The organism is Methanoregula formicica SMSP (genome assembly GCF_000327485.1).
In the GTDB taxonomy this organism is placed as follows: Archaea; Halobacteriota; Methanomicrobia; order Methanomicrobiales; family Methanospirillaceae; genus Methanoregula; species Methanoregula formicica.
Genome location: NC_019943.1, coordinates 1 through 112,944, shown reverse-complemented (window position 1 = coordinate 112,944; position 112,944 = coordinate 1). Strand labels below are relative to the sequence as shown.

At 55.5% G+C, this 112,944-nt stretch carries 117 protein-coding genes, 1 tRNA gene and 1 pseudogene; 63 read left to right on the top strand and 56 right to left on the bottom strand.

What is annotated here, in order from left to right; all coding sequences use genetic code 11:
• Nucleotides 1–754: 754 nt before the first annotated feature.
• Nucleotides 755–1,000 (bottom strand): hypothetical protein, encoded by a 246-nt coding sequence (locus METFOR_RS15185; RefSeq protein WP_158491335.1) that lies wholly within the window; start codon nt 998–1,000, stop codon nt 755–757.
• A gap of 193 nt (nt 1,001–1,193) precedes the next feature.
• On the opposite strand from METFOR_RS15185, the gene METFOR_RS00590 reads away from it, so the two are divergent.
• Entirely contained in the window at nt 1,194–2,825 is a 1,632-nt protein-coding gene (locus tag METFOR_RS00590; RefSeq protein WP_158491334.1) for a serine hydrolase, read from the top strand.
• Between the two features lie 166 nt (nt 2,826–2,991).
• On the opposite strand, the gene METFOR_RS00585 is transcribed toward METFOR_RS00590, so the two are convergent.
• Nucleotides 2,992–3,384 (bottom strand): 5-(carboxyamino)imidazole ribonucleotide mutase, encoded by a 393-nt coding sequence (locus tag METFOR_RS00585; protein WP_015284165.1) that lies wholly within the window; start codon nt 3,382–3,384, stop codon nt 2,992–2,994.
• Nucleotides 3,385–3,439: 55 nt separating this feature from the next.
• Here METFOR_RS00585 and METFOR_RS00580 point away from each other — a divergent pair, with 55 nt between their 5' ends.
• The 4 genes from METFOR_RS00580 to METFOR_RS00565 are packed head-to-tail and all read left to right on the top strand — an operon-like array spanning nt 3,440 to nt 6,622.
• Nucleotides 3,440–4,570, top strand: a complete 1,131-nt coding sequence (locus tag METFOR_RS00580; protein ID WP_015284164.1) for a pyridoxal-phosphate-dependent aminotransferase family protein — start codon at nt 3,440–3,442, stop codon at nt 4,568–4,570.
• Nucleotides 4,567–5,028 (top strand): riboflavin synthase, encoded by a 462-nt coding sequence (gene ribC / locus METFOR_RS00575; RefSeq protein ID WP_015284163.1) that lies wholly within the window; start codon nt 4,567–4,569, stop codon nt 5,026–5,028. Before METFOR_RS00580 ends, ribC begins: the two co-directional genes overlap by 4 nt.
• A gap of 44 nt (nt 5,029–5,072) precedes the next feature.
• Entirely contained in the window at nt 5,073–5,492 is a 420-nt protein-coding gene (gene ribH / locus METFOR_RS00570; protein ID WP_015284162.1) for a 6,7-dimethyl-8-ribityllumazine synthase, read from the top strand.
• Nucleotides 5,489–6,622, top strand: a complete 1,134-nt coding sequence (locus METFOR_RS00565) for a pyridoxal phosphate-dependent aminotransferase (RefSeq protein WP_015284161.1) — start codon at nt 5,489–5,491, stop codon at nt 6,620–6,622. The genes ribH and METFOR_RS00565 overlap by 4 nt, the downstream gene beginning before the upstream one ends.
• Nucleotides 6,623–6,821: 199 nt before the next feature.
• Here METFOR_RS00565 and METFOR_RS00560 read toward each other — a convergent pair whose 3' ends face one another.
• Nucleotides 6,822–7,907: a Fic family protein gene (locus METFOR_RS00560; RefSeq protein ID WP_015284160.1), complete on the bottom strand. Its 1,086-nt coding sequence runs from the start codon at nt 7,905–7,907 to the stop codon at nt 6,822–6,824.
• Between the two features lie 119 nt (nt 7,908–8,026).
• Here METFOR_RS00560 and METFOR_RS15180 point away from each other — a divergent pair, with 119 nt between their 5' ends.
• Nucleotides 8,027–8,224 carry an aminotransferase class I/II-fold pyridoxal phosphate-dependent enzyme gene (locus METFOR_RS15180; RefSeq protein WP_324602931.1) on the top strand — a complete coding sequence of 66 codons (198 nt, stop codon included), beginning with the start codon at nt 8,027–8,029 and terminating at the stop codon, nt 8,222–8,224.
• A 220-nt stretch (nt 8,225–8,444) separates the two neighbouring features.
• Here the strand turns inward: METFOR_RS15180 and METFOR_RS00550 are convergent, their stop codons facing one another.
• Entirely contained in the window at nt 8,445–9,251 is an 807-nt protein-coding gene (locus METFOR_RS00550) for a winged helix-turn-helix transcriptional regulator (protein ID WP_233504417.1), read from the bottom strand.
• A gap of 39 nt (nt 9,252–9,290) precedes the next feature.
• Nucleotides 9,291–9,740 carry a hypothetical protein gene (locus tag METFOR_RS00545; protein ID WP_015284158.1) on the bottom strand — a complete coding sequence of 150 codons (450 nt, stop codon included), beginning with the start codon at nt 9,738–9,740 and terminating at the stop codon, nt 9,291–9,293.
• Nucleotides 9,741–10,264: 524 nt separating this feature from the next.
• Between METFOR_RS00545 and METFOR_RS15175 the strand changes: the two genes are divergently transcribed.
• The 11 genes and pseudogenes from METFOR_RS15175 (at nt 10,265) to METFOR_RS00490 (ending at nt 23,981) form a co-directional block, all read left to right on the top strand.
• Nucleotides 10,265–10,939: a hypothetical protein gene (locus METFOR_RS15175; RefSeq protein WP_015284157.1), complete on the top strand. Its 675-nt coding sequence runs from the start codon at nt 10,265–10,267 to the stop codon at nt 10,937–10,939.
• Between the two features lie 13 nt (nt 10,940–10,952).
• The gene (locus METFOR_RS00535; protein ID WP_015284156.1) at nt 10,953–11,786 is read left to right on the top strand and encodes a peptidase; all 834 of its coding nucleotides are present in this window, start codon (nt 10,953–10,955) and stop codon (nt 11,784–11,786) included.
• Between the two features lie 11 nt (nt 11,787–11,797).
• Nucleotides 11,798–12,736, top strand: coding sequence for a hypothetical protein (locus tag METFOR_RS00530; RefSeq protein WP_015284155.1), 939 nt, complete (start codon nt 11,798–11,800; stop codon nt 12,734–12,736).
• 145 nt (nt 12,737–12,881) lie between these two features.
• Nucleotides 12,882–13,805, top strand: a complete 924-nt coding sequence (locus METFOR_RS00525) for a hypothetical protein (RefSeq protein ID WP_015284154.1) — start codon at nt 12,882–12,884, stop codon at nt 13,803–13,805.
• Between the two features lie 237 nt (nt 13,806–14,042).
• The gene (locus METFOR_RS00520; RefSeq protein WP_015284153.1) at nt 14,043–15,326 is read left to right on the top strand and encodes a transglutaminase-like domain-containing protein; all 1,284 of its coding nucleotides are present in this window, start codon (nt 14,043–14,045) and stop codon (nt 15,324–15,326) included.
• A gap of 10 nt (nt 15,327–15,336) precedes the next feature.
• The gene (locus tag METFOR_RS00515) at nt 15,337–15,855 is read left to right on the top strand and encodes a hypothetical protein (protein ID WP_015284152.1); all 519 of its coding nucleotides are present in this window, start codon (nt 15,337–15,339) and stop codon (nt 15,853–15,855) included.
• Nucleotides 15,856–15,972: 117 nt separating this feature from the next.
• Nucleotides 15,973–16,422: pseudogene (locus METFOR_RS00510) on the top strand (aminotransferase class I/II-fold pyridoxal phosphate-dependent enzyme); the annotation flags it as partial.
• A gap of 258 nt (nt 16,423–16,680) precedes the next feature.
• A complete protein-coding gene (locus METFOR_RS14290) occupies nt 16,681–17,526 on the top strand; it encodes a Rossmann-fold NAD(P)-binding domain-containing protein (RefSeq protein ID WP_015284150.1) in 846 nt (281 codons plus the stop codon).
• 16 nt (nt 17,527–17,542) lie between these two features.
• A complete protein-coding gene (locus tag METFOR_RS00500; protein WP_015284149.1) occupies nt 17,543–22,741 on the top strand; it encodes a glycosyltransferase in 5,199 nt (1,732 codons plus the stop codon).
• Entirely contained in the window at nt 22,738–23,412 is a 675-nt protein-coding gene (locus tag METFOR_RS00495; RefSeq protein WP_015284148.1) for a histidine phosphatase family protein, read from the top strand. The genes METFOR_RS00500 and METFOR_RS00495 overlap by 4 nt, the downstream gene beginning before the upstream one ends.
• Nucleotides 23,409–23,981: a TIGR00725 family protein gene (locus METFOR_RS00490; protein ID WP_015284147.1), complete on the top strand. Its 573-nt coding sequence runs from the start codon at nt 23,409–23,411 to the stop codon at nt 23,979–23,981. The genes METFOR_RS00495 and METFOR_RS00490 overlap by 4 nt, the downstream gene beginning before the upstream one ends.
• A gap of 479 nt (nt 23,982–24,460) precedes the next feature.
• Here the strand turns inward: METFOR_RS00490 and METFOR_RS00485 are convergent, their stop codons facing one another.
• From METFOR_RS00485 to METFOR_RS00455, 7 genes are all read right to left on the bottom strand, one after another.
• Nucleotides 24,461–24,676, bottom strand: a complete 216-nt coding sequence (locus METFOR_RS00485) for an AbrB/MazE/SpoVT family DNA-binding domain-containing protein (RefSeq protein ID WP_015284146.1) — start codon at nt 24,674–24,676, stop codon at nt 24,461–24,463.
• 491 nt (nt 24,677–25,167) lie between these two features.
• Nucleotides 25,168–25,416, bottom strand: coding sequence for a hypothetical protein (locus METFOR_RS00480; protein ID WP_015284145.1), 249 nt, complete (start codon nt 25,414–25,416; stop codon nt 25,168–25,170).
• A 64-nt stretch (nt 25,417–25,480) separates the two neighbouring features.
• Nucleotides 25,481–26,335, bottom strand: coding sequence for a class I SAM-dependent methyltransferase (locus tag METFOR_RS00475; RefSeq protein WP_015284144.1), 855 nt, complete (start codon nt 26,333–26,335; stop codon nt 25,481–25,483).
• A 47-nt stretch (nt 26,336–26,382) separates the two neighbouring features.
• Complete coding sequence (locus tag METFOR_RS00470; protein WP_015284143.1) at nt 26,383–27,570, bottom strand: ABC transporter permease; 1,188 nt, start codon at nt 27,568–27,570, stop codon at nt 26,383–26,385.
• Nucleotides 27,567–28,226 carry an ABC transporter ATP-binding protein gene (locus METFOR_RS00465; protein WP_015284142.1) on the bottom strand — a complete coding sequence of 220 codons (660 nt, stop codon included), beginning with the start codon at nt 28,224–28,226 and terminating at the stop codon, nt 27,567–27,569. The genes METFOR_RS00470 and METFOR_RS00465 overlap by 4 nt, the downstream gene beginning before the upstream one ends.
• A gap of 26 nt (nt 28,227–28,252) precedes the next feature.
• Complete coding sequence (locus tag METFOR_RS00460; RefSeq protein ID WP_015284141.1) at nt 28,253–29,434, bottom strand: COG1361 S-layer family protein; 1,182 nt, start codon at nt 29,432–29,434, stop codon at nt 28,253–28,255.
• A complete protein-coding gene (locus METFOR_RS00455; protein WP_015284140.1) occupies nt 29,435–30,103 on the bottom strand; it encodes a Yip1 family protein in 669 nt (222 codons plus the stop codon). It lies immediately after the preceding gene.
• Between the two features lie 444 nt (nt 30,104–30,547).
• Here METFOR_RS00455 and METFOR_RS00450 point away from each other — a divergent pair, with 444 nt between their 5' ends.
• Nucleotides 30,548–31,906 (top strand): TrpB-like pyridoxal phosphate-dependent enzyme, encoded by a 1,359-nt coding sequence (locus METFOR_RS00450; RefSeq protein WP_015284139.1) that lies wholly within the window; start codon nt 30,548–30,550, stop codon nt 31,904–31,906.
• 23 nt (nt 31,907–31,929) lie between these two features.
• Nucleotides 31,930–33,027 (top strand): ATP-NAD kinase family protein, encoded by a 1,098-nt coding sequence (locus METFOR_RS00445; protein ID WP_015284138.1) that lies wholly within the window; start codon nt 31,930–31,932, stop codon nt 33,025–33,027.
• Between the two features lie 42 nt (nt 33,028–33,069).
• On the opposite strand, the gene METFOR_RS00440 is transcribed toward METFOR_RS00445, so the two are convergent.
• Both METFOR_RS00440 and acs read right to left on the bottom strand, forming a co-directional pair.
• Nucleotides 33,070–34,335, bottom strand: coding sequence for an L-lactate MFS transporter (locus METFOR_RS00440; protein ID WP_015284137.1), 1,266 nt, complete (start codon nt 34,333–34,335; stop codon nt 33,070–33,072).
• Nucleotides 34,336–34,394: 59 nt separating this feature from the next.
• On the bottom strand, nt 34,395–36,287 hold the full coding sequence (gene acs / locus METFOR_RS00435; protein ID WP_015284136.1) for an acetate--CoA ligase: 1,893 nt from the start codon (nt 36,285–36,287) through the stop codon (nt 34,395–34,397).
• Between the two features lie 167 nt (nt 36,288–36,454).
• Here acs and METFOR_RS00430 point away from each other — a divergent pair, with 167 nt between their 5' ends.
• The 7 genes from METFOR_RS00430 (at nt 36,455) to METFOR_RS00400 (ending at nt 42,704) form a co-directional block, all read left to right on the top strand.
• Nucleotides 36,455–37,363, top strand: coding sequence for an ADP-ribosylglycohydrolase family protein (locus METFOR_RS00430; RefSeq protein WP_015284135.1), 909 nt, complete (start codon nt 36,455–36,457; stop codon nt 37,361–37,363).
• An 82-nt stretch (nt 37,364–37,445) separates the two neighbouring features.
• Entirely contained in the window at nt 37,446–38,432 is a 987-nt protein-coding gene (argC, locus tag METFOR_RS00425; protein ID WP_015284134.1) for an N-acetyl-gamma-glutamyl-phosphate reductase, read from the top strand.
• Nucleotides 38,433–38,445: 13 nt separating this feature from the next.
• A complete protein-coding gene (gene argJ, locus METFOR_RS00420; protein ID WP_015284133.1) occupies nt 38,446–39,606 on the top strand; it encodes a bifunctional glutamate N-acetyltransferase/amino-acid acetyltransferase ArgJ in 1,161 nt (386 codons plus the stop codon).
• A complete protein-coding gene (argB, locus tag METFOR_RS00415; RefSeq protein WP_015284132.1) occupies nt 39,603–40,475 on the top strand; it encodes an acetylglutamate kinase in 873 nt (290 codons plus the stop codon). The genes argJ and argB overlap by 4 nt, the downstream gene beginning before the upstream one ends.
• A gap of 58 nt (nt 40,476–40,533) precedes the next feature.
• Complete coding sequence (locus tag METFOR_RS00410) at nt 40,534–40,938, top strand: hypothetical protein (protein WP_015284131.1); 405 nt, start codon at nt 40,534–40,536, stop codon at nt 40,936–40,938.
• A 113-nt stretch (nt 40,939–41,051) separates the two neighbouring features.
• On the top strand, nt 41,052–42,014 hold the full coding sequence (locus tag METFOR_RS00405; RefSeq protein WP_015284130.1) for a cytochrome c biogenesis CcdA family protein: 963 nt from the start codon (nt 41,052–41,054) through the stop codon (nt 42,012–42,014).
• 66 nt (nt 42,015–42,080) lie between these two features.
• Nucleotides 42,081–42,704: a 2'-5' RNA ligase family protein gene (locus METFOR_RS00400; protein WP_015284129.1), complete on the top strand. Its 624-nt coding sequence runs from the start codon at nt 42,081–42,083 to the stop codon at nt 42,702–42,704.
• A gap of 38 nt (nt 42,705–42,742) precedes the next feature.
• Here the strand turns inward: METFOR_RS00400 and METFOR_RS00395 are convergent, their stop codons facing one another.
• Entirely contained in the window at nt 42,743–43,948 is a 1,206-nt protein-coding gene (locus METFOR_RS00395) for a C45 family autoproteolytic acyltransferase/hydolase (RefSeq protein ID WP_015284128.1), read from the bottom strand.
• A 130-nt stretch (nt 43,949–44,078) separates the two neighbouring features.
• Entirely contained in the window at nt 44,079–45,269 is a 1,191-nt protein-coding gene (locus tag METFOR_RS16110; protein WP_015284127.1) for a M23 family metallopeptidase, read from the bottom strand.
• 161 nt (nt 45,270–45,430) lie between these two features.
• Here METFOR_RS16110 and dacB point away from each other — a divergent pair, with 161 nt between their 5' ends.
• Nucleotides 45,431–47,014, top strand: a complete 1,584-nt coding sequence (gene dacB / locus METFOR_RS00385; RefSeq protein WP_015284126.1) for a D-alanyl-D-alanine carboxypeptidase/D-alanyl-D-alanine endopeptidase — start codon at nt 45,431–45,433, stop codon at nt 47,012–47,014.
• 51 nt (nt 47,015–47,065) lie between these two features.
• Here dacB and METFOR_RS00380 read toward each other — a convergent pair whose 3' ends face one another.
• A complete protein-coding gene (locus METFOR_RS00380) occupies nt 47,066–47,350 on the bottom strand; it encodes a chorismate mutase (RefSeq protein WP_015284125.1) in 285 nt (94 codons plus the stop codon).
• A gap of 78 nt (nt 47,351–47,428) precedes the next feature.
• Here METFOR_RS00380 and METFOR_RS00375 point away from each other — a divergent pair, with 78 nt between their 5' ends.
• On the top strand, nt 47,429–48,109 hold the full coding sequence (locus METFOR_RS00375; RefSeq protein WP_015284124.1) for a zinc metalloprotease: 681 nt from the start codon (nt 47,429–47,431) through the stop codon (nt 48,107–48,109).
• A gap of 7 nt (nt 48,110–48,116) precedes the next feature.
• Here METFOR_RS00375 and METFOR_RS00370 read toward each other — a convergent pair whose 3' ends face one another.
• From METFOR_RS00370 to METFOR_RS00345, 6 genes are all read right to left on the bottom strand, one after another.
• A complete protein-coding gene (locus METFOR_RS00370) occupies nt 48,117–48,722 on the bottom strand; it encodes a flavodoxin family protein (RefSeq protein ID WP_015284123.1) in 606 nt (201 codons plus the stop codon).
• Nucleotides 48,723–48,729: 7 nt separating this feature from the next.
• Nucleotides 48,730–49,344, bottom strand: a complete 615-nt coding sequence (locus METFOR_RS00365) for a flavodoxin family protein (RefSeq protein WP_015284122.1) — start codon at nt 49,342–49,344, stop codon at nt 48,730–48,732.
• 67 nt (nt 49,345–49,411) lie between these two features.
• The gene (locus METFOR_RS00360) at nt 49,412–50,065 is read right to left on the bottom strand and encodes a DUF5591 domain-containing protein (RefSeq protein WP_015284121.1); all 654 of its coding nucleotides are present in this window, start codon (nt 50,063–50,065) and stop codon (nt 49,412–49,414) included.
• 108 nt (nt 50,066–50,173) lie between these two features.
• Nucleotides 50,174–50,581, bottom strand: coding sequence for a carboxymuconolactone decarboxylase family protein (locus METFOR_RS00355; protein WP_015284120.1), 408 nt, complete (start codon nt 50,579–50,581; stop codon nt 50,174–50,176).
• 3 nt (nt 50,582–50,584) lie between these two features.
• Nucleotides 50,585–50,710 (bottom strand): desulfoferrodoxin FeS4 iron-binding domain-containing protein, encoded by a 126-nt coding sequence (locus METFOR_RS00350; protein WP_015284119.1) that lies wholly within the window; start codon nt 50,708–50,710, stop codon nt 50,585–50,587.
• Nucleotides 50,711–50,814: 104 nt separating this feature from the next.
• Nucleotides 50,815–51,054 carry a zinc ribbon-containing protein gene (locus METFOR_RS00345; protein ID WP_015284118.1) on the bottom strand — a complete coding sequence of 80 codons (240 nt, stop codon included), beginning with the start codon at nt 51,052–51,054 and terminating at the stop codon, nt 50,815–50,817.
• Between the two features lie 124 nt (nt 51,055–51,178).
• On the opposite strand from METFOR_RS00345, the gene METFOR_RS00340 reads away from it, so the two are divergent.
• Nucleotides 51,179–51,772, top strand: a complete 594-nt coding sequence (locus tag METFOR_RS00340; protein ID WP_015284117.1) for a flavodoxin family protein — start codon at nt 51,179–51,181, stop codon at nt 51,770–51,772.
• A gap of 34 nt (nt 51,773–51,806) precedes the next feature.
• On the opposite strand, the gene radC is transcribed toward METFOR_RS00340, so the two are convergent.
• The gene (radC, locus tag METFOR_RS00335; RefSeq protein WP_015284116.1) at nt 51,807–52,460 is read right to left on the bottom strand and encodes a RadC family protein; all 654 of its coding nucleotides are present in this window, start codon (nt 52,458–52,460) and stop codon (nt 51,807–51,809) included.
• Nucleotides 52,461–52,617: 157 nt separating this feature from the next.
• Between radC and METFOR_RS00330 the strand changes: the two genes are divergently transcribed.
• Nucleotides 52,618–53,121 carry a rubrerythrin family protein gene (locus tag METFOR_RS00330; protein WP_015284115.1) on the top strand — a complete coding sequence of 168 codons (504 nt, stop codon included), beginning with the start codon at nt 52,618–52,620 and terminating at the stop codon, nt 53,119–53,121.
• Between the two features lie 5 nt (nt 53,122–53,126).
• On the opposite strand, the gene METFOR_RS00325 is transcribed toward METFOR_RS00330, so the two are convergent.
• Entirely contained in the window at nt 53,127–54,401 is a 1,275-nt protein-coding gene (locus tag METFOR_RS00325; RefSeq protein ID WP_158491333.1) for a LamG domain-containing protein, read from the bottom strand.
• 200 nt (nt 54,402–54,601) lie between these two features.
• Here METFOR_RS00325 and METFOR_RS00320 point away from each other — a divergent pair, with 200 nt between their 5' ends.
• On the top strand, nt 54,602–55,750 hold the full coding sequence (locus METFOR_RS00320; RefSeq protein ID WP_052310726.1) for a Uxx-star family glutaredoxin-like (seleno)protein: 1,149 nt from the start codon (nt 54,602–54,604) through the stop codon (nt 55,748–55,750).
• 39 nt (nt 55,751–55,789) lie between these two features.
• Here METFOR_RS00320 and METFOR_RS14280 read toward each other — a convergent pair whose 3' ends face one another.
• The 4 genes from METFOR_RS14280 to tfrA all read right to left on the bottom strand — a co-directional run bounded on the left by METFOR_RS14280 (nt 55,790) and on the right by tfrA (nt 62,789).
• Nucleotides 55,790–58,618: a PAS domain S-box protein gene (locus METFOR_RS14280; protein ID WP_015284112.1), complete on the bottom strand. Its 2,829-nt coding sequence runs from the start codon at nt 58,616–58,618 to the stop codon at nt 55,790–55,792.
• A gap of 175 nt (nt 58,619–58,793) precedes the next feature.
• Complete coding sequence (locus METFOR_RS00310; RefSeq protein ID WP_158491332.1) at nt 58,794–59,594, bottom strand: ABC transporter substrate-binding protein; 801 nt, start codon at nt 59,592–59,594, stop codon at nt 58,794–58,796.
• Nucleotides 59,595–59,694: 100 nt separating this feature from the next.
• Entirely contained in the window at nt 59,695–61,149 is a 1,455-nt protein-coding gene (gene tfrB / locus METFOR_RS00305) for a fumarate reductase (CoM/CoB) subunit TfrB (RefSeq protein WP_015284110.1), read from the bottom strand.
• Nucleotides 61,146–62,789 (bottom strand): fumarate reductase (CoM/CoB) subunit TfrA, encoded by a 1,644-nt coding sequence (gene tfrA / locus METFOR_RS00300; protein ID WP_015284109.1) that lies wholly within the window; start codon nt 62,787–62,789, stop codon nt 61,146–61,148. Before tfrA ends, tfrB begins: the two co-directional genes overlap by 4 nt.
• 64 nt (nt 62,790–62,853) lie before the next feature.
• Here tfrA and METFOR_RS00295 point away from each other — a divergent pair, with 64 nt between their 5' ends.
• From METFOR_RS00295 to METFOR_RS00285, 3 genes are all read left to right on the top strand, one after another.
• Nucleotides 62,854–64,254, top strand: coding sequence for an aspartate kinase (locus tag METFOR_RS00295; protein WP_015284108.1), 1,401 nt, complete (start codon nt 62,854–62,856; stop codon nt 64,252–64,254).
• Entirely contained in the window at nt 64,247–65,341 is a 1,095-nt protein-coding gene (gene purM, locus METFOR_RS00290; protein ID WP_015284107.1) for a phosphoribosylformylglycinamidine cyclo-ligase, read from the top strand. Before METFOR_RS00295 ends, purM begins: the two co-directional genes overlap by 8 nt.
• A gap of 73 nt (nt 65,342–65,414) precedes the next feature.
• A complete protein-coding gene (locus METFOR_RS00285) occupies nt 65,415–65,939 on the top strand; it encodes a GNAT family N-acetyltransferase (RefSeq protein WP_015284106.1) in 525 nt (174 codons plus the stop codon).
• A gap of 14 nt (nt 65,940–65,953) precedes the next feature.
• On the opposite strand, the gene METFOR_RS00280 is transcribed toward METFOR_RS00285, so the two are convergent.
• Both METFOR_RS00280 and METFOR_RS00275 read right to left on the bottom strand, forming a co-directional pair.
• Entirely contained in the window at nt 65,954–66,364 is a 411-nt protein-coding gene (locus tag METFOR_RS00280) for a hypothetical protein (RefSeq protein ID WP_015284105.1), read from the bottom strand.
• 982 nt (nt 66,365–67,346) lie between these two features.
• On the bottom strand, nt 67,347–67,553 hold the full coding sequence (locus tag METFOR_RS00275; RefSeq protein WP_015284104.1) for a hypothetical protein: 207 nt from the start codon (nt 67,551–67,553) through the stop codon (nt 67,347–67,349).
• Nucleotides 67,554–68,218: 665 nt separating this feature from the next.
• Here METFOR_RS00275 and METFOR_RS00270 point away from each other — a divergent pair.
• Nucleotides 68,219–68,761 carry a hypothetical protein gene (locus tag METFOR_RS00270; RefSeq protein ID WP_015284103.1) on the top strand — a complete coding sequence of 181 codons (543 nt, stop codon included), beginning with the start codon at nt 68,219–68,221 and terminating at the stop codon, nt 68,759–68,761.
• A 21-nt stretch (nt 68,762–68,782) separates the two neighbouring features.
• A complete protein-coding gene (locus tag METFOR_RS00265; RefSeq protein WP_148277550.1) occupies nt 68,783–69,217 on the top strand; it encodes a hypothetical protein in 435 nt (144 codons plus the stop codon).
• A 166-nt stretch (nt 69,218–69,383) separates the two neighbouring features.
• Here METFOR_RS00265 and METFOR_RS00260 read toward each other — a convergent pair whose 3' ends face one another.
• From METFOR_RS00260 to METFOR_RS00250, 3 genes are all read right to left on the bottom strand, one after another.
• Nucleotides 69,384–69,908 carry a ZPR1 zinc finger domain-containing protein gene (locus tag METFOR_RS00260; RefSeq protein WP_015284102.1) on the bottom strand — a complete coding sequence of 175 codons (525 nt, stop codon included), beginning with the start codon at nt 69,906–69,908 and terminating at the stop codon, nt 69,384–69,386.
• Nucleotides 69,909–69,912: 4 nt separating this feature from the next.
• On the bottom strand, nt 69,913–70,275 hold the full coding sequence (locus tag METFOR_RS00255) for a cell division protein SepF (RefSeq protein ID WP_015284101.1): 363 nt from the start codon (nt 70,273–70,275) through the stop codon (nt 69,913–69,915).
• A gap of 123 nt (nt 70,276–70,398) precedes the next feature.
• Nucleotides 70,399–70,896 (bottom strand): RNA-binding protein, encoded by a 498-nt coding sequence (locus METFOR_RS00250; RefSeq protein WP_015284100.1) that lies wholly within the window; start codon nt 70,894–70,896, stop codon nt 70,399–70,401.
• A 179-nt stretch (nt 70,897–71,075) separates the two neighbouring features.
• Here METFOR_RS00250 and METFOR_RS00245 point away from each other — a divergent pair, with 179 nt between their 5' ends.
• The 6 genes from METFOR_RS00245 (at nt 71,076) to METFOR_RS00220 (ending at nt 75,384) form a co-directional block, all read left to right on the top strand.
• Nucleotides 71,076–71,303 (top strand): LSM domain-containing protein, encoded by a 228-nt coding sequence (locus tag METFOR_RS00245; protein WP_015284099.1) that lies wholly within the window; start codon nt 71,076–71,078, stop codon nt 71,301–71,303.
• A gap of 12 nt (nt 71,304–71,315) precedes the next feature.
• Nucleotides 71,316–71,498 carry a 50S ribosomal protein L37e gene (locus METFOR_RS00240; RefSeq protein ID WP_015284098.1) on the top strand — a complete coding sequence of 61 codons (183 nt, stop codon included), beginning with the start codon at nt 71,316–71,318 and terminating at the stop codon, nt 71,496–71,498.
• 12 nt (nt 71,499–71,510) lie between these two features.
• On the top strand, nt 71,511–72,932 hold the full coding sequence (gene purF, locus METFOR_RS00235; RefSeq protein WP_015284097.1) for an amidophosphoribosyltransferase: 1,422 nt from the start codon (nt 71,511–71,513) through the stop codon (nt 72,930–72,932).
• 79 nt (nt 72,933–73,011) lie between these two features.
• Complete coding sequence (locus METFOR_RS00230) at nt 73,012–73,797, top strand: ATP-binding response regulator (protein ID WP_015284096.1); 786 nt, start codon at nt 73,012–73,014, stop codon at nt 73,795–73,797.
• Between the two features lie 16 nt (nt 73,798–73,813).
• Nucleotides 73,814–74,500, top strand: a complete 687-nt coding sequence (locus METFOR_RS00225; RefSeq protein ID WP_015284095.1) for a class I SAM-dependent methyltransferase — start codon at nt 73,814–73,816, stop codon at nt 74,498–74,500.
• 77 nt (nt 74,501–74,577) lie between these two features.
• Entirely contained in the window at nt 74,578–75,384 is an 807-nt protein-coding gene (locus tag METFOR_RS00220; RefSeq protein ID WP_015284094.1) for a tetratricopeptide repeat protein, read from the top strand.
• A gap of 32 nt (nt 75,385–75,416) precedes the next feature.
• Here METFOR_RS00220 and METFOR_RS00215 read toward each other — a convergent pair.
• Nucleotides 75,417–75,491, bottom strand: a tRNA-Met gene (locus METFOR_RS00215).
• A gap of 120 nt (nt 75,492–75,611) precedes the next feature.
• Between METFOR_RS00215 and trxA the strand changes: the two genes are divergently transcribed.
• From trxA to eif1A, 4 genes are all read left to right on the top strand, one after another.
• Nucleotides 75,612–76,013 carry a thioredoxin gene (trxA, locus tag METFOR_RS00210; protein WP_015284093.1) on the top strand — a complete coding sequence of 134 codons (402 nt, stop codon included), beginning with the start codon at nt 75,612–75,614 and terminating at the stop codon, nt 76,011–76,013.
• A 75-nt stretch (nt 76,014–76,088) separates the two neighbouring features.
• On the top strand, nt 76,089–77,903 hold the full coding sequence (locus tag METFOR_RS00205) for a KUP/HAK/KT family potassium transporter (protein ID WP_015284092.1): 1,815 nt from the start codon (nt 76,089–76,091) through the stop codon (nt 77,901–77,903).
• A gap of 130 nt (nt 77,904–78,033) precedes the next feature.
• Nucleotides 78,034–78,675, top strand: a complete 642-nt coding sequence (locus tag METFOR_RS00200; protein WP_015284091.1) for a LysE family translocator — start codon at nt 78,034–78,036, stop codon at nt 78,673–78,675.
• Between the two features lie 82 nt (nt 78,676–78,757).
• Nucleotides 78,758–79,084, top strand: coding sequence for a translation initiation factor eIF-1A (gene eif1A, locus METFOR_RS00195; protein ID WP_324602941.1), 327 nt, complete (start codon nt 78,758–78,760; stop codon nt 79,082–79,084).
• A gap of 67 nt (nt 79,085–79,151) precedes the next feature.
• On the opposite strand, the gene METFOR_RS00190 is transcribed toward eif1A, so the two are convergent.
• Genes METFOR_RS00190 through METFOR_RS00165 form a run of 6 tightly spaced genes read right to left on the bottom strand, consistent with a single transcriptional unit; the run spans nt 79,152 to nt 83,080 of the window.
• Nucleotides 79,152–79,964, bottom strand: coding sequence for a DUF7289 family protein (locus METFOR_RS00190; RefSeq protein WP_015284089.1), 813 nt, complete (start codon nt 79,962–79,964; stop codon nt 79,152–79,154).
• The gene (locus METFOR_RS00185) at nt 79,961–80,434 is read right to left on the bottom strand and encodes a hypothetical protein (RefSeq protein WP_015284088.1); all 474 of its coding nucleotides are present in this window, start codon (nt 80,432–80,434) and stop codon (nt 79,961–79,963) included. Before METFOR_RS00185 ends, METFOR_RS00190 begins: the two co-directional genes overlap by 4 nt.
• Nucleotides 80,412–80,783 (bottom strand): hypothetical protein, encoded by a 372-nt coding sequence (locus tag METFOR_RS00180; protein ID WP_015284087.1) that lies wholly within the window; start codon nt 80,781–80,783, stop codon nt 80,412–80,414. The genes METFOR_RS00185 and METFOR_RS00180 overlap by 23 nt, the downstream gene beginning before the upstream one ends.
• Complete coding sequence (locus tag METFOR_RS00175; RefSeq protein WP_015284086.1) at nt 80,771–81,271, bottom strand: DUF7288 family protein; 501 nt, start codon at nt 81,269–81,271, stop codon at nt 80,771–80,773. Before METFOR_RS00175 ends, METFOR_RS00180 begins: the two co-directional genes overlap by 13 nt.
• The gene (locus METFOR_RS00170) at nt 81,265–82,371 is read right to left on the bottom strand and encodes a hypothetical protein (RefSeq protein WP_015284085.1); all 1,107 of its coding nucleotides are present in this window, start codon (nt 82,369–82,371) and stop codon (nt 81,265–81,267) included. Before METFOR_RS00170 ends, METFOR_RS00175 begins: the two co-directional genes overlap by 7 nt.
• On the bottom strand, nt 82,364–83,080 hold the full coding sequence (locus METFOR_RS00165) for a hypothetical protein (RefSeq protein ID WP_048110706.1): 717 nt from the start codon (nt 83,078–83,080) through the stop codon (nt 82,364–82,366). The genes METFOR_RS00170 and METFOR_RS00165 overlap by 8 nt, the downstream gene beginning before the upstream one ends.
• A 302-nt stretch (nt 83,081–83,382) precedes the next feature.
• Here METFOR_RS00165 and METFOR_RS00160 point away from each other — a divergent pair, with 302 nt between their 5' ends.
• Nucleotides 83,383–86,520 carry an Ig-like domain-containing protein gene (locus tag METFOR_RS00160; RefSeq protein WP_048110705.1) on the top strand — a complete coding sequence of 1,046 codons (3,138 nt, stop codon included), beginning with the start codon at nt 83,383–83,385 and terminating at the stop codon, nt 86,518–86,520.
• A gap of 160 nt (nt 86,521–86,680) precedes the next feature.
• Here METFOR_RS00160 and hisG read toward each other — a convergent pair whose 3' ends face one another.
• Entirely contained in the window at nt 86,681–87,553 is an 873-nt protein-coding gene (gene hisG, locus METFOR_RS00155; protein ID WP_048111027.1) for an ATP phosphoribosyltransferase, read from the bottom strand.
• A gap of 60 nt (nt 87,554–87,613) precedes the next feature.
• Complete coding sequence (locus tag METFOR_RS00150; RefSeq protein ID WP_015284081.1) at nt 87,614–88,879, bottom strand: DUF1015 domain-containing protein; 1,266 nt, start codon at nt 88,877–88,879, stop codon at nt 87,614–87,616.
• Between the two features lie 175 nt (nt 88,880–89,054).
• Between METFOR_RS00150 and rimI the strand changes: the two genes are divergently transcribed.
• Nucleotides 89,055–89,540 carry a ribosomal protein S18-alanine N-acetyltransferase gene (gene rimI / locus METFOR_RS00145; RefSeq protein WP_015284080.1) on the top strand — a complete coding sequence of 162 codons (486 nt, stop codon included), beginning with the start codon at nt 89,055–89,057 and terminating at the stop codon, nt 89,538–89,540.
• 101 nt (nt 89,541–89,641) lie between these two features.
• A complete protein-coding gene (locus METFOR_RS00140) occupies nt 89,642–90,232 on the top strand; it encodes an APC family permease (protein WP_052310725.1) in 591 nt (196 codons plus the stop codon).
• A gap of 150 nt (nt 90,233–90,382) precedes the next feature.
• Here the strand turns inward: METFOR_RS00140 and hmgA are convergent, their stop codons facing one another.
• Nucleotides 90,383–91,663, bottom strand: coding sequence for a hydroxymethylglutaryl-CoA reductase (NADPH) (hmgA, locus tag METFOR_RS00135; RefSeq protein ID WP_015284079.1), 1,281 nt, complete (start codon nt 91,661–91,663; stop codon nt 90,383–90,385).
• Between the two features lie 26 nt (nt 91,664–91,689).
• Here hmgA and METFOR_RS00130 point away from each other — a divergent pair, with 26 nt between their 5' ends.
• Entirely contained in the window at nt 91,690–92,625 is a 936-nt protein-coding gene (locus METFOR_RS00130; RefSeq protein WP_015284078.1) for a class I SAM-dependent methyltransferase, read from the top strand.
• Nucleotides 92,626–92,700: 75 nt separating this feature from the next.
• On the opposite strand, the gene METFOR_RS00125 is transcribed toward METFOR_RS00130, so the two are convergent.
• From METFOR_RS00125 to METFOR_RS00110, 4 genes are read right to left on the bottom strand one after another with little or no spacing between them, the layout of a single operon-like run.
• Nucleotides 92,701–93,093, bottom strand: a complete 393-nt coding sequence (locus METFOR_RS00125; protein WP_015284077.1) for a Zn-ribbon domain-containing OB-fold protein — start codon at nt 93,091–93,093, stop codon at nt 92,701–92,703.
• 1 nt (nt 93,094) lies between these two features.
• Nucleotides 93,095–94,261 (bottom strand): thiolase domain-containing protein, encoded by a 1,167-nt coding sequence (locus tag METFOR_RS00120; RefSeq protein WP_015284076.1) that lies wholly within the window; start codon nt 94,259–94,261, stop codon nt 93,095–93,097.
• Nucleotides 94,258–95,307: a hydroxymethylglutaryl-CoA synthase gene (locus METFOR_RS00115; RefSeq protein ID WP_015284075.1), complete on the bottom strand. Its 1,050-nt coding sequence runs from the start codon at nt 95,305–95,307 to the stop codon at nt 94,258–94,260. Before METFOR_RS00115 ends, METFOR_RS00120 begins: the two co-directional genes overlap by 4 nt.
• Complete coding sequence (locus tag METFOR_RS00110) at nt 95,301–96,011, bottom strand: helix-turn-helix domain-containing protein (RefSeq protein ID WP_048111024.1); 711 nt, start codon at nt 96,009–96,011, stop codon at nt 95,301–95,303. The genes METFOR_RS00115 and METFOR_RS00110 overlap by 7 nt, the downstream gene beginning before the upstream one ends.
• A 124-nt stretch (nt 96,012–96,135) precedes the next feature.
• On the opposite strand from METFOR_RS00110, the gene METFOR_RS00105 reads away from it, so the two are divergent.
• From METFOR_RS00105 to METFOR_RS00090, 4 genes are all read left to right on the top strand, one after another.
• Complete coding sequence (locus METFOR_RS00105) at nt 96,136–96,801, top strand: DUF120 domain-containing protein (protein WP_015284073.1); 666 nt, start codon at nt 96,136–96,138, stop codon at nt 96,799–96,801.
• Nucleotides 96,798–97,478 (top strand): 3,4-dihydroxy-2-butanone-4-phosphate synthase, encoded by a 681-nt coding sequence (gene ribB, locus METFOR_RS00100; protein WP_015284072.1) that lies wholly within the window; start codon nt 96,798–96,800, stop codon nt 97,476–97,478. The genes METFOR_RS00105 and ribB overlap by 4 nt, the downstream gene beginning before the upstream one ends.
• Before the next feature lie 87 nt (nt 97,479–97,565).
• Nucleotides 97,566–98,063, top strand: a complete 498-nt coding sequence (locus tag METFOR_RS00095; RefSeq protein WP_015284071.1) for an SRPBCC domain-containing protein — start codon at nt 97,566–97,568, stop codon at nt 98,061–98,063.
• 107 nt (nt 98,064–98,170) lie between these two features.
• The gene (locus tag METFOR_RS00090; RefSeq protein WP_015284070.1) at nt 98,171–99,361 is read left to right on the top strand and encodes a M24 family metallopeptidase; all 1,191 of its coding nucleotides are present in this window, start codon (nt 98,171–98,173) and stop codon (nt 99,359–99,361) included.
• Between the two features lie 176 nt (nt 99,362–99,537).
• Here the strand turns inward: METFOR_RS00090 and METFOR_RS00085 are convergent, their stop codons facing one another.
• Nucleotides 99,538–100,455, bottom strand: a complete 918-nt coding sequence (locus METFOR_RS00085; RefSeq protein ID WP_015284069.1) for a winged helix-turn-helix transcriptional regulator — start codon at nt 100,453–100,455, stop codon at nt 99,538–99,540.
• A gap of 169 nt (nt 100,456–100,624) precedes the next feature.
• Here METFOR_RS00085 and METFOR_RS00080 point away from each other — a divergent pair, with 169 nt between their 5' ends.
• Both METFOR_RS00080 and METFOR_RS00075 read left to right on the top strand, forming a co-directional pair.
• Complete coding sequence (locus METFOR_RS00080; protein ID WP_015284068.1) at nt 100,625–101,989, top strand: hypothetical protein; 1,365 nt, start codon at nt 100,625–100,627, stop codon at nt 101,987–101,989.
• Entirely contained in the window at nt 101,990–103,387 is a 1,398-nt protein-coding gene (locus tag METFOR_RS00075; RefSeq protein WP_015284067.1) for a TolB family protein, read from the top strand.
• A 131-nt stretch (nt 103,388–103,518) separates the two neighbouring features.
• Here METFOR_RS00075 and METFOR_RS00070 read toward each other — a convergent pair whose 3' ends face one another.
• Both METFOR_RS00070 and METFOR_RS00065 read right to left on the bottom strand, forming a co-directional pair.
• Nucleotides 103,519–104,118: an RPA family protein gene (locus METFOR_RS00070; protein WP_015284066.1), complete on the bottom strand. Its 600-nt coding sequence runs from the start codon at nt 104,116–104,118 to the stop codon at nt 103,519–103,521.
• Nucleotides 104,115–105,359, bottom strand: a complete 1,245-nt coding sequence (locus METFOR_RS00065; protein ID WP_015284065.1) for a single-stranded DNA-binding protein — start codon at nt 105,357–105,359, stop codon at nt 104,115–104,117. The genes METFOR_RS00070 and METFOR_RS00065 overlap by 4 nt, the downstream gene beginning before the upstream one ends.
• A 156-nt stretch (nt 105,360–105,515) precedes the next feature.
• On the opposite strand from METFOR_RS00065, the gene METFOR_RS00060 reads away from it, so the two are divergent.
• Nucleotides 105,516–105,710 (top strand): DUF1858 domain-containing protein, encoded by a 195-nt coding sequence (locus METFOR_RS00060; protein ID WP_015284064.1) that lies wholly within the window; start codon nt 105,516–105,518, stop codon nt 105,708–105,710.
• A gap of 229 nt (nt 105,711–105,939) precedes the next feature.
• Here the strand turns inward: METFOR_RS00060 and METFOR_RS00055 are convergent, their stop codons facing one another.
• The 4 genes from METFOR_RS00055 to METFOR_RS00040 form a co-directional block, all read right to left on the bottom strand.
• Nucleotides 105,940–106,830, bottom strand: a complete 891-nt coding sequence (locus tag METFOR_RS00055; protein WP_015284063.1) for an adenosylcobinamide amidohydrolase — start codon at nt 106,828–106,830, stop codon at nt 105,940–105,942.
• Nucleotides 106,827–107,189, bottom strand: a complete 363-nt coding sequence (gene nrdD / locus METFOR_RS00050; RefSeq protein ID WP_015284062.1) for an anaerobic ribonucleoside-triphosphate reductase — start codon at nt 107,187–107,189, stop codon at nt 106,827–106,829. The genes METFOR_RS00055 and nrdD overlap by 4 nt, the downstream gene beginning before the upstream one ends.
• Nucleotides 107,190–107,313: 124 nt before the next feature.
• Complete coding sequence (pyrF, locus tag METFOR_RS00045; protein WP_015284061.1) at nt 107,314–107,952, bottom strand: orotidine-5'-phosphate decarboxylase; 639 nt, start codon at nt 107,950–107,952, stop codon at nt 107,314–107,316.
• Nucleotides 107,949–108,884: a deoxyhypusine synthase gene (locus tag METFOR_RS00040; protein WP_015284060.1), complete on the bottom strand. Its 936-nt coding sequence runs from the start codon at nt 108,882–108,884 to the stop codon at nt 107,949–107,951. Before METFOR_RS00040 ends, pyrF begins: the two co-directional genes overlap by 4 nt.
• A gap of 126 nt (nt 108,885–109,010) precedes the next feature.
• Between METFOR_RS00040 and METFOR_RS00035 the strand changes: the two genes are divergently transcribed.
• The 6 genes from METFOR_RS00035 to METFOR_RS00010 are packed head-to-tail and all read left to right on the top strand — an operon-like array spanning nt 109,011 to nt 111,060.
• The gene (locus METFOR_RS00035; RefSeq protein ID WP_015284059.1) at nt 109,011–109,484 is read left to right on the top strand and encodes a hypothetical protein; all 474 of its coding nucleotides are present in this window, start codon (nt 109,011–109,013) and stop codon (nt 109,482–109,484) included.
• A gap of 41 nt (nt 109,485–109,525) precedes the next feature.
• Nucleotides 109,526–109,909, top strand: coding sequence for a hypothetical protein (locus METFOR_RS00030; RefSeq protein ID WP_015284058.1), 384 nt, complete (start codon nt 109,526–109,528; stop codon nt 109,907–109,909).
• Nucleotide 109,910: 1 nt separating this feature from the next.
• Complete coding sequence (locus METFOR_RS00025) at nt 109,911–110,228, top strand: hypothetical protein (RefSeq protein ID WP_015284057.1); 318 nt, start codon at nt 109,911–109,913, stop codon at nt 110,226–110,228.
• Complete coding sequence (locus METFOR_RS00020) at nt 110,225–110,446, top strand: hypothetical protein (protein WP_015284056.1); 222 nt, start codon at nt 110,225–110,227, stop codon at nt 110,444–110,446. The genes METFOR_RS00025 and METFOR_RS00020 overlap by 4 nt, the downstream gene beginning before the upstream one ends.
• 1 nt (nt 110,447) lies before the next feature.
• Nucleotides 110,448–110,801: a hypothetical protein gene (locus METFOR_RS00015; RefSeq protein ID WP_015284055.1), complete on the top strand. Its 354-nt coding sequence runs from the start codon at nt 110,448–110,450 to the stop codon at nt 110,799–110,801.
• Nucleotides 110,755–111,060 (top strand): hypothetical protein, encoded by a 306-nt coding sequence (locus METFOR_RS00010; RefSeq protein ID WP_015284054.1) that lies wholly within the window; start codon nt 110,755–110,757, stop codon nt 111,058–111,060. The genes METFOR_RS00015 and METFOR_RS00010 overlap by 47 nt, the downstream gene beginning before the upstream one ends.
• Nucleotides 111,061–111,089: 29 nt before the next feature.
• Here the strand turns inward: METFOR_RS00010 and METFOR_RS14275 are convergent, their stop codons facing one another.
• Complete coding sequence (locus METFOR_RS14275) at nt 111,090–112,913, bottom strand: PAS domain S-box protein (RefSeq protein ID WP_015284053.1); 1,824 nt, start codon at nt 112,911–112,913, stop codon at nt 111,090–111,092.
• Nucleotides 112,914–112,944 lie beyond the last annotated feature (31 nt).

Here is a 112,944-nt window from a genome sequence, read left to right as displayed (position 1 = left end):
CGTACGAAGCGGGCTGCAATCTGTGGTTACCGGCCGTGCCGGTAACGCAGCTGTCACCTTCGCCCTCTCTCTGATAATGCTCCCGCTCATCCCCGGATATCTCGGCAAGGGAGCCTGAAACTACTTATTGTTATACGACAGAAGAGGGTACAGGAGTGATGCGATGAACTGGTGTATTTCTTTGTGTAATGATCCACACCGGGTGTACATAAAAGAAAATTACACATTGAACAATTCCTTCATTTCATCATAAAATTTTCAGGCCTACAAAAATCCAACAGAACAACGAACCCCTCGTCATCTTTTATTCATCCGGTTTTGATTGCACAGGGCGACATTTCAGATTCCATGAACATCGCCCGGACGTTACGTCAGGTAATCCCTGATGGTTATGCAAAACAGGAAGCCATACCATGAGTATTCATTCGTTTTGCAGGGACTGCGAGCATATCATGTCCAAAATGGTACCGGGAATCCATTCACCGCTCGTTGAAGAAGTATCGTGCCCAGCACGGTTCAACCCAATGGAAGGGAAATGGAACCCGGAGCGTGGTGTGAATCCCTACGAATGTCCACGGAACGAGCAGTTCATGCAATTACTACAACGCCGTAAAGCACGATCATCCCGATGAATGTACGGATGCGGGTTGATAAAAAAGGGAGAGAACGGCCGGCTAGGAAAACCGGTCTTTTCAGGTCCCGGATCCGGTTGAAAGGACTGAACAATGCGACTGGTTCCGGGCCACCGGAACGATCACCGGTGCCCCGCCCTCTTGTGGCAGTGCGCTGAACATTTTTCGTGCACGAACCCCTCCTCCCGCTTCATCGTCCACTGGAGGAGCGGGATGATCGCGTCCCAGAGTTCCCTGCCGTCATCGGTGAGGTAGTACTCCGCGAGGCCCGGTTCGATGCGGCGGCCTGCGACCGGTACTACCAAGAGATCGAGAAGGAGCTGGGCATGGCCGGTGTCTGCGGGTTCTGCCTCTGGGTCTGCCCGCACGGGCGGAAGAAGGGAAAAAAGGGAGACACGGCACGTACCGGATGAACCCCCCGGGGGCTTTCCCCCGGTTTTCCCCCCGAGGTGCGGCCCTCTTCCTGCGGGATTCCGGTTATCGATCCCTTCCGGCATACCACGGAAATACGATCCGGAGCTCTCCGACACCTTGAAATGGATTTCCGCATATGATACCGGTATGCGTGTTTCTTTTCCCGGCCTCTGTGCCGTTGTCTGTGTACTGATCCTGGTCGCTGCTGCCGGTTGTACCTCACCGGGCGGGGCCGGGCCTGCTGCTGCCACGCCCGTATCCGGTGCCGTGCAGGACACCGGGCGGGTGATCGATCTCAACGATCCGGCCGCGCTGAAGGCTTTCCTGGAAAAGTTCGACACGTACGCGGAGACTTCCCGGGAGAAGGCCGGCATCTCCGGTATGGCGGTTGCAGTCGTCAAAGACGGGAACGTCATCATCATGAAAGGCTATGGCACAAAAACTGTCGGGAAAGCCGACCCGGTGACCAACGATACTGTCTTCCAGATTGGCTCGACCTCCAAGGCGTTCACCGCGGCTCTTGTTGCGATGGAAGTGGACCGCGGGCGGATGAACTGGAGCGACCCGATGACACAATATGTCCCGGACTTCGCCATGAGCGATCCCTGGGTGACAAAGGAGTACACGATCACCGATTCCCTGGCACAGCGGAGCGGCATTGGCGACCACTGGGGCATGGACCTTGCCACCTTCGGGCTCGACCGGGCCGACATGATCCACACCCTCCGGTACGCAGAACCGGTCTCCAGCTTCCGGAGCTCGTTCATGTACCAGAACGTGCCCTTTGTCGCGACCGGGGCGGCGATCGAGAAGACGAGCGGCAAAACCTGGGAGGATAACCTTCAGGAGCGGATCTTTACTCCTCTTCACATGACCGGTGCTTCCTCGACCTATGCAGCGTTCCAGGCCTCGCCCGATCACGTGACCCTGTACCGGCACGGTGTCCTCTCCAACAACACGACGGGCGCAATCCCTATCGATCCCGACTGGGCGTTCAACAACGTCTCCTACGAATTTGGCCCGGCCGGCGGGATCAACGCGAACATCCAGGACATGGCGGCATGGACGATCTTCCAGCTGGGTAACGGCAGTTACAACGGGCAACAGCTCATCAGCCCCGCGGGCATGGCCTACATGCACACCCCGCGGACGCCCGTGAGCGACACGATGATCTCCCAGAAGAACTACTATTGCCAGGCATGGATGTATACCGGGCAGGACGGCACCCCGGATATTGTCTGGCACGACGGCGAGACGCTCGGTAGCCACTCGGTGGTCCTGATGGTCCCTTCCAGAAACCTCGGGATCGTGGTCCTGGCAAACGAGGCCGGCGGGACAGCGCTTCCCGACGGATTAGCGTTCGCGTTCTACCGCCAGGCCTTCGGGCTCGCAAACCCCGATGTCTCCGCGATTGTTCAGGCACAGGCCGACAAGAGTAATGAACAGCTCCTTGCAGACCAGCCGGTCCGCCCGGCTCGCCCGGCGGAGCCGCTCGCCCCTGAAAAATACACCGGGAGTTATACGAACACTATCTATGGGAAGGCCGTGGTCGCAGAACAGGCCGGTAACCTGACGCTCACCTTCGGGAAGACCCCGGTGACCTTCGACCTCTCGCCTTGGGACGGGAACACCTTTGCCTCCACCTGCCCGCAGTGGGGACCGGACTATCACGGCCAGGTCATGTTTGCCACCGGTCGCGACGGAACCGTGACGGGCCTTACCACGAGCCTCATCCTCGATAAGGATTTCAAGCGGGACGCTGCGTTTGTCCGGGTGTGACGGTATCATACCGGTCACCCTTTTTTCATCAGGGTCAGTTTTGTCCGGAAATCCTCCCGGAGGCCAGGCACGGCGAGGGAGTCACGGCCTGCCGGGGCACCGGGAGTCCCGGAATAAACCCAGTCCAATCTTCAGCAACAGAAAAACGGGATAGTGAATATGGTAGTTACTTTTTCACGAGTTTCAGGATCCGGATCGCGAGCCACGCGGCATTGTCCCCGTTGTCCACGCCCACGCAGGCAACCGGGACTCCTTTTGGCATCTGCGCGATGGAGAGGAGGGCGTCCATCCCGTTCAGTGTCCCTGCAACCGGGACACCGATCACCGGCTTGTCGGTCTTTGACGCGATGACGCCGGGCAGGGCTGCCGAGAGCCCGGCAATGGCGATGTAGATCTTTGCATCGCAGGTCTTGATGTAGGCGTCCAGCTTGTCGGGGTCCCGATGGGCCGAGAGGATCTGCGCATCGTACGTGATGCCGTTTGCGTCAAGGACTTTTCTCACCTTGTCGGTGATCGCCGCATCGGAAGCGGACCCGGATACAATCGCAACGTCTGCCATAACTGCTATCCAAACTTATATTGCGTCTTTCTTAAAATACTATGAGCAGATCCATATGGAAAAAGAACTTCTCCTGATGATGCCAGGCCCGGTGCCGATACCGGAGCGGGTCAGGTTCGCGATGTCGCGTCAGGCAATAAACCACCGCAGCGCCGATTTCGGTGCCGCGTATGCCGACTGTGTACGGGTTCTTAAGACCTGCTTTGCTACAAAGAACGACCTTGTTGTGATCAGCGGTTCCGGCACTGCCGGCATGGAGGCCGCAATCGCCAATGTCTCACGGGACAAGAAGATTGCCTGTCTCGTGAACGGTAAGTTCGGCGAGCGGCTCTACAAGATCAGCCAGCGCTATGGCAAGGCGACCGAGATCAAGTCCGAGTGGGGCACCCCCCTCAATCTCGAGAAGCTCAAAGAAGAGCTTGAGAACGGTGCCGAGGTTGTGACCCTAATCCACAACGAGACCTCCTGCGCCATCAAGAACCCGGCCGAAGAGATCGGCAGGCTCTGCAAAAAGCACGACGCCCTGTTCCTGATGGACGGCATCACCTCTATCGGCGGCGACACCGTGGAAGTCGACAAATGGGGCGTTGACATCGCCATCACCGGCTCGCAGAAGTGTTTTGCCGCGCCTGCCGGCCTTGCCATGGTCTCGGTCAGCCCGAAGGCCTGGGAACGCATGACGAAAAACCCGCCGTACTACCTCGACCTTGCGGCATACAAAAAGAGCGCGAGCGGGACCCCGATGGAGACACCGTACACTCCGGCTGTACCGCTCTTCCTTGCCCTCCGCGAGGCCTGCCTGATTGTCGAGGAAGAAGGTCTCCCCGCCCGGATCGCCCGGCACCAGAAGATGGCAAAGGCAGTCCAGGCAGCGGCGCAGGCATGGGGCCTTACCCTCTTCCCGAAGATCGACAAGCTCCACAATTACTCGTCCACGGTCACGGCAATCGAGTACCCGGCCGGCGTCAAGGATGACGAGATGCGGGGCATTGTCAAGAAGATGGGCATCATCATCGCCGGCGGCCAGGACCACCTGAAGGGGAAGATCTTCCGTATCGGCAACATGGGCTCGGTCGGTCCCCTGGAGATCCTTGCAACTCTTGCCATCACCCAGCACGCGCTCAAAAAGTGCGGCTATGCGGTGAAGGGCGACGGTGTCGGCGCAGCTGCCGAGGTGCTGGGATGAGAGTCGGTATTGCCGACACTACCTTTTCACGCGTCAACATGGGAGCCATCGCAGTCGATGAGCTCAGGAAACATGCCAGTGTGGCCATCGAGCGGGTGACGGTGCCGGGGATCAAGGACCTTCCCGTTGCCTGCAAGAAACTGATCGAAGAACGCCGGTGCGACATCGTCATGGCGCTTGGCATGCCCGGGGGCAAGGATAAAGACAAGATATGCGCCCACGAGGCATCGACCGGCCTCATCCAGTGCCAGCTCATGACGAACACACACATCATCGAGGTCTTTGTCCACGAGGACGAGGCCAAGGACGACCGCGAGCTGGCCTGGCTCATGGAGCAGCGGACCCGCGAGCATGCGGTGAACGCGGTGAAGCTTGTCCTGCACCCAAAAGACCTGGAACGGCAGGCCGGCACCGGCCAGCGCCAGGGATTTGAGGATGCCGGGCCGGCCCGCCGGTGATGCAATCACAAGAGTTTATGACCAACCAGACGAGATGATCTGCTATGTGCGATACCAATCCGATAAAACTGGGATTCGTTGTCGCGGAGTTCAACCGCGACATCACGTATATGATGGAGATCGAGGGCCGCGAGCACGCAGCGTTCCTCGGCGCTGAAGTGACCGAATGCATGTATGTGCCCGGCGCCTACGACATGCCGCTTGCCATCAAGAAGCTGCTGACTGCCGGAAAGGTCGATGCGGTCGTGACGATTGGCTGCGTCATCGAGGGGGCGACCCAGCACGACGAGATCGTGGTGCAGCATGCGGCCCGGAAGATTATCGACCTCTCCTTAGAGTTCGGCAAACCCGTTGCGCTCGGCATCTCCGGCCCCGGCATGACCCGGCTCGAAGCCAACGAGCGGATCGACTACGCAAAGCGGGCTGTCGAGTCAGCCATCAAGATGGTCAAAAGGTTACGATGAAGCCGCTGTCGGCAAAGATTGCCGGCGTAACAGAATCGGCAACCATCGCCATCTCCAACAAGGCCAAGGCGATGCAGCGGCAGGGGATCGATGTCATCAGCCTGTCTATCGGAGAGCCTGATTTCGCCACCCCGCAACACATCACGGACGCCTGCATCGATGCGCTGAAGCGGGGCGAGACGCATTATGCGCCGAGCAGCGGCATCCCTGAGCTGACCGCCGCAATCGCGGAGAAGATCGAGCGGGAGAACCATTTCCCCTGCACGCCCCAGCAGGTGATTGTCGCCTGCGGGGCGAAAGACGCGATCTACGAGGCCTGCGAGGCCGTCCTGAACCCGGGCGACGAGGCGATCATCCTCACACCGGCCTGGGTCTCCTACGAGCCCTGCATCCATATCGCTGGCGGGAAAACGGTCTTCCACGAGATCAACCAGAAGACCTTCCAGCTCGATGACTCTCTTCTTGAAAAGGTCAACAACAAAACAAAAATGATCATCGTCAACTCGCCCTCGAATCCCACAGGCGCTGTTTTCAACAAGAAGTCCATGCAGCTCGTAGCCGATCTCTGCACGGACAAGGATCTCTACGCGATGTCGGACGAGATCTACGAGAAGATGATCTACGGGAAAGAGCACCTCTCGCTTGCGGCAATCGGCGACATGCACGAGCGCACCATCACCATCAATGGTTTCTCCAAGGCCTACGCGATGACCGGCTGGCGGCTCGGGTACGCGGTTGGACCAAAGCAGATCATCACGGAGATGTCGAAGGTCCAGCAGCACTCCATCAGCCAGGTCACGACCTTTGCCATGTGGGGCGGAGTTGCGGCGCTCAAGGGTGACCAGCAGTGCGTCGAGAACATGCGGCAGGAGTTCGACAAGCGGCGGAAATACGTCATGGGCGAGCTCAAGGCAATGGGCTACGAGACGGCCCCGGCCGAGGGTGCGTTCTATGCGTTCGTGAAGGTTGCCGGTAACGATATGGAAGTGGCATCACGCTGGCTTGACAAGGGGCACGTGGCTGCTACACCGGGCAGTGCGTTCTATGCATCGGGTTGGATCCGGCTGTCGTACGCGGCTTCGATGGAGAAGCTGAAAGAGGCGATGGCGAGGATCAAGCGGGTTGGGTAGAAGAGCCCGGGTTAATTCCACGATTTTAAGCAATAATTCGTCCTGAGTGCTTCTCAGGAAACCGGCCGATCTGAGTTGGTTTCCTGAGAGACGCTATTTTTGAGAAGCAGCCGCCGGTGTTTTGCTGAGATCAGACATGTCGATTCAATAGACACGTTCCAAAAACGTGTCGAAAAAATCAGAAAAAATCGACATGTCACTATGGCTCTCTCAGGAGATGGAGGAGAGCGGGATGAATGTAAATCCGCTCCCGGCCAATTTTTCTGGATTCGAGTACGCCGATCTTTTCCATTTCCTGAAGGTAACTCGCCGCAGTCTGGCGCTTGGCGATACCGGCATCGACAACAAACTGGGTCTTGCAGTATGGCTGGACGAAAACAAGCTCTACCAGGTCCTTTGAATAAACCGTTGATGGCAGTTCACGCTTGCACTTCTCTGTTGTCTCATCAAGAAGATGTCGTATCGCAAGAATTCGCTCATATGTCCAGACAGATGTTTCCTCAATGACCGAGAGCATGAAGAGTATCCATTCTTCCCAGGCACCTTCTTCCGTTACCTGACGGAGCAACCGGTAGTAATCGTTTTTCCGGGCTATGATCCCGCGGCTTAGGTATAACACGGGGATATCGAGGAGTCCCCGCTCGATAAGAAACAGGATATTCAGAATACGCCCGGTACGCCCGTTCCCGTCTTCGAACGGATGGATCGCCTCGAACTGGTAGTGAATGAGGGCGAGGCGGATTAACGGATCAATTGAGTTTCCTTCGCGGATGTATTGCTCCAGACGGTCCAGTTTATCACGGAGGATATCCCCGCCTTCAGGTGCAGTATATATCGTCTCATCGGTCGCCCGGTTCTTGATCTTGGTATCCCCGAACCAGCGGATCTGGACCTCGCGATCCAGCAGAACCTCGCAGATCTCTTTAAGAACAACGTTGGAGATGTGGTATTTACCCAAAAGATCGTATCCTCGACGTAATGCACTCCGGTAACGCAGGACTTCCTTTGTCTGGGGATCGGTTGCTGCACTTGGGATAATGGATGCCCGGTACAGATCGTCTCCTGTTGTGACAATATTCTCGATCTCCGAACTTGCTTTTGCTTCCTGAAGCGGGATAGCGTTGATGAGGATGGCCTGGTTGGGAATAAGATCGCCGGCACCTTTCAGAGTGGCCAGAGCCCGGTGTGCCGATATACATTTTTTCAGGATTGGTTTTGTTTCGAGATCTATTGCCGGAGGAAGTGGCGGGAGCTCGTTATTGGGACGGAGACGATTAAAGGCCATATTCCGCTCCCTTCAGCAGGTTCATTATAATATACTGACGTCTTCTGAATCATCAAATTGCTGGTGAATGAGGATGGGATCACCTCGCCACGATTTTACCAAGAGTATGTATTTCCAAGATGGCTGAGGGTGCGCTCTATTCGTTCGTGAAGGTTGCCGGAGCTGAAATGGAAGTGGCATCACGCTGGCTTGACAAGGGGCACGTGGCTGCTACACCGGGCAGTGCGTTCTATGCGCCGGGATGGATCCGGCTGTCGTACGCGGCTTCGATGGAGAAGCTCCGCGAGGCGATGGCGAGGATCAAGAGGGTGGGGTAGAAGAGCAGGTGAAGAAAGTCTTCTGGACCTTCTTCATGTCGATGGCCGGGCAGATCCTAGCACAGGTGCTGGACCCGGTGACAGCTCAGCAGATGTCGGGTTGATTACGGGGATGTGTGGGTGAAAACCGAAGGTCGTATACCATCGCCCACCTTTTTTTCTCCATTCAGGATAAAGGGCCGGTTTTTTCAGGCTTGAAATAAACTCTTGGAATTCTGCATTATGAAGATTCGGGAGAAGGTTCCAGGGATAACACCGGCATCACCCCCCTGTTTGGGACAAGATATTTTTCAAGATATTGCCGCACTTCAGGATAGATCTCATACCGGACATTTTTCCTGTTTTTTTGTATGGAGACAATTCCATCATCACTAAGTCTTCTCATGTACCATGTAACCAATGGTCCTGATATTCCCATCATCACTTCCAGATTCTTCCTGTTCGTATCGGGATTATCAAGCAGTAATATGAGAATACGGTTATCAGTCTCATTCCGGATATGCTTAAACACCGTTTTCTCTACCTCTGAAAATTTCCTGGAATTTTCGAAATACCGTGTATGGCCGTTCATATTCATAGCGGAGATCTTTCCTGTTGTCATGAGAATGATGAGATGGTACCGCAGTGTCCCGGGTTTGATGTCGGTCTTTCGCACTAAGGAATTGAAGTAGATACCCGGATTATCTTGTATACAATGATAGGCAAGACTCCGTGTGTCATTTTCAAATACGATTGTTCTGGTAACATGCCGGTATCCCAGATATGCGTATAGTTTGATGAATAAGAAGAGTTCAACGGGGAATCCGATAAAGGAGGATACAGAAAGAGCCAGTGCGAGCAACATCATTCCCGGGGGAAGGTCCCAGAAATCGACCGGCACGGTTTCCAGCGGCGTACCCGTATCCATATCTGGTGTTACCGGTTCGACCGTGTATCCATTATGAAACCCGCAGGAACCGGATGGTACTAACGAAAATGAACAAAGAACAAGAATCAGGATGATTCCGTACCTGATCATTTTCTTCATCCATGAATATTCAGGGTACGATAAAAAAAGGGTTATGGTCTAACTCGCGGATGCAGAATAAGTGTAGCTTTGCACGCCACTCACCCGGTATCCATAAACCTTCGACCACCAGGTGCCGGATGCAAGACCGCCGGATTTGGAAATCCTCAGGTTAACCCGGCCATCGATCCGCCCGTCCGCGGAATCATAGTAGGGACCGAGTGTGGTATCTGGGGCAGCGATCGTGAGCGAGAGGGAATTTGAAGGGGTGCCCCAGTACAGATCGGCAAAGAACGAGGTTTTTCCCGACGGTACATATGTTGAATACCATTGAGTCTGTCCCTGGGAAATCGAGGCCGAACTCATTCGGGATATTTCCGGCAGCCTGAGGGTATTGTCGCCAGGTGTCACGACATACCCGTCTTTTTCTTCAACAATCTTTGCCGATACAACCGGTACGGTCAGTGCCGCACCGATAACTAACAACAGTGCTAACCAGTGAACCTTCATGGTATCACGGGAAAGCGTTCCAATTACAGATTAATACCTTTTGTCGGTCAAAACTTTACACGTTGCTGAAGTGTAAAGTTTTGGATGAGAGAACGTTTATAGAAGGATTGGGTATTTGTGATGCGGTTATCTAAAACGATACCCGTCGATCCGGAGAGAACATGGTATCACAACCTTATTCTCTCTCCGGGTTGTTGGTTCCTCTCGTTTTTAAAAAACGGGTTTTTTCAGGTTCGAACGTATCTCGTTTATTGGTGAATAAAAATACCTTTTACGAAATAGTTCGTGTGATTGGTATTCCAGGGACATGTAAAGTTTTGACCGACAAATCGTTTATAATCCCGGGGCAAACTGCTCATTGCGGACAGCCGGAGGGCGTCCCAATCAGTGGAGGACGGGGTTTACATAAGTATGCACACTTGACGAACCCAATCCTGCCCGTAGGCATGAGATGAAAGACTTCTCTTCATAGAATGTTTGGATCGTGCCTCTGTTAGTAGAGAAAAATGGAGGTATTGAATTACATGAGAAAAAACAGATTATGCGTTATCCTGTCTGCATTATTGCTCGCAGCGATGGCGGTGGTACCGATAGCGAGTGCGTATAGGGCTGATGACTGGGGTCCGAACTATGGTTATGCAAATGACTTCAGTAATGATGCATATAATGCCGCAGTTCAGCAAAGCAACATGGGTTACGGTGCTTATTATGATTCCAATGTTCCTGCATCTTCTGCATGGAGTAACCTGCCAAGTGATCAGGTATTTTCCTTTAACGGTCATGGTAACAGCGGAGGAATTGTTTTTTATGACAATTCCTGGATTTATGCCAACAATCCATCTGACCAAAAAAGCATATCAAAATTAACCAGCGGTCAGATCAATGATCTTGCACTTGCAGTATTTGTTAATTGTAATTCCGGGTCCGGTGGTTCCAACCTTCTCTCAACGACTGTAAACCGCGGCGGAGATGCTGCCGTAGGGTTTACCGGAGAAATTACAAAGTTTCAAGCCGATTACTGGACCCAGCGTTTCTGGTATCGTCTTAACCAATATTCCACCATACAGGATGCGGCATATTATGCAAAAGTGGATACCCTGAATACATACTGGTACCTAGGTAGTGGAGGGATAGACACAGTAACCTGGCAGGGACCGGGAGTGTCAAACACGATAAAACCGGCAAGAGCAGGATCATAATCAAGGAGGGAAAATGATGAAACAGTTTACGAAAATTTCAATAATATCGGTGATTATTGCATCGCTGGTGATCGCTTCCTTTCCCGCGGCAGCATTAACAAAAGAAGGAGGACAGGATTTATCGCCATCTTCAACCGGCATCGGAATTGATGAGGCGAAAAACAGAATTGTGGACTTCGACGGCAATTCAAAGAATCTGAATTCCTTGGATTTCAAATACCATGGGTCTATCAAATTTCCATACGGAGAAGTATATGACTTTTCGGAAGGAAAGAACCGGTATTACGTAAATAAGGAAAACGGGGATATAGAATTCGCATATTTCTCGGATGCTCGCTCCAGTTCACATCGTGTCCATATTGATAAGCAGCAGGCAAAAAACAATGCCGAAATCTTTGCGAAAGAAAAATACAAAACATTCATTACACGAAATATGGAGTTGACGGAATCTACGCTTATTGATCATGGTGCCGGAGGACAGGAATATGCGTTTGTGTGGTCAGAAAAAATCAATGGGGTTTCCACATTGAACAAGATATACATCACTGTAGATTCGGATAATGGTAAGATTATCTCATATCTGGCTAAAGAGCGGGAAACCAAGATCAACCTTGAGCCCAATGTCAGACAATCTGATGCTGTCAGGGCCGCTCTTGAACAGTTTGGGAATCTCAAAGATTCTAGGACTGATGCCTATCTTTCACTTGCTAGTCCTGAACCGGATGTTCAGCAACTAGTATGGATCGTAAAAGTTAATGCAGCACCTGTTGATGGCCTTGTCCAGGGAGGGCAGGTTGTTGTTGATGCCCAGAACGGAAAAATAATTCTCTTTAATCCATTCAATTAATTTTTGATAGCATGTCATCCCTAGAAATTGGAAAAAAAAATCCAAGAAGGAAGATCCTTATATTTTTATCTATTACAGGGTTGACCGGAGTCTTTGCACTGGTTTTATTTTTTTTCTTGAACCAGTGGATTTGGAGACCATTTGTTGATTACAATTTTTATCTGATAATTATCCAGATAACGCAGATGCTCTTGACCGGTTTGCTCATTCTGTTTTTTACTGGTGCATGGGCAGTCTCTCAATGCCGGTTATCCATCAATAATCAAAAAGATGCCCTGGTTATCGGTCTCCTGTCGGGATGTATAACAGGTACCGGCATCGCATTCTGCATAGCATTAACCAGAAATCTTCCTGAGGGTTCCGTGTATTTCCCCGTCTTATGTCTGATAATACTGTCGATTATTCTTGCGTCTCTCGGAACGATGACCGGCGCCGTGGGATATTATCATAGATTATCATTTGGGGAAGCAAGCAGAGTTGCTAAAAAGAGAGGGGCGCAATGTGCGTTTACGTTAACCGCCTTGTTCATCCTTATCCTGTTATCAGCTTCGATCCCTCCGATGCTGGCTTTAATCGGAACAACTTCCGGCCTTATTGCCAATGACTGCCTAGAATGCCGGCTCCATCAGGAAATCAGAGTTGAACGTCTTGACAATCTGACAATCAGGATACTGTACTCAGCAAAAATGCCTGCAGTATCATGGATCGGTCGATACAATCCTCCGCGGATCCTTATTCATGATATAGATGTCAGCAACCAGACCGTATCTGAGAAAAACGGTTTTCCTGTAACTGTTAACCCCGCTGGAGGATTGACCTATGATGAGGATTCCGTTGTAATTATCTCAGGGAAGGGTGTTGCCAATTGTAATAGTACTCCGATACGTCTGAAGGTAATCAGTTACAATGGATCGGAACAACCGGTTATCCTTTATGACGATAGTATATAATAAACTCAGGTTACGATGGATCCGGATGACATAAACTATGTCAGTACAAACACCGGCAATATTAAAGTTGGATCCGCAATGCCATATCGGTAAAACCAATAAACAGAAGCGCATCGGCGGTGACGGAGCAGTATATTAACCACTGATGAAAATGAAACCCTCGTTAAAAGATCTGTCATTACCGGCAATCCTCCTGTGGGGCAGCCTCGGCGGTGTCTGTTCAGCCGCAGCGTACTATCTTCTGCAAGAAATATGGGACCGGTTTTTTCCGAATGCGATAGAGTTTTTTCCGTATCATGATGCCCAGGCAATCGTACTCTTTACACTGCTTTTTGCCATCCTTGGGTATATTGCGGGGGACCTGTTCAGTACCGGAAAGAATACACGGGAGAGCATTATCGGATTGGTATCCGGGATTGGTACAGCACTTGTGTTCATGGCGATCATCGCGTTCCAGACGATCATGTTGGACGCAGGGGATCTTTCCGATCTGCCTTTCGTCCTGTTCGCGGGGATCCTCTTCGGATCGGTTGCCCTGCAGTTGGCAGGTGCATGGTTTCATCAACCCAAGTACCTGGCCCCACCAAATGAGAAAAAAAACCGAAGCCCATCAACCGTTGTGAAAAGGCTCTGCAATTACCGGTTATTATTCCTCGCAGTCCTGATCATCCCGCCAAGTCTGTTATACTTTGGTATGAGTACGGGAGTCATTGCAAAAGAGCTCTCGTGTTGCGCCCCAATTATTTCCGATAGTGTGGATGTAACCCGTACCAGCCCTGATTCCATTCGTATTGTTATGATTCCGGATGCAAGGATAAAACATGATTCGGCCCCCACCGTGAAAATATATTTGGATGAAAAGGATGTCAGTAACCAGTCGATAATTCAGGGATCTGGTTTTAACGTGAAAATTACACCTTCAGATGGACTCCAGTTCCAGAAAAAAGCATCCGTAACACTTCAGGGGAGAGATGTGTCAGGAAATGAAACCGTACCCATCCATCTCCAAATCATTGTCACATATCCTGACACGGGCCTCCGTGTGGTGATCAGTGACCGGGAAATCTGATACTATACCGAGGCGATTATTCCGCGTTGTTGATACCGGAGGAGCAACGAATTATATTTTAAATTTTGAATCAAATGGCATTTATAGTGTAAATGTGGATCTGAAAAGTGGAAAGGACGGGTTCACATAAGTTTGCACACTTGACGAACCCGACCCTGCCCGTAGGCATGAACCAATTATCGTCTGTCCTAATGAAGATTTTGGATCATGCTTCCGAAAAATGGAGGTAGAAATCGCATGAAACAAAAAAGAGAATGGAATTTGCTGCTCGCGGCACTGATGCTGGGAGTGGTATTGGTTCCGCTTGTAAGCGCAATGAACGATACGAACCCGACACCCCCGGGATGGGTCGGTGAATTCGATGAATGGGCCGGACAAAAGGATATGTCGGCATATAACCCGATCGTGACACCGGTTGCAGTCAGGAAGATGGATGAAAAGACCGCAAAGGCATACCCGGGCGTTACGATCATCAGTCCTGATACCCGGTTCCCTCCCGGCAATGACATCGTGGATTCACAAAAATCCTCAATGAAGGCTGCAAGGCTCAACTTCATCAGTCCTGCAGGAAAGACCGGTACCGTGAAAGCAGCAGCCGCAATCCCCCTCGTGGCCCCTGAATACGGATATTTCGACTGGTACTGGACCCAAGATACCACAGTCACCCAGACGATTGTCATCCATAATTACGGGACAACCGCCGCAAGCGGTCAGGTAACATTCGTTTCCATTGAAGACGGTTATGGTGCATCAGCAGCATTTACAAACCTCGCCCCGGGTGCCAACTGTTCGGTTTCAATCCCGTTCCCTGTCGTTGCAAGTCAGAGCTCCGTAGGAATAAAACCGATGGGTTTTTTCATCACCGTAAATCCTGGCACCGTGACATGGTCCGGGCAATTGTCCTTAAACGGGATTGAAAAATACAACAATGATGCCTCGCACCTGCCGGACCCGGATGGCGGGGACAACCTTGAGACAAGCGACCTGTACCATTTCCCATTCAGTGAAGGGTATGCAATCATATCTGAAGCGGCAACCGCAGCCGATAATACCAATTCACCGTATGATACGGCCAGCAGACTAAACGACTACGTTGGAACTAAAATGAATTATTCGACAACTACTACGTATTTACTCTATGCTGCATCAGATCTCTATATTGTAAACGATAACTACCGGGGAGTATGCGATGAATTTTCCACAATGGATGTAACTTTCAGCCGCTCGCTTGGGATACCTTCACGGTTCCTCGGCATCACCTGGATTGACGAGAACGGTGTTGCCCAGGGGCATGCAATCCTGGAAAACCGGATGGCGGGTGCCTGGGTGCATTCCGATCCAACATGGAAATCGTTCAACAACCCACAGGTATATGAAATGGCCAACAACACACATATGAGCCTGACAAAGTATACCGATGCTGATGACAGCCGGTATACTACAGATCCCTCAGGTGACGGCTTGCTGAGATATGAAGATATGATTGCCGAGCCGTTTGGAGAACTGCCGGCATACAATTAACCCTTTTTTTATGAGAACGATTGCACTTGTTTTCAGTTTCCTGCTTGGTATCACGACACTACTGGGGATAGTATCTGCAGCAGAAATCACACCGGTATATCCCGGTATGGGCATACCCCTCGATCAGCTTACCGGCAGGCATCCGACCGTGAAGGGCAACGCCACCATTATGGAATTTTTCAATGAGTGTGGTGTCGGATATTGGTACGAGGAGCAGATGGATATAGATTATAAATCAGTTCACATCCCCCCGGCCAACAACTGCGGGAAACAGCTAGTATTCTCGATGAGAATGACCGGGGAACGCAATGACCCCACAAGAATCACTGACATCTGGATCATCGGCGCCAACGAGACGTGGTCAAGCTCAATTGAGACAGTATATCCTGGCGGGGGGATTTCACGGGTTCTTGTGCAACCGGCTCAAACCCGCAATGTCCTGTCTTTAAATTTTGCGGGCGCAGTCATTGCACTTGCATTCATTGGCATTGCATTAACGTTGAAGAAACGTAAGAAAAAAAATTCATGAACAGGAGGTTGCTTCAATCCCCCTGCTCTGTGTATGAATCGAAAAAAAGATGATGGATGATCAGGCTGCGGGTATTCATGCCGGTTTCATGCATCCATGTTCCCTGTTTGGGAATATGTCAACGGCTTCTCGAAGGCCTACGCGATGACCGGCTGGCGGCTCGGGTACGCCGTGGGTCCGAAAGAGATCATCACGGAGATGTCCAAGGTCCAGCAGCACTCGATCAGCCAGGTCACGACCTTTGCCATGTGGGGCGGGGTTGCGGCACTGAAAGGCGACCAGTCTTGCGTCGAGAACATGCGGCAGGAGTTTGACAAGCGGCGGAAGTACGTCATGGGCGAACTGAACGCGATGGGCTACGAGACCGCCCCGGCCGAGGGTGCGTTCTATGCTTTTGTCCGGGTTGCAGGGGACGATATGGAAGTTGCCTCACGCTGGCTCGACAAGGGGCACGTGGCTGCTACACCGGGCAGTGCGTTCTATGCGCCGGGATGGATCCGGCTGTCGTACGCGGCTTCGATGGAGAAGCTGAAAGAGGCGATGGCGCGGATCAAGCGGGTTGGGTAAGAGAGTATTATCGACGGCATCCGTACCTATTGGAATAGATGAGTCGGATATTTGGTTTATCCCCTCCTATTTTCCTACAACAATCTTTAATAATAATACTTTCAAACGGAATTTGCCGATAACATCGATGGATGTTATGCGTGAAGCAATAATTGTTTCACGGTATCCTGGATGCTAAACCCATCGAAAGATACAAAGCAAACGACAACGTTCGCCAATCCATTTTGTTATTGGCTCCAGATAAACGGAGTCAATAGAATGAACTACGAGAGTGAAGTTAAGGCCCGGGTCGGTATTATTGGCCTTGGAGCAGTCGGTTCTGCATTTGCACATGCAATGAGTTTTTTCCATCCCTGTGTCGGTTACGACATCAAGGGGAAGGGTTCCTGGAATGAGATCTTGAAAACGCAGGTTGTCTTCATCTGCGTCCAGACTCCCGGGGGTTTTGATGACCGGCTTGATTGTTCAGCAGTCGATGATGTCCTGTCACGGTTGACGGAGAGCCGTTTTCAGGGAATTTGTGTAGTCAAGAGTACCGTGAGAGTCGGATATATGGACTCAGCGAAAGCACGGTTTCCCCGTCTCCATCTCGTTTATATGCCGGAATTCTTACGGGAAAAGAGCAATTTCCAGTGGTCGGTCAATCCTGACCGGATTGTCATCAGCGGCGACGAAACGGCGGTTGATGAAGTATTGAAGCTCTTCTCATGGGTTGACGGACTGGAGGAGATTGTCCCGGTGTTACGAATGCCATTCCGGGACGCGGAGATCGGCAAACTTGCGCATAACGCCTACATCGCCACAAAGGTCAGTTTCACAAATGAGATGGAGCGGATCTCCCGTGAACACGGGGCGGATCCCTCCAGCGTCATGAGTGTGATCCATGCTGACCGTCGCGTCAAATCCCGGGAACATCTTAGGCCCGGTCTCGGTGCATACGGGGGAAAGTGTGTGCCGAAAGACACCCGCGAACTGATCAATGCCTCCCATAATACACCCTTGCTTAAAGCCGTGGAAACGGTGAACGAGAACCATCAGAATTTTCGATTGGTTGTTAATACAAAACCCCCCGTTCCGCAGTCAGTTGAGAACAGGTCGCATTAAGCCGGTGTGAGATACAATGCCGCACCTTGCCGTACTTATTCCAACGAAGAACCGGCCTGAATTGCTGAGACGGGCTCTCGGTTCGATCGCCCAGCAGACAAAGCAACCGGATACCATCCTTGTTGTTAGCGATTGTGATAGCAATCACGAGAAACAGACACGGGATGCGGTTCACGATGCATCCAGAATCCTTCCCGGTATTCAATTTTTTAAAAACCAGAGGACGGACAATCTCTCCGGGGCAATAAACACCGGCCTGTATTCCTGCATACAGGCAGGTCTTGTTCCGGAATCGACCTGGATTTCGATTCTCGACGATGACGATGAGTGGTCCCCCGAGTATCTCGCGGAATGCTTGAAAACAGCCGATTCACAACGCTGTGATGTTGTTGTATCCGGTCTCATACGCCACGAAAGAACCGGAGATAGCGGAATCCCTCTTACGATCCCTGATACACTTTCGGCGCACGATTTTCTCATCCGGAATCCCCATGTTCAGGGCTCCAATCTCTTCGTGAGGTTCTCGACCCTTCTTCATGCCGGGGGATTTGATGAAGCACTGGAAAGCACAACAGACCGGGATGTCTGCATCCGGCTGCTCGATCTCGATACCTGCCGCATCGGATTTGTAAGAAAACATCTGGTACATCACTGGGCGATTCCCGATACAAACCGGTTATCTGAGCCCGGATCCCCCCGGAAAAAACAGGGACTCGCGGGATTCTACAATAAATACGCCCCGAGAATGACCGAACCGGAGCGTGAGGCATTCCGGCATCGTGCGCGGGACCTTTTTGGATGTGACATCGAGGAAACCCAATGGCGGTTTGGAGATTGTCTGCCGGATTGCACTCATAAATCACCTGATGTGCCTGCCGTATCGCAAATCCCTGTTGTCATCGGGTTCATTGCAACACGAATGAGTTCCACGCAATACCTGCTTGACGATCTTGTGGAGTTTTTCAAAAACTCTTCCGTTCAACGGCGGGTGATCGTCTGCGATAACACGCCCTCAACACCAGATCTCCACCGACTCCTCGATTCGGAAAACTACCGGTCACTGAACTGTGTATGTATCGGCAGCAGAACCATTGATGAAGAGTGCGACCGGGGAACATTCGGATCCTATCTGCAGGATGAACAGCAGCGAAAAGGGATCTCCTCGGGAAGAACCGTTCTCCACCATTACCTCTACAAGGAGGCACGGCAGATACCGGGTTCTGTGGTCTGGATCCTCGATGACGATATCCGTCTTGAGTATCTGACAACGGATAATGAAATTGTGAAACTCTCTCTTGCGGATCTGCAAAATACCATCGGCCGGTTACGGAGTGAGGGCATCAGCATTGCCGTAGGGAAAATCACCGGGGATGCACCGCTCCCGGTTCAAAGCACAATGCGGGTTCAGTTGCTCGATGTCTTCTTCGCACTGAAAGAGCAGGAGCGTTTGATCGCATCGGACGCCACAGTGTCGGCCCATCCCGTCTCTCAAACACGGGATTCAATCGCTGAGCTCGGCAGAGCATTTCCCGATTATTACTATGATTATTCCAGTGAGCATGCGGCCCACCTCGAACTGCCGGTCCTTCCGTTCAAAGGCAGGGATATTATCCGGGAGATCCCCGCCATCGGTTATGGCAGGAACCTGACCCGGCCCGTCGCCGTTCCGCATCACTCGACCTGTGGCGGATCGCTATCAGGTTCCCGATCAATAATCCCGCGAGGTGGTAATACCCTTGTGCTCAATCCGGTATGCCTGCGGGAATTTCCCAACATCTCTCCCAGGATCGGGAGGCTGAATGCCCGTCGCGGGGATACTTTCTGGTGCATTCTCAATAACCGGGTTCGGGCAAGCAAGGTGGGGATTTTCCCTCTTGCGGTCAGGCAGGAACGGACCGCTGAAGCGGCGGGTGTCATGAACTTTGATTCCCTGCTTGCTGATTTTTATGGAAGTGCATATGTCCGTGCTATGGACGAGTACTATGAGAAAAAAATCGGGGAGACCGGCTCAATCCCCCGCAGGATCAGACTCTCGATGGAAGAGGGGGATATCGCCCAAGTTTGCACCTCGTTCAATTACCATCTGGCCGGGCGGCTCACCCAATTCGTCATGAACGCCTACCGGATTCAGGGACTCATCGGCTCGATAGAAAAGGTGTTACAGTCTGATTCATTTTCCCACGGGCAGGGAGCAGAGAATACCCTCACATTCCTGAAATCTCTTAAAGAAATGTATTCGAATAAGAATATTTGGAACCTGTATCGTGAGGGTATGGCCCGCGATGAGCAGGACCTTCGACGATTCCTCATGCAGTTCAAAGGGCATGTGAAAACCTACCGATCAGCCCTTACAAAGGATGTGTTGCCAGCGCAGGTTGATTGGGCAAGGATTATCACTGAAAGAATTGTTCAGAAGAAGATTGGTGAAATCACGGCACCTCTTTCCTATGTCGGGCATGGCCATGAAGGAGCCGTTTTCACCGATGGTACGAATGCCTACAAATATTTCTACGCGGGCCGGGCAAATTTTCAGGACGGACGGCTTGATGTTATCAGGGCCACGGTCCTGAACAACCCTGCCTTGTGCCATATATGCCAACTCAGGGAAATCATCGAGGATGAGGGGGAGTTGATTTTTGTCCTCTCCTATGAAAAGGGAGAGGAATATTCGGGAGGGTACCTGCAGGACATCTTCTCCGTTCTTACAGAATGCCGCGATGCCGGTATTGCATTCACGAATTTCCACCCACGGAATTTTGTTGTCAGTGACGGCATGCTCAAACTTGTGGATATCGGTGATTCGATTGTCCCGTATAATGAGAGCGAGTTCCTCCAGATGTGCCGGAGGGCATATCTCATGTACCGGTGGCATTTCCGGGCAGACATCTCTGATGTGATGTCGATCGCGCTCTTCGATGGGGATCTGCCGGAACTGTGCGGATTTGAGTATTTTTACGAATCGACAAAGACAAAAACCAAGAATGATCTTGTCAATGAATGCATTGTTCGACTCGTATCGGAGGCAAATCCCTCCAGCATTTTCGACTATGGATGCGGCCGGGGTTCCATAGCAGAAGCCCTGGCGGGAAAGGGATTTCCGGTCACCGGGTATGATCTGGACCGGACGGTTCTTGCCAGAAACCGGAAAGAGACTGTCAAGGCACACTACATCGATTCACAAGAGCTTGCGGTTCTGAAGGATAAGGGAACAAAATTTGACCGGGTGATCTGCAGCCTGGTTCTCTGTACCATAAGCAACGATTCCGAGGCTGCGGAGGTTCTGCAGGATATCCGGTCGCTGGTTTCCGATGACGGCGAGGCCATTATCGCACTCTGTAACCCATTCTCATCATTTGTAACGGAATCTGAAACGCATGTGAAGCTGAACATCCCGGATGACTCTCATTACCAGGAAACCTTTGTCTATCAGAAAAAAATGAGGGAGACCGGTAAAATTCGGACGGAGTGCCACCGGCCATTCTCATGGTATAAACATCAGATACGCCGTCAGGGATTTGAGATTGAAACAATCGAGGAGGTCAGGACGACAGATATCCCGAATCTCTGCCCGTCAAGCGATTTCCTCCTCCTTAAGGTGAAACCGCTTCAACTCCCAAGAGACGAAAAGGTATCGCTCCTCATCCGTGCGGGTGCAATGGAGTGGGAATCCATAGATTTCCAGATCCGCCATATCGTCAATCAACTGGAGGGGCCCCAGAGGTTTTTCGAGAAAATCGTTATTACGGACACTTTCACCGGGCCATTCTCCCGGGAGTATGCCCCGGCAGATGTGGCAGAACTCAAAGTAAGGCTGGAGCGCCTTACAGCCGAAGGTGTCATCGACCGTTTTGTGATAGTCCCGGACGATCCTGCGACCATTGAAGAGACTTATCAAAAGTGGTTCGGTATTGCCTGCACAAACCCGCGATGTGAAAACGGACAGCCAACCTTCATGTCATTGTTCGGGGTAGACCAGTGCCAAGGCGATTACATTCTCCAGATGGACAGCGATTGTCTCATCGGACGCAAGGATCGTGATCATGATTATCTTGGGGAGATGATCGATGTTCTCCAGTCAGATCCCATGGCCGTCACGATATCATTCAACATAGCAAAAAACAAGAATGAACCGTATTCTACGGGTCGGGCCAGGAAAAAGTGGAGGACGGAAGTACGGTGCTCGCTTCTCGCGAAAGCCCGGCTGGCGGCTGTGCTCCCCCTCCCGAACGGATTGACACATGACGGGGCCCTGCAGTATCCCTGGCATAGGGCACTTGATGCCAGACTGGCACAATCGTCATGGCAATCCTATCGCGGAGGAGACTGCCGGACCTTCTTCGTCCATGTTCCCAACGATAAAAAATCCGATATTAATCTCTGGTATAATGTCGTCAGGAGCATCGAGCGAAATCACGTTCCGGAAATCCAGAACAATTCTGTTGATCTCATGGGCAGGCTTGCTGACTGGATTGCCCCGCTCGATACCGAGTATATTTTCATCATCCGTGGAAAGGATGTCCCGGTCTCCAGGATGCGACGCTGCATGGATTCGGTTGCCCGGCAACAGGACCATTGCTTCGGGATTGTCTTCATCGATGCTGGATCGTCCAATCCCATCCCTGAATACATCAGTGAAATCCTGGCCCCTGCACTCGGAGAGGGGGCCCGGGTATTCTTCAACGGGAATTCTCTCACATCGATGGAAAACAACCTCATCGCAATCCGGGATATCTGTTCGAACCCGGAAAGTGTCATCATTACTTTGGATGCGGATGACGCGCTGATAGGGACCGATATTATCGGTCAACTCAGGAAGGCGTACAGTGATGGAGCTGATCTCACCGTCGGATCCATGATTCGAACCGACAAATGGTGTGACTACAAAGCAATGTTCACGAATCCCCGGGGAGCCCGCGGCGGGAACGTCTGGCAGCACCTGAGATCGTTCAGGAAATTCCTGTTTGATTCGATTCCTGAGTCATACATGAAAATCGGGGATACCTGGATTCCCTATGCAGAAGACTGGGCCTTCATGATTCCCATGGTCGAGATGGCACACCACCCGGTCTTTATCGACAAAAAGTTGTATTTCTATGAACCCACCGGAGAAAAAAATACCGGTACCCGTTTGATGCGCGAGGATATTATCGGTCAGATTATAAGAAAAACCCCGCTTAAGAAAACCGACGGTGTAACGAATGGAGGTTGGGTATGAAAGCTGGCGCCTATGTTCTTGCTCTTCTCGATGAGGCCCCCCTTAATAAAAAAACGATTGTCCTCATACGTCATTCAAAAAGGGACTCATTCGGTGGTATTCCCGATCATCTGCGCGATACCGTTGGAATTAATCCTGAGGGTGTCCAGATGGCACGGGAATTCGGTAAATCCATCAGGCAGGTTGCTCCCAAAAAACTGTTGCTCCTCGGGCACACTGTCGCAAAACGATGTGAGATGACCGCCTGCTCAATACAGGAAGGGTTCTCTTCTTTAAATCAGACAAGGGTTCTCGGGTGTGAGCCTGAGATAAAAAGTCCTGTTGTCAACCTGGATAATCTCGTTAAACTGAGAAATGAATTCGGATGGCAGGGACTAATTCAACAATGGCTGCGATCCGAGCTGCCGGAGGATACTATCTGGAATCCCCGGAAGTATACAGACGAGGTAGTGGGTAAATTGCTGACGTACCCTACTGTTCAGCCCGGAGACCTGCTTGTTGTCGTTGCTCACGACATAACACTGTTCCCTTTAGTGTTCACCGTATTTGGAAAAAATGTCAAGGCCATAGAATTCCTTAACGGCATTGTTATCTCAGCGAATTCTGACAATGCTGAAATTCAGTTCAAAAATGCGGAGTATTCATTCAGAACGGAGCGTAGGATTTCATGAAGGAACAAAAATCAATTGCCGTTATCGGGGATGCAAACATTCGGGAGGATTCTGAAAAATATCTTCTCGCCGAAAAGATTGGGCGGAGTCTTATTGATAATGGATACCGGTTGGTAACAGGAGGCCTCGGGGGTGTAATGGAAGCGGCATCAAAAGGAGCACGAAGCTCCCCTCGTTACAAACATGGTGATATTGTCGGAATTCTTCCCGGCAGTGATCCTGGTGATGCGAATGTCTATGTCGATATTTGTATTCCTACCGGTCTGGATCTCGCACGAAATCTAATTGTCGCGAATGCGGATGCGGTCATTGCAATTGGCGGGGGGGCCGGTACACTGGCGGAGATGGCAAATGCCTGGGCTTTGAATCGGCTGATAATTGCGTGTCGGGTTGATGGATGGAGCGGAAAACTTGCCGATCAGAAAATTGACTCTCGGACCCGCTATCCTGATATTCCTGATGACCGTATTTATGGTGTAACTTCTGATCAGGAAGTTATCCAATGTCTGAAAAAGCTACCCCGCTATAACAAACGGCATAAACAAGTGAAAAGAAGAGAATCTGTTTGACCCTCAAATTTTCCGGCTCTCCTGCACCCTCATTTCCTCAAGGGATCCGGAGCAAAGTCGAGGCCCTTGGCGGACACCGTGGCGGCATTAGCCTGAAGAATTGTACAGCAGACGAACAACCGGGGCGGGGGGACTCCCCTCCCCATATTCCCCCTCCGTCGATAACCCACTCTCCCCACCCCCCTCCCCACGGGGTAAAAATTCCGGCCCCCTGAAGAACCGGTTGGTTCTTCTCAAGCACCGTTTCTGATGAAACGGAGCACGTATCGTGCCCCGTTGTACGAGTTTTGCCTCACCCCCCATTTTGGCAGAGGCTATGAAAAGGAAAAACACGGTAATTGTTCCGGAACAGATCAAGGTTTTACGACGGGAATTGGTGAGGTAATGTACAGCAACGTTCTGTTGACATCCGGGCGGAGAACACAGGCATCGCCCCGAGGCATGGGAGCGGGTGCCCGGACCGGCAGTATGATGCTGGCTCAGTCATGCGCCAGCCTTCGGTGTGCGTGTTCCTTCCACGCATCGTCCGGGTTCTCGTAATCGATCTCGATCCGGGCTTTCCGGAAGATAATCTTGTCCTTATCCGAGGAGATAGTAAGGTAATCCCCGTCATTGATACCGAGATCCGACCGGATCTTTTTCGGAAGGGTGACGAGCCCCTTGGATGATACCTTGACCAGCGTTGTGTCAGGCATGGATACTCATGACTTACATTATTGGATTCTTAGATCATCAGTCTTGCGGGAACAAAAAAACCGTGCGCAGGAAGTGGGTTTGAGGATTCAGTGAGGGTTTAGGACGGATTCCCCCCACTGCTCAGTCAAGTTACCAGATCCTTTCAGCAAACCGGAAATAATTTTCTAAAAAATTTTCAAACGCAATCGTTTTTTCCGGTTTGCCCCTGCCCGATCCCCCTTTTCAGATATGCAAAAAACACCATAATTTCCTGTGAAATCTTCGACGCAAATTTCCCAAAAAACCTTCCATGAGAAGCCAAGGGGGGTCGGGCAGGGGCAGGTTTTCATTCCGGATTTTTTTCGTGCTGAAAATTTTTCAAACCGGAAAAAAATCTAAAAAAATCTGGACAGGATCGCTCAGCGAGCAGTCAACCGCAATTGTGATTTCCGGAAATGCGATTGAACGGATCCACCCTGTTGGAGAACGCATGAAAAAAGGAAATTGCCTGTCACGTATCCTGGAGTACAAGATACATCCCGGCAAGAGCGGCGAGAATGGCCACCAGGTTCACGATGGCAAGACTGTCTGCGTTCAGGCCGGCCTGGCCAAGATAGTCGAACAGGGCAAACAGGAGGAATGTCACGGCAAAGAGATACCCGTAAGACTTCTTCTTTGTATAGCCCACGTACAGTCCCAAAACACAGATGACCAGCTCAAGGAGCATGGCAACCGGGGTTACAACCAGTGATAGTGCCATAATAATCCATAATCCGGGTTATAGTATAAAAGAGATTCGAGAGTCTCGCGGAACCCTTCGGTATTTACCTTCTCTGGTGTTTCTTCCACCACACGTGCGCCAGCGTTGACATCCCGGAGATAACAACCTCGTGCCCCTCTGCACGGATCATCGGGCCGATATATCCCTCCACGACTTTCTTCTGCACCGGTGTTGTCGCCCCGAACCGCCGGCAGAAAAATGCTATCATCCCGTCCCGGTCCGCGAACCGGTACTCCTTTCCCATCGGCATCATCGTCACGTCCGGGAAGATCCCCATCTGGTACAGCACTCCAAAGAGGCAGTCGGCCTTCGGCCCCGGGTAGTAGGGACGGCCGTGCAGCGGCATCCAGAGATCGGCGTACATCCGTTCCCAGAACGGCATGTCGGCAAACCAGAAGAGGTGGACCGAGCCTGCGGCAACGGCATCCATCTTTGCGAGCGCCTCGTGGATGTCGTGCATGGTCAGGGAGAGCGAGGCGATGACGATGTCATACAGGGGCGAGAGGTCCCGGGTCGGATCGACCTCCTCCCAGGTCTTCTGCACGCACGCGATATTCCGGATCCCCTCCTGTTCCGCGTGCTTTTTTAAGACTTCGACCATCCCGGCGCCGGGCTCTACCGCCGTCACATCGCGGACGAGCGGGGCAAGGGGCAGGGCGAGGATCCCCGGGCCGGCCCCGATGTCGAGCACCCGGGCATCCCGGGACAGCGGGAGGGAGGCAATCGTCTTCTGCACCCGGTCATCGTACTCGCTCCGTGCGTTCGCATCGTAGCGCTCCGCGTTCTCTTTTTTGTCCCAGTTGTGCGATGGATCACCGGCAAGCTTCGAGGACTCCTGCAGGCGCTGCCGCTCTTTCCAGATCTCGTTCCAGTCAGGGTCAGAGACCGCTGGTTGCATAGCATACCGTAGCGTTCCCGGCCAAAAAAAGGTTCAGGTGATACCACTCACTCGTGCCGGAGGGCATCGATCGGGTTGAGGTTTGCTGCCTGCCACGCCGGGTAGATGCCGCAGGCGAGGCAGACCACGATGCCAAAGCCGACGCCCACGGCAATCGAGGACGCGGTCGAGAGGGTCCAGAGGTATTTCGTTGACTGGAGCATCAGGGCGCTGATGGCGTACCCTGCAAGGAGACTCAGTATGCCTCCCACGACACTGCCGATGACCCCGATGATGGCAGCTTCGTATACGAACATGCTCATCACCTCTTTCTTCTGCGTACCGATGCTCCGCATGATGCCGATCTCCTTGATCCGCTCGTTGACCGACATCATCATGATGTTGAAGATCGAGACACCGGCGACGATCATCGAGATCCCGCCGATTGCCGTGACGAACGCGGTGATCGAGCCGAAAGTCTCGTAGATGGAGGCGAGGGTAGCTTTGCTGTCGATGACCATTACAACCTTGTCCCGCTTGTTCATCTGCTTCTCGATGATGGTCTTGACGTTTGCGGTGTCCTGGTCGCGCTTGACCTTGACGACGATCTCGTCATAGTATTTCCCGGTATTGTAGGTGCCCTCGAACCAGTCCTGGGTGGCGATGACGGCGTTGTCCGTGCTGATGTCGAAGCTCATGCCCCGCTCCTTGATGATACCGGTGACACGGAGCGTTCCTTTCGAGCCGTCCGTTCCCATCGAGATCCGCGATCCCACCTTGATGTTGTTGTCCTTGGCAAACGCGGACCCGACAAGGCACCCGGAGTTGGCATTGTTGAGGCTGCCTGCAGTCAGCTCGAAGTTGAGGTCCTTGAGATACTGGGGGTCGATCCCATATACGGATGCAACGATGTAATCCTTGCTCACGCCGACTTTCATGCGCTCCGAAGTCGAATGGACCGGTATCGCAATGCCCGGCGCAACGACACGTTTGATCTGCTGGAACTGCTGGTCGGTTATCTTCAGGTTATCCGAACTCCCGCCGCCCCCGTGGAACCCGCCGCCACCGGTATAGGGATAGACGATGACACTGTCCCCCACGGACGAGAGGCTGTCGGAGACCATGGAAACCATGCTGTTGCCGAGGATGCCCATCGAGGCGATGGCAACAACCCCGATCACGATGCCAAGCATGGCAAGGGTTGACCGGAGGAAGTGCAGCCGGATGTTCCGCTTTGCGATCTCCCAGAAGATCATGGGACGATCCTCCCGTCAGAGATCCGGATGGTCCGGCGCGAGTAATTGGCGATGTTCTGGTCGTGGGTGACCATGATGACAGTTGTCCCGTTCCGGTTGAGCTCGGTCATCAGCTCCATGATCCCGGCACCGGTCTTTGAGTCAAGGTTACCCGTCGGCTCATCGCAGAGGAGAATGTCCGGGTTGTTGATGAGCGCCCGGGCAATGGCGACCCGCTGCTGCTGGCCACCGGAGAGTTCCGTGGGGGTGTGGGTGAAGAGCTTTTCATCCAGCTGGACGGCGCGGAGGACTTCCTTTCCCCGCTCCGGGTCCACATCCCTCCCGCTCTTCAGCATCATGGGGAACGTGACGTTCTCGATGATATTCAGCAGGGGGAAGAGGTTGAAGTACTGGAAGATAAACCCGATCCGGTCCCGCCGCAGGGTAGTGAGCTCCGTATCCGACATGTCCCGTATCCGGGTGCCACTGATCCAGATGTCCCCTTCCGTGGGCGTATCAAGGCACCCCATCAGGTTCAAAAGCGTGGACTTCCCGGACCCCGAGGGGCCCATGATGGAGATGAACTCGCCCCGGTCCACCCGGAACGAGACACCGTCCAGTGCCCGGACGTCCCCGGCCGGGAGGGGGTACACCTTGGCCACGTCCGAGAAGAGCATGACCGGCTGGTCGTCTTCAGGTGTCGTCACTGTTTCTTCTTCCTGAGGTAGAAGTACCATCCGCCGACAAATATGGCGACAACGACAAGCGCGGCAATGATGGGGACGAGCGGCGGGCCGTTATCTTTCACGGCTGCGAGCCTGCCGTCGGGGACCGTGATGTTCCGGACCGAGGTGTAGGTGTTCCCGTCGCTGTCCTTAAACGAGATCTGGACGGGGACACTCTCAACGGTGCCATCGGTTGAGAAGGTGATCTCGAAGCTTCCGAAGTCATCCGGCTTGAGTGCCTGGACCACGTAGGTCTTGTACGGGTCTTCCGGGACTGCCGGCGGGAGAGCCGTCACCATGACCGCGTTTGCCGTCTCGAGCCCGGCATTGGTTACATCGCCCGTCACACGGTAGTTCACTCCCTCCGGCATCACCTGGATGTTGCTCATTACCGGGTCCGCCTGTTTCTTGTCATGCCCGAACGTGATGGGGATCTCCATGGTCACGTCGTGGGGGTTGTCGCCGTTGTTGTAGGCCAGGTGGAGGATGAGCGTGGTCTCCTGGTCCGGGGTGAGGGAGACATTGACCGGTGTTTTTGCTGCAGCTGCAAGATCGCCGATGAACACCCGCTCGGGATTGGCGGTTATGCCGGTGCCGGAAGCGGTGAGGATCACATTTCTCACATTGTTTTTCCGCGGGTTTGCCACCTGCAGGTAGATGGTCTTTTTCTTCCCCTGCGTGAAGGCGTCAGGCTTGTCAACGACCGTCAGTTCAAGGGGAGTATTGTCGATCTGGAGCAGCGTCTTATGGTTGAGGTCGGAATCGTACAGGCTGACGGAGAAGGTCGGGTAGTAATCCCCCCCGGCCCCGTTTGCCACAATGGAGAAGGTGAACGGCCGTGTCTGGAGCGGGCCAAGGGTCGATGTGCTATCGTAGTTGCCGCTCAGCAGGGAGAAGGTGCTGTCCCGGAAGATCGCATGGTTCAGCTTGATGCTGGTGTTTGTGTTTCCATTCGTGATCTTGTAGGTCACGGTCCCCTTATCCCCGGTAAAAAACGTGCCGGGTTCGAAGACCGTCTCGGCAACATAGACCTTCCCGGTATAATAGGTTCCGGAGACCGGATCCTCGTTGATATTCGTGTACGCTCCGCTGGCAACGCCAACTGCAAGGCTGAGCAGCAGGGCGACAAAGAGTGATGTGATGATCTGGCCGATTCTCATTTACGATACTCCAAGCGTATAAATCATGTAGAAGATCCAGGCAATGACCGGAATGCCAACGCAGATAGCTGCGTCCCGCACCGCCAGTTTCCGTGCGTGCTGGATGCCGAAGATCCAGATGTTCGCACTCCAGAGTAAGAAGACGATGGTGACAAGGGCCGAGATCTGGGTCAGCTCCACCATGGCCGGGTCTTTCATCAGGGCAGCGGTTACCTGCTGCACTGCCGCAGGGTCCTGCATCATGGAGGACGTGATCTTCGGGACAACGATCTTCGGCACGTACTCGAACGCTGCGATGAGGGTGATGACCGTGCCGATCACCTGGGGAAGGTAGCCGTACCCGATGACCAGTAAGGTACCGGAAAAACTCCCGGACCCCTTGAATACCAGGGATATGCCAAACACGAGAGCAGCCCAGATGACCCAGAAAATGAAGACTCCGAGGAACGCACCGATTACGGATGACAAAAGGACAATCGTGTCAAGGCCGGCCATGGCGCCGCCCATCATCTGCGCAGTTACCCCGCCGATCAGGTATCCGTACGCCGCGGCGGTAATGCCCCCGGCAAGGAGGATGAGCAGCGGCAGGGTCATACGCTCTTTTTCTGTATCAAGGCCCGAAAAGAACTGGCCGGGCCGGAAGAGGATATCAATAATAGAATGCGTCATGCTTCACCTGTACTGTTTGTGCTAAGAATGGTTTAACTATAATCTTTGATATATTTCCGTCAACACTTCAATGTTGACAGAGATATACTTTCTGTTTTGTTTTTTGCTATCAGAATTTTCTCCTTTTTCCGCTCGCAGGGTCCTGCCGGAGCAGGCAATCCGGGAGGGCAGGAATAACGTGATATTACCGTTTGTGGGATCCATCATAACTCTTTTCCGGTTGTTTAACGGGGATTTCTTTGGAGAATGGAATACCAGCCACCATGTGTTGGCGCATTGTTATACATTTCTGACATTTGTCTGTAATGTTATATATTTCTAACACAGAGGAATTGCATTGCACCGGATAGAATCCTCAAATCTCTCAATTACCGTTCTTAATAATGCCACAATAAACAAAGTTGTACCATAATGTATATATTTGTACAAAACAACCACTGTACCATGCAGACAAAGATCCTGCTCGATGAAGAGCAGATGCCCAAACGGTGGTATAATGTCCAGGCCGACCTGCCTACCCCGCTCGACCCGCCGCTCCACCCGGCAACCCATAAGCCGGTGGGGCCCGATGACCTCAAAGCAATCTTCCCGATGGAACTGATCAAACAGGAAGTGACCACGGACCGGTACATCGATATCCCGGGAGAGGTGCAGGACGTGCTCCGGCTCTTCCGGCCAACTCCCCTGTACCGTGCCTTCCGGCTGGAGAAGTTCCTCAAGACCCCGGCAAAGATCTACTACAAGTGGGAGGGTGTCAGCCCAGCCGGGAGCCACAAGACCAACACCTCGGTCCCGCAGGCATACTACAACATGAAGGCCGGGATGGAACGGATCGCAACCGAGACCGGTGCCGGGCAGTGGGGGTCCGCCCTTGCGTTCGCTACCATGCTCTACGATCTCGAGTGCACGATCTACATGGTCCGGTCGAGCTATACCCAGAAGCCGTACCGAAAGTCGATGATGCAGGTCTGGGGGGCGGAGTGCATCGCGAGCCCCAGCACGAAGACGAAGTCCGGGCAAATGGTTCTTGAAAAAGACCCGGAGACCCCCGGGGCGCTGGGTATTGCGATTTCGGAAGCGGTCGAGGACGCAGCAACGCACGCGAATACCAATTACGCGCTCGGCTCGGTGCTGAACCATGTCTGCCTCCACCAGACGATCATCGGGCAGGAGTGCCGCGAACAGTTCGCGATGGTGGAGGACTATCCCGATGTCGTCATCGGCTGCGTTGGCGGCGGGTCGAACTTTGCCGGGATCGCTTTCCCGTTCGCGGGCGACAAGATGACCGGGAAGCACAAGGACACCGATATTATTGGTGCCGAACCTGCCTCGTGCCCGACGCTCACCAAGGGAGAGTTCACGTACGACTTCGGCGACGTGGCAGGATTAACACCACTCCTGAAGATGTTCACGCTCGGCCACGACTTCGTGCCGCCGTCCATCCATGCCGGCGGCCTCCGGTATCACGGGGACTCACCGATCGTTTCCCGTCTTGTCCACGATGGGGTTATGCGTGCGGTTGCCTATCACCAGAGTGAAGTATTCGATGCAGCCCAGACCTTCTCGCGCACGGAAGGGATCATCGTTGCGCCGGAGACATCGCACGCAGTGAAGTGTGCCATCGACGAGGCGCGGAAGTGCAAAAAGACCGGCGAGGAGAAGACCATCCTGTTCAATTGCTCGGGGCACGGCAACTTCGATATGTCAGCCTATGATGCGTACTATGCCGGCCAGCTTGTCGACTACGAGTACCCGGACGAACTGATCCGGGAAGCCATCGGACGGATCCCCAAGATTCAATAACCCCGGGACCATCACCTTTTTTCATGAAACGGATTGGCTTCATCGTCAACCCGGTTGCCGGGATGGGCGGGTCGGTGGGGCTGAAGGGCACCGACGGGAACGTGGAGGAGGCAAAGCGACGCGGTGCCGTGCCGCATGCCGGGGAACGGGCGCAGCGGGCACTTGAGCAGCTTAAAAGAGCAAAGGGCCTCTGTTTTCTGACCTGCGCCGGGGGGATGGGGGAATCCTCCCTTTCTGCTGTCGGCCTGGAAAATTATCAGGTCGTGTATGCCCCGGGGAGCGAGACCTCCGCACACGACACCCGTACAGCCGCGGCGGTTTTTTTGGAAAAAGGTGTTGACCTCATCCTCTTTTGCGGGGGTGACGGCACAGCCCGTGACATCTTCTCGATTGTTGGCCGCGATGTGCCCATACTCGGGATTCCCGCGGGAGTGAAGATGTACTCCGGGGTCTTTGCCGTAAATCCCGACGCTGCTGCGGAACTGGTTGCAGGGCTGGATACGGCATCCCTGCGGGACTCCGAGGTCATGGATGTGGACGAAGATGCGTACCGGGCAGGGACGCTGGACACGCGGCTCTTTGGCATTGCCCGGACTCCCGTGATCCGGGGCATGGTTGCAGTCTCAAAACAGGTGTACGAGCAGCCGGACGAGGAGCGGGCAAAAGGGGAGATCGCCCAGTTCATACAGGAAGTGATGGTGCCAGGGGCGCTGTACATCATCGGGGCAGGCACGACAACCGAAGCAATTGTGCGCTATCTGGGGCACAAGAAGACCCTGCTTGGCGTGGATGTGCTGAAGAACGGCAGGCTTGTTGCAGCGGACGCGGACGAGAAGACCCTCCTCCGGCTCACAGAGCGGGAAAAAGACGTGCGGATCATCATCAGCCCTATTGGTGCACAGGGCTTCATCCTGGGCAGGGGCAACCAGCAGATCAGCCCCGCAATCGTACGGAGGGCAGGAATCGGGCATGTTATTGTTGTCGCAACGCCGCACAAACTGCAGGACATTCCCGAGTTACTGGTGGATTCCGGTGACCCGGTGCTTGACCGCGAGTTCGGTGACTCGATTCAGGTCATCTGCGGGTACCGTATCGCCCAGCGGAAGAAGGTCCGGCATTGACCGGAGAAAGCAATTCCGGATAAAAAAAGAGAGACGAACCGGCTATGCGGCATCCGGCGCCTTCGGGGCTCTGAGCAAGGCAAACGCGATGACGAGGCCGATAATTGCAAGGGCGAAGACGAACGGAAAGACCCCGAGATAGGATCCTGTCGAATTCTTGATGAACCCGGCCAGCTGTGGCCCGGCAATGGCGCCGGCACCGTAAGCGAGGAAGACCACACCGTAACACCGCGGGTAATCGGACGTACCGAAGTAACAGCCGGTACTTGCCGGTGCAATAGCGAGCCACCCGCCAAGGCAGCCCCAGAGTATGACAAAAGCGATGATGTACATCGTCTCGCCGGGGAACTGCCACAGGAGGAGTGAAACGCCTGCTATCAGGATGAAGGAGAGTATCGCTGCATTCCTCGGGCTGAACCTGTCGGTTATTGCCCCAAAGACCGGGCGTCCGAACCCGTTGAAGACCGCGAAGATCCCGACAAGTATGACTGCCAGCCCCGCTTCGATCCCGATGTCGGTCCCAACAGGCTTTGCAATGGAGATCGCCATCAGGCCGGCAAGACAACCAATGAAGTAGCAGAGCCAGAGACCGATAAAGGAAGAGGACTTCAGCATCTGGTCACGCCGGAACTCGCAGGTACTCGACTGGCCAGGGGCTGGCGCTGGAGCCGTCCACCCCCGGGGAGTCCACCCGGCTTTGGGGAACCTCAGGGGCAGGGCCAGCAGGATGGTCAGGACGACAAATGCAATCCCAAAGAAACGGAACGTTGTCATGACCCCGTACGAGCCGATCAGCCAGCTGGCTATGTTTGCCGTGAAAAAGGCCGAGAACCCGAAACCGAGCACCGTCAGGCCGACGGCAAGGCCTCTCCGGTCCGGGAACCAGCGGGCTGAAACCGCAACCGGCACCCCGTATGCGATCCCGACACCAATACCCCCAATCACGCCATAGACCACGTAGAGCATCGGGACCGATGTGGCAAAGGAGGCCAGAAGCCAGCCAAGCCCCGTCAGGACACCGCCGACGATAGTCACGGTGCGGGGACCGTATTGTTCAATGTATTTTCCGGTAAATGGCATGGCAATGGCAAAGAATGCCAGGAATACCGAGAAGGGCAACAGGACCTCGCTTGCCGTTACCGTTTGTCCCATCTCTTTGGTGAAATAATCCGTAAGGGGTGCGACAAACACGCTCCATGAATAGATCGTTCCCAGGCAGAGATTGATGACGAGACCGAGGAAGACCAGTATCCAGCGCCCCGTCTCGGGTTCCATTCCCATGATTGTTTCCCTGGTGTTTTCACTCATGACAGTTCCTCCTGTAAACTCAAAAGATGACCTTTTCACCCATCTTTAAAAAAGGGGAATTACTCCTCCAGCGTCGAGATGTCTCCCGGATCCATCCCCATCTCCTTGGCCTTGAGGACCCGGCGCATGATCTTGCCGCTCCGGGTCTTGGGCAGTTTGTCCACGAAGTCAATTTCGTGGGGCATGGCGATCGGCCCGAGCGTTGTCCGGACATGGTGCAGGAGGTCCTGCTTGAGCCGGTCGCTCGGCAGGTTCCCCACGCGGAGGATGACGAACGCCTTGATCGAGTTCCCCTTTACGACATCGGGTTTTCCGATGACCGCAGCCTCGGCAACGGCATGGTGGGAGACGAGCGCGCTCTCCACTTCGGCGGTGCCGATGTTGTGGCCGGCAACGATGATGATGTCATCGGACCTCCCGAGGATCATGATGTATCCGTCCTTACCTTTTACCGCAAGGTCGCCGACCGTGTAAACTCCCGGGATCGTCTCCCAGTACTTGCGGTACCGTTCGTCGTCTTTGTATACCGTGCGCAGCATGGACGGCCACGGCGATTTGATGACCAGGAGCCCACCGGTACCGGGTTTAACGGAGGTTCCGTCTTTGTCTACGACATCAGCTTCGATGCCCGGGATGGGTTTCCCGGCAAATCCCGGGTGCATGGTCTCACCGATCATCGTTGTTATCATGTGCATGCCCGTCTCGGTCTGCCACCACGTGTCCAGGATGGGTGTCTTCGATTTGCCGATGACCCGGTAATACCACTCGAACGCCTCGGGGTTCAGGGGCTCTCCGACAGAGCCGATGATGCGCAGCGAGCTCAGGTCATACTTGTCCGGCCAGGACTCCCCCATCTTCATGAACATACGGATGGCTGTTGGCGCCGTGTAAAAGATGGTGATCTTTTGCTCCTCGATCAGGTTCCAGAAACTCCCCGCATCCGGGTAGTCCGGTGTCAGCTCGGTGATGAACACGGTTGCGCCGACGGCAAGGGGGCCGTACACGATATAACTGTGACCGGTGATCCAGCCGGGATCTGCCGTGCACCAGTAGGTGTCGTTGTCCTTGATGTCGAAGATGTACTTGCTCGTGTAGTACGTGCCGACCATATACCCGCCGCAGGTGTGGACGATGCCCTTGGGTTTCCCGGTCGAACCGCTCGTGTACAGGATGAAGAACGGGTCCTCGGCATCCATCACCTCGGGAGGGCAGACATCGGGCATCCCGTTCATCATCTCGTAGAAGTCCAGTTCTTTCTCATGAAGGTCAACCGGGGGCTCACGTCGCCGGAGAACGATGACATTTTCAACCGTTGGGGCGTTGATGATGGCCTCGTCCACGATCGCCTTGAGCTGAATTGCCTTGCCGCGACGGATCGTGATGTCTGCCGTGATGACAACCTTTGCATCGGCATCCTTGATACGCATGTTGAGCGCCGCAGCACCGAACCCTCCGAACACAACGCTGTGGACTGCGCCGATCCGGGCGCAGGCAAGCATGGCAATGACCTGTTCAGGGACAAGCGGCATGTAGATGCAGACAGTGTCGCCCTTCTTAACGCCGATCTTTTTTAAGGCATTGGCAAAACGTGCAACCTGCGAGAGGAGTTTTTGATAGGTGAATATCCGCTCCCTGCCCTCTTCGCCTTTCCAGATCAGGGCGACCTTGTTGCGCCTGCTGTTATTGACATGGCGGTCAAGACAGTTTGCCGATACATTCAGCCGGGCACCGGTGAACCACTTCGCATAGGGGTAGTTCCACTCCTTAACCTTGTTCCACGGCTTAATCCAGTCAAGCTCCTTTGCCATCTTCTCCCAGAACGCATCAGGGTCTGCCAGAAACTCGTTGTACACTTTCTGGTAATCTCCCATCCATGCATTTTTCCTGTACTGTGGGTCGGGAGTGTACGATTTCACATCCTCGACAAGCCTGACATCGAAATCTTCTGTCATGTCCCACCTATTCTACATTATTAATCATGACTAACATCCTATTTATAACTTGTCGAATGCCTCTTCGACGGTGAGCGTAACACATTCCGGTTGCGAAAAAAGCCAAAAAAGCCTCCCGGGGCGGAGATACGAAGGGTTATCTGGTCGGATTTTTCAATATACAATTGATGCTGAAAAAATTCAAGGGATGCGTGCTGGGCGCGGCAATCGGCGATGCGCTTGGCATGCCCAACGAAAGTGCATCCCCCAACTTAAACAAGATGAAGTACGGGTACCGCCGCCCGTACAAGGGCCACCCCAACGAAGGGTTGAACGCGGGGCAGTACACCGATGATACGCAGCTGATGATCCTTGTCGGGACACTTCTTGCAGACAGGAAATATACCGAGGACCGGTACGCCCATGCCCTCCGGGAGCTCTATATCCGGGGAGCCCTCCGGTTCCCGGACGGGTCCCTCTCTGCTGCGTGCGAACGGATGGCAAAGGAGAACGCCCCGCAGAAAGGCGTCAAGTCCACAACCTCAGGATGCCTTGCGGCGGGTGTTCCCTTTGTCCTCGGTTTCCCGGACATGAACGAGGCCTGCGAGCGGGCGGTCCGTGCCTGCAACATTACCCACTCCCATCCGGCAGCCCATGCCGCAATCTCTACGTTCGTCACCCTCCTCTACCATGCCCTCAACGAATCGCCAAACCCCGTGGAGCGCGCTGTCCAGAAAGCGCTGGCTGAAGATGAGATCCTGGGCGGAAAGATCCGGAATGCCCTCAACCTGGAACGGGAAGGGATGGAGACAGAGACTGCACTCCTGAAGATCGGAAACGATGTCTCGGTGTACCAGACCCTTCCCATCGCGTTCTTCCTCATCAGCCGGTATACCCACCCCCCGGACCTCCTGACAGTCTCCGCAAATACCGGGGGCAATACCGATACCATCGCTCTCATCTGCGGGGCTTATCTCGGTGCTGCAAAAGGCATGGATATATTGCCCGAAGACCTTGTCAGGGGGCTCGAGGACCGCGATCGGATCGAGCTCCTCGGGCAGCGGCTCTATAACCTTTATACGCAGAAAAAAGCCTGACACGACCTGCGCACATCTTTTTTAGCGACCCCGGGACCGGTTTTTAACAAGCCTTAAGTTTTGCCGTTCGGATAGTACTGGCATGAAAGTTGCGATTGTCGGGGCATCCGGGTATGCCGGAGGGGAGCTGGTCCGGCTCCTCCTCCACCATTCTGCCGCGGAAGTCACCTGCGTCACGTCACGCAAACTGGCAGGAACACCTCTTGACCAGATCCATCCCCAGCTGAAAGGGTTCACCGATCTGAAGTTCACGAATCCCGAGACCGATGCCATCGATGCCGATGTGGCATTCCTCGCCGTTCCGCATACGGTGGCAATGACCTATGCCGGCAAACTTCTCTCCCGCGGCATAAAAGTCGTTGACCTGAGCGCAGACTATCGCCTGCCCAAAGAAGTCTTCGAGAAGGTGTACGGTGTCCCCCACACCGACTTCTTCAAGGCCCCGTATGGGATCCCCGAGATCCACCGGAAGGACTGCCTCAACGCGAAGTTCGTCTCGAATCCCGGCTGTTTCCCGACCGGTGCAACGCTTGCCGCAGCGCCCTTGGCACAGCTCGCCCACACGGTCATCTTCGATTCCAAGACCGGCGTGAGCGGGGCGGGCGACAACCCTTCGGCCACAACGCATTACCCCAACGTGGGCGACAACGTCGGGCCCTACAAATGGACGAGCCACCGGCACCTTGCCGAGATGAAGCAGGAGCTTGCGTTCCTCGGGTCGAAGGCAAACGTGTACTTCACCCCCCATCTTGTCCCGGTAAACCGTGGCATCCTTACCACAGCCCATATCCTCTTAAATGAGCCCCTGGAGCAGAAAGAAGTGGAGAAACTCTATCGCGACTTTTACAAAAACGAGTACTTCGTCCGCTACCAGAAACCCATCCTTGCAGCAGTCCGCGGCAGCAACTTCTGCGATGTGATGGTGGAGAGCGAGGGAACGCGTGTCGTTGCCATCTCCGCAATCGACAACCTGGTCAAGGGTGCCAGCGGCCAGGCAATCCAGAACATGAACCTGATGTGCGGCTACAAGGAGAATGACGGCCTGACCGGGGCCGGGCTGCTCCCGTAAGGAGGGTCAAGAGATGTCATACCAGAGTATCTGTGCAGTCCCCGGGGTCAATGCCTGGGGCATGAAGGAAGGAAAGTACGGCCTTGCGCTCATTGAAGCGGAAGGGACAGCGGCGGGGGTGTTCACTGAGAACCTGGTGAAGGCGGCTCCGATCCAGCTGATGAGGAAACAGATCAAGGCCGGGAAACTGGAGGCGGTCGTTGTCAACAGCGGGTGCGCCAATGCCTACACGGGGAAACGCGGCTACGCGGATGCCGTGACCATAACGGAGTACGCCGGGGATGTCCTTGGGAAAAAACCATCGCGGATCGGCGTCGCAAGTACCGGTGTCATCGGGAGGTATCTCGACCTTCCCCTGATCCGGCACCAGTGCGAGGAAGTTGCCCCGAAGATCAACCATACCGAGGAAGCGGAGATTATGGCGGCCCGGGCAATCATGACGACCGATACCTTCCCCAAGCACGCCCTTGTGGAGCGGGACGGCTTTTCGGTTGGCGGGATCTGCAAGGGGAGCGGGATGATCGCACCGAACATGGGGACCATGCTCGCCTTCCTCTACACCGATGCGAAGGTCGATGCAGAACAGCTCAGGAGCGCCCTGAAACAGGCAACCCGGCGGTCATTCAACCGCGTTGTTGTCGATGGCGACACGAGCACCAACGATATCGCGCTCTGTACGGCTACCGGCGAGGCAGGTAAGGTAAACGCAAAGGAGTTCTCGGGAGCGCTCGAAGAGTGCTGCCGGATACTGGCCGAACAGATCGCCCGCGATGGCGAAGGCGCCTCCAAGCTGCTCCAGATCACCGTGACCGGGGCAAAGAAAGAGGACGATGCCGAGAAGGTTGCCCGCACGGTCATCGAGTCGCCGCTCGTCAAGACGGCGGTTTACGGTGAAGATCCCAACTGGGGCCGCGTGGTGGCCGCAGCTGGTCGGGCCGGTGTGAAGTTCGATCCGGACGCGGTCTCGCTCTGGATCAGTGATGGCGGTAAAATGCAGCATCCGCTGGTGAAATCCGGCGAGATCATCGCGGACCTCGCTGCCGCGAAGAAAGCGATGGGTGGCAAAAAAGTTGTCTTCACTCTCGACCTTGCAGCAGGAAAAGCGGAGGCAACGGCGTGGGGTTGCGACCTGACCGAGAAGTACGTAGAGATCAACGGGAAGTACACAACATGAAGCGCGAAGATGTCCTCATGGAAGCACTGCCCTACATCCAGCAGTTCCACAACAAGACGATCGTCATCAAGCTTGGCGGCCATGCCATGGTCGACCCCGTGGTGCTGGAGAACGCGATCCGTGACGCGGTCCTCCTCCATTACGTGGGCATCCGGGTTGTCCTCGTCCACGGCGGCGGGCCGGAGATCAGCGAGAAGATGAAACAGATGGGCAAGGAATCTGTCTTTGTCGGGGGCCTGCGGGTGACCGATACCGAGACGCTGGAGATCGCCCAGATGGTGCTCGTCGGCAAGATCAATGCCAACATCGTGTCGCTGATCGCCAAGTGCGGCGCACGCGGTGTCGGGCTCTCGGGCAGCGATGGGAACCTCATCCTTGCCAGGAAAATGGAGCTCCAGAAGGTGAATGTCGGCGGCGTCCAGAAAGAGGTTGACCTCGGCCATGTCGGTGAGATTGAACAGATCGATCCGGCGCTCCTGAATACACTCCTCGACACCGGGTATATCCCGGTGATTGCCCCGATCGCCATTGACCGGCAGGGCGGCAACCTGAACATCAACGCCGATACCGCGGCGGGGGACATCGCGATTGCCCTGAAGGCTTTCAAGCTCATCAACATGACGGATGTTGATGGTGTTATGGACAAGGGCAGAACGAAGGTCTATCGGAAACTCACCGTCCGCGAAGCAATCGATCTCCAGAAGTCCGGTGCCATCGGCGAGGGGATGATCCCGAAGGTCCAGTCGGTGATGAAAGCAGTGGAGAACGGTGTCGGCTATGCCCACATCATCAACGGGAACACCGAGCACAACCTCGTCCTCGAGCTCTTCACGCACGATGGCGTTGGGACAATGATCTCCCTCTCCTGATTTTTTTAAAGAGGCATTATTACCGATCAGATGAAACATTCCCTAAGGGATTCCAGACATGGATAAGATCATAAAAATCGTCATCGCCGTCCTTGCAGTTGTTATTATTGCCAGTGCGGCATTGCTCTTTTCCGGCATGATGTCAGTCCCGGATAGCGACAGCGGCATCCGGGCCACGGACACGATATACTTTTTCTATGGTGAAGAATGTGCACACTGCCATAACGTGATGCCGTTTGTCCAGGATATGAGCAGGAAATACCCGGACGCCAATATCCGGATCCTTGAGGTATGGCATAACCAGACCAACCATGCCCTGTACCAGAAGGCAAACATCGCCGCAGGGGTAAAGTATGCCTCTGTCCCTCAGGTCATTATCGGCAAAATCGTCCTCACGGGGGAACTGGAGATCCCAGAGAGATTTGAGGGGCTCATCCAGGAATATCTCAAAAAAAAAACCTAAATAATCCCTCTTCGCCGGGTAATGGTGCCGGTTCCGGCACCCCCCACTCTTTTTCTGGCGGCACGATACGGGCAATCTATTTCTTTGGCGAGGAATGCCCACATTGCGAAAATGTGAAGCCTGTTCTTGCAACCCTCCGGCAGAAATACCCGGAGCTCGATGTCGAGGAACTGGAGATCTGGCACAACCAGACCAACCAGCAAACGTTTGCGGCAATGAGCCGGCAGTACGGGCTGAAGAACGCGGGGATCCCGCTCGTCCTGATCGGCGACACGGTGCTTGCGGGCGATGGCCAGATTATCGCGCATCTTGAAGAACGTGTCCTTCTTGAGAAGGAGCGGCTGCACTCAGGGGATACCACCCCCGATACGATGGCCCCGGGAATGGTCAGTACGGGGCCCGCCGTACTGACGCCCCAGATGGTGGTTGTCCCGGCGCTTGTCGACAGCCTCAATCCCTGCGCCCTCTCGGTCCTGGTCTTCCTCCTCATCTCGATTGCCGCAGCCGCAAACCGTCGGCGTATCTTTCTCATCGGCGGCTCATACATCGCAGCAGTCTTCCTCTTCCACCTTTTCATGGGCATCGGGATCTTCTCGTTTGTCACCCTCACAGGGCTCTCGAAAGCGTTCGCGCTCATCGGCGCAGCGGTCGCAGTCATCCTCGGGCTGATAACCCTTTCCGATGTTATCCGGAACAAAGAGACATTCTTCCTCTCCGTCTCCGAGTCCGGAAAGGGGGTCATGTCGCAGTACATCCGGATTGCATCGATCCCTGCGGCCTTCGTGCTCGGAGTCCTTGCCGGGCTGCTGGGGTTCTCCTGCACGGGAGGGATTTACATCAGCATCCTTGCCCTGATGAGCCGGAGCCTGACCTTCACTGCGGGACTGCCCTACCTCCTCCTCTACAACATCATCTTCGTCCTGCCTCTCGTCCTTATCACGCTTCTTGCCGCGTACGGCATGTCACCGGAGAAAGCGGACAGCTGGAGGGTTGAGCACAAGCGGGCGCTCCGGCTCGTGATCGGTCTTGTCCTGGTGGCTCTCGGTGTCGTGGTCTTCTTTGGGTGGTTCGGGTAATCTCCTTGCCTTTTTTATGACAGACGCCCCGGTTACGCGGACGATTGGCGGGGGGAGTGAGGGAGCATGACCCGCTACCTGATCGATATCCGCCTGATGGGCCCCGTTAAGCAGCAGGTAAGCGATCTGAGCAACCGCCTCAAAGAGAGGTTCCGGCTCGAAAACTACCTGGTCGTCCCGCACATCACGCTGGCCGGCCCCTTCTCCACGGACAATGAAGAGCGGCTTTTGGCGGATTTCACCCGGATCTGTTCGGGCATCCGGAAGATCCCAAAATACGAGGTCGGGGGATACGGTGTCTTTGACGATACACGGGTGGTTTATGTTACAATCACCCCCGATGAGACGCTAAAGCAGTTCCGGTATGCTCTCTCGCAAGCCCTCTCACCGTACTGCTCGCTGCGCGATTATGATCTCGAACCTGCCGAAGAGTTCCGGTTCCACGCAACGCTGGCCATGAAGCTTGACTGGCTTACCTACCAGCGGGTCAGGTGGTATGTAAAGAAACAGGAGGCGGTCACCTTCCGGCACCACCCGATCCGGGCGACCCTGCTCCGTAACTCACGGATCCTCTGCGAGTATGATTTCCTCCAGGAGCGGATGCTGACCCGGGCCCAGGCATTGAGTAAGGCCACGAGGAAGCGTGACCTCGATATCCTGAAGGCGTGGGCTGACGGCGACAGGGAATAACCTGATGGTTATCCTGAAAAAAGTGGGTCTGACAGGTATCAATTGTCAAACAACGGCGAGAGTTCAATTCTCTGCCAGTCTCGGTCCATGGCGTTCACCCATAGTGTCCGCGTCTTCGGGATGAAGACAACCTGGTGGTTGGACGAGTACTTGCTGCCAAAGAGGAGCGAGTGGCAGAACTTTGCCCCGCCATTCTCCAGACATACGTCACGAATCCGCATCATTTTGGCTGCGTCGATCGAGCCCTTTGCCTCATTGGACAAAAGGAGGAGGTTGTTGTAGCGGGAGAACGAATGCTCTGGAGGCGCAGGCAGGCTCCAGGACGGATCAATGAAGTGATTGGCCGCTGCAACGATCCCGTCGCCAGTCCTCTGCAGGGTCCGGTTAGTCATCTTCTCGTATACGTACGCACCGTCCGGCCCGGCAATATCCACGATCCATCCGACATCAGGGCCAGTCCCCCGGATACCTGCGTCTAATGCCTTCAGGTCAGAATAATCGAACATGAACCGGTAGAATTCCGTAATGAACTCCGGGCGTGGTTCCGGTGCGTCATCGATAATGCCGGCATTATCATCGGCAATGAAAAGCCCCCTGCTGTTCATGAAGGTCTCGGGCCGCATACCTGCGGGGCTCCAGGTTGCGACAGCATTACTGCCATCCGTGGGGCGGTACACTGTCAGGACATACCATTTCGTGAATGGCATAACCGCGTCGTCCAGGTCCCAGTTGCGGGAGGCAATGACAGATCCGTCCGCGGTGTAGTTTCCCCATACCGCAAGGTAGGAGCACGACACCGGGACCGGAGGTTTTGCCATGAGTTGGAAGATCGCCCCGTAATAGAGAACAGCAATATCCTCTTCGGTCAGCCCCGAGGTCTCAGACATCCCGGTAAAGATCTCCCTGACACGCTGCGGGTAGAATGCCGTGATATTCCGCCCTTCTGCGCGTGCCATTTCCTGCGTGTATCCTCGCGCTGAGAGTGTACCGATAAGGTAAGCATACTCTTCGTTCAGCTCAGGTCTCATCAGTGCACCGTACTGCCGGCCCATCTCCCGGTAGCTGCCGGTGAGGACAATGACCGGGTAGTCCCCGGCCTGGAACCGCTGGCCGCTTTCAGACGAGGCAACATACACGAGATCCGGTGTGCCCATGTACGGAGTGGATGACAGCTCGGGCAGAGAGAGTGCAGAAGCAGTGCCGGCAAGGAGGCAAAGGACGAAGAAAAGGACAGGGACTTTCATACACGTTCTGGTAATCCGGTTCTACATAATGCCTTTGATCTGCAGCTGGTATGCATCGGCAGGTACGTACGATAACAGGCAAGCTGGTACCTTAAGGTGAATGAGACAGAAAAAAGATGAAATGCGTGCTTCAGGGGAAACTGACCACGACGTCATTCTCCATAAGCCGGTTCTGCTGGGGGATTGGTGTGTTGAAGAACGTACTTGCTATGTTGTCCTCATCGAATTTCCCGGTCACGGTGAACGAGCGGTAGACGATCGGGTAGCCCTCGCCGCCCAGAACTGCCGGGTTGTCCGTTATGACTTGGAAGTGGAGGTGCGGGGCGTCGGAGTTTCCGGTATTGCCCATCAGGCCGATGACCTGGCCCTCCGTAACAGTGTCGCCTACCATCACCCGTACCGACCCGTTGACCATATGGCCATAGCACGCGTATTTCCTGTTCCCGAGGTCGATGATAACACCATTGCCGAGTGCGGTGTCGAACGACGGGGCCGGCTTTTGCGTGGTGATCTCGATGTCCGGGATACCGTCCCTAGTATAGACGACGGTTCCATCGCCGACCGCATAGAGCTCCTTTCCGAACCCGTAATAGTTCCTTGTGATCGTCATATCACCGGAGAACGCCTTCCCGGTGGCCGGGTCAAGGTAGATGTAGTCCTGAGCGTATCGCTGGGGGACCCGGGTGACGTTGAACATCGTGATCTGACTGGTGAAATGGTGGACCACGGGCGACGTCGTCTCCATGATCGCCCAGCCGGGACCTTTGACAGGAGATCCGACAACCACGGGCTGGAGGTCTTTACGTATTGTAACGTCACCACCGGTAACAGTCAGTGGGGAGAGGCCGTCGGCAGTCCTGTTGAAGGTGATACCGTGCGTGAGCCGGTCCGGTACGGAACCGGGTGCCACCCTGAACCAGATGGAGATCCGGGGTTTGAGGATCTTTTGTGTGCCGTTCTGCATATCAGCTGCAGTTGGCAGCGGGCTGGTAGCGGGGTGTGAGGTCCGGGCAAGTACCGAAGAGTTCGGTGTATACAGGACCTTGCTGGTGGCTGCGTCGAGGACCTCGACCTTTTCCGGCACAAAGGACATATTCTCCATACCGGAAAACTCGAGTTCGTAGGCGATGTTGATGCCGTTCATGCTCTCGACCGGAATGGGCCCGAACGGGACGGCCATGCTGACCGGGGGAGTTGATGCGGCCGTGGCCGCTGTGGCCGGCGGTTGTCCTGATGATGCCTGCCGGGACTGTGTGCACCCTGCAGCAAGGAGGAATGCGATGACGATAACGATGAAGAGGAACGTGCTCTTGCGGGGCATGATAAACCACCGGATCATTAAATTAAATAATGATAAAATAATCGGTTTATCTCAGCAAAAAATCGCAATTATCGACAGGGACAGCTTTTTCTCAACGAAAAAGACACAAAATCATTTCATATAATTTATGGCAGATTGCGGAAAAGGTACAATCTGATGCCATGTCTCCTGACCTGCACCGCCGGCACCTGACCGGCATGTCCATGGGGCTCCTGCTCGTCCTGTTCATTGCTGCGGCGGGGTGCTCCGGAACAGCAAACCCGGCAACAACCAGTCCGTCCGGATTTGAGGAGGATCTTGCCGCAATCACGTCTGCCCCCCAGTACACGCACGTGAGCTGGGGGCTCATTGTTGTCGACCCGTCGACCGGCCAGACACTGTACGCGAAGAATGCCGACAGGATGTTTATCCCGGCTTCGACAACGAAACTCTTCTCGTCGGCCGCCGTGCTCGAAGCCCTTGGCCCGGACTACCGGATCAAAACTCCGGTCTATGCCGTGGGGAAGGCTGACACGAACGGGAACCTTGACGGGAACCTCGTTCTCGTTGCAAGTGGCGACCCGACCATGGGCGGGCGTACGCTCCCTGACGGGACCATCGAGTTCACAGACAGCGATCACAGCGAGTCAAGAGCGCTCCTGACAAAGACTGACCCCGTATCCGGCCTCAACGACCTTGCCCGGCAGGTAAAAGCTGCCGGCATCACGAAAGTATCCGATGTGGTCATCGATGACCGCCTGTTTGCGAATTACCAGGGGGATGTCATGGCGCTCCTCTCCCCGATTGTCATCAACGAGAACATCGTTGATCTCAGCATTACACCGGGTGCGCCAGGAACTGCACCGAACGTTGTCATGCGGCCGCAGACATCCCTGTATACATTTGATAACCAGGCAACCACCGGGCCGGCCGGATCAACGACCCTGCTCGATGCGGGAGAAGTGCCCGCAGGCACCATCGTGCTCGTCGGGACGATCCCCGCCGATGCCGGTACGGTCAATAAGTCGGTATCCATACTGAACCCTGCCGCATTCGCCCGCACGCTCTTCATCGAGGCATTACAACGGCAGGGTGTTGCTGTTGCCGCACCGGTGACCGGTGACAACCCGGCAACAAAGCTTCCGGCAGCAGGAAGTTACAGCAGTGCAAAGAAAGTGGCAGAACTCACCTCCCCGCCCCTTTCCGAGGACGTGAAGCTGACACTCAAGGTTTCACAGAACATGCATGCCAACTACTACGTCATGCTGCTGGCCCTTGCCGACAACAAGACCACTTATTATGACGGGATGCGGAAAGAAGGCAGGGTCCTCCGGTCCTTGGGCCTCGATACGACTGCCCTGTCGCTTGGCGACGGCGCCGGAGGAGATCGCGTGGACTTTGTCTCACCGTCTGCTGTGGCACAGCTGCTGACCCTGATGAGCAAGCGGCCGTATGCCGACCAGTATATCAGGGCCCAGCCGATCCTCGGCGTCGATGGCTCGACTGTCCACCACTGTGCACCCGGCAACCCGGCCTGCGGACGCGTATACGCGAAGACAGGTACCTACAGCTACCCGGACCCCCTGAATGAAGGCCGGAACATCCTGATATCAAAAGGTCTTGCCGGTTATGTTGATACTAAAAGCGGGAAGCGGCTTGTCTTTGCTGAGTACGTCAACAACGTACCGATCTCGGATACAGTCAACGGAACATCGGTAGGGATCGATCTCGGGAGCATTGCCGGGCTGATCTACCGGTATTACTAATCATCATCTCTTTTTTGGTAAATGAAAAAGTCCTGCCCGACCTCCGGGAGGTCACGGCAGGTTGCCGTCCCCGGAGCACTCCCTCTGGCGCTCCTCGCTCATGGTAATGAGGATCTCGAAGATCTTCTGGACAGCGACCGGGTCGATCTTGCTCTCGACCGCCCTGTCAAAGACTGATACGAGGACCTTTTGTGACTGTCTTCCATCATGGATGGCGATCCCTTCGCGTATCTTGATGGCCGCAACGCGTTTCGCCAGCTCCTGCCGTTTCGCGATGAGTGCGATGATATCCCGGTCCACCTTCGCGATCTCGTTACGGACATGATCGAGGGACATACCATGTACTCTTCTTCTCTTTTGCATAAACGTAATGCTTACGAAGCGGGACGCCAAAGAACGTACGGGACAAAAACCATGAGTCCCGGTGTCACCATGCTCGAACGTATCAGCCGGCGCGAAGAAGCGGATCTTTTTATTGCCTGGATAGCCATTGCAGTATCATTCACCATCATCAACATCACCCCGTACGGCCTGATGGGTTCTTTCAATCCCATCAGCCCGCTCACAGCCCTGATTTATTTCGGGATCTCGCTTTTGACGGTCGGGATCGGCTTCATCTTCCACGAGATGGCGCATAAGTTCGTCGCGATCCGGTTCGGCTACTGGGCAGAGTTCGTCAAAGACAACACCATGCTCCTTGTCGCAGTCATCATGGCGGCGCTGGCAGGCTTTGTGTTTGCGGCACCCGGTGCAACGGTCATCTACTCACGTGACGGGCGGCCCCTGACAAAGAGAGTGGACGGGATCATCTCCGCTGCCGGGCCTGTCATGAACCTCATCCTCTGCGTTGTCTTTGCAGCACTCTTCTTCCTTGCCGGGGGAAAGGCGAGTCTCGCAGGCGGCAACCTCCTTGCCATGCTTGGTATTGCCGGGGTGCAGATCAATGCAATGATTGCCGCGTTCAACCTCCTGCCCATCAGTATCCTTGACGGGAGAAAGGTGTTTGCGTGGAACATTCCCATCTTCTTCGTGCTCATTATCGCGGCATTCGGCACGCTCGTTGCAGCGTACTACCATCTCTGGATGCTGATCTGAGCCTCCCTCATTCTGTTTTCATATCCTTCAGCAGGATAGCGACCTTCTTCCCCCTGTCGAATGCCTCTTTCAGGGCCGACGGATGGTTTTTGATTCCCTTGTATTCGTCCATGTTGTTGGCCACGATATTGTCATAATAGTCGAATCCCGCATCGTGGAAGAGAGCTGTCAGGGAAGGGTATGCCCCGTCAAAGACATGGTCCCAGTTCTGCCCCGCTGTCGAGATGAAGATCCCCTTGTGCCGGGCCAGGTGCTCCGGTGAGAACTCCAGCGTTTTCGTCACGAACCGCCGCGCCCAGAGGTATTGCCCCCGGTCGATGAATCCCTTGAGCTGGGCAGTGATCCCCATGCTGTAGATCGGCGATGCCACCGCCACGATATCGGAGGCCATCATCTTCTCGAAGAGCGGGACGGCATCGTCTTTCACGATGCAGTTGCCGTCCTTGTGGCAGGCATTGCATCCCCGGCAGGCCGAGTAATCGAGGTCCTTTAAGACAACCTTCTCCACTGCTGCACCCGCAGCTTTTGCCCCGTCCAGGAAACTGTCGAGCAGTGTCTCGGTGTTTCCGTGCCGGCGCGGGCTCCCCGATATCCCGAGAACAGTGACGGTCATGGTATCCTTATGCAGCGAGCCGTTTTTTGATCTCGGTGAGCATGGCTTTCCCGAGCTTCTCGGCATCGGCTTTCGCTGTCCGGTGTTTCTCGATTGCGCCCGTCTCGTCCACGTTATTGATCATGAGGTAGCTGATGTCTGCGTCTTTTATGTCGATGACATGGTAGAAGCACTTGACAGACGGAATAGCAGCATCGAAGACATGCGGCCAGTCCTGGCCGGCAGTGGAAAGGAAAGTCCCGAGGCGTTTCCCTTTCCGTTCGGGCGGAACAACGGGGAGTTTGAGCACGTACTTCCGGGACCGGAAGACCTGCATCCGGTCGATGAGTGCCTTGGGCAGGGAAGCGATCCCCATGCAGAAGATCGGCGAAGAGAGGAGAATGATATCCGCGTCAACGATTTTATCGTGGTAGATATCCATCCCGTCGCGCTGGACGCACTTATTCAGTTTCTCGCAGGCATTGCACCCCCGGCAGATGTTGATGTTCGCCTCGGTAAGCGGGACTTTCTCTACTGCTACCTCCGGGTCCATTGCCATCGGGGCAAGCACCCAGTCGAGCAGCGTCTCCGAGTTCCCGTGCCGGCGCGGGCTCCCGGCAAAGGCAAGGACCTTGATTGTCATTACTGTGTTCTAGGTCATCCGTGTTCAAAAACAATTGGATAAGCTCAAGCGTTGGGCCACTATCCGCTCAGGCCTTATACCTCTCGTTAAAGTGCGCATTCCGGAACCGGATCAGCTCGTCGGTGAACTCGCCCAGGTACTCGTCCATCGAGAGGCTACCCTCCTCGAAGACACAGTCCCCCTCCTCAATGACTTTGTTGATCATGTCGCGGGTAGGGAGGATGAGGTCGATCTTCACACCGGACTTTTCTGATCCCCGGATGAGCGCCTCGCGAAAGAGCCCGATGCAGTACGCGATCCGGTATTTGTAGGTGTCTCGCGTCTTGTCCAGGTATCCTGCCACCCGGTCGGTCTCGATCCTGAGAAAATCCTCGAGAATTTTTGGATCTTTACATTTCCCGAGCATGTACTTGTAGTGGGCGTACGGGTACATCTCCTCGAGCTCCTGAGGGACGATGCCGCAGGTGCCGAAGATGACGATATGGTATTGCGGCTCGGAGAATACCTGCGAGATGACCATCCGGATCAGCTGGTGGCTCGGGCTTTGACTGTACGGTTTCCGGACTGCACACGGCATGAAGATGGCGATATCCTTTGGGGCTACAGCGTACTCGTCAATGATATAGCGGTATGACTGTTCGAATTCCGGGAGATAGAAGGGGGGATCGGTGAGGATCGGCTTCTTTTCGCCATTCCCAAAACCAGGGATATCATCCGCCATCGTGTTCCATACGAGATCGTCACGGGAGCAGATGAAACCCGCGATCAAAAGCCCGGTTTCAAAAAAGAATATAAACAAAAGAAGCGGGAGAGCTTAGTCCGGCTCTCGTTACTTCTTCATCACTTCGTCAAGCTGGGCCTTGCCGTACACGTAGGCGGGCATGCCCGAGAGGAGGAACGTGACGCGAAGTGCTTCCTCGATCTCTCTCTTGGTCACGCCGAGGTTTGCGGCGCCGGCCAGCTGGGCGCGAACCGCGTGCTGGTCCCGGAGGGCCGCAGCGATGGCGATGGCAATCAGCTTCTTGGTCTTCTTCGAGATCGCCCCGTCCTCCCAGATGTGCTCCTCAAACCGCATCACCATCTTGAACATCTCGGGCTCGTTCGTGGTCAGTTCCTTGAAGAACTTCGGCACCTTGCCAATTTTCGTCTCAAGCTTCTTCAGTCCCCTTCCCGCAGCTGCTTTCACCGCCGGCTTTTTTACCGGGGCTTTTCTGACAGTTTTTTTCTTCACTACCATTGTTTACTCCTCCAAAACCATGGGTTCGCCGCAGCAGATCAGTTCTCCGCCGCCTGCCTCTTTCACCACAACAACGTTACCGCAGATCTCGCACTTGAAGACCTGTCCTTCCTTTGAAACATTTACCATGCTGTCTCCATGATCCTGTCTGGTCCTGGTACGCATCTTCGTGCCGGCGATTCCCGGCAGGGCACCAGCGTTCACACGGTCGGTGCGAAAAGAAAAATGTGCGATTAAATGTTGCTCTTTCCCCGCTTGGGCGGGTTCTTGACATCATCCGCGGATTTGATGTCCGGGCGGATGTGCGTCATCGGGAAGCACTGGTACTCTTCGCAGGCACAGGCCGGGCACTTCCGGAGGTCCTGCTCGCTCTTGTCGAGCGTCAGCTCTTTTCCGCAGTCGATGCAGACATATTTGCCAGGGCCTACTTTCTGGCCGGCATTGTAGGTTTTCTGTTCGGTCAAAAGGACCACCAACCTTCACTCTGGCGGAATGATATATATGAGTTGTGTTGATGCCAGTCCCGGTCGGAGGTTTCCGACGGGGCTTCAGGGAATTTTTGCAAAACTATATGTCCTCTTTTCCTCCAGTTGTAGTATGGCCGGCCGGATCATCGGGTTCCTCGGGAGCCCGCTTCCTGAAGGAAACACAGCCCGGCTGCTCGACCGGGCGCTAAAAGGGGCAGAAGACGCAGGCTGCAGCGTCGAGAAGATCAGCCTTGCAACCCTCTGTTTTGAGGACTGTCAGGAGATGTTTTTCTGCAAGGATCACGAGACCTGCACCATGGACGACGACATGCAGGAGCTCTACCCGAAGATCCGGGATGCGGACGGCATCATCATCGCAACGCCGATCATGTGTATGGGCATTCCCGGCAAGCTCAAGTCCTTCATGGACCGCTGCCAGGTCTTCTACATGGCCAAGTATCTCCGTAAAGAATCGCTCATTCCCGCGGAGAAACGGGCGACCCGGCGTGTGCTCTTCATCTGCATATCCGGCATGAAGATCCCGGAGACATTTGTCGGTGCCCGGCTCACGGCCAAAGCGTTCTGTGACATCATCGACTCCAGGTACGCAGACGAGCTTCTCATCAACGACATGGACACCCTCGTCGATGTTACCCGCCACCCGGAACTCCTGGATGCCGCCTACCAGAAGGGCCAGGCGCTCGGAAACGCGCTCAATCCCTGAAGGGCAGCTCCCATTTTTCCTGTAGCTTATCGTCTCACACGAGCCCGCGTTCCCGCATGCTCAGGTGCCCGGTCTTTGTGACAATAAGGTGGTCGATGAGCTGGATGCCCACAAGCGCTCCCGCCTCCTTCAGCTGGGCCGTGATGGCGATGTCCTGCGAGCTTGGCTCAAGGGATCCCGAGGGGTGGTTGTGGACGCAGATGATCGAGGCTGCCCGGTCCAGGATCGCATCGGCAAAGACTTCGCGCGGGTGGACAAGGCTGTGGTTTAAGAGCCCGATGGTGATGATGCGGTTTCCCAGAACCTCCCCCGCCCCGTTGAGCGTGATACAGCAGAAGTGCTCCTGCCGCTTGTCCCGCAGGTGGGCGACGAGGGGGAGGATGTCATCCGGCCGTGTCACTCGGGCAGTATCATGGTCCTTTGAATAGTACCGCCTCCCGATCTCAAAGCAGGCCAGGATCTGCGAGGCTTTTGTCGGGCCGATCCCCTCGATGGCACAGATCTCCTCGTACCGCATCGGCTCCCTATCTTTCAGCAGGCCGCAGATGTCCCGGGCTATCTCCCTGACATCCCGCTGCCGCGTTCCCCTCCCGAGGATCGCCTCCACGAGTTCTGCGTCCGTGAGGGCAACGGCCCCCTTACGGGCAATCTTCTCCCGGGGACGATCAAGCGCCGGAATATCTTTCATCTTCCTTATACCATCAGCCCCCTGCCCGCCCGGATCATGGACATGGCTTTAAGGTTGCATTTTATACATCTTAAATTATCTCACCTGAAAATATCTCTTTCGGGGCCCCCTGCCTCATAAATAATCTTTAAATGAACCCGTCTCCATATCATCCCCTATGGCAACCATCGACAATGTAAAGGAAGCGTATGCCGGCGAATCGCAGGCCAACCGCAAGTACAAAGCCTTCTCCGACAAGGCCGCCGAGGAGGGGTTCAAGGGTGTAGCCACGCTCTTTTTCGCAGCCTCCGAGGCCGAGGCCATCCACGCAAAGAAGCTGTTAAAGGTCATGTCCGCTGTCGGCACAACGGCAGCTAACCTTGAAGGTGCAATCGGGGGGGAGACCCATGAGTACGAGTCCATGTACCCCGGGTTCATCAAAGAAGCCGAGGCCGAGAAGAAGACTGATGCGGTCCTGGCGTTCACGCACGCGATGAAGGCCGAGCAGGTCCATGCAGCGCTCTACAAGAAGGCGCTTGACGCCATCAAAGCAGGCCATGACATCGGGCGGGAGAAGGTATTCCTCTGCCCTGTCTGCGGAAACATAGAACTGGGTAAAGTCCCCGATAAGTGCCCGATCTGCGGGGTCTTTGGCAAGCAGTTTAAGGAAATCACGCTGTAAGGGTCTTAATCCTCTTTTTTCCCGGTCTCCTCAGGTGTGTTGCAGGGGTCTTCTTTTTCCATGGCTGCTTTCCGTGCAACCTTTCTCCGGTGCAGCCAGACAACGACAACCAGCACGGCGATCAGGGTTGCCCAGGAGGCAGAATAGATCACGATCCCGGTATTTGCAAGGATATTTTTCGGGATGACTTGGACGGGATGGGGTGGGGCAGCACGGCACTCGAATGTCACCTCGACACTGGCCGGGAAGCGGTACTTGCCGTCATAATACCGGATTGTGACCATAGCATTCCCTGACGGTATCACACCGTCTACCGGTGCATTGTTGGTGCCGGGGAAGGCAATCGACCGGTCAACGCGCTGGTTCCCGTCAGCGATCTCGACATACCAGGCATCGGGGTACGACGAGGAATAGAGATCGCGGGCTTTGACAACCAGCACCGAGCCCGGCGGCACGGAAACCGACCAGGTCCCGTTCTCTGCGATGTCGGAAAAAAGGAGTGTCCTCTTCGCAGACTGCCCTTCGGCAAGCACGAGCGACCCGGAACTGGAGAGGCAGGAGGGGAGGGCGAAGGTCTCGTTCTCCACAACACGCGGGATCTTTCCCGGCTCGGCAGAGCAGCGGAACCGGTCTTCCATAACCTCAGAGTAGGTCAGCGCCGTGTCATAGATCCTCACATCATCGAGCCCACCCTTCAGGAAACGCGGGCAGGCGGTGTCAGGCGTTTCTCCCTCTCCGGCATCCGCTCCGAGGAGAACGGAATTCTGGTACTCATAGTGGAGGGGCCCGGAGGCATTGGCCCGGTTCCGGAGAGACCCGTCCAGGTAGATCTTCGCGGATGTGCCGTCATAGGTGCCGGTGACATGATGCCACTGCCGGAGCGCAATTCCTTCGTGAAGGACCGGGACGGAGACAGCTCCTGAGCGTTCGGTAGTAATGGTCCACCATAGGTCGTTCCCGTCACCGAATCCCAGCCAGTAGCCCCCGTTCTGGTAACTGGAGACAAGGGTCTGGGGGTTGTAGGAGTCTACGTAGAACCATGTCGAGACCGTGATGTTTTGCCGCGGATGGTTTCGCTCCGTGTACGGGATGCTGACGTACTCTCCCGTGCCATTGAAGAGGAGCGCTCCCCAGCACATCCCGGACCGGGTTCGCTCGGCCCCCATGATAATGCCGGGGTTGTAATGGCCCGAGGCATCGAGAGCCGTCATCCCTCCCTCCTCGTTGAAGTTGAGGTATATCGCCGGATCGGGCGTGGGGGAGGGTTCCGCCCCTGTCACGGGGATGCAGAGAGCGAGGAGCAGTACAAGAAAGAAAAGGGCGTATCTCCTCATCCCCGGAACGGAACAGGCGGTGTCCATGGATGTATCCAAAGGTGTATTGGGACTTGTCCAAAAAGAAGGTTGCGATAAGGACGACCGCCACCCGCCTCATGCTGCCGGCAATATGTTTATATCATTCCGGAACCCTTTCCGGCTTAATGACCAGAGTCACCGTCTATTCTACCCAGAACTGCCCCTACTGCCGGATGGCCAAGGCGTTCCTTGACAAGAATGGCGTCCCCTACGAGAGCATCGATGTGGGTGCCGATGCTGAAAAGGCACAAAAAATGATCGAGATCTCCGGCCAGCGGGGCGTCCCGGTCATTGTTGTGGACAGCGAAGTGATCGTCGGGTTCGATGCCGAGCGCCTGACGGAACTCTTTGGGAAGGAAAAGGCCCCGGACAAGTATGACGTCCTGATTGTCGGGGCCGGCCCGGCCGGCCTCACGGCGGGAGTCTATTGTGCAAGGAAGATGCTCAATACCCTGATTATCAGCGAGAACATCGGCGGGCAGGCGCTGGAGTCGTGGGCGATCGAGAACTACATGGGCTACCGGATGATCACGGGGGAAGACCTGATGAAGAAGTTCGAAGAGCAGGTCCGTACATTCAACATACGGCTGCAACTGGACAGGGTTACCTCGGTTACACGCAACCAGCAGGATTTCACCGTAACGACAGCCACGGGCAAGACCATCCGGGCCAGGGCACTTATCCTCACGCAGGGCAAGCGGCCGCGGAAGCTTGATGTTCTCGGGGAGGAGCGTTTCATCGGGCGCGGGATCTCGATCTGTTCAACCTGCGACGGACCCCTCTATAAAGGAAAAAAAATCGCGGTCGTTGGCGGCGGGAACTCTGCAGTCCAGACCGCAATCGAGATGAGCCGGATTGCATTGTCAGTCAATCTCATTGTGCGCAGCAGCATCAGGGCGGACCCGATCTACCTGGAACGGCTGAAAACCATTGGCAGCATCGCAGTTCACGAGCACACGTATGTCACCGCTCTTCACGGAGACCCGTTCCTGACCGGTGTCACGATCCGCGACGCGAATGGTGTGGAGCGTCAGATCAGTCTTGACGGCATTTTTGTCGAGATTGGCTGGATCCCCAATACTGATATCCTGGACGGTTTTGTGAACCTGAACGATCGCGGGGAGGTCATTGTCGATATCAACGGCTGCACAAGCCAGCCCGGCGTCTTTGCCGCAGGCGATGTCACCAATGAAAAGAGCAAACAGATCATCATCGCATCCGGGGATGGGGCAAAAGCAGCGCTCGAGGCATACGAGTACCTGATGGCGCAGTGAGACCGGTATCCGGACCCGGATTGCCGGATCGGTGAGGATTCACGGAATAGCCGGAAGAGATCGATTGTCTTTTCCGGCAGCCATCCGGAATGACTCCTTTGGGATGTTCATCTCGAATCGTGCCCCTTTCCCCGGCTCACCGGTCTCCTGTATCGTTATACCGGTGATGTCAAGGACCTCGCGGGAGAGGAACAGCCCAAAGCCGTTGTTCTTTCCGAACCCTTTGCGGAAGAGTTTCTTTCTCATCTCGGGTGCAATGCCTGTACCATCGTCTTCGCAGACGATCGTGCTGTCACCGTTACGTGATGCAAGCGAAAACCGGATGGTGGTGACCGACCCCCCGTGGCGCACGGCATTGTCAACAAGATTGAAGAAAACTTTTGCGATAAGCGGATCGGCATAGATTTCCGCCCCGGCCGGAATATCGTTCCCGACCGTGGCAGTCATTTGGGAAACGCCCTTTTTTGCATCGTCTACCAGGGATCTGAGGTCCGTCCAGACGGGGCTTGTTATTCCCACCTGCTGGTAGTCCTTCGTGAACTGGATCATGCTTGAGATCTGCCTGCTCACCTTCCTGAGTCGGGCAATCTCCTGCTCGCAGCCGGCAGGGCTCTTCTTATCAATGAGGCTGATGTACCCGTCCAGGGTCATGAGCTGGTTTTTGATATCGTGCCGGGTGATACTCGAGAGGAGGTGGAGCTTCTTGTTTGCCTGCTGAAGCGCTTCTTCGGTTTTCATGCGCTCTGAGACGTCCTCTACGGTTGAGATAACATGGGGTGTGCTGCCCATCATGATGATCCGCGAGGAGAACCGGCAGATACGAACCTCGCCATTCTTTGTCCGGCAGGGCAGGTCCATTCCGCTGACCTGGTGCTTTGTACGGAGTTCCGTGACCAGCCGGGGTATGTCATCCGGGCTGACAAAAAGCCCCAGCTCCCTTGGGGTTTTTCCGATCACTTCCTCCCGCAGGTACCCGGTGCTGCTCAGGAACGCCTCATTGACATCGGCAAACATCCCGCCATCCGCTGATGTGAGGGTGAGGGGAACGGGATTGTTCTGAAAGACCGTGACAAATTTTTTTTCAGACTCGCGGAGTACTTCTTCCGCCTCCTTCCGGCTTGTAACATCCCGGAAGGAGACAAGCATTGCGGGGATTTTCCCGAAAGTAATTTTCCTCCCGATACATTCGGCCCAAATCACCCTTCCTTTCTCGGTGACGAGCTGATAGGTGACAAGATAAGCATCCCGGCCTCCCATCACCTGGGCAAAGTCACGGAGCACCTCAGGCCGGAAGGCGGGAGCGATAAACTCCAGAATGTTCATCTTGCCGATGAGGGAAGGGTAATCGGCAGCCTCGACAATGCGGCCGGCAGCTGCGTTTGAGAAAAGCAGGATCCCGGAAAAGTCCGTGATCACAATACCGTCAAGCGAACTCTCGACCAGCACCCGGAACTTTTCCTCGCTCTCCCTGAGTGCTTGTTCCTGGTGAGAGAGTGTCTCATAATTCTGCCGCAGCTCCTCCTCGGTGGCGCTCAGCTGCTCGTAATTCTGCCGGAGTTCTTCTTCTGTCTGGGCAATCTGCTCGTACGCGTTATGGAGTTCCGTATTACTCTGGAGCAGTTCCACTTCTGCTTTTTTCCGCTCGGTTATGTCGGTCCCCATCGCAATGGTGGCAACCGGGGTGATCCCGTCTTCTGCATAGATGTTTGCCGAGTTCCAGAGCACCGTCCGGGTCGCGCCATGGATTGTCTTGACCGGGATCTCGACGCCTTCCCATTTCTCGCCGAACAGCGCCCGGCAGACGAGGTCGAGGGAACTTTTGCGCGACTCATCGGGGAACAGGACATCGAAGTCACGCCCCAGCACGTTCGATTCGGCAAAGCCGGTCAGCTTCTCAAACGCCTTGTTGAACCCGGTGATGCGCGAATTGACATCCCAAATCACGATTGGGTTTGCCGCATACGAGGTGAGGTTGGAGAGATAGGTGTTGGTCTCCGCAAGCTGCTTCTCCCGGCCCCGGAGCGCCAGCTCTTTTTTACTGATAGCCTCGTAATTCTGCCGGAGTTCCTCTTCGGCAACGGTCAGTCTCTCATATGCCTCTTTCAGGTTATCCGTTGCTTGTTTCCGCTCGGTATTATCGAGGAAAGTTTCCAGCAGGCACTCCCGGCCGTGGAGGTTGAACGGGACCACGTACTTGATGATATCCCGCTTCCCGCCATCTGCCGTCAGGATGATGCGCTCGGAGTTATCCACTTCCAGGTGCAGGTCCGTGATCGGGCACCGGCCCTGTTCTGCCGGGCAGATGAACTCGTGGCAGACCCTGCCAAGGATCTGGTCCTTTGCCCTCCCCATCATCTTTTCGGCCGCAGGGTTCAGGTCGAGGATTTCGTGGGTTTTTGCATCGATGATGAGGATCCCCCCCTGGACAGAGGCATAGATCCGCTCGAGATAATCCCGGTTTTCGGCAAGGGACTGTTCTGCCTGCTTTGTCCGGACAGCCTGCCGGATTTTGTGGGCAAGCTCGGCAAACTGCGCCTCAGGATCTCCACCTTTCTGAAGATAGAAATCGGCGCCGTTGTTGAGGGCCTGGATTACAACCTCTTCACGGCCTCGTCCGGTGAAGAGGATGAAGGGGACAATAGGGAACCGCTCGCGGACAGCCTGCAAGAACCGGATCCCATCCAGTTCATCCATCTGGTAATCCGAGATAATCGCGTCGAAATGCTCCTTGTGGAGGAGATCCAAGGCTGCCTTCGGCGAGACAATGGTCGTGACCGAAAATTCCCCGCTCTCCTCAAGAAAGAGTTTTCCCACCTCAAGCAGGTCGCTCTCGTCATCAACATAGAGGACGCGAATGCTGTCCGGCATCAGTAATCCATTTCTTCTGCGCAGTATATCCCTTTCGCTACCGGCGACCGGCAGACGCGCCTAAAGGGAAGGATGCATTTGTAAAATACCTCTTCGTTTGGGAATGACTGGTGAAAAAACAGGGTGAAAAATGTAAGGCTGATCGCAAGGATACCCGCACTAAGGGATCTGCCCGCTACTGCAGCCCGTGCTTTGCCTTCATCTCCTGCCACACGGGATCACTCATCAGAATGCCAAGCCCGTGATCGATTGTTGCCTGCAGGCGGGTATCGTTGTTCCGGATCGCCACCGCGTACGTGTCCTCGTCCATGGTATTCCCGATGACAACTAACGGTTTTCCATGGATGGCGCGGGCCTGCGTCGGGGCCTGGACAAGGGTGGCATCAACGGTGCCGTTCACGAGAGCCCCCGTCATGCTGGAGATATCCTTGTACAGGGAGAGGTTTGCCTCCGGCAGCCTGCCGGTTTCGATGAGGTTCACTTCAACCCACTCCTGCTCGGTCGATCCCGCCTGGGCACCGATCCGGATCTTCCCCGTGTTGAAATCCTCCATCGTGAACCCGGATCCCTCGCGGACAGCAATGCTCCGGGTCACGCGGTAGTACGGAACCGAGAAGTTCACCCAGGCGCTCCGTTCGGGGGAGACCGTCATGCCCGACCAGATCATATCGACCTTTCCGCTCTCAAGGGAAGAAATTGCGCTGTCCCAGGGAATTGCCACGAAGGTCACATCGAAGCCTTCGATCTCCGCAACGCGGCGGGCGGTATCGATATCAAAGCCGGAGAAGTTCCCGGTACTGTCCTGCGATGAAAACGGCGGGAAGTCTGCATCGACACCAATGACATACTGCGGACGGGGTTCCTGCGGGATGGGTGTAGTCGTGACCGGTGCCGTGCTGTTCAGGGCAGAGGTGCATCCGGCAGCCGCAATGCATCCGATAACAAGGAAAACGACGAGGGGGATAATGACCTTCATGTACTGAAAAACGCAGGCCGGAAATTTATGCATTTGGTACCGGAAAAAGTGACGATGAATAGCACTTTTGATGAGCCGGGCCAAGAGGGCTATGGCGGCTTTAGTTTTTCGCCTTTTTGTCTTTCTCACGGTAGCCTTCGAGCAGCACGGTCATGATATTTTTGACCGGCTTGTCGGTGTTGCCGGCAATGTGGAACTCGCAGAACGGGCAGGACGTGATGACGATCTCCGCCCCGGTCTTTCTGATCTCCTCGCCCCGCTTCTTCCCGAGTGCCGCAGCCTCGTCCGGGTTCCCGGACCTTACGCCGCCACCGGAACCGCAGCAGATGGCTGGCATCTCCACGAGCTCCACGACCTGCCGGATCAGCTGCCGGGGTTCGTCCTTCACACCCTGCCCCCGCATCAGGTGGCAGGGGTCGTGATAGGTCGCTTTAATGGGAAGTTTTACCGGGGCCTCGATGCCGTACTTAGTAAGGAGCTCGTTGATGTCGATGACCGTAAAGGGTGTCTCGTAGTCGTGCTTGAGCGTGCTGCCGCAACCGGCACACATAGTGAGGACGGTGTCGATCTTCCGTGACGTGAATGTCTCAATGTTCCGCCGTTTCAGCTCATCGATGTACGTGAGCTGCCCGGTCCGGATGAGTGGCGAGCCGCAGCAGACCTGCTCTTTCGGGATGATGACCCGGATGCCATTTCTCTTCAGCACTTCCATTGCGTCGAGAGCGGACTGCTGCTGCCGGAGGTTGTACACACAGCCGATGAAGAGCCCGACCGTTGCCTTCACGGGGCCGACCGGCTCGATAACACCGGGCACCTTCTCCAGGAACGATTCCGAAGTCCGGGGAATGCTCCTGCCGGTCTCCTGCACCATGGCTGCCACTTCCTTGTGCCGGGGCAGGGTGAACCCGCGCCGGTTTGCGTGGGCCCGGAGTTTCTCGATGGCCTTGGCCGGTGTCTGGATCTCCTTCGGGCAGACTCTCCAGCAGGCCTGGCAGGTAGTGCACGTGAAGAGCCCGTCCCGGACCGCATCGGAGATACGGTCGCCGCTGTCACGGGGATCGAGCACGAGCCGCATCTGCTGGCGCATGGCGGTCGGGCCAATAAATTTTGTCACATCGACCGCCGGGCAGACCGAGACGCAGCAGAGGCACTCGATACAGTCTTTCAAGGGCTTCATCGCATCGATGTCGGCCTTCTTCGGCATCACGGCATCTTTCTTCGGGATGAGCGAAGCGATCTGTTCGAGCCGGGGGATGAGGTCAGTCACGAGATCCTTCTTCACATCAAGGTTCAGCGGCTCGACCTTCATGTTGTCCTTTGCTTCCTCCATGCAGGCAAGCACCGGTTCGCCGTTTACCCGTACGGCGCACGAGCCGCACTGGCCCGAGGCGCAGGAGTAGCGGTACGAGAGCGTGGGGTCGATGGAGTCGTGAATCGCGTGCAGCACGTTGAGGACGCGTGCGCCGTCGTTCACTTTCACCCGGTAGGTCACGTACCGGGGCTCCTTGTCCGTCTCCGGGTCGAACCGGCGCACCGTGACCGTCAGCTCCTTCATGTTTTCACCTCGTGGGTCTCGATTCCTTCGCGGGTGACCGAGACGAACGTGTGGCCGAACGGCGAGTGTTCTGCGTCATGGGTTGCCGCGACATCGGTCCGGACATGGGCCCCGCGAGATTCCGTGCGGAGCAGGGCGGACCGGCAGATGAGCGAAGCGGTCAGGCACATGTTCTGGACAATGCAGCACTCGGCAAGGTTCCTGGCCGACGCAGCCTTCAGGTTCATGGTCTGGAGGTGACGGATCGTGTGCAGCGTCTCTTCGAGCGTGATCGCGGTCCGGAAGATCCCGGCCCCTTCCCACATCGCGAGCTGGAGCTTTGTCCGGACCTGCACCGGGTTCGTGCTGCCCGAGAGAAATGCATCGAGCCGCTTCCGGCAGGCGTCCACCTGCCGCTCGTCCACACTCTTCTTCCGCACCGGGGCCTTCCCGGCCGCCTCACCGGCCCGCTTGCCGAAGACCTGCGTCTCGGCAAGGGCATTGCCGCCAAGCCGGTTGGCGCCGTGCACTCCCCCGGAGACCTCGCCGCAGGCAAAGAGGCCGGCGAGGGTTGTCCGGCACTCGGGCGTGATCCGGAGGCCGCCCATGATGTGGTGGGCCGTCGGGGCCACTTCCATCGGGGTTGTCCGGATGTCTACGCCGAATTTGAGGAATTGTTCAAGCATCACGGGGAGGCGGGTCTCAATCTGCTCGCGGGAGAGGTGCGTGACGTCGAGGTACACCCCGCCGTTCTTCGTGCCCCGGCCTTTCTGGATCTCGGTTGCGATGGCACGGGCCACCACGTCGCGGGTGGAGAGTTCCATCCGTGCCGGGTCGTAGGCCTTCATGAACCGCTCGCCGTTTGCGTTCTTCAGGACCCCTCCCTCGCCCCGGACCGCCTCGGTCACGAGCCGGCCCCGGGCATCGTAGGGAATGATTGCGCCAGTCGGGTGGAACTGGACCATCTCCATGTCGATCAGTTCCGCGCCGGCCCGGTACCCCATCGCGTACCCGTCGCCCGTGCCGCTCGACGAATTGGTCGAGATGTCGTACACCCGCGTCCCGCCGCCCGTTGCAAGGATGGTGCTGTCCGCTTTCATGACAACAATGTCGCCCTTCTCGTCCAGCGCCAGTGCCCCGATGACCGAATCCCCGTCTTTCAACAGGTCGATGACCGTGTACTCCTGCAGGACCGTGACATTCTTTGCGTGCTCCATCACGTATAAGAGCCGGTCTGTGAGCGTCATCATCATCTCGTGGCCGGTCCGGTCGCCCGCATAGCAGGTCCGGGGGAACCGCTGGCCCCCGAACGGCCGCTGGGCAACCTCGTCGTTCTCGGTGAAGTCGAAGACCGCTCCCCACTTCACGAGGTCGCCCATCCTCAGGGGAGCTTCTTTCGTGAGAATATCCACGAGCCCGTGTTCGTTTAAGAACGCCCCACCCTTCATCGTGTCTTCATAATGGCCCCCGCAGGTGTCCACGTCCCGGAGCACCGCGTTGTACCCGCCCTCCGCCATTGTGGTGCACCCTCCCTTGCCCACGATGGTCTTCGAGATGAGCACCGTCTCCCCGTACTGCGATGCCTCGATTGCAGCACGGACTCCCGCACCCCCGCTGCCAATCACCAGAACGTGGCAGTCTGTGACCTCATCTGCACGCATCTTATTACAGAGTGGATCGTATAGTTAGATAAATAAATAGCAAATGGCACGAGTGAGCAAGAGCATGAAACTCTTAATGAAATTCGGCGGGACATCCGTTGCCGATGCACAATGCATCGGAGAGGTTGTCGATATTTTAGCAAAACACCACAAAGCGGGAGACGAACTTGCCGTGGTCGTATCGGCCCAGCGTGGCGTGACCGACCAGCTCATCGAGGTCGCAACCGCCCTCCCGACGGCAAAGGACAACAGCGCTATTGCCCCGCTGATCCAGTCGCTGTCAAAGCGCCATATCACAACGCTCGAGGGTGCAGCACCCGACCATGTCGCGGAGGTCGGGGCTGCGATGGAGGAGAACCTCATCCGGCTCGAGAATATCCTGAATGCGATCTACAACCTGCGGGAACTCACTCCCCGCTCGAAGGACTACATCATCTCGTTCGGCGAACGGCTCCTCGCCCCCATCCTCTCCGCTGCAATAAAACAGCGGGGCATCCCCTCCTCGGTGATGGACGGCTGCGAGGCCGGCATCCTCACCACACCCCAGCATGGCGAGTCCACCTCCCTCCCGGAGAGCGACGAGCGGATCAAGCGCCGGATCGGCCCGCTGCTCGGGAAGGAGATCCCGGTGATCATGGGCTTCATGGGCTGCACCCGGGAAGGGATCCTGACCACGCTCGGCCGGAGCGGCTCGGACTATTCCGCATCGATTGTCGGTGCCGGCATTGATGCGGATGAGATCTGGATCTGGACCGATGTAGACGGGATCATGACCTGCGACCCCCGCGTGATCAACGATGCCCGGGTCATGCCCTCGCTCTCGTACCTCGAGGTCATGGAGCTCTCGTACTTCGGCGCAAAGGTCATGCACCCCCGCTCGATCGAGCCGGCGATGCGGAAGGGCATTCTCGTGCGGGTTAAGAACACCTTCAACCCATCCCACGCCGGCACGGTCATTGTCCGGACCGGCAAGCGGGACCACCGCGTAGTGAAGGCCCTGACGTATATCGAGAAGGTTGCCGCCATCAACATCTGCGGCGCCCAGATGATTGGGCGGCCCGGTGTTGCGAAGGCGATCTTTTCCATCCTTGCCGACAACGAGGTGAACGTGATGATGATCTCGCAGGGATCGAGCGAGGCGAACATCTCGCTCATCGTGGACGAGACGCATGTCTCTGCAGCCGTGAAGGCCCTTTCAGAGCTGGCAAAGGAAGGGGTGGTACGGCAGGTCTCCCACAATCACGATGTCTGTGCGGTGGCCGTTGTCGGGGCAGGCATGGCTGGGGCGCCTGGAACCGGCGGCAGGATCTTCACGGCCCTTGGCAAGGCAGGTGTCAACGTGATGATGATCTCGCAGGGGTCGAGCGAGGCGAACATCTCCTTTGTTGTGAGCCAGAGCGACGGCCCCCGGGCGGTCCGGGTGCTCCATGATGAGTTCCGGCTCTCGGAGGCGAGCGATGAGTAAGACTGTGATAAAGAAGCCTGCGGCAAAGAAGATAACCGTTAAGAAGATGACAGGAAAAAAACCGGCCGCGAAGAAAACGCCGGCGAAATCCGTTCCGGCAAAGAGTGCCTATGCACAGGCCGGTGTGGACATCGATCTCGAGGCAACAGCGATCAAAGCCCTCATTAAAAACCTGAAGTACCGGCGGAAGGGTAAATACACGATGATGGGGGCTGTCGGCCACTTCGCCGGCCTCATCGACTTCGGCCCGCTCGCCCTGGCCCTGACAACGGATGGCGTGGGCACCAAGATGCTTGTCGCCGACCAGCAGGAGGACTGGACAACAGTCGGTATCGACTGCATCGCGATGAACGTGAACGATCTCTACGTGATGAACATGGAGCCGGTCTCGTTCGTGGACTACATCGCGACCGACAAGCTCTCGATGGAGAAGATGGCCCAGATCGGGAAGGGTTTGAATGAGGGCGCAAAGCAGGCGAACATCGATATCGTAGGTGGAGAGACTGCGTCGCTCCGCGGGCTTGTCCACGGCCTCGACCTTGCCGGTGCCTGCCTCGGCGTCCAGGACAAGAAGAAGATCATCACGGGCGAGAAGATCCGGCCCGGAAACAAGATTGTTGGCGTTCCCTCGACCGGCATCCACAGCAACGGCCTCTCGCTCTCCCGCCGCGTTGTTGAAAAGTACGGGAGCTACGATGAGAAGCTGAAGAACAAAAAGACGCTCGGAGCCGAGCTCCTCACCCCGACCCGGATCTACAGCGAAGTGCTGAAGGTGACCGCGAAGTGCACCGTGCACGGGATGTGTCACGTGACCGGTGGCGGCCTCCTGAACTTCAAGCGGCTTTCGAAATACGGCTTCGTCTTCGACAACCCGATCAAGCCTCCCGAGGTCTTCGACTGGATCCAGAAGAAGGGTGATATTGCGGACGAGGAGATGTACCGGACCTTCAATATGGGCATGGGCTATGCGTACGTGGTGCCGGAGAAGAGCGTTGCGTGCATCACGAAGATGGTAAAAGGGGCGAAGGTTGTTGGGGAAGTCGTGAAGGAACCGGGGGCGTGGCTCGGGGAGATGGAGATAACGTAACAACCTCATCAACCTAAAATTTTTTCTCCGTTCGGATTGGACACAGCACGATTACACCCTCCGCTGGATCGCAATGCATTCATACGAGAAACAAGAGAAGAGTTCCCTGGTGGTGGAATTTTTCCCGGTCAAGGACACCGATATGGATGCAATCCTTGAGATTTATAACCACTATATCCTGAATTCGACCGCGACCTTTCACAGCGAGAAACTGTCCAGAACCGATCTGGAAGAATTTCTTTTCCTCTCGCACCTAAAATATCCCGCATTCCTGATTACGGAAAAAGGCGAGATGATCGGGTATTGTTTTCTTACGCAGTACAAAAAGCGGCAGGCATACGACCGGTCGGCCGAACTGAGCATCTACCTGAAACCGGGATTCACCGGCAAGGGGATCGGTCTTTCTGCCCTCGACCATCTTGAAGCAGCTGCAAAAGAGGCCGGCATTCATGTACTGGTCGGAACCATCTGCGGGGAGAACCAGGCAAGCATCCGGCTGATGGAGAAAGCCGGCTTCTCGAAGTGTGCACACCTGAAGAATATCGGTGAAAAGTTCGGGAAGGTCCTCGATGTCGTGATGTACCAGAAAGAGATTTGAAGTCACCGGGAAAATTATTGCGGGACTTTCCCCGCCGATGCCTCATCTGCCACGACCCCGGCCGCGATCACCATCGCCGGAATCACGAGATACCGCAGCCCAATCTGCCCGGCATAATCCGGCAGCGCCATTCCCAGCAGTCCGACAAGCACGATGAGGTCGAGCACCCAGTTCGCAAGCAGCCAGACAATGCCGGTCACGATCGCTTCGTGCGTAAAATTACTCTCGACCGGCCGGAAGCACCAGACGATCAGGATCGCGGCCGTGATCGATCCGACCACGATCATGATCGACTTGAAGAGCTGCGGATCAATCAGCAGGCCGCTCGGCCCGTAGAACGGGATGGCGCAGACAAACGGGACGAGCCAGGTCAGGAAGGCGCCGACCAGACGGCAGCGCCAGATTGAGGTGAGGGGGAAGGACATGGGGGAGACTCCTTTGCGTGATTGTTTTGTTTGCCGGGCGATGAGGATTGATGATTTGATCCGGATGTCAGAAATTTTTTTCAACTTCTCTAAATCAGAAAAATTAAAAAAATTTTGAAAAATTTTTGCGATTAGGATCGTGAAAAAAAATCCGATCAATCGTTAAGGGAAACTTTCTGAAGATCTTCCGGAGGTTTGACGCTCTTGGGGGTGATGAGGGTCATCAGACCCGAAGCAGGAGAATGCCGCGAGTGTTCTGACTCGCGGCAGGAGAAGGTCAACAACCTTCACCTGAGCCGAAGGCTCTTCGACTCTCTGCTTCGAAGAACTCTTGCGAGTTCTTCTCATCCTCCTGGTTTTCGAACTAGTCGGAGGCACAAGGGAGGGCAACTCCCTCGTCGGCAGACTCGATCCGGACACCCCATTCTCTCCAAAACGACATCCCTCAGCCTGTCCGGACCTGACTTTCGCGGCTGTCTTAGCGCTATTTGCGTCTCTTTTTTTACGACGTAAAAACGGGAAAAATGAGGGACTTAGTTCTGTATTTTCGCGATTTAGTCCTGCTTTTTGGGGTACTTAGTCCTAAAGGGTCTTGTCGGGTCAGAATTCTCCGACGTGCGACAGGTCATAAGACCTGAAGCAGGAGAAGAATTCCCCAATGGGAATTCTTCGACAGATAACCCTCTGTCTGGTATCCGAGGAGGATCCCTCATCCAGGGACAGACCATAGTCTACGACGGAGGCTTCCCAAGGGTCTCCTTGTTGACCTTCCCGGTAGCGGTTTCGTATCCGGATTGTTCCACCCATCTGTCCTGGCATTAGGTTCCGGTTTTTTGTTCTTGGCCAGCTCCCCGCTCTGCGGGATTTCTTCCAGGCCATCATCGGTCAGCCGGAAGAAACGATACGTTCCGTACTTGTTGTAGACCCAGAGTTCTTTCTGGATCTGCAGCGATTGCGGGAATAACCGGAGCTCGGCAATGATCTAGCGGTACTCGTGCTCGATCTCGTTGACCGGCGCCACGATCTTTTCAATGCGAATAAGCCGGATAAAAGCCACGTGCGTTACGGGCCGGATAAAAAAATCGCAGACGCTGTCGGAAGAGTACGTTACTCTCATCATGCAGCCGCGTTTCTTTGCGATGGGGATGGCGTTGTCGATGCCGATTGTTGATGGGCGGCCGCGTTTCATGGCTAAGGCCTCTGCGGTTTGTGTTTTTTATTAATGGTCGGGCTAGTAGATGTTGAGGTATTGTTATTGTCCATTGATGGTGGCTCCTATGATGATGGCTCTTTGCCTCTGTTGTGTTCTGGATATAATGGCGTGAATTTGCGCTTGTTCCGAAAATTTAAAAGATTTCTCGGGAAATTTCCATCGCCAATTTATTATATAATAATACTTTATATTTTTGACATGGATGAATGGTTGCAGCAGAAGGGGAAATCAGATCTCTGAAAATGTTTTATCGCATAAAAATTTTTCAAAAATGGTTCTATTGCGGTAGCGGTTGATCCACTGCTCAAACGATTGGTGTTGCACGAAGGTTTCTAAATTCACATGTCACTCATAGATAGTGGTTGGTGATAGAAGGATAGACATATATTGCGCAAATCGGTATTTTCCTCTTTATTTAAGTGAGAGAATCAAAAATAAAATAAATCCGTGAGTGTATTTTCCAATTAATTGGAATTCTAAGGCGAATCCGATAATTTTTTAAAAATATTTATATATCATTGCTACAGAGTGGTTATTGTTTAAATCAACACTCAGCAAACTAAAAAGTCATATTTAAATCTTTGAAATGCAAACATATTGAACCCGCCATATTGAGCTCGCCAAAAATGATGAGATGAGGAATGCCCGGTCTTATATCTTTGTTTTCACCATATGCCAAATTAGGCAATATATACCGAGTGGAACATCATAACAAGCATGGTGTAAGTTTACCGCGGCTATTGCGACGCTCATGGATTGTTGACACTCCTAAAAGCAAACGTGATAAAAAAATAATTTTTATTGTGGGTGAGTGTTCGTTAGTTCAGAATATTCAAGAAGCCATTTATAATGGATATAGTGTTGAAATAATCACTGGCCCCAAATTACGAAATGTGGCCACAAAAGAGAAATTAAAGCAATTGAAGATAGATTATCCGGATAAACTTACACTAATGGTCGCAGAAGAACGGCCCGAAAAACACTTCTGTATAATCAATGGTAATATTCTTTACGAAGATCCTCATTCCGATGTAGATAACTATGGGTGTGCAACAGCTGTTGAAAATGCAGAAAAAGAAAATATTAGTCTCGTCAAAAAATATTTTGAAGAATATAAGAACAAGAGACGTATTAAAATCATTGCCACACCTGAAGAAATAGGTCAGTTAAATACAATAGAATAAAATCGAGTGGTTTTGGTATAAATGATAATTTTTGATCCTAGCACCCCAGTTATTGTCGGCGGTATCGCAGGAATGACGCTATCGATGACTGGTGTAAAAAGTATGTTTGATTTAGGCAGACACGAATTTTCAATAAAAAATAATCTTGGTGATCCCACTCTTTTTACAACAGACTCTAAAGCAGCATGGACAAAAGTTATATATAATACATTATTTTTGGTAATTTGCTTTTTTATTTCCGAAATTTGTATTCTTGTGTACTTTCTTGTCGGAGATGGCCAGTCTTTGTTGGTTTCACTTGGATATTTTGCATTGATGATTACATTGGGATTAATGATAGTAATTTATTGTATGACGGTTTGGGATTTCCAAAATCCCCCAAAAAAATTGGAGACATTAAATTCTATCACAGAGTATCCTGAACCTCAAGCTCCCATGGGAAGGGCTCAACCATAAAACTAGCAAAACTAAAACAATGAGTTTGTTTTTCATGAGTTTGTTTTTCACTTGCCACCCCAATTATCGTCTCCCTGTAAGATTGATCAGGATGCTTGCCGTTTGTGATGAATTGCAATAAAAAAGATTCAGAAATCAAAAAATAACAGTTTTCCTGTATTAGGAATTATTCCTCTTCCGGTTCGTACTTTTCCTTCACGACCCTCTCGCTCTCAATTCCACTGTTCCCACTTGGATCTTCAACAATCAGCGTAATCGGGTACAGTCCGGCCTTCACCCTTGCAATGTCAGCTAAAAGCTCCGCAGCGTTTTCTTTCTCCACATCGGTTCCCCATTTCAGAGCACCCTTGACAACCTGCTCGATCCGGTCGAGCACCCCTTCCACGTTCGAGACAAATCCTTGGCACTGGGGGCCGGGGTCGATGCGGACGCCGAGCTCGGGGATCTCGATGCTGGCGCTCATGCTCCGGACAACGCGGGCCGCGAGGTCGTCCTCCTTCTCAACGGGGAGTGTGTACCGCGCCGGTTCGCCATGCTTTAAGAGCTGGGTGTCCACGAACTTGTACCCGCAGGACGGGCAGATGGCGGAGATGATGAGGATATCGGAAAAATAGGGAATATTCTCTGTCTTGTAGAGATAGTCGATTTCAGTATTGCAGCTTGGACACGGTCCCGGGACTTTCGTCTCCACGCGATTATCCACCGATCTTGTCGCGGGAGATCTTGACCGACATGGGCGTTAAGACAACATAGCGCTGGTCGCCGAGGCCGATGATGTCCCCGTTGACGTCCTTTGCGACTTCCTTCAAGTCCTTTAAGACACGCTCGTACGAGATCTTGTCCATCTTGAGCCGGGAAATATCAACGATCACGATGTTGCCGGAGTAGACCTCGTCCTTGACACGGGGCGTGTCCTTGAGGTCGCTGATCGTTGCAATCTTCACAAGAAGGGCCGGACCGCCGCCGTGTTCCTCGTACGAGGCAAGGTCCAGTTCCATGTATTCGTCGTCCGCGTGGGAGGCGCTCTTTCCAAGGAGGGTGTCTATGATCTTAACCATAAAAAAACTTAATGAAGAAAATTATTTAATAGTATCTATTCAGAGCCCGCCGGTAAGGGATTTTTCCTAAAAAAAAGGGCAAATCGGCCGTTTTTCCGCATGCCCGCCGGATCCGGTTCCGGCTCATATTTCCATGTTCCAGATCTCGTCACCGACGTGATGGAACTTTTTTACCATCTTTCCTGCCGTTGCAGCACGCAACCCGGGCGCATCAAAGAGGGCAATTCCGATGGCCAGTGCCTTACCGTGCCGCTCGTCCACGATCTGGACCGGCATCCCGGCAGTTATGTCGTCCGTGCACGAGACGATCCCGGGGCGCATGATGTCGGCGCCGTTCACCACGTACGGGATCGCGCCGGCGTCCACCACGACCCGGCGCTCGGGAAACGGGTACTGCACCGCCCCTTTGAGCGTCGGGAAGACCCACGTTTCCGTGGCCATCAGGACCGGCTTTTTATTCACCATGTAGAGCGAGACATTCGCCGTGGTCTCGAGGACCTCGATCATATCGGCGCTGAACAGCTTTGCCGAGGGACCGATCTGCTCCGATAAGCGGGTGAGCAAATCCTGCGCCTGGCTCTTCCGGATCGAGTGGCGCTTCTTTACGACAATCTTTTTCATCGTTCTGCACATCATTCAGAGCGGAGGCATGAAAAAAATTTGCATCCCGGCCTGTTTTTCACAACTGCAAGGGGACGCTTGTGCAGGAAATTTTATTGCCATGCTGGGATCTACGGTATGTTTAAGTGATCCGCTCGCACACATATATTACTCCAGAGCGATGGTAACAGGGTATTATTATGACCAAAAGGCCGTTGGATATTTTGGATCAGGTGCTGAACCGTCAGCCCGTTATTGTATCTCTCAAAGGCGGGAGAGAAATCCGGGGCGTTCTCCAGGGATATGATGTACATATGAACCTCGTGCTTGATAAGGCCGAGGAAGTGGAGAACGGACAGGTCCAGAAGGTAGGCACGCTCATCGTCCGCGGAGACAACGTGATTTATATCTCTCCATCACTCGAATAAGGTGAAACAAACATGTCAAAAGGCACTCCGTCAATGGGTAAGCGGAACAAGTTCACCCACATCGCCTGCCGGCGCTGCGGGAAGATCTCGTTCCACGCCAACAAGAAAGTCTGCTCTGCCTGCGGATTCGGCAAGAGCACGAAGATCTCGAGCTACAAGTGGGATACGAAGAGACCAAAAGTCCCGACGCATTAATAGGGTTGTACCATGTGTGGAATCGTTGGCATCGTGGATGCTGGCGGTGTCTCAATCCAGCTCTATTATGCCCTGTACGCTCTCCAGCACCGCGGGCAGGAGAGCGCCGGGATCTCCACGTTTGACGGCACCAGCCTCCATAAATTCAAGGGGAGCGGTCTGGTTGCCGATGTCTTCTCTCCTTCTGTTTTGACTGACCTGAAAGGAACGATCGGTATCGGCCATGTGCGGTACCCGACCACGGGCCAGAACCTTCCGGAAAATATCCAGCCATTGAACTTCCGGTTCCAGGAGCATTTCATCTCCATTGCCCACAACGGGAACCTTGTCAATACGAGTGAGCTCCGGGCCGGCTATGAACGCTCAGGCCAGATCTTCATCACCACCACCGACACGGAGATCATCGCAAAGATCCTGATCAACGCGCTCAGCAACTCAGGGTCGGTCGAGGACGCGGTCAGGACCTGCATGCACAAGCTCGTGGGGTCGTACGCCACCCTCATCATGATTGACGGGGTTATGTACGGCTTCCGCGACCCGCTCGGGATCAAGCCCCTGGGCATCGGGAAGACCGAGAACGGATACATGCTTGCCTCCGAGAGTGTTGCCATGGACGCCCTCTCCGCAAAGTTCCTCCGGGACGTGAAGCCCGGCGAGCTAATCCGGATCGATGCAGAGGGGATCCGGTGCATGCAGGTGGCGGTGGCCGGCCGGCGTGCACACTGCGTCTTTGAGTACATCTACTTTGCCCGGGCAGACTCGATCATCGACGGGGTGCTCGTGTACGATGTGCGGCGCAAGATCGGAAAAACGCTGTATGAGGAGGATCCGGTGAAGGCGGACTCGGTCTCCTCGGTCCCGGACTCCGGGACCGCACACGCGATCGGGTATGCCGAGGGCTCGAAGATCCCGTTTGTCGAGTGCCTGATGAAGAACCGGTACATGGGGCGGACCTTCATCATGCCCACACAGAAGGAACGGGAGCGGGCCGTGCGGATGAAACTCAACCCGATCCCGGCGCACCTGAAGGACAAGTCGGTCGTCCTCGTTGACGACAGCATCGTCCGGGGCACGACATCGAAGCGGATAATCGGCATTGTCCGGGATGCCGGTGCACGGGAGATCCACGTGAGGATCGGCTCACCGGCCATCAAGGCCCCCTGTTACCTTGGAACGGATTTCCCCACACGGGAAGAACTCATCGCCCACAACCGGACCGAGGAAGAGGTGCGGAAGAGCATCACTGCAACCACCCTCCACCACATCTCGCTTGAGGGCCTGATTAAGGCGACCGGGTTTGAAGGTGAGAACCTCTGCCTTGGCTGCCTGACCGGCTGCTATCCGCTCCCCATTGAAGGCGAGAATGCACGGCCCAGCCAGGTGGACTTTGTTGATGCAACGTACCAGACCAAGCTCGGGACGTTCGAGGCCTGATCAGTGCCATCCATAGAAATCCAAATATTTTATAGATCCGGCGATAACCTTTAAGGGACAAACCGGTCCTGAGTGATCCATGCCTCCCTCTGCCTCCCGTATCCTCATTGTCGAAGACGACACTATCATCACGCATCTTCTTGCAACCATGCTCCAGAAGAAGGGATACTCGGTGGCAGGCGTCGTCACCACGGGCGAGGAGGCAGTGATCAAATCGGCCGAGCTTGACCCCGATCTCATCATCATGGACGTGGGCCTTGCAGGGAAGATGGATGGCCTTGAGGCAGCGCATTACATCTTCCAGCTCTTCTCCTACCCCATCCTGTTCGTCACCGGCTGCACTGATGAGGGGAAGATCAGCAGGGCAAAGTTCTCCCAGCCATATGGGGTAATCTTCAAGCCGTTCACCCCCATCGAGATCGCGACCAACGTGGATCTTGCGATCTACAACCACAACCAGCGGCCGAAGTCCGCGAGGCAGTATCCCGCGGGAGAACCCGGCAAGATCAAGGAGATGCTCGACGCGGTCATCATGACCGACAAGCGGGGCCGGATCATCTACTTCAACCCGACAGCGCTCTGGTACATGGATATCCCGGCAAAGGACATTTACCTGAAGCACTGGCGCGAGGTCATGATGTTCATCAACGACAAGACCGACGAGCAGCTCAAGGATCCGGTTGCCGAATGCGCAAACCACATGACCGGCGTAGTCCACGAATCCAATACCGCGATGGTGACAACGACATCCAAGCGCCGCAAGGTACGGATCAATGTCCGGCCGCTTCTGGACAACAGAGGGCAGTTCCTTGCCGTCATGGTCTCCATCCGCGAGAAGACGCCGAAACCCGGGATGCCCCAGTAACGTGGGAGAAGGATTCATGCAACACATCCGGCACGCGTTCAACCGTTTTGCGCAGGACTATGACCGGCAGCGGGAGCATATCATCCCGGATCTCCGGGACTTTTACGATACCGCCGTCTGGGCCGCGGAATCGGATTCGGACCTGCCTGCAATCCTCGACATCGGTGCCGGGACCGGCCTCTTCTCTGCGTATCTGCTGGAAAAGTTCCCGGAGGCGCACCTGACACTTATTGACATTGCCGAGAACATGCTGGAGATGGCACGGCAGCGGTTCGCCGGCCGGGAGCACACGGAGTATATTTTGCGCGATTACTCCTCGGGCGATCTCGGCGGGCCGTACGATATTGCCTGCTCGGCGCTCTCGATCCACCATCTTGCTCCGGAAGACAAGCGCCGGCTCTTTGCACGGATCTACACGGCGCTCCGGCCCGGCGGCATGTTTGTCAATGCCGACCAGGCTGACGGTGAGACACCGTACTTCCGGGAGCGGTACCTGGAGTACTGGAACGATTTTTTGAAATCCGGCCCGATGAGTGCAGAGCAGCATGCCGAGATCCTGAGACGCCGGGACACGCTGGACAAGAACGAGAAGCTCTCCGACCAGCTCGCATGGCTGAAGGAAGCCGGATTCTCTGATGTGGACGTGGTGTACCGGAACCGGACATTCATTGTCACCGTTGCCCGGAAAGGCGGGACGCCGTAAGGAACCCATCTCGGGATCCCGTTTTCCGACCGCAGGACTATGTAGTCCCGCGTTGTACCTCTCCTCAGTGATCCTTCATGAGAGTGCCCGCCAGACTCGTCACCGTCATCCTGTTCTCGCTCTGCCTGTTGATCGCCGCTGCTGCCGCGGCCCCGGCCGTTGCCGGGGTTTCATCTGCCGCAGCCGATACATCGGGTACCCCCCCTCAGGATGCTGCGGCATATAGTGCGGAAGCAAAGGAAGCAGTCGCGGAGTCGAACTGGACGCTTGCGCTTACCGTCACGACCCGGGGCCTTGCATGGTACCCGGACAACCCGGACCTCCTCTGCCTCCAGGGCTACACGTACCGGAAGATGGGACAGTACCAGAAGTCTGTTGAGATTGTCTCAAAAGCGATCCCGCTGGACCCAAAGGCAGTCCGGTACGCGAACCGGGGATACGGGTATCTCGCGCTTGAGAATTATTCTGCGGCCCTCAACGATGCGGAGACTGGCATCTCTTTGGATGCAAACTATACGGCAAACTATGGCGTGAAGGCATTGTCCGAAAGTGGCTTGGGGCGAAATACCGAGGCCCTGGCTGCTATTGATGCTGCACTTGCGCAGTCTCCTGAAAACGCCCATTACTGGCACGTAAAGGGCGTGATTCTTTCCGCCATGGGAGACTGTAAAGGTGCAGAGGCAGCACTGGAACACTCGATCGCGCTCGACAGGGAGTACGTGCTTCCCTGGCCGGGCTTTGGCACTGCAGAAGAAAAAATTGCTGCCGTGAAAACAGGCTGCGGTCCCGCTCCTGCCGGGACAATGCCGGCAAAATCCCCGCTGGGATGGATTGCAGTTACCGGTGCTGCCTTTGCAGTCATCGCCTTTGGCTGGAGAAAGTAATCTCCCGCACAATGATTTTTTAAAACAGCCAGTAGCGAGGGATGGATTTGAACCATCGATCTACGGGTTATGAGCCCGTCGGGATATCCTGACTACCCTACCTCGCTTCCTTGTAATCAGGGTTATAATATAGTCAGGCGGCGCTGATATACTTTACTCACTCTCCCGTCCCGGCTTCTCCCGCCATCTCCGCTAGCATTATATCGGCACAACGGTATAGTGAATCCATGGATGACGAGCTTGCCCGTATACGGGAGAAGCGGATGCAGGAGTTGACCGGAAAAATGCAGGACGCAGGCAGGGGCGGAGTACAGAACGTTGATGAGATGCACTTCCAGCAATTCGTGACCACAAACCCGTTTGCGGTCATCGATTTCTGGGCGGAATGGTGCGGACCCTGCCGGAGGATTGCGCCGGTCATGGACGAGCTCTCCATTGAATTTGCAGGCAGGGTCGCTTTTGGCAAATGCAACACCGACGATAACAGGCGGATTGCCATGCAGTTCAACATCGATGCCATCCCGGCGATCATGCTCTTCTCCCGCGGCCAGCTGGTGGACCGGGTTATCGGAGCGTATCCCAAGGATGCGATACGGGAGAAGATCATCCGCAGGTTCGGGCTTGATTAATCCTTTTTTCCGGTGTTCCCTCACGGCGCAGGAAATGAAAAGGTTTACCCAATCCCAGCCCCAACCAATGGGATAATGGGCGAGACGGGGAGTCCTTTATCGAAGATCGTCAAGTCCCTCGGCCTCGTGTTCGGGGATATCGGGACGAGCCCTATCTACACGATGGGTGCGGTCATGCTCTTTATGATCCCGTCCTCGTTCAACATCTTTGGTCTCCTCTCCCTTGTCACCTGGACGCTCCTTATCGTCATCTCGGTCCAGTACATCTGGCTTGCGATGTCTCTTTCCGACAAGGGTGAGGGCGGGACCATCGTTTTGAAAAATATCGTTGATACGCTCCTGCAGCCCGGCATTGCCGCGTCCGTGGTCTCTGTTCTCACCATCATCGGGATTGCCCTCTTCATCGGCGACGGGGTAATCACCCCGGCGATCAGTATCCTCTCGGCGGTCGAGGGGATTACCCTGATACCCGGGTTTGAAGGGATCCCGCAGTTCACGCTCCTCCTCATCGCTGCCGTAATTGCCATCGGGCTCTTCCTCTTCCAGAAACGCGGGACTGATCGCGTTGCCTGGACCTTCGGGCCCATCATGGTGGTCTGGTTCGCTGCCCTTGCCTTCTCCGGGGTAATCTCGATCATCGCTGCCCCGCAGGTGCTCTTTGCCTTAAGCCCGACCTATGCCATCGATTTCATTATCGACAACGGTTGGGCATCGCTGATGGTCATGTCGGCCGTCATCCTCTGTGTCACCGGTGGCGAAGCACTGTACGCAGACATGGGGCACCTGGGCCGGGAACCGATTGTCAAGGGCTGGGCGGTGGTCTTCCCGGCTCTCGTGCTCAGTTATCTCGGGCAGGGGGCGTACGTCATGCAGACGGACAATACCCATAATGTCCTCTTCTCCATGATCAACCACATCAATCCCCTGTTCCTGGTCCCGTTTTTAATCCTCTCCATCTGCGCTACGGTCATTGCCTCGCAGGCGATGATCTCCGGGATGTTCTCGATCATGTACCAGGGAATGATGAAAAAGATCATCCCCAAGATGAAGGTCGAGTACACCTCCCCGGAGCTCCGGTCCCAGATCTACATCGACGCGGTCAACTGGATGCTCCTCTTTGGCGTCCTCCTTGTCATCTTTGAGTTCCAGTCATCGGAGAACCTCTCGGCCGCGTACGGCCTCGCCGTCTCGGGCTCGATGATGATCTCCGCTATCCTGATGACGATCATCTTCTTCAAGCGGGACCAGAAGATAAAGATGCTCATTGCCGGCACCCTGATCGCCCTCGACGCGATCTTCTTCATTTCCACGCTCTTCAAGATCCCCCATGGTGCATACTGGTCGTTCTTCATCGCCACCATCCCGCTCATCGTTATCGTCACGTTCATCCTCGGCCAGGACCGGCTCCACGCGATCCTCCGCCCAGTTCCCATCGAGGAGTTCCTCCCGAAGTACAAGGAGAGCTACGCGAACCTGCACAAGATCCGCGGGACTGCTCTTTATTTCGTCGGGGATGTCCACAGGCTCTCTCCCTACCTCCCCCAGGTCATCTTCAAAAACGAGATTTTGTACGAGAATAATATCCTTGTCTCCATCCAGATCACGGAGAAGCCATTTGGCATTACAACGGATTTTGACACCGCGATCGCTCCCGGCCTCCACATCTTCCGGGTGGAATGCGGGTACATGGAGATCGTGGACGTGGTGAAACTATTGCAGGAGAAGGGGATCGACGAGAAGACGATCTTCTACGGCATCGAGAGCGTGGTCTCCGATACGCTCATCTGGAAGATCTACGGCATCATCAAGAAGAACACCCCGCCGTTTATCCAGTTCTATGCCCTTCCCCCGGAGAAGATCCACGGTGTCGTGACCCGGGTCGTTATGTGACCCGGGTTTTTATCGCATTGGTGTGCCGGGCAGCAGCCTTCCGTGCCGGCCCGACGCTTTTCTGGCATGACACTGCAACATTGATGACGGGACACAGTCAACAGAGTACCCGGTACACCGGATTTGCGCTATGGACATAGGGCTTGTCATTCAGGGGATCATCGTTGGCCTCATCCTTGCCGTACCAGTCGGGCCGTTGTCTCTCATCTGCATCCAGCGGACCCTCTTGTCCGGCAGGCTTCACGGCCTTCTCTCCGGGTTTGGCATTACCGTTGCCGATTCTGTCTATGCGGTCATTGCATTCCTCGGGCTTGCCGCCATCTCCGGATTTATCCTCTCCTTTGAAGTCCCGCTCAGGATCTTTGCCGGGCTGGTCCTCATTGTTGTCGGTGTGAGGATTATCGGGTTTGTTCCTGACCGCAGGCAGGACAAGACCGGCCAGAAGCGGTATTCAAAAGATTTTTTCTCGATGCTCGCCCTTGCCCTGGCAAACCCGATGACGCTGGTCTTTCTCATGGTCACCCTGCCGGGCTATGGTTTTGTCTTTGGCGGGACATCGCTGGTATCCGCAGGCTGGTTTGTCTCCGGTTTCGTTGCCGGTTCGGCGTTATGGTGGATCATCCTGTGCGGGATGGTCGGGTCGCTCCGGGCATGGCTCACGGAAAGGAACCTGACGCTGATCAACCATGCATCCGGTATCTTCATTGCCGGTGTTGGTGCGGTCATGATCCTCGCGCCGGTCCTCGCACTGGCGGGGTTTACCGGCCCGTAACAATGTGCAGTCCAAACCCCGTAAGAATAACTATATTTTCCCAAACGCCAACAATTAAGCACGTACCAGCCGTCTTAACGGGATCAAGGGAGAGATTCCACTGACAGAGAAGAAACCGGCAGCACCCCCCGGCGATGAGATCATCAGGGTCAGGCTGCCCCAGAAACGCAACCGGGAGATGTTCGGCAGTGCCGAGCTCATGATGGGTGCAAATCACATCCGCATCCGCTGCTTTGACGGCGTGACCCGAATGGGAAGGATCAAGGGAAAGATCAAAAAGAAAGTCTGGATCCGGGAAGGCGATATCCTGATTGTCATCCCGTGGAACTTCCAGGACGAGAAATGCGATATCGTGTACCGCTACACCGGCCCGCAGGTGGAGTGGCTACGGCGGAATAATTACCTGTAAACTCGTCTCTCTTGTTTTATTCTTTATCAGGATGAAGAAAAACAGTGTCGATATATCGCCGACATGCTTACACGGATTTGATCAGAATGTCGTATTTTTTTATCACAAGGGTGCCATCTCTCGTGGAATCCAGGGGCAGTTTGTAGGTTATGGTGGGACCAGCAGCGGAAGACTGGCGCTCCATCTTTACAGTATTGGTGAAATAATTGTCCCAGGCAATGGAGAAATCCGCGTCAGTGGGATCGGGCGACGTATAATCGAGAAGGACGGTTGTTGTGGCGGGGACCGGTATGCTGGAATAACTGTTGTCCTTGAGTGCCATCTGAACCATCCCAATTCCTGAGCGTCCCATGAGATCCGTGCTGTTGAAGGAGATGAGATTGATCACCATCATATTGGCCGCGGAGTCATAGAACCAGCGTGGCTCGGCAAGCATCACGGATCCCTGGCCGGCACGGTCCCGTTTCACGACCGCCCCGTTCTGGAGGGAGAGGTCGGTCCTTGCGCTCTCAGACACGTACCGGAGATCCCCGGGATGGAATTCGTTCACGTATGTTGTGGAGGAATCATGAATGCTGATGGTGAAAACCTGGGGTGTTGTGCTCGAATTGAATACCGTCAGCGAACCCCCGCCGATCTTGAGTGCGGTCTCCTTGTAGGGGACCGTCTTGTAGGCAAGGCTTTTGACATCATTCTGGAGCACGATCATGTTCTTTTCCATGATCTGCTCATCGGCGCCGGTCTGCTGCTGCATCAGCAGCGGGTACCCGTACAGGGTCACAAGGCCGATGCCCGCCATCATCAGCGTGAAAATGAGGAGAAACCCGATGGACTCCGATACGCCGTCTGTGCACGATTCCTGGAATGCCCTCGTTGTCATACAAATCCTCCGGAATTGTAACTGATCCTGTTCAAACCGCTGCTCGTCGTGTTCCCCCCGGCCCTCCGCGTGGATCCTATCCCCGCGATTGCCACATTGGCGATGACAGAATTCCCGCTGATGCGTACGGTCTGAGCCGTGAGGTCCTCACCGTAAAGATTCCCGACTTCAACAAGGTATTCCCTCCCGGCAACCTCATCCGGGATATCGAACCGCGACGTGATATTCCCGTTGGCAGGCGCGATGGAGTAGATATCAACGATCCTTGTGGAGATGCCGTTGCTGATGTCAGTATATGCCGAGTACGTGATTGTTTTCGACGGCATTTCCATAAAGTGAGTATTCGTGAGAAGGAGTACGACAACAAACAGGCCAGTAAGGACACCGGAGATCAGGATATACTCGATCAGGGTTGCCACCCCGTCATCAGTCCCGCCCGGGTATTGTTTATTCTGATCTCCACGTCTCATTATATGCTGTCACCCCGTTGTTGTAGTGAATTTCAATATACGTGTAGGGATCCGATCCTCCCGGCCGGTTTGAGGAGAAATTTACCACGGCATTATGCCTGCTTAAGGAAAGGTTCCGTATCTCCCTCTGCACGGTGGTTTTGTCGTTTTCGTCATCAAGGAATTCAGACTGGATGATCATGCCCCGTACCTCACGGATATCCGTTTTGGGGAATTCCGATACCGCCTCGGCGGTGGTCTGCCCTACAACCGTTGACTGGTTGATCAGGATCGCGATAAAGAACAGGGCAAAACTCACGACAAACCCCATAAGCACAATCCACTGCGCATCATCGTTCAGTCGCGCCATACTAATGCCTCCACTAAAACGGCATGTTTACCGGATGAGGGATCCGTACAGTCAGAACTGTCAACAATGACCCACTCGGATACCCGCACAGCATGTTCTCCTCCCGTAAACATATGGGAAGACTCACTTAAAGGTACACTGCTGACAACTCCGTCCCGTTCGCAGGTAACGTTTGCCATGAACTGGATACGATCCCGGTCTGTGCCGGTCTTTGCATTCACGATAGTATCAAACATCGTCCGGAACTGCGCAGAATCGCCCGTCTCAACAATGGTTTGCAGGGAGGTTTTGTCAACCGAGATGTTGGGCGCAGTGTTCATCATCTTCAGTGCATCGTCCCCCACGACTTCAAGCTGCATATCGCTGATGTGGGTGTCCCCCGCGGTATATACGGATGTGGAGTTCACCACAATGTACGCGGTCAGGAGGAGGATGAGCGCTGCTGCAACCCCCTCGATGGTGTACAGCTGCCCGTCTGCATTTACCATACCGCCACCTCCATCACCGCATCGGCCAGTTCGGGCTGGGTGACATTCACGGGGTTATAGTCATACGGGAACGGCTCGGTGTGTGTGTTGTTCAGGAACTGCTGCTTTTGATTTACCGTAAATGTCAGGTTGATGAAGATCGTATCGTCGGTACCTATATCGCCAATTGTATTGAAAAAGCCCGGTTCAAATACCATCGATATGCCATTTGAAAAAACCGCCGGGAATGCAGGAACTGCTGTCGTTTCCCCATCCATATAGAGGAACCTGCTGGGGGACACTGCCGGTAACGGGTCGAGCGTGGACATCGCATAGGATCTCGTGTAAAACTGGACGTTTGACACTGACTTGGTGGTTCCCGGTTTTAACGGTTCCGGCATTTTATCAAAATCCGTGATATTGATGATGATCCTGTCCCTCATGGGGTTGAAGCGGTACGCTGCATCCCCGGTCGGACTCTTCAGCATTCCTACATCGTCGAATAACAGGGACGATGTATTGATCATGATGGAGAACCGGTGATTAAACACTTCTTCGGTATTGTTATAGTGGTATGTCTTGATTATTGTCTCACCGATCGTCGTATTGCTCCCGCTCCGGATTTTTACGTCCCTGCGTATGTAGCCATACGGGTAATTGACGGGAATTATGTCACCGACTGACCTGAGGGTATCTTTTCCTTCCTCTTTCAGGGAGATATTGAACCGGTAAGGGAAATCCCCGAATATCGCCCATTTCTGGTAGTCCGTGGGATAGACAAACTCCGTGGTGTTGAAAAACCGGTCTACCTTGGTTTCATCGAGAATTCCCGGGGTGTCTTTTGAGACGGCAAGACCGAACCGGGCAATTTTGTCCGGGTACTGGCCCGGGTTCGACTGCAGCTCCCAGGGAATGCCGGCTGCTGCCAAAGAACCGACATCCCCGGGATCCTCTGCAAGGATGACTCCTGTCCGGTACGCAACGGCATCGAAATCGATTGTGTGGGACTGGAGCCCGATGAACAGTCCGGGAATCATGGTTGCTACCCAGATGAATGCAAGCATGAATATGGTGAATCCGACCAGAAAGTCAATCGACATTGCACCGGTATCGTCAGTCATTGGTGGAAGTCAGCGCTCCTGTTATTGCATCGAATCTGAGATCCCGTTGCCGTCCTGTGCTGGTGATGGTAAGGAAGTAAGTACTCCCTGCGAGAGCCAGTTCCCGCGACTCGTTTGCGGCCGAGTCCGGTTGCAGGAAGATCCTGTCCCTGTTTTTCAGGAACAGATCCCGCGGCGTTATTATACGGCCGAGGTTAATATCCTGTTCCGGGCATGTGCCTGACCAGTTATACGTTCTCTCTCCATGGTGGTTATAGGTCACCAGGGTTGTCTGCCCAGATTGGCAGATAATGACATCCCAACTGCTGGCATTGCCCGTGGGATCGAGACCATATCCTTGGATCATCCGGATACTGGGTGTTGCAGTAGCGTTTTCTTCCATACCAGACATGCTCACCGGTATGCGGGATGCCACATCATCAAAACTGATCCCGGTGAACGGATCAGACTTGTTGAGCATAATGAAACTCGTATTGGCTTTTGGCTCCGTGGTATCAGGAAAGACTGTGAGTGATGGCAGGGAAATAATGCCAAGTACTCCAAGAACAGCGACTGCTATCACGATAAAAAAAAGAAGATATTTCATTCTTTTCATGAGATTGCCCAATGGTTTATAAGAGAGATCAGGGATATAAACATTCGTTAATTGCGGTAGGTCGAATTTTCCATTTATTATCCTGATTAAGAACAACCGGGTGGATTTTTTCACAAAACCGCTTACTCATGTATACCTGAAGAAAAGATACCGGCAATCCCTCCCTTTAGCCCATTTCCTGTCAGAAAACAAATCGAGAAAAATTGCACTCTTATAAAATTAACTTGTTCCCTGGAAGAGCCCGGCCAGCAATCTGATTCTTGTGTCCCAAACGGTCAGAAATAGTGCGGTATAATATCAATAAATGTGAAAATTTTTGTTTTTTCACAAATCTAACAATAAATTGACCAAAATTTTAAATAAAAAATTATATATACTATTACGTGGAGAAACTTGCTCAGAACGGAGGCAGGATAGTGAAACAAACAATTCTGGTTCTATTCGGACTTCTCCTCCTGAGCAGTTCTGCAGTAGCAGCACTGGATCTTTCCTTATCGACGATAAGTGCCCCGGGATGGATCACTGCAAACGGTGCGGACAGTTCCGTCATCACCGTGACGGTAGTGGATACGGCGACTGCGCCTGTCGCGAATGCGGATGTAACCTTCACCCTCGATACTGCCTCGCAGGTTCTGGGGACGATCTCTCCGACAACACCTGTCAAAACCGATGTGAATGGAGTGGCAACAGCAGTATTTTCTGTTAAAACGATCAGTGGCAATGCTACCATTCATGCAACGGTGTCCGTCAACGATGGCCAGACACTTCCCGTTACGTTCACGACATTCCAGCGGATCGATCACGGCATCCCTGAAAAAGCGAGTTTTGATGCGTATCCGACAGAGTTACCCGTTGGTTCGGAGACCCGGGTAAATCTTACTGTTTACGATTACTGGAATAACCGCGTTGATAGTAAGAATGCCCCTGAGGCTGTCCAGATCACCGTTACCGGAGAGGATGGTGTCGGATTAAAGGATGGTACAAATTTCGTAACCGAAAAAACGTATTATACAGATACAGAGGGTAATGTATCCATTGACTTAAGGCTCTCCACCGTTGCAGGAGAGAACAAGCTCTGGATGTATCGTATCGGCAATATGGTGATAATGCCCTCCAAAACGGTTATCGGTGTTGCAGAGGAGACGCCCTCGTATATCGAGCAGACCCGCGCCATCAACATGGAAGGAACGAAATCACCCCTCCCGGCAGACGGTCTCCCGGTCAACGATGTGACCATTACCTACACGCTCACCGACAAATTCGGCAACCCGATTCATAGTGCGCCCGTGCTCTGCACATCCTCCGACGGGCAGAGTGCAACACAGTATACCAATCTCAACGGCAAGGTCACGGTTATCTTCCCGGCACAGGATGAAGCGAGGGTGTTTACGCTCAATGCCTCTTCCCCCGCTAATCCGGCCGCGACCTGCCGGGATCCCTATAGTGCAGGGTACTGCAGCCAGCAGATTGAATACTACAATACCGATCCGGTGGACCTGCTGTTTACGGCCAACCCGCAGTCCATGGCAAGTCTCGATGTTGACAGTACGACCCGGGCCATTCTCCAGGCACGGGTTGTCGATGCGAAGGGCAACCCGGTGAAAAACGAGAAGGTGTATTTCTCGCTCGGTACCACAACCTATGATGCCGTGTATATTGGGGCAACCGATCCGGTGCTTGCAGTCGGGCCGACCGAAGCGGTTCTGGTTGGCGACGACGGGTATGCAACCACAGAATTCAGCCCCGGGGCATTTGCAGCTGAAGGACAGCCCGGATTCGATCCGACGGCCACCGGCCAGGTGGTCGTGACAGCACGGTGGACGAACACGGCAGGTACTATCACCAAATCGCGGGATATCCTTCTTGTCTGGAAGAACTACCCTTATCTCAGTACCTATTCGTCCATGAAATGCGACAATGCTCATGTCGGGGATGAACTTAACCTTACTATCCAGCTCAAAGGCGACGGCATAGCGCTCAAACCGAATCCCATCGATGTCGTCCTCACCACCGATCGTTCCGGAAGTATGATGAAGGGTAACCCGGACAGGATGGTCAACGTTATGGCAGCATCTTCGGCATTTGTCGACGAGATGGGAACGAACGACAAAATCGGGGTTGTCTCGTTTGGAAACAAAGGTGATTACACTTCCGCCACAACCTATTCTGGTCTGGGCCCCGGAATTGATCTGGATACACATGACGACCAATCGTATAGAGATGAACATTATAAGTCCTCTCCGACATCCTATCTCTACTATGCAACAGTAGACCGGGAACTGACTTCTGTTCCTGCAGATGCCAAGACGGCGATCAATTCCATGGTTCCCTACTCGGGTACCCCCCTGAGGGATGGTCTCCGGAAAGCGGTCCAGGAACTGAAATCAGCGAGGGCTCGATCCAATGCGATCAAGGCCATTATCGTCCTCTCCGATGGGGATTATAATTACTATGGCGACCCGCTTGCACGGGGGCGCGGCTATACATCGTGGCGTCCTACGGACTTTGAGGATTTAACGGAATCATATATGTCCTATTCCGATACCGACGGATACCAGAACATGGCTGCATACGCAAGCTATAACGGGATTAAAATCTATTCCATTGCATTCGGCGATAGTATCTCCAGCGGCGGGAAGACAACGCTTGAAACACTTGCCACAGCCACCGGTGGAAGGTACTTTGAAGCTTCTTCGGCAAATATCGAAGACGTGTATATTGCGATTGCCGGCGATCTTCAGGAAACCGCTGGAGGTGACACGGAAGTGTCCCTCGATTTCGGGACCGTGACAATCGACGACAATACGGGAGGCGACATCACCCAGTATATGGACTACGTGTATGAGGTGAAGACGCCTGTTGCTGACAGTTCGACCTATATCAACAAGACCAATATCACCAAGCACGGTATCTTTCACCAGCTCTTCAGTACAGTCCAAGACGACACAGCAGGATGGAGTGCCCGCCAGATAAACTACAATGTTGGAACAATCAAGCTCAACGAGACCTGGAGTGCAACGTTACGCCTCAGACTGACCCAGGCGGGGTCGTTCGATCTCTTCGGCCCTGACAGCACCTCCTCTATTACATTCACCGACATGAGTGATACCACGAATCCGGTGACACAGACAGCGTTCATCCCGGAAATGCAGTGCAAGGTATATCCGGTGGGAGAAAATCCCGTGTTTGGTACAAAAACACTCCAAGTCAGCGATCTCACGGTCACTACATCCGATCCAACCGTGTGGAAGCTGGCATGGAAGACCTCCTATGACGGCGATAAAACCGTTACAGAAACGCTGCAGTCCCGGGTGGCGGATAGTGCTGCGGCATGGCAGACAATCCCCGGTGGCATAACGATGATCAGCAGTCAGGTGGTCAATTCACCCTCGTACTATACACTATCCCTGTCGGATACGTCGCTCTGGGTAAAAGGGAAATGTTACGAGTTCCGGGTCGTTGCCCAGGCAGAGGGTACCGATGATTCGGTAACACAATCCGGTTCAACCTGCATCAGTGCATCGGGAGGAACGATCTATATCAAACTCGAATAATTTTTCCCGTGCGATCGGAAGAGGCAGCGGTTTTTGGGGTTCTTCATGATAACGCGGATTGCCGGTAGCTCCGTGCATTTTTCCGCTAAACCGCGCTATATTCTGCCACAGTTACCTGTGGACGTACTAAAAAAATCACGGGAGTTTTTTGGTGCCGGCATCACGGCACAATCTTCGAGATTGGTATCTCAAGGATGTCCTCGGCGCCGCACTTCTTGAGCTTCGGGATAAGCCCGTTGACCGAATTCTTGGGAACAACAGTCTGGATGCTGTAGTAATCGATCCCATGGAGCCGGCTGACCGTCGGCTTCTTCATCGCCGGCAATGCCGCAACGATCTTCTCCATAGATGCGGTCGGGACATTCATGGTCAGGAGAACCTTGTGCCGGGCATCGATAACACCGAAGAGCAGGGTCCGGATCTCCTCGATCTCGCGCCGTTTCTCCGGGTCTGCCCAGCTTGCCTTGTTCGCGATGATCGCCGTGTGGGACTCCATGATCTGGCCGATGATCTTGAGGCCGTTCTTCCTGAGTGTTGTCCCGGTCTCGGTTAGATCAACGACTACGTCCATCAGATCGGGGACTTTCGCCTCCGATGCACCAAAAGAGTGGAAGAGCTGGACCGGGATCTTCAGGTCCTCGAAGAACTTCTTTGTCAGGCCCGGGTATTCGGTTGTGACCCGGCTGCCCGGCCGGATCTGGGTGACGTTCTCGATGGGCTCGTCACGGTGCACCGCGACAACGATCTTGACATTTCCCTCGCCGGTCTTACTGTAGGAGAGGTCTGCCACCTCAACGACATCGGAACCGGTTTCGGTGATCCAGTCAAGGCCCGAGATGCCGAGGTCGAAATATCCCTTGTCAACATAGGTCGGGATCTCCTGCGGGCGGAGGATCTTGACCTTTCCGATCCGGGGGTCATCAATACGGGGGTTGTAGTCGCGGTCCGTGCGTCGGACCTCGAGGTCTGCCTCCTTGAACAGCTGGAGGGTCTGCGCCTCAAGGCTGCCCTTCGGGAGTGCGATGGTGATCATACCATACACCATCGCTGTTAAAAAACAATAAAGGATTGGATGAAAAAGCGGCGGGGTGTCTCAATCGAATGAATGGACAACGAGACCGCTCAGCAGTTTGGGTTCGAACCAGGTGGATTTTGGCGGCATGATGCCCCCTGCGTCGGCAATGGAAAGGACCGTTTCCACCTTCACCGGCTGCATGGCAAACGCGAGCCGGTAGGTCCCGTCATCCACGAGTTTTTCAAGGTCGGAGACCGGGCGGGCCCCTCCCAGGTACTGGAGGCGTGCGTCGCCCCGGGGGTCGGTGATGCCCAGCATCCCTTCGAGCACGTGCTTCTGGAGCACAGCCACATCAAGCGTGTTGGGTGTTTCAGGACCGGTCTCCCGCGGACGTGTGCACTCGTACCACGTTCCCCTGAGATAGAGATGGACAACATGGTACTTTTCCGGATCGGTAATCGCGGGGGTGATATTATACACGCTGCCATCGACAGCCGCGTATGGCCGGACCGTGTAATGCTCGCCAAGTTTTTTGAGGAACGTATCGGGAGTATAGGGATCCAGGTCAGTAAGGAGGCGGCTGTACCCGTGGATCTTCACCCGGTTGTGGGCGAATATGACCCCCATGAACCGGCAGACCTCGTCGCCCGGCTGGTTGCCGGAGGCGAGGATCTTATCGGCAAGGTTCACCGATGCCTTGGCGCGGTGGTGCCCGTCGGCGATATAGAGCGCCGGGACCGCGGCGAAGCGTTGTTCGAGTTCAGCCAGGACCCCGGGATCCGCGATCCGGAATATCTGGTGGAGTGCTCCCTGTTCCGTCCACACGTCGGCGACTGGCGGCTGTGTGCGGGCTACTTGTGATTCGATGAAGGAGAAGAGACCCGCATCGTCGCGATAGAGGAGGACCACCGGTCCGTTGTGCGCACGGACGGCTTCGATATGCCGGGTCCGGTCTTCCTCCTTGTCATACCGTGTCAGTTCATGGCGACGGATCTTATTGTTCCGGTAATCGTCCACATCGAGACAACAGCAGAGGCCAAGGAATGTATCCCCGTTCTGCTGTGCCCGGTACAGGTACATGCCGGGTTCCGGGTCCTTCTTCAAGAGCCCCTCGCGCTCCAGGAGAAGGAACATCTCCCGCGCCCGTTGGTACACGCGGTCATCATGGGGGGGAATGCCCGGGAGTTCGGCATCGGGCCTGCTCACGCGCAGGAAACTCTTCGGGTTCTGTGCAATGATCGCCTTTGCCTCGTTAGCAGTCACCACGTCATACGGCACTGCCGCGATCTCCGGCGCAGCCTCCTTCACCGGCCGCACCCCTGAAAAACGATATATCCTCACCATGCAAGACCCCGCGCATTGACAGTACGTTTACGTGCTCTCATTATTGTGTGTGATCCCATATAACGCCGACTCACCCCGGTATGCCGGGCGCTTCCTGCTCCGGCAGGGCAAATGCTATGAATACCAAGCGCTCAGGATGTTTACCAGAATCCGGCAGGCACCAGGAGACTGTCCCATGATCCGGCCCCATGACCTCGCTCTCTTCCCGCTGCCCCAGATCCGCCGGGCGACACCCGCCGATATCGCGGCGATCGTTGCCATAGAGAAGGAGTCGTTCATCGATCCCTGGGAGCAGGCGGTCTTTCTTGAAGCGCTGACGTATTACCCTACTACCTATTTTGTCGCCGAGTGCGATGGCGCGGTTGTCGGATTCGTTGTCGGGGGCCTCGAGGACACCGGTGAGAACATCTACGGCCACCTCTGCAATCTCGGGGTCAGCCCGCGGTACCGCCGGCGGGGGATCGCAAAGCTGCTCGTGAACCGGGTCGAGCACCAGTTTGCGCTGGAACTCGCCACCGGTGTCCAGCTGGAAGTTCGTGTCTCCAACACCACCGCCCAGCGGTTCTATCGCAGGATGAGGTACCGGGAAGTCTTCGGGATTGAGCATTATTACGCGAATGGCGAGGATGCCATTGTCATGATGAAATGGTTCCGGTTCTAACAGTCCAATTCTGTGGTTGCGATCTTAGACCGTGTGCATCAAATGAAAACGGTTTTTTCCCGGATGCATCATGTATGGTCTACTGATCATGGAACAAGTGAATGCCGTGTAACCCCCTCCCGTTTGCCGAGGCTGGGCTCACGGACAGCGTCTTCTCAACGGCACTTGCCAGGTACGGCTTCCAAGAGACAGCAGCCGTCCTCTTCTTCATTGTCCTGACCGCGGCGTTCTCCTGCGCCAACAGCGGGTTCTATGGGGCGATCCGTGCCCTGTACGGCCTCTCCATCGAAAGGATGGCATCCCGGTTCCTTGCGCGGCTGAACCGCAACTGCGTCCCCATGGTCGGGACACTCGTCACGCTTGCGTGCTGCTGGCTCGTCCTCTCCCTCTGGTGGTTCACGAACGGCGAGGGCCAGATCTACATCTGGCTCCTGTCTGTCTCAGCGTTCACCGGCGCCATCTGCTGGATCTCTATCTGCTGGGTGCAGGTGGTCTTCCGCAGGAAGATTTACAAGTGCGGGTATACCGATACGGACATCATTGCCCCCGCACCTCTCTCGCCATGGATGCCAATTATCGTTGGGGTGGTGCTGGAAGTCATCGCCCTTGTCGTACTTGCGTTCAACCCAGACCTCTCCGGGGCCCTCTACCTCTCGGTGCCGGTTGTCTGTGTCCCGATGATCCTCTACTAGATCGGAAGACGCACCGGCAGGCTCAAGCCCTTCAAGTACCTGAATCCCGATGAGAAGACCTTCGACGAGCTCTTCCCGGACAAGCGGGTCAAGCAGTAATCACTCTTTTTTTCTGAAGTGCAGGAAAACACTAAAAAGCGGGAGATTATTTTATCCCCGTCCGAGCTGCTGGTGGGCGCGGGCCAGGTGCTGAGCTGCAAGGGCGCCAAGAAGGGAGAGTTCGCCGGCAAGGACGCCTGCACCGATGATCTCGGCGAGCTTCTTCGCATTCGTGCCCGGGGGTGTCCCGCTGCCGGCAACGCCGAGGAGGCGTAAGCATTCCTGCTGGGTGTCAACTCCCGTCCCTCCGCCAACGGTCCCCACCGGAAGGGATGGCAGCGTGACGGAGACGTATGCCCCGGTCTCTGTCTGGTCGACCGTGGTGATGCAGGTGCTCCCGTCGATTGCGTGGGCTGCGTCCTGGCCACAGGCAATGAACATGGCCGCAACGATGTTTGCGGCATGCGCATTGAACCCCATGGCACCGGCCCGGGCGGAGCCGACCAGGTTCTTCCGGTAGTTCACTTCGAAAAGGGACTTCGCATCAGTCTTTAAGATGGTGCTGATCTGCTCGTTCGTCAGGGCAACGCCGGCTACAACGCTTCGTCCCCGGCCCATGATACCGTTGATGGCTGCGGGTTTCTTGTCGGTGCACATGTTACCCGAGAGGGCGATGAGCCGGGCGCCGGTGCCCTGCGCGATCAGGTCGGCAACCTTCGCGCTTGCGATGGTCACCATGTTCATGCCCATGGCGTCCTTGGTATCGAACTCGAGCCGGACATAGACGCTGGTGCCGGCAACAAACGTCACGATATCGGTCAGTTTCCCGTGCGATGTCGTGCTCTCGGCTGCGGCCTTCAGCTCGTCGCGGTGAACAGTCACCCAGTCGCCGACCTGCGCTGCGTGGGAAACGCTGTCTGTTGCAAATACCGGTGCCCGGGTCATGCCGTCGTGGATGATCCGCACGTCAGCGCCGCCGGCCTTCGTGATGGCACTGCAGCCCCGGTTAACCGAGGCGACTAGGGCCCCCTCGGTCGTTGCGAGCGGCAGCCAGTACTTCCCGCTGGCACAGCCCCCGTTGACGAGGACCGGCCCGGCAACACCGACCGGCACCTGCACGGTACCGATCATGTTCTCGCAGTTGCGTTTCGTCACGCGGTCCACATCGATACTGAAAATGCCGAGGTTCTCGAGTTTTGTACCGGTCTCCTGCTCGATGAACCCACGCCGGACGCGGATGGCGTCGATGGGCATGAGCTCCTTTTCCAGTTCGTAGATCTTCAACGTCCCGTCTTTCAGTTTTGCGTGAATAACGGCATCCCTTTCCCTGTCCTGACCTGATTGTGCGCCGCCGGCCTGCCCCTCCGGGCGGCGCTGTGCATCATCAGCCATGATTAATGGTTAGCACCTATACTCTTATGATACACGTGGTCGGAAGGACGGCAGGCGGGTGGGGGATCCGCGTCCCCGCACGGCAGGGCGAGGAGTTAAGGCAGGTGCTCATACGTGAGGGCGCGCTCGATCCCTCGCTCAAGGTCCTGCGCGATGGATCCGACCTCATCCTACCGCTCCGTAAGGAACGCAAGGGGGCAGCCTGGTTCGAGTTCGAGGCGCACACGGGCAGGGAACCGCTGCCGCGGCACGAGCTGGTGGGCGGGATAGCCATCATGCAGGAAGAGGACCCCTCGGGAGCGGAGGCACTCCTCAAATCCCGCCCCTCGCTTCACACGGTTGTCTTTGCACAGGGCGAGGTCCACGGGGAGTACCGGACCCGGGAGTTCTCCCACCTTGCCGGGGAACCGACGACCCGCACGCTTGTGACCGAGCATGGGCACACCTTTGTCGTGGACCTTGCCGGTGCTTACTTCTCGGCCCGGCTCTCTACCGAGCGCCAGCGCATCCTTACGCAGGTGAGGGAGGGGGAGCTGGTGCTCGACATGTTCGCCGGGGTCGGTCCGTTTGCGATCACGCTCGCAGAGCGGGCATCGCTTGTCGTTGCCGCGGATCTCAACCCAAAAGCGGTTGCCCTGATGCTCGAGAACCTGCACCGGAGCCGGACAGCAAATGTCCTCCCGCTTCTTGTGGACGCCCGACACCTCGCCCGGATCCTCCCGTGGCGATTCGACCGGGTGGTCATGAACCTGCCCCTTGCCGGCACGGAATTTTTACCGGAAGCGTTCCGGCTGGTGCGGCCGGGCGGGGCCATCCACTTCTATTCGCTTGTCTCTGCCGAAGGGGAGCACACGGCCCGGATCCGGGAACTCTGCGGCACGGTTACCGCTGAACGGGTCGTGCGTTCGTACTCGCCCGCCCAGTGGCATGCGGTGTACGATGTTGCTGTACCAGAGACGTGACGGTACAAATTCCGATGGAGAATGGAAGGGCACCCGGGATGCTGACGGGCTGCCTAATGTAATAAAAACGGAGGATTATTCCACCGGCACGAACTTCGTGCCATAGTGGATGATGCCGCTCTCGCCATCGGTGGCGATCCGGCGGAAGACGCTTTTTACCCGCATGCCGATCTTCGCTTCCTTCGGGTCGCAGATAACCTGCGAGGTCATCTGCGGGCCTTCGTCGAGCTTGATGATGGCAAGGATGTACGGACCGGGGGATGCGAACTGGTCGGGCTCGGTCATGATGACCGTGTAGGTCACGACCGTGCCGAGGCCGGCAAACTTGTGGTCAATAATCTTCCCGTTCCGGCGGCAGTCCGGGCAGAACGTCCGCGGGGGGAAGAAATGCCGGCCGCAGGTCGTGCATTTCGTGCCGATCAGGTTGTAGCGCTGGGGGATCTTTCTCCAGAATCGTGCAACGGTCATCTTACACCCTCCCAAGAATGTGCACGGCCACGGTGGCACCGGTGCCGCCCACGTTGTGGGTCATGCCGATCTTTGCATTCTCGATCTGGCGCCTGCCCGCATCGCCGCGAAGCTGCGTGACGATCTCGCACACCTGCTTGATGCCGGTTGCCCCGACCGGGTGGCCGCAGGACTTGAGGCCGCCGCTCGTGTTGACCGGAATCTTGCCGCCGAGCGCGGTTTCGCCATCGGCAGTGAACTTGCCGGCCGTGCCCTTCTTGCAGAACCCGAGGTCCTCGATGGCGCAGATCTCCGCAATCGAGAAACAGTCGTGGACTTCCACCATGTTGATGTCCTTCTGGGTGAGCCTGGCCATCCTGAACGCCCGCTGCCCTGCGGCAACGGATGCGTCCAGGGTCGAGATATCGCGCCTGTCGTGCAGGGCGATCGAGTCGCTTGCCTGTGCAGTCGCAAGCACCTTGATCGGCGTGTCTGTGAACTCCTTTGCCCGCTCGAGTGGGGCAACGATCACGGCTGCTGCGCCATCGGTAATGGGCGAGCAGTCGAAGAGCCGGAGGGGCTCGGCAACCATCGTGGACTTCAGCACAGTGTCGAGCGTAATCTCCGAAGGGAACTGGGCGATCGGGTTGCGGGCTCCGTTGTAGTGGTTCTTCACCGCAACGTGCGCCAGCTGCTCCCGGGTCATGCCGTACTTGTGCATGTAGTCCTTTGCGATCATCGCGTACAGGCCAGGGAACGTTGCGCCGACAAACCCTTCCCACTCGCGGTCGGCCGCGCCGGTCAGGGCGTCGGTGCTCGCGCTGGGCTCGACATCGGTCATCTTCTCGACACCGGCTGCGACAACAATGTCTTCCATGCCGCTCGCGACCGCGATCACGGCCTGCCGGAAAGCAAGGCCTCCCGATGCGCAGGCTGCCTCGACACGGGTCGAGGGGATGTGGCGTGACGCCATGCCCGCATAGTCCGCGATCAGGGCGCCGATGTGCTCCTGTTCCACGAACCGGCCGGCGCTCATGTTACCGACGTACATCGCATCGATCTTCTCACCGGACATCTTCGCGTCTTCAAGAGCGAGTGCCCCTGCCTCGACGAAGAGGTCACGGAACGAGCGGTTCCAGTGCTCGCCGAATTTCGTGCACCCGATACCGATTACAGCAACGTCTCTCATGCCTGCATCACCAGTTTCCCCTTGTGTTTTGCATATTTCGCATAATCCAGGTAGATCGGGTTTGCCAGCAGCTTCTCAACGGAAGGTGCTGCAGCACGGTTGATCTTGTCCTTGATTGCATCGGTCACGGTGATGTCGAAGGCATCGCTGCCGGCACCGGAGCCGAACGAGCAGACAAAGATGTGGTCGCCCGGTTTTGCGATGTCGAGCGTTGCGGCCAGACCGATCGGGGATGCGCCCGAGTAGGTGTTGCCAAGGCGCGGGACGGCAAGGCCCGGCTTGATCTGCTCCATCGAAAAGCCGAGGTCCTTTGCCACCTTCTGCGGGAACTTCGCGTTGGGCTGGTGGAAGACCGCGTAGGTGTAGTCCTTGGCCGTTGTCTTCATCTGCTCGAACATGAGCCTGCTTGCACCCTTCACGTGCTTGAAGTATCCCGGATCGCCGGTGAACCGGCCGCCGTGGCGGGGATAGTCCTGCCCCTCGCGGCGCCAGAAGTCGGGCGTGTCCGTGGTGAATGAACAGGTGTGGTTGAGGGTTGCGATCGGATCATCGTTGCCGATGATGAAGGCTGCCCCACCCGCTGCCGCGGTGTATTCGAGCGCATCGCCCGGCGCACCCTGCGACACATCGGAGCCGATCGCAAGACCGTACTTGATCATCCCGCTCTTGACCATGCCCATGCAGGTCTGGATTGCGGCGGTTCCCGCTTTGCAGGCAAACTCGTAGTCAGCAGCGGTCATGACCGGTGTTGCACCGATCGCCTCTCCCACCGTACACGCGGTCGGTTTCACCGCATACGGGTGGGACTCGCTGCCCACGTACACGGCACCGATCTCTTCCGGGTTAATGGCCCGGCGGCGCAGCGCGTTTCGTGCAGCCTCTACGGCGATAGTCGCCGCGTCCTCGTCCATGTCCGGTACAGATTTCTCGAAAACGCCCAGGCCACCGGTAATATCCGATGCGTTTGCACCCCAGACCCGGGCAATCTCCTCGACCTTGATACGGTATCTCGGTATGTATACACCGTACGTAATGATGCCTACCATTTCTGTTCCCTCAGGGCACTCACGATTTTGTCCACGTCCATGCTCGTGCAGAAGACGGTGATGCGATCCTTCTCCGCCATCTTGGCCACGATGGGGTGCACGTCAGGGGCATCGATCCCCTGCAGCACCACGCACCGCGGCTTGAACGGCGTGACACGGATCGCGACCATCGGCGACTTGCCGGTCGAGACGTTGGTGAAGACCAGCGCCCGCTCGGTGCTCCAGCCATAAATGCGGTTGAACTCGTCAGAAGAGAGCTGCATGATCGCGTTCAGGCTGTTGACCACCGTGTAGCCGAAGATGGCTTGGTCGGCCGACCCGCAGAGCAGCGAGCACCCGATCACGTCTGCGAATTCCTGCAGGGCAACCGGGTTCTCATACTCGTGGAGGTCGTAGATCACGTCATCCTCGACATTCGAAAAGAGCATGGTTGAGTATTTCTGGATGTGTTTTCCGCCGTCCTCCTCGTCAATGGCAAGGATGGTGTCGACGATCTTGCCGACAACGGCAGTTCCGGGGCTTTTCCGCCGGCCGCTCTCGTAGTCGGAGATGACCGACGGAGAGACGCCCAGGCGTTCTGAAAGGACGCCCGGGGCGATCTCGAAGTTCATGCGCCATTTCTTGAGCGCGTGTCCCGGTGAGTCCGACAGCGTAATTTCGCCTGCCATCTTCTCGGCAAGCTGGTTCCGCAAACCGGATTTCATGCTCATAACCATTGAGCCCGGGTGTTAAATAATTAACGAACGTAATTTCGACAAGAAACGAATCCCGACGGGGAACAACGCCAAGAGCAACTCATAAATAATAAGCATCTCAATTTTGATAAGCATGATAGCAGCGGAGGATCTCCAGTGTCTCAAGGCGCTCGCGGTACGGGGCGGGTGCCACGGGCCCATCTTTGTATCAACGCAGAGCATCGGCGAGATGCTCGGGATCAGCCAGCAGACAGCGTCCCGGCGGCTGAAGGGGCTTGAGACGGCCGGGCTCATCACCCGGGTGCTCTCGGCCGACGGCCAGCACGTAACCGTGACGAAGGCCGGCGAGGAAGTGCTCCGGCGGGAGTACCAGGAATACTGCCGGATCTTTGCGGAAGGCGGCAAGTCCTACCAGCTGAGCGGCGCCGTTGTGAGCGGAATTGGTGAGGGCAAGTATTACATGAGCCTCAAGCCGTATAAGGAGCAGTTTGCTACAGCCCTCGGATTCGAGCCGTACCCCGGCACGCTGAACATCAAGCTTGCGCCTTCGAGTGTCACGGTCCGGAAGAAGATCGATGCGCTCGACTGGACCCGGATCAAGGGTTTCTCCACCGACGGCCGCACGTTCGGTGACGCCCGCTGCATCCCCTGCCAGATCGGCACGATCAAGTGCGGCATCGTGGTGCCGGGCCGGACTCATTATCCCGAAGACCTCATCGAGGTCATCGCCCCGATAGCCCTCAGGCGCAAGCTGGGTGTTGAGGACAACGACAGCATCAACGTCGAGGTGGGGCCGTGATTGACAAGGCCCTTGCGGCACTCCGTGACGGGAAATTTATCCTGCTCTACGATTTCGATGACCGCGAGGGCGAGACGGACTTTGCGATCCGGTCCGATGCCGTCACGCCGAAGGATATCGTAAGGATGAGAAAAGACGGCGGCGGCCTCATCTGCACAGCCGTCCACCCGGTTGCTGCCCAGAAACTCGGCCTCCCGTTCGCAAGCGACGCCCTGCGGGCGATCGCGGTTGCCGAACGCGAGGGTGACATCCCGTACGACCGGAAGAACCACTCCTCCTTCTCGCTCTGGGTGAACCACCGCAACACCTTCACCGGCATTACCGACCGGGACCGCACCCTGACCGTGAACGCGATCGCCGAGCAGGTGAAGCGGGCGATGAATGGCGGCAATGTGAATTTCCACGAGACCTTCCGCACTCCGGGCCACATGGCCCTCCTCCGGGCCGCTGACGGGCTTCTCGACGTCCGCCGTGGCCAGACCGAGCTCTCCATCGCGATGGCGCAGATGGCCGGTATCACCCCGTCAATAACGATCTGCGAGATGCTGGACGACGAGTCCGGTTACGCACTCTCGAAAGAGGACGCAAAACTCTACGCCCGCAAGCACAAACTCGAGTTTATCGAGGGGTCAGAAGTGCTGGAAGCGTGGGACAAGGCAAAGAAAGACAGGAAATAACCCCCCCACGTTCTTCTCTCCTACTCGTTTTCATCCGGCTTTTTTCATCGTGTTTTATTACGTTTCATTCCCGAGTATCACCGTGATATGGTACCGGAGATCGCGCTCCCGCCGGAATACCGAAACACAAAAGCCGGCAGAGAGTTGTATAGCGAGATCGAGATCCATGCCTCGCCCGGGCGGATCTGGGAGATCCTCACGGTTTTCCCCTGGTACCCTGAATGGAACCCGTTTATCCGGAGTATCCGGGGTGACCTTGTTGTGGGTGGGCGTATCACGGCGGAGCTCCGGCCCCCGGGTTCAGCAGGGATGACCATACGGCCGGTCCTTGTGAAGATGGACCCGCCCCGGGAGTTCCGGTGGATGGGACACCTCTTTATCAGCGGTCTCTTTAACGGGAAGCACGTTTTCGAGATCCATCCGGCAGGCACGGGCAGGTGCCGGTTTGTCCAGCGCGAAATCTTCTCGAGCTTCCTCCTCCCGCTCTTTACACAGATGCTAAATGGTGGCACCGCCCGCGGATTTACTGATATGAATGCGGCGCTGAAGGAGCGGGCAGAGAATACCGGCCCCGAAATACAGTGAAAACAGCCTCTCGGTACCGTAAAACGTTCTTAATATAGCGGATTTTTGTGTCTGGTGCACTATCCGCCCCGTTTCAGTATTCTTATTAGTTCATGGAGTCCTATTTTATGGATATGAAAGTCCCGGCAGCAGAACTGAATGACCGTATGAACCGTTTCCGGGAACGGATGGATAGGTACCAGCCCGGGTGGGAACTGGCAGCCATCACCGGCAAAGTCCCGCTTTATTATTTCACCGGAACCATGCAGGACGGCCTCCTTCTGATCCCTCAGGGAAACGGGGCAGTCTTCTGGGTACGGCAGAGTTTCGAGAGAGCACAGGAGGAGTCGCTTTTTCCCGATATCCGGGCTATGCGCAGTTACCGGGACATTGCTGCTGCCACAAAGAAAGTCCCGCAAACCGTTTACCTCGAGACGGAACTCATGCCGATCGCGCAGTTCCAGCGGATAAAAAAGCACATGCCGTTCGCTAATGTCCAGGCAGTGGACGCAGAGATCAGCGCAGTCAGGGCACGAAAGAGCCCCTATGAACTGAAACACATGGAGCACGCCGGCAAGATCCACCGTCGCGTACTCGAAGATCTCGCCCCCGAAATGCTCGCGGAAGGGATGGACGAGGCTACCCTGATCTGCGAGCTGTATTCTGTCATGGTACGGGAGGGTCATCAGGGGCTCATCCGTTTCGGCGGATTCAACGAGATGCTGATTGGGCAGGTCGGGTTCGGGACCAGCTCTCTCTGCCCGACCTGCACGGATACCCCGGGGGGCGTCTCCGGTATGCACCCCTCGTCCCCCCAGATGGGCAGTCCGCACCGGAAACTCAAACAAGGCGATCTGGTAGTCATCGATATCGGCTGCGGGTACAAGGGTTACCAGACCGACAAGACCCAGTCCTATATGTTCGGCCGGCCGATTCCCGATGCAGCGATTGAACAGCACCACCGCTGCGTCCGGATTCAGGACGAGGCGGCATCGATGCTGAAACCCGGGGCAGTCCCGTCAGAGATCTATCGTACGGTCATGGCCGGCCTTGAGCCGGAGTTTTTGAAGAACTTCATGGGATATGGCAACCGCCAGGTAAAATTCCTCGGCCACGGGATCGGGCTCTGGATCGATGAGACCCCGGTCATTGCAGAAGGCTTCAATGAACCGCTTGAGGAGGGGATGGTCCTTGCCCTCGAACCCAAGAAAGGGATCCCTCACGTGGGACTCGTGGGAATCGAGAACACGTTTGTCGTAACACCGCATGGGGGCCGGTCGCTGACCGGGAAGAACAAGGGGCTGCTGGAAGTATACTGAAACGGTTCCGCTGGTACTTCTGCTGCCTGCCGGCGGGTGATATTCCCCTGTTTTGCCCTGCTCACTTCTTTGCCAGCGCTTTCAGAGTTGCTTCCGGCAGCATTTTTGCGATACTCATTTTGGTGGGGAAGCGCCCGAGTAACCGTATGTCGATCACGTTCGGTATTGAGCTGGTGTCATGGCTCCGGCTCCAGGACTCCGGCATAATGATCGCCGTGAGATTCTCTCCGTATTGATGGGTATCTGTCCGGACATAGTGACGGCGCAGCATGCGTTCTTTCGCCATGCTCCCTGCCGGCATCGCAGGCACTCCCTGCCTGTTGGTTCTCGTAGATCCGCAGATCGCCGATAACCTTTACCGCAACGGGGGTCAGCGAATACCTGACCGTCCTTCCCTCCCTTGCCGATGTGATAAGCCGTGCCTCGCAGAGTCTCCGCATATGCCACGACACCGTAGAACCGGTGGTCTTCAGCCTCTGTGCAATATCTTGGCGCGATGCATCGGGGAAGGAAGATAAGAATTCGCAGATCGGGAGGCTGGCGCTGGTTTTCAGTCGAGCAATCGCGTCCTTCTCCGGATCGGAAAATTTCCCTGCGTTCTGGAAGTAACAGGTCCTGCGGTGCACTGAAAAGGCAACGACGAGCTTCTCGCGGCAGAGGACATTCAGGTGGTAGTGCAGTGTCCCGCGGTTAACCGGCAGGCTCCGCATGATCTCGGTGAACCCCGAACCCGGGTACGTTACGATATGACGATAGACCAGCGCCCGGCAATCGTTCTCGAACACTCCTTTTTTCCGGACCCTCCGGAAGTTCAGGACGATAACACCCGCACATGAAAGAAAGATCTCCAGAGGTACGAGGCAGAACGGCAGGAAAAGGGCGATGAATACCAGGAGTGTCGTCACCGGGGGGACATGCCATACATCTACCGGAACCGGGAGTTTTGCCTCGCCATCCGGCGGGTTATCCGACCAGGAGAGAGCGGAATAGGGCGGTGTATATGCTGTTGCAGGAGCGATGAGAAGAACCAGGCAGGCCGCGGCCAGAAAGAGACGCGATAAACGGCCGATGGCGCTCCTCTTCGTAGGATCCATGGGAAATGCCTGAGAAAATGAACGGGCCGGTATCTTATATACGTTCTGTGAGAACACTCAACCTGTCAATGGTCCCTGCGTATCCGGTGAGCGTTCTCACAGAAATCACTTATAAGGACACTCCATACGGTCATCTAAAAACCACAAAACCGAACGGACGTGTGAAGAGATGAACCAATGTGTAAATCTGCGGGTAAAAATCCTGCTCCTTGCAGGAGTACTGCTCCTCTGTCTCAGCCCGGTGTCTGCAACGGACCGGATCGCCATCGATCCGGTTCCCGGGGATCTGATGGCCGGATCGATCATCGAGTTTACCGGAACAACGACCCTCCCTGAAGGGACAACCCTGCAGTACGAGTTCTCGCGCAAAGAGACAGGAAACGGATCGGTCAGGTATGGCGAATATTCCGGAACAGGAGGAATAATCCCTGTAGAGAAAGGAGCTGCCGGTCTGATCTGGAAAGTCCCGATCCTTACGGAAGGCTATGCACCGGCGGACTATGTTTTCAGGATCGGGAAAGAAGGGAGCGGGGATCGCGTTTCCGTGCAGGTCCGGCTTGCTTCGGGTGCAGGAACGCCCGTACCAATGCCGGTGGCGACAGCAAGAAGCATCTGCGCAGAGTTTAAATCGCCGGTATATGTCTCGCCCGGCGGGGCGTTTATCGTCAGGACCGCACCGGATCTCAACACCCGGTGCAACATCCTTGCAAAGGGAGATCCACTGGCGATGACCATTGCAACCTCATCCGGCAGCCATGTCGGCATCTGGATCACCAGCGCATCACCGGTAACCCGGTACACCCGGTTCCAGATGATCTCAGCGGATGGATCGGGAACTGCGGTATACGATCTCCCCAATACAACCGAATGGAAGTCCGGCCAGTACTTTATCTATGTGGTGGAAGGGGGAAAAGCCCTGAAAGTCCTGCCCGATGAAAAAGAACCGTCTGCATATCTCGCAGTGGATGTTCTGGAAACTAAATTGAAGACGTATGAAAAGCAGAATCCGTACCAGAAATACATGATCCTTCTTGAAGAACCTGTGATAAATCTGAATGAAATTCCCGATGCAGTCTCCGGCACGCCTGTTGAGATTAACGGGACAACGAACCTGAATGCCGGCACGCTCCTCGACATCGGGGTTTTCGCTGCGGACATCGATCGTCCGAAGCAGCCGGCGTTTGCCCTTGCCGGGGTTCCCGTTGCAGACGGGACAAACGGCTATGGCTCATGGCACGCGGTAATCGATACTTCGGGGCGGAGTCCCGGTGAATATATCGTCAAGGTTCGCAACGGTTCTGTTGAGGCAACCCGGCTCATGGTCCTGTACGACAGCCTGTATGAGGCGAGCGCGTCATCCGACGGGACTCTCGTCGCGAAGACCTACGATGTCGATCCGAAGGCAAAGACCGTTATCACAGGTACTCCTGCCGGCAAGGACGGTCTTCCGGCAGATCCCTGGATACCGGTAATAGCGTGTTCGGCAGGAGTTATCTGCCTTGGTGTGATTGTCAGTACCCTGAGGAAAAAATAAATGGCCATGAAGAGGGGAATACTTGTTACCGGGATTGTTCTTCTCCTTCTTTTTGGTATTTGCCCGGGTTCCGGGGCGGATTCGCCCGAAACGTCATACCTTATCGCAAAAAGCAATGCCGAAAAGTACAATGCAATCGCCTGCGACGAGGGAAATGTAGCATGGGTCGAGTATGGAGCGGGAACGGATTCCGGAGATTATTCACGGGCTATCTACCGCTATAACGTGTCGGGCGGGAGAAAAGACCTGGTGATCCATGACCCTTCGTGGAAGCGCGAACTGGCAATCTCCGGGAACCGGTACGTATGGAGCGATGGCCGGGGGATTTTTTTGTACGATAACGCACAGGGCAGGCTGACGTTTCTGGTCTCCCCCGCAAGCCAGTACTCACCCTGCATCGACGGGAGTACGGTCGTCTGGGTGGAATACAACAAACAGGAATATTCCCTCGTGATGTACGATGCGGTGTCGGGCGGGCACCGGACCGTGGTATCGTCAGCCGGTTCCCTGGGAGATCCGGCAATTTCTGGCGACCGGGTCGTTTACCGTGAATCCGGGCCCGGAAACGACCTGATGATCCTTTTGAATCTCACAACCATGGAAAAGACAGTCCTTTTCGACGGGCCGTGTTCCCGCGCCATGTCCGCGATTGACGGGGATCATGTCGTCTGGGCCGACGGGCGCAACGGGCCGTACCAGGTCTTTCTCTATGACCTGAAGTCGGGGATTTCAGGACCGGTAAGCCCCTCGGACTCCTTCCAGATGTATCCCGATGTATCGGGCGACCTGATCGTCTGGGAGGACTACCGGAATTCTCCAACGGGTTCTCTTAATTACCGCCGGGGAGGCGGCGATATCCGGCTCTATGACATGGCCTCGAATATGACAAAAATCGTGGCAGAGGGGCAGTTCTCCATGGAATTCCCAAGAATTTCCGGGGAGTTCATTGTCTGGTCAGGAGGGCGCGATGACGCGCACGACGTCTTCCTGTACCATTATCCGGGGAACCGCACGAACAATTTTTCGGGGAAGAATGAGGGAACCGGCTACTCTGCCACGCCAACAACCTTTCCCACACCGGGCACCAATGTCCGTTATTACAGCACCATCTCGAAGAGGGAGATCGAATGGTATTCGCTTGAGTCTTCGCTGGACAGGAAGAAGATATCGTTCGAGCTCCGGTGGAACGATCCCGGTGCCTCGCTGTCCCTGACCCTGGTGAGCCCGGGTGGTTCGACATGGCATTTTACCGACGCCGACGATTCCCGGCAGGACCGGGCTGTCCGCATGACAATCTCCGGAATTTCCGGAGGATATCTCGAACCGGGGAAGTGGACCGTGGCGATAGCGGGAGATTCGGTTGACGGTACTGTCCCGTACGACCTCTGCTGGTACTGACCGGGACGGGTAAGGGAAAGAAACCTCAGGATTGCCTTTCAATGCCTGTTTCTACAGAGTAAAAATAAAGAAAATTTTACTCTTGCTTGAAAATAATCAAGGGCCAAGTTGGTACTTAACCTGAAAAGGGATCACATCTTGATCTGCGCCAGCGCATCGTACGCGATCTTCCGGAAGAGCGACGGGTCGATCGTGGGGTACTGCTCCTTTGCCTTCAGGATGTCAGGCGTCGGTTCCTTAGCGAATGCATCGACCCGGTCCAGCGTGTGCTTTGCGGTATCGAGCACCCAGAGGTCGCGGGTCTCCTTGTCCACTACTGTGATCGACTCGACCCGGACCGAGACGAGCCACGAGCCGTCGGGTTTCTGGTACAGGTTCGGTTTCCCAATCACGGCAACGAACTGCGGGGGCTCGATCTTCGCCAGCTGCTGCATTGCCTCGGGCTGGTAGCTGCCGGCCATGACAAAGAACGTTCCTGTCGGATCCACGACACGGCCCCGGTAGAACATGTTCTGCTCGCCCTGCCGGGTCTTCTCGGTCAGGGTGCCGACAAGGAAGATCCGGTTCGAGCGCTGGCCGCTGGGTAGCAGAGCGAAGGTTGGGCTCTTCTCGTCCTCGCCGTCCTTGAACTGGTACCGGCACTCCCGGAGTTCGGCGGCAAAGACCCGGCGTGCGGGTTCGCGCTCGAAAGCGCCCTCGCGGCGGGGCATGTCGCGGGCGTTCGTGCTCATGAGGGTGCCCCCCCGGCGCGGTTTAAGAGCGCTGTATGCTCGCCCGAGGCGAACGCCACTTTATCGCACTTGTTGACGAGCAAGCGGCCGTCGATCTCGCGGCCATGGCAGGTGATGTACCGTCCGAGTACCGCGTCCCGCATCTGGAGGAAGATCTCGTCCATCCCGAGCGGGTTGTTCTCCGCGATCTCCTGTGCCTTTGCAAGGGAGATTCCGGTCAGTGCCTCAACCACATCGCGCTGGATCAGGACGTTATGGGCCTTTTCACCATCGTCAAGCCACCCCTTGATCCGGAGGTCGTACACGAATTTCGGCTGGATCTCGTGGACCGGGCAATAGTTCTGGCGCGAGAGGGCACGGTTGCAGCCCTCCACCGGACAGCGCTTGATGATACCGGAGCCCGGTGCGATATGGACGATGGCACCGGTGAAGGAGGTCTCCCCGCCGCTCACCGCGATCTCGCCCTCCTCCTGCAGGATGGTTGCCGCGTTCAGATTCAGTGAGAGCCGGCCGTTGAACTCGTCTACCTGTGCATAGAAGATATTGTACACGGCACCGGGGATGAGTTTCTCTTTCCCCGGCTCCTTCCAGATCACGAACTTGATGGTACCGGTCTCGTCGCCCAGCAGGCCGGACTGGAGCATCCGCTCGTGGTTTGCCTCCCACTCCTGCACGAACTTGGCCCGCACGCCACCGATACCGGGACGCAGGTCCTTTATGGGTGTTGGAGTCGGGATGAGTGAACGGTCCTCTGCGACCTCCTTAATGGTTGTTCCGGAGTGGACCTTGAGGTTGGCCACGCCCTTATACTCGTCCACGACAGCCGATTCGATGCGGTACCATGATCCCTCGGCCATGGCAGGGGCATTGGACTTCGCCCAGACAACGAACCGGATCGCCCCGGAGTCATCGGCAATGATCCCGCTCTGGGCAATTGATGCCGATGTCGGTGCCGAGAGTGCCACGATCTTTCCTTCAATGGTCACCCATTCGCCGGGTATGCCCTCGGCGATCTTCTTCTCCTGCGTGCCGCCGCCCGATCCGCCGGCACCGGAACCCGATGCAGGGAGGTTGTACTCCTTCGCCAGCTCGCTTGTCACGCTGCGCTCCGCTTCTGAGGGCTGGACACCGAATTCGTCCACGAGCCTTTTGAGCTTGCCTTCGATCTTCTTTACATCAGGTGTCTTTTCGCCTTGGGCAAATTTTCGGGAGATTCTGTTTGCTGCTTCGGAATAATCCATTTTCATACATCTCCAGTTATAAAACTCAGAATGCTGTGAAGATAAGTATGTCACCATGCGTAGTGAAAGTGTTGCTTTGGATCGCACTTTCCCCGGTAAAGGGGTCGGGTAGTATCGCGAGATTTATCTCACGCAAGAGCTGAACTAAGAGATACTATGTCTGAGATAACCGCTGACAGCACGATCTACGAGCTCCTCAAGGCAAAGCCTGAGGCAACCGAGGCCCTCTTCAAGTTCGGCATGGGCTGTGTCGGCTGCGCCATTGCCCGCGGCGAGACCATCCGCCAGGCAGCCGAGGCACACGGCATCCCGCTCCCCGAGCTCCTCAACGCGCTTGGTATCAAGGAATAAATTCCTCTCCATGAACTCCTAACGGAGTTCACCATCGCAGAGTGATTGAGATCACTGTTCTCATCGTGCGGCAAACCGCATGACATAAAAGAGTGAGACCATTCTTTTAGTCGGGCAATACAATCGCCCAGGATAAAGGTGTAAGGCCCCTCTTTTCGTTGGGCAAAAGAATCCCCGGGCACTGGGGAATCGACAAACTCCGTTCTCCTTTTCAGATTTAACAAGGCGATTATTTTTTCTGCTTCTGTTGTTCTGCGTACTGCATCAGCTCTTCGCGTGATGCATTCGGGAATTTCCTGAAATAGGCCGCAACGGCCGGCTCGTGCAGGAGCGTGCAGGCCGCACAGTTCCAGATCTTCCCGCCATTGGAACTCTCCACCCACTGCCCGAGACTCTCGTCTTTGCACGGGTAGAACGGGCAGTAGCAGAAGTCGCAGGCCTGCCCCTCGAAATGGCAGGGATAGTAGGGGCACTCCTTCCCGGGCTTCCACTCCGCCCAGTGTCCGCCCTGGAACCGGCTGTAGATGAAGAATGTCGGCCGGCCGGACTGAATACCGGCATCGTGGCATCGGAGTGCCTCCGGGACCCCGTGGAGGACCGTCTCGCGGACACGAAGGCCTGTTGGTGTGATGCGTCCCGCGTACCGGTGGGACGTCTCTCCCTCCGAGGCCGCGATTACCGCATCCGTGGGCGTGCCGGTTGCCGGAAGGTCGAGCCCGAGCAGCGCCTCGGCTTTTGCCTCGGTTGCGACCATGATGGTTTCGAGCAGGGCGGAGTCCTCCATCCCTTCGCTGCTGCAGACAATGATGTTGATCGTGCCCGCGGTTGCCGGGGGTTCGCGGCGGATGCCGGCGGTGATGAAAACCGTGATGAAGTCGTACTGGAGGATGCAGGCCTGCTGCACGGGGACGGAGGTCAGGAGGCCGAAGAGATCGGGGCCGAGCCCCTCTGCGGCTGCAACGCGTTCGATCTCCTTTGACAGGTCATCGTCGCGCCAGTCCTGAGGGACAGTATGATTGAGAAGGGTATCGACCGAACGGACGCCGCCCCCGATGCCGGTACTTGCTGCGCGGAACGACCCGCGGATAAAAAGCGTGGACTTGTCGAGGTAATATCTCATGCAACAGAATAGCGGGTGCGGTCTTTGAGCTCCTGCTGCTTGCCGGCATTCCAGCCGGAGACGTCTTGCAGGTATCCCGTGACCCTGCTGATCTGGGTGACGTCGTGGGAGCCGCACTCAGGGCAGACCGCCTGGCCGCAGAGCGGGCAGTACTCGATGCCCGCGATCACTTCATGGGTGCAGTTGCAGTGGTCGAGGGGGCACATGATCTCGAGGTGTGTCTCGCCGCAGTTCGGACACGGGTTCTCCTCGACAATGAGGTGGCAGGTGTGGCACTTGTATTTACGGTCATGCTCGGGAATGTCGGATAGTGTCTTGTAGTGCTCTGCCAGTCTGCGTTGTTCTGCGGTCCAATCCATAGTATAACATCTCACAGGTTCTTAATAAATATTTAGAACAAGCAGGTTCGACCAATGGCCGATCCCCGCTTTAAATAGCGTTCATATCCGGTTTTGGGAAAATTTTGAGGATATTAATAAATCTTTACGCGGTCCTGGCCGCGGAAAATTCCGTTATCGCGGTTACCGGGTCCTTTGCCTCGTAAATCGCCCGCCCCACGATGATGCCGTCAACAAGCTTCGCGACGGTGGACGCATCCCCCCCCTGGGCACCCACGCCCGGGGACAGGATCTTCCGCCTCCCCACGATTTCGCGCAGGATTGTTACGCGCTCCGGGCGCGTTGCCGGGGCGATAATCCCGTCAGCCTCGCACTCTACGGCGAGCGCGGCAATCTTCTCGGCAGTCCCGCCGTGGAAGAAGGCAGTTGCGCCCGGGTGGCTCATCTCCGCGACAACGAAGCAGGCCCCCCCGTAATCGGCGGCGACATCCACGCATGCCCGGATCGCATCAGCCCCAATGAACCCGTGGCAGATGATGGAGGAGAAACCGGCATCGAAGACCTGCTCCGCGATGAGCTTGTTCGTGTTGGGGATGTCGGCCACCTTGAAGTCCGCGATGAGGGGCTTGTCCAGCTCCTCCAGTTCACCGGCAATCGAGAGGCCGCTTGAGAGAATGAGGGGATAACCGAGCTTGATGGCGTCGAGATGCGGAGCGCAGGCTTCTGCGATCTTCAGTGCCTGCTTCTTGTCGGTCACGTCCAGCGCAAGGATGAGTTCGGTCATTGCGAAAGCCTCTCCGTCACCGCGGCGGCAAGGACCGGGAGGGTGATCGTTGCATCGCCGTACACAGTCACGGCCTGTGCGTCCTCGGTGATCTTGCCCCAGGACCGGGCTTCGTCCAGCGTTGCGCCCGAGAGCCCCCCCAGGTCCGGCCGGTCGCCCGTGAGCTGGATCGCGTACGTGAACCCGTTCGGCGTCATCAGCATGCTCTGGAGGATAAAATTCTTAGGTACGCCGCCGCCAACGAGCATGGCGCCGGCCTTTGTTGCTGTGAAGCACCGGTCCATCAGCGACTGCATGTCTGCGAAGGCGTCCACGGTGATCTTGTTGGTCTGGGAGAAGAGCCAGTACTGGAGGCCGATCATAGAGTCCTGCACCGCAGGATTGTAGACCGGGATCTTGTTCCGGGCGGCGGTGTGGAGGATACCGGACTTCGTGTTCTTCCCGATATGTTCGAGCAGTCCCGAGATGGAGATGGTGGAGCCCGGTTCGAGCTGGCCGAATACCTCCTGCATGAACTCCTCGAAGTGCTCGAAGGCGTCGTTTGGCAGGTAGACATCGTAGATCCGGTTGATCTCGTCGTGCCGGAGCTCGATGTCATTGCAGAACGCAGTGCCATGGAAGTGGTGGCAGCCGATGGCCTCGATGATATCGTGCGTGAGGTTGGCGCCGGTCGAGACGAGCACGTCAATGTGGCCGGCCCTGATGAGATCGGAGACGATCCCGCCCATGCCCGCAGGGACCATCGCGCCGGCAAGCCCGAAGAACTTCGTTGCCTCCCGGTCTTTGAGCATCTGCTCCCAGATATCCGCGGCGCGTGCGAGCGATCCGCCGTTGTAGGCGCCTGCCTCGCTCATCGCCACCACCAGTTCGTTCACCGTCATCTTCGGCTTCACGTGGAGCTGGGTAACTGGCATCTCACAGGGTTGTGTCATATTTTTGCACTTCCACTTGTTGCTAAAAGATTGGTGTTCTGTACAGATAACTGTGCTTCAGCAACCTGCGGCAGGGACAGGCCGGTTTTGGGAAGGTATTTACCTTTTCACTGTCGTCTCTCCTCTATGCAGGAGATCCGGTTATCCTTACGGAAACGGGCGTTCCCAAGCGAAGGGCGGGCGCGGCTCAATGCTGCACACCTCCCCGAACTTGGGATCACCGAAGGGGAACAGGCGGACCTTGTCAACGAGGCGACCGGTGCCAGCGTAACCGTCACGATCGTTGCCGACACTCTTGTCCTCGAGGGGCAGGTGCGCGTGAGCGCAGAAGACCTCACGGCGCTCGGCCTCTCCGAGAACGAGACCGTCCTTGTCAGAAAGTCCCCCCCGCTGGATGAAAAGATCAAAAGAGCCGCCGGGGAAGCTGGTGTCGTTGCCCGGAAAGGCGCGGACTCGCTTGACCGGGCGCTGACAAAGGCCGCAGGCGACGTGAAGGCGGGGGCCGGGAAGGCCACAGAAACGATCGGCACCGCGGCGAAGAAGACAGCAGATGGCGTCAGGGACGTTGCCCGAAAAGTCTCGGGCAAGGACGAGCTCTGAACATCCCATTACAACAGTAAGTACAAAAATCTGGTGAAACCATGGCATCCGATATGATCATCAGCGACACGATGCTTGCAGGATTGATCGTTGTCCTCGGCATGGTGGTCGTCTACCTTATCATCCGCGAGATACGGATCATGAAGACCTCCAACCGGGCACTCGAGCTGAACCTGGAAAAGGATAAGCTTGCGCTCCTCCAGCAGCACGAGGCAAAGAAGGCGTTCCCATTCACCCGGCTCTCGCCGGAGCAGACCGCGGAGATCCGGCAGGTGCAGGAAGACACTGCCGCAATCGAGACAACGGTCTTTGCAAAAGAGAAACTGCTCGAGGCCCGGCTGGCGCGGCTGGAGAACATCGTGAAGGCAAAGAAGCTCGATAACCTCCTTACCAATGCGGGGGAGCAGGAGAAGAAGGTGAAGTGAGATGAACCCGACAGTATACCACGCACCGGAACAGGACCTGACCAGCGGATCGTTCTGGGACGAGCTCTCGCAGGTCCCCGCAACCATCGGCTCCCGGCTCCCGACCCTTGACCGGTCGCTTGACGCCTACTTCGACCGGCACTTCGCAGCCATCATCGAGGAATGGGACCTTGTGACCGGAAGCGATCTCAACAATCTCGAAAACCGGCTGGAATGGGTGAGCAGCGAGATCACCCGTCTCTACGAAGGAAAGATGGCCCTTGAGTCGCGGGCACAGGATCTCGACCGCTTGATCTCATCCCTGGAGCGGTCGAAATGATCGGGATGGATTCTTACCTCAACGCCTACGTGGACCGGCGGATGAAGTATCTTGTCGAAGAGTACGACCTCTCCACGCAGGGCGAGCTTGCGGACTTCACGGCACGGCTGGCATCGATCGAACGGGAGATCCCGTCTTTCGCCTCCTTTGAAAAGGAAGCGGCAGACAAACTTACAGCGCTCGAAGCCCGGGCCGCGGCCCTGAAGGGGAGGCGGTGACATGGACCTATTCACATTCCTTGTCCTCGTCCTCATCCTTGTCGTGGTCCTCTTCATCGTGTACTGGTTCTTCCACGGCGCAAAGGGGAATATCTCGCTCTCCCGCCCGGTGGAGAGCCGGGTGGACGAGTACCTGGACCGCAGGTTCCAGGAGATGATCGCGGAATGGGAGCTCGTCCCCGGCCCGCAGCTCCGGCGGTTCACGGAAGAACGCTCCCGCGATCTTGCACAGGAGGAGGTCCGGCTGAGCGAGCTGAAACAGTTTGAATCCGGCATGCGGACAACGATCTCATCCCTGGAGGCACGGCTTGACACTCTGGAAAAAGAACTCGAAGGCAGCGCAGCAAAAAAGTAGCGCGCCCTCCGAAAAATTCCGCGAGCTGAAAAAAGAGATCGCGGTGATGCGCAAACAGGGGGAGCCTCCAACGAAGGACCCCCGCACGTTCTCCCAGTATCTCTGCGATCTCTGCGCAACGCCGCACCCGGTCACGGGGCTCCGGCAGTGCGTGCTCTGCGGGCGCTGGGCGTGCGATGCCTGCTGGAAAGACGATTACTACACCTGCAAGTCCTGTGCCGGCCTCATCAGGATCCATTCCCTGATGGGCCGGGAATAAGCGCATTTATATTAGGGGTGATAGTTTCGCTATCCGGGTTTTATTGAAGGTATTGGCACGAACCTGAACGATCCTGCCGGGATATGCATGACAAACCGTGCCCCCTTGCCCGGCTCTCCAGTTTCGGCAATGGTGATCCCGCTGATGGAAAGGATCTGCTCGATCACGAACAGCCCAAGACCGGTATTTTTCCCGTATCCACAGGTGAAGATCTTTTTCTTTTCGGATTCCGGGATGCCGATCCCGTTATCTTCAAAGACCAGATCAATGCCAGTCTCGGTATTATCGAAGGATATCCGGATCGCGGTCACGTGTCCGCCATGGCGTATGGCATTGTCAAAAAGATTGTACAGCACCTTTTCGAGAAGGAGGTCCCCGTAGATCTCCAGCCCCCCAAGATCGATATCGATGCGGATCGTTCCGCTGAGCAGGTCCGGGTGAATATTACTGATGAGTTCCTCAATATTCTGCCAGAGCGGGACAGACGAACCAATCTTCATGTACTGCTCCATGAAACTCATCTGGATCCGGATGGTTTTCGTGGCATTGCCGATTCTGTGCAGGTACCGCAGTACGTCTTGGTCCTTGGTTTTCTTCTCTGCAAGCGCCAGGTATCCGTCGAGAATAGTAAGCTGGTTGTGCAGGTCATGGCAGTTGATCTTTCCCATCAGGTCGAGCTTGTTGTTCGTGTACGCCAGCATTGTCCGTGCGTCCCTGAAGTCGGAGATATCCACGCAGACCGCAAGAAAGCCGGCGATGTTGGATTTACGGATCATGGGCGAAAGGTAGAGTTTCACGGGAAATGTCCGCCCGTTCCGTAAAGTTGCGATGGTCTCCAACTCCGTGATCCGTTCGCCTTCGGTAGCCTTCAGGAGCGCGTTCCGGATCCTCCCCCGGTCGGCCTCCGCGATCAGATCCGTGATGGCCAGCTTGCCGAGGATCTCCCCGTTGGCATAGCCCCATTTCTCCTCGCCCGACCTGTTGATGAAGGTCAGGTTGAATTCTGTATCCATCCCGATCACGGTCTTGGGTAGGAGATCCAGTAGTTCGCGATACCGGCATTCACTGTCAGAGAGCCGCTCCTCAAGGGAGTATTGTTCCGTGATATTTCGGGCAAAATTGAGGGTGGCGGGTCTGCCGTTCCAGTCAATGACTACCGCATAGATATCCCACCAGTATACCGCCCCAGATGAATTGACCATCCGGAACGGGTACCGGGAAAAGGACTCGCCATTCTCAATCCTCCGGTAGTACCGATCGCGCATCAGCTGACGGTCATCCGGGTGGATGAAGGTAAAGAACGGCTTGCTTAAAAAATCCGCCTCTGATATACCACACTCGGTAATTCTCTCGATAATGTGGGGGTTGGAAAATATGATCCGTTCATCTTGGATAATGTATATACCTTCATGAGCGTTCTCGACAACCCGGCGGTATTTTTTCTCGGATTCAGAGAGTGCGTCCTGCGCCCATTTCCGCTGGACGTGCGACCGGATCCGGTGTTCCAGTTCGGCGAACTGGGCCTTGGGATCCCCTCCTTTTTGCAAATAGGAATCGGCGCCGTGATTCAGGGCCTCGATCACTACTTCCTCCCGTCCCCTTCCTGTGAAGAGGATGAACGGGATCCCATCATTGGTCTTCCGGATCTGCTTTAAGAATTCTATCCCGTTTATCCCCGGCATCTGGTAATCGGAGATGATGGCATCGTACGAGCGGGTCTTTAAGTGTTTGAGAGCCAAGGCCGCAGACGGCAGTACCGTAACCTCGAACCTGTCGGATTGTTCGAGATAGACCTTGGTAAGTTCGAGCAGCCCCGGCTCATCGTCGACATAGAGAACGGAGATCTTCTTCATGGGAACCCAAGTACGGGAGGGATTGTCTTAT

Coding starts and splice junctions, on each gene's coding strand:
- hisG (WP_048111027.1), bottom strand. CDS start 87,553: ATGATCACCATCGCACTCCCGAAGGGCAGCCTTGAGGCGCAGACCCTC.
- METFOR_RS00560 (WP_015284160.1), bottom strand. CDS start 7,907: ATGGCCTTTAATCGTCTCCGTCCCAATAACGAGCTCCCGCCACTTCCT.
- METFOR_RS00085 (WP_015284069.1), bottom strand. CDS start 100,455: ATGGATCCTACGAAGAGGAGCGCCATCGGCCGTTTATCGCGTCTCTTT.
- argB (WP_015284132.1), top strand. CDS start 39,603: ATGAAGCGCGAAGATGTCCTCATGGAAGCACTGCCCTACATCCAGCAG.
- METFOR_RS00320 (WP_052310726.1), top strand. CDS start 54,602: ATGACCAGAGTCACCGTCTATTCTACCCAGAACTGCCCCTACTGCCGG.
- METFOR_RS00580 (WP_015284164.1), top strand. CDS start 3,440: ATGGAAAAAGAACTTCTCCTGATGATGCCAGGCCCGGTGCCGATACCG.
- METFOR_RS00090 (WP_015284070.1), top strand. CDS start 98,171: ATGGATATGAAAGTCCCGGCAGCAGAACTGAATGACCGTATGAACCGT.
- METFOR_RS00080 (WP_015284068.1), top strand. CDS start 100,625: ATGAACCAATGTGTAAATCTGCGGGTAAAAATCCTGCTCCTTGCAGGA.
- pyrF (WP_015284061.1), bottom strand. CDS start 107,952: ATGACCGAACTCATCCTTGCGCTGGACGTGACCGACAAGAAGCAGGCA.
- METFOR_RS00445 (WP_015284138.1), top strand. CDS start 31,930: ATGAAACGGATTGGCTTCATCGTCAACCCGGTTGCCGGGATGGGCGGG.
- METFOR_RS00430 (WP_015284135.1), top strand. CDS start 36,455: ATGCTGAAAAAATTCAAGGGATGCGTGCTGGGCGCGGCAATCGGCGAT.
- METFOR_RS00060 (WP_015284064.1), top strand. CDS start 105,516: ATGTCTGAGATAACCGCTGACAGCACGATCTACGAGCTCCTCAAGGCA.
- METFOR_RS00360 (WP_015284121.1), bottom strand. CDS start 50,065: ATGGCGGATGATATCCCTGGTTTTGGGAATGGCGAAAAGAAGCCGATC.
- radC (WP_015284116.1), bottom strand. CDS start 52,460: ATGAAAGATATTCCGGCGCTTGATCGTCCCCGGGAGAAGATTGCCCGT.
- METFOR_RS00285 (WP_015284106.1), top strand. CDS start 65,415: ATGCATTCATACGAGAAACAAGAGAAGAGTTCCCTGGTGGTGGAATTT.
- METFOR_RS00150 (WP_015284081.1), bottom strand. CDS start 88,879: ATGGTGAGGATATATCGTTTTTCAGGGGTGCGGCCGGTGAAGGAGGCT.
- METFOR_RS00035 (WP_015284059.1), top strand. CDS start 109,011: ATGCAGGAGATCCGGTTATCCTTACGGAAACGGGCGTTCCCAAGCGAA.
- METFOR_RS00205 (WP_015284092.1), top strand. CDS start 76,089: ATGGGCGAGACGGGGAGTCCTTTATCGAAGATCGTCAAGTCCCTCGGC.
- METFOR_RS00140 (WP_052310725.1), top strand. CDS start 89,642: ATGCCGTGTAACCCCCTCCCGTTTGCCGAGGCTGGGCTCACGGACAGC.
- argC (WP_015284134.1), top strand. CDS start 37,446: ATGAAAGTTGCGATTGTCGGGGCATCCGGGTATGCCGGAGGGGAGCTG.
- METFOR_RS00465 (WP_015284142.1), bottom strand. CDS start 28,226: ATGCTCTTCTCGGACGTGGCCAAGGTGTACCCCCTCCCGGCCGGGGAC.
- METFOR_RS00295 (WP_015284108.1), top strand. CDS start 62,854: ATGAAACTCTTAATGAAATTCGGCGGGACATCCGTTGCCGATGCACAA.
- METFOR_RS00095 (WP_015284071.1), top strand. CDS start 97,566: ATGGTACCGGAGATCGCGCTCCCGCCGGAATACCGAAACACAAAAGCC.
- METFOR_RS00590 (WP_158491334.1), top strand. CDS start 1,194: ATGCGTGTTTCTTTTCCCGGCCTCTGTGCCGTTGTCTGTGTACTGATC.
- purF (WP_015284097.1), top strand. CDS start 71,511: ATGTGTGGAATCGTTGGCATCGTGGATGCTGGCGGTGTCTCAATCCAG.
- purM (WP_015284107.1), top strand. CDS start 64,247: ATGAGTAAGACTGTGATAAAGAAGCCTGCGGCAAAGAAGATAACCGTT.
- METFOR_RS15175 (WP_015284157.1), top strand. CDS start 10,265: ATGAGAAAAAACAGATTATGCGTTATCCTGTCTGCATTATTGCTCGCA.
- argJ (WP_015284133.1), top strand. CDS start 38,446: ATGTCATACCAGAGTATCTGTGCAGTCCCCGGGGTCAATGCCTGGGGC.
- ribH (WP_015284162.1), top strand. CDS start 5,073: ATGTGCGATACCAATCCGATAAAACTGGGATTCGTTGTCGCGGAGTTC.
- METFOR_RS00120 (WP_015284076.1), bottom strand. CDS start 94,261: ATGAGAGACGTTGCTGTAATCGGTATCGGGTGCACGAAATTCGGCGAG.
- METFOR_RS00275 (WP_015284104.1), bottom strand. CDS start 67,553: ATGAAACGCGGCCGCCCATCAACAATCGGCATCGACAACGCCATCCCC.
- METFOR_RS00340 (WP_015284117.1), top strand. CDS start 51,179: ATGGCCGGCCGGATCATCGGGTTCCTCGGGAGCCCGCTTCCTGAAGGA.
- METFOR_RS00075 (WP_015284067.1), top strand. CDS start 101,990: ATGGCCATGAAGAGGGGAATACTTGTTACCGGGATTGTTCTTCTCCTT.
- METFOR_RS00125 (WP_015284077.1), bottom strand. CDS start 93,093: ATGACCGTTGCACGATTCTGGAGAAAGATCCCCCAGCGCTACAACCTG.
- METFOR_RS14275 (WP_015284053.1), bottom strand. CDS start 112,913: ATGAAGAAGATCTCCGTTCTCTATGTCGACGATGAGCCGGGGCTGCTC.
- METFOR_RS00015 (WP_015284055.1), top strand. CDS start 110,448: ATGGACCTATTCACATTCCTTGTCCTCGTCCTCATCCTTGTCGTGGTC.
- METFOR_RS00365 (WP_015284122.1), bottom strand. CDS start 49,344: ATGACAATCAAGGTCCTTGCCTTTGCCGGGAGCCCGCGCCGGCACGGG.
- rimI (WP_015284080.1), top strand. CDS start 89,055: ATGATCCGGCCCCATGACCTCGCTCTCTTCCCGCTGCCCCAGATCCGC.
- METFOR_RS00400 (WP_015284129.1), top strand. CDS start 42,081: ATGACCCGCTACCTGATCGATATCCGCCTGATGGGCCCCGTTAAGCAG.
- METFOR_RS14280 (WP_015284112.1), bottom strand. CDS start 58,618: ATGCCGGACAGCATTCGCGTCCTCTATGTTGATGACGAGAGCGACCTG.
- METFOR_RS00375 (WP_015284124.1), top strand. CDS start 47,429: ATGAGTCCCGGTGTCACCATGCTCGAACGTATCAGCCGGCGCGAAGAA.
- METFOR_RS00330 (WP_015284115.1), top strand. CDS start 52,618: ATGGCAACCATCGACAATGTAAAGGAAGCGTATGCCGGCGAATCGCAG.
- METFOR_RS00535 (WP_015284156.1), top strand. CDS start 10,953: ATGATGAAACAGTTTACGAAAATTTCAATAATATCGGTGATTATTGCA.
- nrdD (WP_015284062.1), bottom strand. CDS start 107,189: ATGGATTGGACCGCAGAACAACGCAGACTGGCAGAGCACTACAAGACA.
- METFOR_RS00040 (WP_015284060.1), bottom strand. CDS start 108,884: ATGACACAACCCTGTGAGATGCCAGTTACCCAGCTCCACGTGAAGCCG.
- dacB (WP_015284126.1), top strand. CDS start 45,431: ATGTCTCCTGACCTGCACCGCCGGCACCTGACCGGCATGTCCATGGGG.
- METFOR_RS00370 (WP_015284123.1), bottom strand. CDS start 48,722: ATGACCGTCACTGTTCTCGGGATATCGGGGAGCCCGCGCCGGCACGGA.
- trxA (WP_015284093.1), top strand. CDS start 75,612: ATGGATGACGAGCTTGCCCGTATACGGGAGAAGCGGATGCAGGAGTTG.
- METFOR_RS00460 (WP_015284141.1), bottom strand. CDS start 29,434: ATGAGAATCGGCCAGATCATCACATCACTCTTTGTCGCCCTGCTGCTC.
- METFOR_RS00530 (WP_015284155.1), top strand. CDS start 11,798: ATGTCATCCCTAGAAATTGGAAAAAAAAATCCAAGAAGGAAGATCCTT.
- METFOR_RS00030 (WP_015284058.1), top strand. CDS start 109,526: ATGGCATCCGATATGATCATCAGCGACACGATGCTTGCAGGATTGATC.
- METFOR_RS14290 (WP_015284150.1), top strand. CDS start 16,681: ATGAACTACGAGAGTGAAGTTAAGGCCCGGGTCGGTATTATTGGCCTT.
- METFOR_RS00490 (WP_015284147.1), top strand. CDS start 23,409: ATGAAGGAACAAAAATCAATTGCCGTTATCGGGGATGCAAACATTCGG.
- METFOR_RS00585 (WP_015284165.1), bottom strand. CDS start 3,384: ATGGCAGACGTTGCGATTGTATCCGGGTCCGCTTCCGATGCGGCGATC.
- METFOR_RS00255 (WP_015284101.1), bottom strand. CDS start 70,275: ATGGTTAAGATCATAGACACCCTCCTTGGAAAGAGCGCCTCCCACGCG.
- METFOR_RS00500 (WP_015284149.1), top strand. CDS start 17,543: ATGCCGCACCTTGCCGTACTTATTCCAACGAAGAACCGGCCTGAATTG.
- METFOR_RS00180 (WP_015284087.1), bottom strand. CDS start 80,783: ATGGCGCGACTGAACGATGATGCGCAGTGGATTGTGCTTATGGGGTTT.
- METFOR_RS00025 (WP_015284057.1), top strand. CDS start 109,911: ATGAACCCGACAGTATACCACGCACCGGAACAGGACCTGACCAGCGGA.
- METFOR_RS00565 (WP_015284161.1), top strand. CDS start 5,489: ATGAAGCCGCTGTCGGCAAAGATTGCCGGCGTAACAGAATCGGCAACC.
- METFOR_RS00245 (WP_015284099.1), top strand. CDS start 71,076: ATGACCAAAAGGCCGTTGGATATTTTGGATCAGGTGCTGAACCGTCAG.
- METFOR_RS00055 (WP_015284063.1), bottom strand. CDS start 106,830: ATGAGATATTACCTCGACAAGTCCACGCTTTTTATCCGCGGGTCGTTC.
- METFOR_RS00350 (WP_015284119.1), bottom strand. CDS start 50,710: ATGGTAAATGTTTCAAAGGAAGGACAGGTCTTCAAGTGCGAGATCTGC.
- METFOR_RS00190 (WP_015284089.1), bottom strand. CDS start 79,964: ATGACAACGAGGGCATTCCAGGAATCGTGCACAGACGGCGTATCGGAG.
- METFOR_RS00070 (WP_015284066.1), bottom strand. CDS start 104,118: ATGAGCACGAACGCCCGCGACATGCCCCGCCGCGAGGGCGCTTTCGAG.
- METFOR_RS00380 (WP_015284125.1), bottom strand. CDS start 47,350: ATGTCCCTCGATCATGTCCGTAACGAGATCGCGAAGGTGGACCGGGAT.
- METFOR_RS00065 (WP_015284065.1), bottom strand. CDS start 105,359: ATGGATTATTCCGAAGCAGCAAACAGAATCTCCCGAAAATTTGCCCAA.
- METFOR_RS00110 (WP_048111024.1), bottom strand. CDS start 96,011: ATGAAATCCGGTTTGCGGAACCAGCTTGCCGAGAAGATGGCAGGCGAA.
- METFOR_RS00550 (WP_233504417.1), bottom strand. CDS start 9,251: ATGAAGAAAATGATCAGGTACGGAATCATCCTGATTCTTGTTCTTTGT.
- METFOR_RS00475 (WP_015284144.1), bottom strand. CDS start 26,335: ATGCAACCAGCGGTCTCTGACCCTGACTGGAACGAGATCTGGAAAGAG.
- METFOR_RS00470 (WP_015284143.1), bottom strand. CDS start 27,570: ATGATCTTCTGGGAGATCGCAAAGCGGAACATCCGGCTGCACTTCCTC.
- METFOR_RS00515 (WP_015284152.1), top strand. CDS start 15,337: ATGAGAACGATTGCACTTGTTTTCAGTTTCCTGCTTGGTATCACGACA.
- METFOR_RS00115 (WP_015284075.1), bottom strand. CDS start 95,307: ATGGTAGGCATCATTACGTACGGTGTATACATACCGAGATACCGTATC.
- METFOR_RS00545 (WP_015284158.1), bottom strand. CDS start 9,740: ATGAAGGTTCACTGGTTAGCACTGTTGTTAGTTATCGGTGCGGCACTG.
- hmgA (WP_015284079.1), bottom strand. CDS start 91,663: ATGGCTGATGATGCACAGCGCCGCCCGGAGGGGCAGGCCGGCGGCGCA.
- METFOR_RS00185 (WP_015284088.1), bottom strand. CDS start 80,434: ATGAGACGTGGAGATCAGAATAAACAATACCCGGGCGGGACTGATGAC.
- METFOR_RS00280 (WP_015284105.1), bottom strand. CDS start 66,364: ATGTCCTTCCCCCTCACCTCAATCTGGCGCTGCCGTCTGGTCGGCGCC.
- METFOR_RS00240 (WP_015284098.1), top strand. CDS start 71,316: ATGTCAAAAGGCACTCCGTCAATGGGTAAGCGGAACAAGTTCACCCAC.
- METFOR_RS00310 (WP_158491332.1), bottom strand. CDS start 59,594: ATGAAGGTCATTATCCCCCTCGTCGTTTTCCTTGTTATCGGATGCATT.
- METFOR_RS00525 (WP_015284154.1), top strand. CDS start 12,882: ATGAAAATGAAACCCTCGTTAAAAGATCTGTCATTACCGGCAATCCTC.
- METFOR_RS00520 (WP_015284153.1), top strand. CDS start 14,043: ATGAAACAAAAAAGAGAATGGAATTTGCTGCTCGCGGCACTGATGCTG.
- METFOR_RS00200 (WP_015284091.1), top strand. CDS start 78,034: ATGGACATAGGGCTTGTCATTCAGGGGATCATCGTTGGCCTCATCCTT.
- METFOR_RS00225 (WP_015284095.1), top strand. CDS start 73,814: ATGCAACACATCCGGCACGCGTTCAACCGTTTTGCGCAGGACTATGAC.
- METFOR_RS00480 (WP_015284145.1), bottom strand. CDS start 25,416: ATGGCACTATCACTGGTTGTAACCCCGGTTGCCATGCTCCTTGAGCTG.
- METFOR_RS00440 (WP_015284137.1), bottom strand. CDS start 34,335: ATGAGTGAAAACACCAGGGAAACAATCATGGGAATGGAACCCGAGACG.
- tfrA (WP_015284109.1), bottom strand. CDS start 62,789: ATGCGTGCAGATGAGGTCACAGACTGCCACGTTCTGGTGATTGGCAGC.
- METFOR_RS15180 (WP_324602931.1), top strand. CDS start 8,027: ATGGCTGAGGGTGCGCTCTATTCGTTCGTGAAGGTTGCCGGAGCTGAA.
- METFOR_RS00355 (WP_015284120.1), bottom strand. CDS start 50,581: ATGGTAGTGAAGAAAAAAACTGTCAGAAAAGCCCCGGTAAAAAAGCCG.
- METFOR_RS16110 (WP_015284127.1), bottom strand. CDS start 45,269: ATGCCCCGCAAGAGCACGTTCCTCTTCATCGTTATCGTCATCGCATTC.
- tfrB (WP_015284110.1), bottom strand. CDS start 61,149: ATGAAGGAGCTGACGGTCACGGTGCGCCGGTTCGACCCGGAGACGGAC.
- METFOR_RS00105 (WP_015284073.1), top strand. CDS start 96,136: ATGATAGCAGCGGAGGATCTCCAGTGTCTCAAGGCGCTCGCGGTACGG.
- METFOR_RS00220 (WP_015284094.1), top strand. CDS start 74,578: ATGAGAGTGCCCGCCAGACTCGTCACCGTCATCCTGTTCTCGCTCTGC.
- METFOR_RS00410 (WP_015284131.1), top strand. CDS start 40,534: ATGGATAAGATCATAAAAATCGTCATCGCCGTCCTTGCAGTTGTTATT.
- METFOR_RS00265 (WP_148277550.1), top strand. CDS start 68,783: ATGATAATTTTTGATCCTAGCACCCCAGTTATTGTCGGCGGTATCGCA.
- METFOR_RS00450 (WP_015284139.1), top strand. CDS start 30,548: ATGCAGACAAAGATCCTGCTCGATGAAGAGCAGATGCCCAAACGGTGG.
- METFOR_RS00485 (WP_015284146.1), bottom strand. CDS start 24,676: ATGCCTGACACAACGCTGGTCAAGGTATCATCCAAGGGGCTCGTCACC.
- METFOR_RS00130 (WP_015284078.1), top strand. CDS start 91,690: ATGATACACGTGGTCGGAAGGACGGCAGGCGGGTGGGGGATCCGCGTC.
- METFOR_RS00170 (WP_015284085.1), bottom strand. CDS start 82,371: ATGACTGACGATACCGGTGCAATGTCGATTGACTTTCTGGTCGGATTC.
- METFOR_RS00020 (WP_015284056.1), top strand. CDS start 110,225: ATGATCGGGATGGATTCTTACCTCAACGCCTACGTGGACCGGCGGATG.
- METFOR_RS00495 (WP_015284148.1), top strand. CDS start 22,738: ATGAAAGCTGGCGCCTATGTTCTTGCTCTTCTCGATGAGGCCCCCCTT.
- METFOR_RS00250 (WP_015284100.1), bottom strand. CDS start 70,896: ATGAAAAAGATTGTCGTAAAGAAGCGCCACTCGATCCGGAAGAGCCAG.
- METFOR_RS00395 (WP_015284128.1), bottom strand. CDS start 43,948: ATGAAAGTCCCTGTCCTTTTCTTCGTCCTTTGCCTCCTTGCCGGCACT.
- METFOR_RS00230 (WP_015284096.1), top strand. CDS start 73,012: ATGCCTCCCTCTGCCTCCCGTATCCTCATTGTCGAAGACGACACTATC.
- METFOR_RS00270 (WP_015284103.1), top strand. CDS start 68,219: ATGCCCGGTCTTATATCTTTGTTTTCACCATATGCCAAATTAGGCAAT.
- METFOR_RS00455 (WP_015284140.1), bottom strand. CDS start 30,103: ATGACGCATTCTATTATTGATATCCTCTTCCGGCCCGGCCAGTTCTTT.
- METFOR_RS00175 (WP_015284086.1), bottom strand. CDS start 81,271: ATGGTAAATGCAGACGGGCAGCTGTACACCATCGAGGGGGTTGCAGCA.
- acs (WP_015284136.1), bottom strand. CDS start 36,287: ATGACAGAAGATTTCGATGTCAGGCTTGTCGAGGATGTGAAATCGTAC.
- ribC (WP_015284163.1), top strand. CDS start 4,567: ATGAGAGTCGGTATTGCCGACACTACCTTTTCACGCGTCAACATGGGA.